The 113,486-nt window shown below is 69.6% G+C and carries 107 protein-coding genes, 8 pseudogenes and 2 CRISPR repeat arrays; of the genes and pseudogenes, 78 read left to right on the forward strand and 37 right to left on the reverse strand.

Going from position 1 to position 113,486, the window contains the following annotated elements; genetic code table 11:
- The coding region (locus ACFVXJ_RS26055) for a transposase (protein WP_389665408.1) at positions 1-153 on the forward strand (153 nt) is incomplete at its 5' end.
- A gap of 21 nt (positions 154-174) precedes the next feature.
- Here ACFVXJ_RS26055 and ACFVXJ_RS26060 read toward each other — a convergent pair.
- A protein-coding gene (locus ACFVXJ_RS26060) for an IS5 family transposase (RefSeq protein ID WP_389665410.1) occupies positions 175-968 on the reverse strand; the annotation gives its coding sequence in 2 pieces (ribosomal slippage) (positions 175-635 and positions 635-968; 795 coding nt in all).
- Positions 969-1,322: 354 nt separating this feature from the next.
- Here ACFVXJ_RS26060 and ACFVXJ_RS26065 point away from each other — a divergent pair.
- From ACFVXJ_RS26065 to ACFVXJ_RS26080, 4 genes are all read left to right on the forward strand, one after another.
- Complete coding sequence (locus tag ACFVXJ_RS26065; RefSeq protein WP_389665222.1) at positions 1,323-1,475, forward strand: hypothetical protein; 153 nt, start codon at positions 1,323-1,325, stop codon at positions 1,473-1,475.
- A gap of 161 nt (positions 1,476-1,636) precedes the next feature.
- Complete coding sequence (locus ACFVXJ_RS26070) at positions 1,637-1,891, forward strand: DUF6211 family protein (protein WP_389665223.1); 255 nt, start codon at positions 1,637-1,639, stop codon at positions 1,889-1,891.
- A gap of 29 nt (positions 1,892-1,920) precedes the next feature.
- Positions 1,921-2,526 carry a hypothetical protein gene (locus ACFVXJ_RS26075; protein ID WP_389665224.1) on the forward strand — a complete coding sequence of 202 codons (606 nt, stop codon included), beginning with the start codon at positions 1,921-1,923 and terminating at the stop codon, positions 2,524-2,526.
- Between the two features lie 334 nt (positions 2,527-2,860).
- Positions 2,861-3,358, forward strand: coding sequence for a hypothetical protein (locus tag ACFVXJ_RS26080; RefSeq protein WP_389665225.1), 498 nt, complete (start codon positions 2,861-2,863; stop codon positions 3,356-3,358).
- Positions 3,359-4,584: 1,226 nt separating this feature from the next.
- Here ACFVXJ_RS26080 and ACFVXJ_RS26085 read toward each other — a convergent pair.
- A complete protein-coding gene (locus ACFVXJ_RS26085) occupies positions 4,585-5,001 on the reverse strand; it encodes a hypothetical protein (protein WP_389665227.1) in 417 nt (138 codons plus the stop codon).
- Between the two features lie 377 nt (positions 5,002-5,378).
- Between ACFVXJ_RS26085 and ACFVXJ_RS26090 the strand changes: the two genes are divergently transcribed.
- Complete coding sequence (locus ACFVXJ_RS26090; RefSeq protein ID WP_389665411.1) at positions 5,379-6,008, forward strand: helix-turn-helix domain-containing protein; 630 nt, start codon at positions 5,379-5,381, stop codon at positions 6,006-6,008.
- A 19-nt stretch (positions 6,009-6,027) separates the two neighbouring features.
- Here ACFVXJ_RS26090 and ACFVXJ_RS26095 read toward each other — a convergent pair whose 3' ends face one another.
- The 8 genes from ACFVXJ_RS26095 to ACFVXJ_RS26130 all read right to left on the reverse strand — a co-directional run bounded on the left by ACFVXJ_RS26095 (position 6,028) and on the right by ACFVXJ_RS26130 (position 12,167).
- Positions 6,028-6,603 (reverse strand): AAA family ATPase, encoded by a 576-nt coding sequence (locus tag ACFVXJ_RS26095; RefSeq protein WP_389665228.1) that lies wholly within the window; start codon positions 6,601-6,603, stop codon positions 6,028-6,030.
- 14 nt (positions 6,604-6,617) lie between these two features.
- On the reverse strand, positions 6,618-7,844 hold the full coding sequence (locus ACFVXJ_RS26100) for a radical SAM protein (RefSeq protein ID WP_389665230.1): 1,227 nt from the start codon (positions 7,842-7,844) through the stop codon (positions 6,618-6,620).
- Entirely contained in the window at positions 7,841-8,590 is a 750-nt protein-coding gene (locus ACFVXJ_RS26105) for a hypothetical protein (protein ID WP_389665232.1), read from the reverse strand. Before ACFVXJ_RS26105 ends, ACFVXJ_RS26100 begins: the two co-directional genes overlap by 4 nt.
- A complete protein-coding gene (locus tag ACFVXJ_RS26110; RefSeq protein ID WP_389665234.1) occupies positions 8,587-9,408 on the reverse strand; it encodes an NAD(P)-binding domain-containing protein in 822 nt (273 codons plus the stop codon). Before ACFVXJ_RS26110 ends, ACFVXJ_RS26105 begins: the two co-directional genes overlap by 4 nt.
- Before the next feature lie 65 nt (positions 9,409-9,473).
- Entirely contained in the window at positions 9,474-10,472 is a 999-nt protein-coding gene (galE, locus tag ACFVXJ_RS26115) for a UDP-glucose 4-epimerase GalE (protein WP_389665235.1), read from the reverse strand.
- A gap of 68 nt (positions 10,473-10,540) precedes the next feature.
- Positions 10,541-11,167, reverse strand: coding sequence for a hypothetical protein (locus tag ACFVXJ_RS26120; protein WP_389665236.1), 627 nt, complete (start codon positions 11,165-11,167; stop codon positions 10,541-10,543).
- Positions 11,168-11,191: 24 nt separating this feature from the next.
- Positions 11,192-11,680 (reverse strand): LuxR C-terminal-related transcriptional regulator, encoded by a 489-nt coding sequence (locus ACFVXJ_RS26125; RefSeq protein ID WP_389665238.1) that lies wholly within the window; start codon positions 11,678-11,680, stop codon positions 11,192-11,194.
- A gap of 10 nt (positions 11,681-11,690) precedes the next feature.
- Entirely contained in the window at positions 11,691-12,167 is a 477-nt protein-coding gene (locus ACFVXJ_RS26130) for a hypothetical protein (protein ID WP_389665240.1), read from the reverse strand.
- A 169-nt stretch (positions 12,168-12,336) separates the two neighbouring features.
- Between ACFVXJ_RS26130 and ACFVXJ_RS26135 the strand changes: the two genes are divergently transcribed.
- Both ACFVXJ_RS26135 and ACFVXJ_RS26140 read left to right on the forward strand, forming a co-directional pair.
- A complete protein-coding gene (locus ACFVXJ_RS26135; protein ID WP_389665242.1) occupies positions 12,337-13,656 on the forward strand; it encodes a hypothetical protein in 1,320 nt (439 codons plus the stop codon).
- Entirely contained in the window at positions 13,653-14,234 is a 582-nt protein-coding gene (locus tag ACFVXJ_RS26140; protein WP_389665243.1) for a GNAT family N-acetyltransferase, read from the forward strand. Before ACFVXJ_RS26135 ends, ACFVXJ_RS26140 begins: the two co-directional genes overlap by 4 nt.
- 20 nt (positions 14,235-14,254) lie before the next feature.
- Here ACFVXJ_RS26140 and ACFVXJ_RS26145 read toward each other — a convergent pair.
- Positions 14,255-14,368, reverse strand: a pseudogene (locus ACFVXJ_RS26145) (alpha/beta hydrolase); the annotation flags it as partial.
- 105 nt (positions 14,369-14,473) lie between these two features.
- Between ACFVXJ_RS26145 and ACFVXJ_RS26150 the strand changes: the two are divergent.
- Complete coding sequence (locus ACFVXJ_RS26150) at positions 14,474-15,481, forward strand: NAD(P)H-dependent glycerol-3-phosphate dehydrogenase (RefSeq protein WP_389665245.1); 1,008 nt, start codon at positions 14,474-14,476, stop codon at positions 15,479-15,481.
- Positions 15,482-15,508: 27 nt separating this feature from the next.
- Here the strand turns inward: ACFVXJ_RS26150 and ACFVXJ_RS26155 are convergent, their stop codons facing one another.
- Positions 15,509-16,045 carry a hypothetical protein gene (locus tag ACFVXJ_RS26155; protein WP_389665246.1) on the reverse strand — a complete coding sequence of 179 codons (537 nt, stop codon included), beginning with the start codon at positions 16,043-16,045 and terminating at the stop codon, positions 15,509-15,511.
- A gap of 371 nt (positions 16,046-16,416) precedes the next feature.
- Between ACFVXJ_RS26155 and ACFVXJ_RS26160 the strand changes: the two genes are divergently transcribed.
- From ACFVXJ_RS26160 to ACFVXJ_RS26270, 23 genes are all read left to right on the forward strand, one after another.
- Positions 16,417-17,496, forward strand: a complete 1,080-nt coding sequence (locus ACFVXJ_RS26160; protein WP_389665247.1) for a conjugal transfer protein — start codon at positions 16,417-16,419, stop codon at positions 17,494-17,496.
- Entirely contained in the window at positions 17,493-17,801 is a 309-nt protein-coding gene (locus ACFVXJ_RS26165) for a hypothetical protein (protein WP_389665248.1), read from the forward strand. The genes ACFVXJ_RS26160 and ACFVXJ_RS26165 overlap by 4 nt, the downstream gene beginning before the upstream one ends.
- Positions 17,798-18,304 carry a hypothetical protein gene (locus ACFVXJ_RS26170; RefSeq protein WP_389665249.1) on the forward strand — a complete coding sequence of 169 codons (507 nt, stop codon included), beginning with the start codon at positions 17,798-17,800 and terminating at the stop codon, positions 18,302-18,304. The genes ACFVXJ_RS26165 and ACFVXJ_RS26170 overlap by 4 nt, the downstream gene beginning before the upstream one ends.
- A complete protein-coding gene (locus ACFVXJ_RS26175; RefSeq protein WP_389665251.1) occupies positions 18,304-20,874 on the forward strand; it encodes an ATP-binding protein in 2,571 nt (856 codons plus the stop codon). Before ACFVXJ_RS26170 ends, ACFVXJ_RS26175 begins: the two co-directional genes overlap by 1 nt.
- Positions 20,871-21,215, forward strand: coding sequence for a hypothetical protein (locus ACFVXJ_RS26180; protein ID WP_389665253.1), 345 nt, complete (start codon positions 20,871-20,873; stop codon positions 21,213-21,215). Before ACFVXJ_RS26175 ends, ACFVXJ_RS26180 begins: the two co-directional genes overlap by 4 nt.
- Positions 21,215-23,860 (forward strand): hypothetical protein, encoded by a 2,646-nt coding sequence (locus ACFVXJ_RS26185; RefSeq protein WP_389665255.1) that lies wholly within the window; start codon positions 21,215-21,217, stop codon positions 23,858-23,860. Before ACFVXJ_RS26180 ends, ACFVXJ_RS26185 begins: the two co-directional genes overlap by 1 nt.
- A complete protein-coding gene (locus ACFVXJ_RS26190; protein ID WP_389665256.1) occupies positions 23,857-24,969 on the forward strand; it encodes an NlpC/P60 family protein in 1,113 nt (370 codons plus the stop codon). Before ACFVXJ_RS26185 ends, ACFVXJ_RS26190 begins: the two co-directional genes overlap by 4 nt.
- Entirely contained in the window at positions 24,966-25,604 is a 639-nt protein-coding gene (locus ACFVXJ_RS26195; protein ID WP_389665257.1) for a hypothetical protein, read from the forward strand. Before ACFVXJ_RS26190 ends, ACFVXJ_RS26195 begins: the two co-directional genes overlap by 4 nt.
- The gene (locus ACFVXJ_RS26200) at positions 25,601-28,195 is read left to right on the forward strand and encodes a type IV secretory system conjugative DNA transfer family protein (RefSeq protein ID WP_389665259.1); all 2,595 of its coding nucleotides are present in this window, start codon (positions 25,601-25,603) and stop codon (positions 28,193-28,195) included. Before ACFVXJ_RS26195 ends, ACFVXJ_RS26200 begins: the two co-directional genes overlap by 4 nt.
- Complete coding sequence (locus ACFVXJ_RS26205) at positions 28,192-29,100, forward strand: replication-relaxation family protein (protein ID WP_389665261.1); 909 nt, start codon at positions 28,192-28,194, stop codon at positions 29,098-29,100. Before ACFVXJ_RS26200 ends, ACFVXJ_RS26205 begins: the two co-directional genes overlap by 4 nt.
- A gap of 206 nt (positions 29,101-29,306) precedes the next feature.
- Positions 29,307-29,657, forward strand: coding sequence for a hypothetical protein (locus tag ACFVXJ_RS26210; RefSeq protein ID WP_389665263.1), 351 nt, complete (start codon positions 29,307-29,309; stop codon positions 29,655-29,657).
- 625 nt (positions 29,658-30,282) lie between these two features.
- Positions 30,283-30,888, forward strand: coding sequence for a hypothetical protein (locus ACFVXJ_RS26215; protein ID WP_389665265.1), 606 nt, complete (start codon positions 30,283-30,285; stop codon positions 30,886-30,888).
- The gene (locus ACFVXJ_RS26220) at positions 30,882-31,772 is read left to right on the forward strand and encodes an ATP/GTP-binding protein (protein ID WP_389665266.1); all 891 of its coding nucleotides are present in this window, start codon (positions 30,882-30,884) and stop codon (positions 31,770-31,772) included. The genes ACFVXJ_RS26215 and ACFVXJ_RS26220 overlap by 7 nt, the downstream gene beginning before the upstream one ends.
- Before the next feature lie 52 nt (positions 31,773-31,824).
- Positions 31,825-32,550: an SAF domain-containing protein gene (locus ACFVXJ_RS26225; RefSeq protein WP_389665268.1), complete on the forward strand. Its 726-nt coding sequence runs from the start codon at positions 31,825-31,827 to the stop codon at positions 32,548-32,550.
- Positions 32,550-33,371 carry a hypothetical protein gene (locus ACFVXJ_RS26230; RefSeq protein ID WP_389665270.1) on the forward strand — a complete coding sequence of 274 codons (822 nt, stop codon included), beginning with the start codon at positions 32,550-32,552 and terminating at the stop codon, positions 33,369-33,371. The genes ACFVXJ_RS26225 and ACFVXJ_RS26230 overlap by 1 nt, the downstream gene beginning before the upstream one ends.
- 166 nt (positions 33,372-33,537) lie before the next feature.
- Complete coding sequence (locus tag ACFVXJ_RS26235; protein WP_389665271.1) at positions 33,538-34,932, forward strand: CpaF family protein; 1,395 nt, start codon at positions 33,538-33,540, stop codon at positions 34,930-34,932.
- Positions 34,929-35,873, forward strand: a complete 945-nt coding sequence (locus tag ACFVXJ_RS26240; protein WP_389665273.1) for a type II secretion system F family protein — start codon at positions 34,929-34,931, stop codon at positions 35,871-35,873. Before ACFVXJ_RS26235 ends, ACFVXJ_RS26240 begins: the two co-directional genes overlap by 4 nt.
- On the forward strand, positions 35,870-36,754 hold the full coding sequence (locus ACFVXJ_RS26245) for a type II secretion system F family protein (protein WP_389665275.1): 885 nt from the start codon (positions 35,870-35,872) through the stop codon (positions 36,752-36,754). The genes ACFVXJ_RS26240 and ACFVXJ_RS26245 overlap by 4 nt, the downstream gene beginning before the upstream one ends.
- An 18-nt stretch (positions 36,755-36,772) precedes the next feature.
- A complete protein-coding gene (locus ACFVXJ_RS26250; protein ID WP_389665277.1) occupies positions 36,773-36,979 on the forward strand; it encodes a hypothetical protein in 207 nt (68 codons plus the stop codon).
- Between the two features lie 40 nt (positions 36,980-37,019).
- Complete coding sequence (locus tag ACFVXJ_RS26255; RefSeq protein WP_389665278.1) at positions 37,020-37,475, forward strand: TadE/TadG family type IV pilus assembly protein; 456 nt, start codon at positions 37,020-37,022, stop codon at positions 37,473-37,475.
- On the forward strand, positions 37,472-37,939 hold the full coding sequence (locus ACFVXJ_RS26260; protein WP_389665279.1) for a TadE/TadG family type IV pilus assembly protein: 468 nt from the start codon (positions 37,472-37,474) through the stop codon (positions 37,937-37,939). Before ACFVXJ_RS26255 ends, ACFVXJ_RS26260 begins: the two co-directional genes overlap by 4 nt.
- Positions 37,940-38,044: 105 nt before the next feature.
- Positions 38,045-38,458 carry a pilus assembly protein TadG-related protein gene (locus tag ACFVXJ_RS26265; protein ID WP_389665281.1) on the forward strand — a complete coding sequence of 138 codons (414 nt, stop codon included), beginning with the start codon at positions 38,045-38,047 and terminating at the stop codon, positions 38,456-38,458.
- Between the two features lie 34 nt (positions 38,459-38,492).
- Positions 38,493-41,807: a LysM peptidoglycan-binding domain-containing protein gene (locus tag ACFVXJ_RS26270; protein WP_389665283.1), complete on the forward strand. Its 3,315-nt coding sequence runs from the start codon at positions 38,493-38,495 to the stop codon at positions 41,805-41,807.
- Between the two features lie 457 nt (positions 41,808-42,264).
- Here ACFVXJ_RS26270 and ACFVXJ_RS26275 read toward each other — a convergent pair whose 3' ends face one another.
- Together ACFVXJ_RS26275 and ACFVXJ_RS26280 are read right to left on the reverse strand one after the other, a co-directional pair.
- Positions 42,265-43,302 (reverse strand): ParB/RepB/Spo0J family partition protein, encoded by a 1,038-nt coding sequence (locus ACFVXJ_RS26275; protein ID WP_389665285.1) that lies wholly within the window; start codon positions 43,300-43,302, stop codon positions 42,265-42,267.
- Positions 43,299-44,483 carry a ParA family protein gene (locus ACFVXJ_RS26280; RefSeq protein WP_389665286.1) on the reverse strand — a complete coding sequence of 395 codons (1,185 nt, stop codon included), beginning with the start codon at positions 44,481-44,483 and terminating at the stop codon, positions 43,299-43,301. The genes ACFVXJ_RS26275 and ACFVXJ_RS26280 overlap by 4 nt, the downstream gene beginning before the upstream one ends.
- Positions 44,484-44,717: 234 nt before the next feature.
- Between ACFVXJ_RS26280 and ACFVXJ_RS26285 the strand changes: the two genes are divergently transcribed.
- Both ACFVXJ_RS26285 and ACFVXJ_RS26290 read left to right on the forward strand, forming a co-directional pair.
- Positions 44,718-44,936, forward strand: coding sequence for a hypothetical protein (locus tag ACFVXJ_RS26285; RefSeq protein ID WP_389665288.1), 219 nt, complete (start codon positions 44,718-44,720; stop codon positions 44,934-44,936).
- A gap of 989 nt (positions 44,937-45,925) precedes the next feature.
- Positions 45,926-46,045: pseudogene (locus ACFVXJ_RS26290) on the forward strand (transposase); the annotation flags it as partial.
- Positions 46,046-46,093: 48 nt separating this feature from the next.
- Here the strand turns inward: ACFVXJ_RS26290 and ACFVXJ_RS26295 are convergent.
- Positions 46,094-47,101: pseudogene (locus tag ACFVXJ_RS26295) on the reverse strand (ISAzo13 family transposase); the annotation flags it as partial.
- Between the two features lie 72 nt (positions 47,102-47,173).
- A CRISPR array of direct repeats spans positions 47,174-54,105; the repeat unit is 29 nt; unit sequence CGAACCACCCCCGCGTCGGCGGGGAGCAC.
- A 189-nt stretch (positions 54,106-54,294) separates the two neighbouring features.
- Between ACFVXJ_RS26295 and cas3 the strand changes: the two are divergent.
- The gene (cas3, locus tag ACFVXJ_RS26300) at positions 54,295-57,168 is read left to right on the forward strand and encodes a CRISPR-associated helicase Cas3' (protein ID WP_389665413.1); all 2,874 of its coding nucleotides are present in this window, start codon (positions 54,295-54,297) and stop codon (positions 57,166-57,168) included.
- Between the two features lie 139 nt (positions 57,169-57,307).
- On the opposite strand, the gene ACFVXJ_RS26305 is transcribed toward cas3, so the two are convergent.
- A complete protein-coding gene (locus ACFVXJ_RS26305) occupies positions 57,308-57,601 on the reverse strand; it encodes a hypothetical protein (RefSeq protein WP_389665290.1) in 294 nt (97 codons plus the stop codon).
- A gap of 211 nt (positions 57,602-57,812) precedes the next feature.
- Between ACFVXJ_RS26305 and casA the strand changes: the two genes are divergently transcribed.
- The 6 genes and pseudogenes from casA to ACFVXJ_RS26335 form a co-directional block, all read left to right on the forward strand.
- On the forward strand, positions 57,813-59,447 hold the full coding sequence (gene casA, locus ACFVXJ_RS26310; protein ID WP_389665292.1) for a type I-E CRISPR-associated protein Cse1/CasA: 1,635 nt from the start codon (positions 57,813-57,815) through the stop codon (positions 59,445-59,447).
- A 62-nt stretch (positions 59,448-59,509) separates the two neighbouring features.
- Positions 59,510-60,238: a type I-E CRISPR-associated protein Cse2/CasB gene (casB, locus tag ACFVXJ_RS26315; RefSeq protein ID WP_389665293.1), complete on the forward strand. Its 729-nt coding sequence runs from the start codon at positions 59,510-59,512 to the stop codon at positions 60,236-60,238.
- Positions 60,235-61,377, forward strand: coding sequence for a type I-E CRISPR-associated protein Cas7/Cse4/CasC (gene cas7e, locus ACFVXJ_RS26320; protein WP_389665295.1), 1,143 nt, complete (start codon positions 60,235-60,237; stop codon positions 61,375-61,377). Before casB ends, cas7e begins: the two co-directional genes overlap by 4 nt.
- A complete protein-coding gene (gene cas5e / locus ACFVXJ_RS26325; RefSeq protein WP_389665296.1) occupies positions 61,374-62,198 on the forward strand; it encodes a type I-E CRISPR-associated protein Cas5/CasD in 825 nt (274 codons plus the stop codon). The genes cas7e and cas5e overlap by 4 nt, the downstream gene beginning before the upstream one ends.
- Positions 62,195-62,857: a type I-E CRISPR-associated protein Cas6/Cse3/CasE gene (gene cas6e / locus ACFVXJ_RS26330; RefSeq protein ID WP_389665298.1), complete on the forward strand. Its 663-nt coding sequence runs from the start codon at positions 62,195-62,197 to the stop codon at positions 62,855-62,857. Before cas5e ends, cas6e begins: the two co-directional genes overlap by 4 nt.
- 62 nt (positions 62,858-62,919) lie before the next feature.
- Positions 62,920-63,098: pseudogene (locus ACFVXJ_RS26335) on the forward strand (type I-E CRISPR-associated endonuclease Cas1); the annotation flags it as partial.
- A gap of 26 nt (positions 63,099-63,124) precedes the next feature.
- Positions 63,125-65,706: a CRISPR direct-repeat array (repeat unit 24 nt; unit sequence GTGCTCCCCGCCGACGCGGGGGTG).
- Positions 65,707-65,985: 279 nt separating this feature from the next.
- Here the strand turns inward: ACFVXJ_RS26335 and ACFVXJ_RS26340 are convergent.
- The 5 genes from ACFVXJ_RS26340 to ACFVXJ_RS26360 form a co-directional block, all read right to left on the reverse strand.
- Positions 65,986-66,126: a hypothetical protein gene (locus tag ACFVXJ_RS26340; protein ID WP_389665300.1), complete on the reverse strand. Its 141-nt coding sequence runs from the start codon at positions 66,124-66,126 to the stop codon at positions 65,986-65,988.
- A 125-nt stretch (positions 66,127-66,251) separates the two neighbouring features.
- A complete protein-coding gene (gene dnaB / locus ACFVXJ_RS26345) occupies positions 66,252-67,646 on the reverse strand; it encodes a replicative DNA helicase (RefSeq protein ID WP_389665302.1) in 1,395 nt (464 codons plus the stop codon).
- Complete coding sequence (locus tag ACFVXJ_RS26350; protein WP_389665304.1) at positions 67,610-68,017, reverse strand: hypothetical protein; 408 nt, start codon at positions 68,015-68,017, stop codon at positions 67,610-67,612. Before ACFVXJ_RS26350 ends, dnaB begins: the two co-directional genes overlap by 37 nt.
- Positions 68,014-68,601 (reverse strand): helix-turn-helix domain-containing protein, encoded by a 588-nt coding sequence (locus tag ACFVXJ_RS26355; RefSeq protein ID WP_389665306.1) that lies wholly within the window; start codon positions 68,599-68,601, stop codon positions 68,014-68,016. The genes ACFVXJ_RS26350 and ACFVXJ_RS26355 overlap by 4 nt, the downstream gene beginning before the upstream one ends.
- Before the next feature lie 620 nt (positions 68,602-69,221).
- Positions 69,222-69,965 (reverse strand): GntR family transcriptional regulator, encoded by a 744-nt coding sequence (locus tag ACFVXJ_RS26360; RefSeq protein WP_389665308.1) that lies wholly within the window; start codon positions 69,963-69,965, stop codon positions 69,222-69,224.
- A 265-nt stretch (positions 69,966-70,230) separates the two neighbouring features.
- Here ACFVXJ_RS26360 and ACFVXJ_RS26365 point away from each other — a divergent pair, with 265 nt between their 5' ends.
- The 29 genes and pseudogenes from ACFVXJ_RS26365 (at position 70,231) to ACFVXJ_RS26505 (ending at position 90,319) form a co-directional block, all read left to right on the forward strand.
- Positions 70,231-70,470 carry a hypothetical protein gene (locus ACFVXJ_RS26365; protein ID WP_389665310.1) on the forward strand — a complete coding sequence of 80 codons (240 nt, stop codon included), beginning with the start codon at positions 70,231-70,233 and terminating at the stop codon, positions 70,468-70,470.
- Positions 70,401-70,649, forward strand: coding sequence for a hypothetical protein (locus tag ACFVXJ_RS26370; RefSeq protein WP_389665312.1), 249 nt, complete (start codon positions 70,401-70,403; stop codon positions 70,647-70,649). The genes ACFVXJ_RS26365 and ACFVXJ_RS26370 overlap by 70 nt, the downstream gene beginning before the upstream one ends.
- Positions 70,650-70,986: 337 nt before the next feature.
- On the forward strand, positions 70,987-71,553 hold the full coding sequence (locus ACFVXJ_RS26375; RefSeq protein WP_389665314.1) for a hypothetical protein: 567 nt from the start codon (positions 70,987-70,989) through the stop codon (positions 71,551-71,553).
- A gap of 162 nt (positions 71,554-71,715) precedes the next feature.
- Positions 71,716-72,249, forward strand: a complete 534-nt coding sequence (locus tag ACFVXJ_RS26380) for a WhiB family transcriptional regulator (protein ID WP_389665315.1) — start codon at positions 71,716-71,718, stop codon at positions 72,247-72,249.
- Entirely contained in the window at positions 72,246-72,587 is a 342-nt protein-coding gene (locus ACFVXJ_RS26385) for a hypothetical protein (protein WP_389665317.1), read from the forward strand. Before ACFVXJ_RS26380 ends, ACFVXJ_RS26385 begins: the two co-directional genes overlap by 4 nt.
- A gap of 148 nt (positions 72,588-72,735) precedes the next feature.
- Entirely contained in the window at positions 72,736-72,921 is a 186-nt protein-coding gene (locus tag ACFVXJ_RS26390; RefSeq protein ID WP_389665319.1) for a hypothetical protein, read from the forward strand.
- A 147-nt stretch (positions 72,922-73,068) separates the two neighbouring features.
- Positions 73,069-73,326: pseudogene (locus ACFVXJ_RS26395) on the forward strand (DUF5999 family protein); the annotation flags it as partial.
- A gap of 361 nt (positions 73,327-73,687) precedes the next feature.
- Complete coding sequence (locus tag ACFVXJ_RS26400; protein ID WP_389665321.1) at positions 73,688-73,936, forward strand: hypothetical protein; 249 nt, start codon at positions 73,688-73,690, stop codon at positions 73,934-73,936.
- A 143-nt stretch (positions 73,937-74,079) separates the two neighbouring features.
- Positions 74,080-76,398: a DUF2637 domain-containing protein gene (locus ACFVXJ_RS26405; protein ID WP_389665323.1), complete on the forward strand. Its 2,319-nt coding sequence runs from the start codon at positions 74,080-74,082 to the stop codon at positions 76,396-76,398.
- A 349-nt stretch (positions 76,399-76,747) separates the two neighbouring features.
- Complete coding sequence (locus ACFVXJ_RS26410; RefSeq protein WP_389665325.1) at positions 76,748-77,263, forward strand: hypothetical protein; 516 nt, start codon at positions 76,748-76,750, stop codon at positions 77,261-77,263.
- Between the two features lie 46 nt (positions 77,264-77,309).
- A complete protein-coding gene (locus ACFVXJ_RS26415) occupies positions 77,310-77,894 on the forward strand; it encodes a hypothetical protein (RefSeq protein WP_389665327.1) in 585 nt (194 codons plus the stop codon).
- 138 nt (positions 77,895-78,032) lie between these two features.
- Positions 78,033-79,850 carry a hypothetical protein gene (locus tag ACFVXJ_RS26420; protein WP_389665329.1) on the forward strand — a complete coding sequence of 606 codons (1,818 nt, stop codon included), beginning with the start codon at positions 78,033-78,035 and terminating at the stop codon, positions 79,848-79,850.
- 21 nt (positions 79,851-79,871) lie between these two features.
- Positions 79,872-80,252 carry a hypothetical protein gene (locus tag ACFVXJ_RS26425; RefSeq protein WP_389665331.1) on the forward strand — a complete coding sequence of 127 codons (381 nt, stop codon included), beginning with the start codon at positions 79,872-79,874 and terminating at the stop codon, positions 80,250-80,252.
- A 99-nt stretch (positions 80,253-80,351) separates the two neighbouring features.
- Positions 80,352-82,685 carry a hypothetical protein gene (locus ACFVXJ_RS26430; protein ID WP_389665333.1) on the forward strand — a complete coding sequence of 778 codons (2,334 nt, stop codon included), beginning with the start codon at positions 80,352-80,354 and terminating at the stop codon, positions 82,683-82,685.
- 356 nt (positions 82,686-83,041) lie between these two features.
- The gene (locus ACFVXJ_RS26435) at positions 83,042-83,506 is read left to right on the forward strand and encodes an RRQRL motif-containing zinc-binding protein (protein ID WP_389665335.1); all 465 of its coding nucleotides are present in this window, start codon (positions 83,042-83,044) and stop codon (positions 83,504-83,506) included.
- Between the two features lie 228 nt (positions 83,507-83,734).
- Positions 83,735-84,061 carry a hypothetical protein gene (locus ACFVXJ_RS26440; protein WP_389665337.1) on the forward strand — a complete coding sequence of 109 codons (327 nt, stop codon included), beginning with the start codon at positions 83,735-83,737 and terminating at the stop codon, positions 84,059-84,061.
- 127 nt (positions 84,062-84,188) lie between these two features.
- Positions 84,189-84,773: a hypothetical protein gene (locus ACFVXJ_RS26445; protein WP_389665338.1), complete on the forward strand. Its 585-nt coding sequence runs from the start codon at positions 84,189-84,191 to the stop codon at positions 84,771-84,773.
- Positions 84,770-85,108: a hypothetical protein gene (locus ACFVXJ_RS26450; RefSeq protein ID WP_389665340.1), complete on the forward strand. Its 339-nt coding sequence runs from the start codon at positions 84,770-84,772 to the stop codon at positions 85,106-85,108. Before ACFVXJ_RS26445 ends, ACFVXJ_RS26450 begins: the two co-directional genes overlap by 4 nt.
- Positions 85,108-85,275, forward strand: a complete 168-nt coding sequence (locus ACFVXJ_RS26455) for a pRL2-8 (protein WP_389665342.1) — start codon at positions 85,108-85,110, stop codon at positions 85,273-85,275. Before ACFVXJ_RS26450 ends, ACFVXJ_RS26455 begins: the two co-directional genes overlap by 1 nt.
- An 89-nt stretch (positions 85,276-85,364) precedes the next feature.
- A complete protein-coding gene (locus ACFVXJ_RS26460; RefSeq protein ID WP_389665344.1) occupies positions 85,365-86,324 on the forward strand; it encodes an AAA family ATPase in 960 nt (319 codons plus the stop codon).
- Positions 86,321-86,587 (forward strand): hypothetical protein, encoded by a 267-nt coding sequence (locus ACFVXJ_RS26465; protein ID WP_389665346.1) that lies wholly within the window; start codon positions 86,321-86,323, stop codon positions 86,585-86,587. Before ACFVXJ_RS26460 ends, ACFVXJ_RS26465 begins: the two co-directional genes overlap by 4 nt.
- A complete protein-coding gene (locus ACFVXJ_RS26470; RefSeq protein ID WP_389665348.1) occupies positions 86,584-86,793 on the forward strand; it encodes a hypothetical protein in 210 nt (69 codons plus the stop codon). The genes ACFVXJ_RS26465 and ACFVXJ_RS26470 overlap by 4 nt, the downstream gene beginning before the upstream one ends.
- 13 nt (positions 86,794-86,806) lie before the next feature.
- A complete protein-coding gene (locus ACFVXJ_RS26475) occupies positions 86,807-87,115 on the forward strand; it encodes a hypothetical protein (RefSeq protein ID WP_389665349.1) in 309 nt (102 codons plus the stop codon).
- 102 nt (positions 87,116-87,217) lie between these two features.
- Positions 87,218-87,520 carry a hypothetical protein gene (locus ACFVXJ_RS26480; RefSeq protein ID WP_389665351.1) on the forward strand — a complete coding sequence of 101 codons (303 nt, stop codon included), beginning with the start codon at positions 87,218-87,220 and terminating at the stop codon, positions 87,518-87,520.
- 92 nt (positions 87,521-87,612) lie between these two features.
- Positions 87,613-88,290 (forward strand): GGDEF domain-containing protein, encoded by a 678-nt coding sequence (locus ACFVXJ_RS26485; protein ID WP_389665352.1) that lies wholly within the window; start codon positions 87,613-87,615, stop codon positions 88,288-88,290.
- 13 nt (positions 88,291-88,303) lie between these two features.
- Complete coding sequence (locus ACFVXJ_RS26490; RefSeq protein WP_389665354.1) at positions 88,304-88,582, forward strand: hypothetical protein; 279 nt, start codon at positions 88,304-88,306, stop codon at positions 88,580-88,582.
- 22 nt (positions 88,583-88,604) lie between these two features.
- Positions 88,605-88,811 (forward strand): hypothetical protein, encoded by a 207-nt coding sequence (locus ACFVXJ_RS26495; protein WP_389665356.1) that lies wholly within the window; start codon positions 88,605-88,607, stop codon positions 88,809-88,811.
- On the forward strand, positions 88,811-89,290 hold the full coding sequence (locus ACFVXJ_RS26500; protein ID WP_389665358.1) for a hypothetical protein: 480 nt from the start codon (positions 88,811-88,813) through the stop codon (positions 89,288-89,290). The genes ACFVXJ_RS26495 and ACFVXJ_RS26500 overlap by 1 nt, the downstream gene beginning before the upstream one ends.
- Before the next feature lie 108 nt (positions 89,291-89,398).
- Complete coding sequence (locus ACFVXJ_RS26505) at positions 89,399-90,319, forward strand: hypothetical protein (protein ID WP_389665360.1); 921 nt, start codon at positions 89,399-89,401, stop codon at positions 90,317-90,319.
- Between the two features lie 239 nt (positions 90,320-90,558).
- On the opposite strand, the gene ACFVXJ_RS26510 is transcribed toward ACFVXJ_RS26505, so the two are convergent.
- From ACFVXJ_RS26510 to ACFVXJ_RS26540, 7 genes and pseudogenes are all read right to left on the reverse strand, one after another.
- Complete coding sequence (locus ACFVXJ_RS26510; RefSeq protein ID WP_389665361.1) at positions 90,559-91,026, reverse strand: hypothetical protein; 468 nt, start codon at positions 91,024-91,026, stop codon at positions 90,559-90,561.
- Complete coding sequence (locus ACFVXJ_RS26515; protein ID WP_389665363.1) at positions 91,023-91,409, reverse strand: replication/maintenance protein RepL; 387 nt, start codon at positions 91,407-91,409, stop codon at positions 91,023-91,025. The genes ACFVXJ_RS26510 and ACFVXJ_RS26515 overlap by 4 nt, the downstream gene beginning before the upstream one ends.
- Before the next feature lie 442 nt (positions 91,410-91,851).
- The gene (locus ACFVXJ_RS26520) at positions 91,852-92,130 is read right to left on the reverse strand and encodes a hypothetical protein (RefSeq protein ID WP_389665364.1); all 279 of its coding nucleotides are present in this window, start codon (positions 92,128-92,130) and stop codon (positions 91,852-91,854) included.
- Positions 92,131-92,798: 668 nt separating this feature from the next.
- Positions 92,799-93,077: a DUF6233 domain-containing protein gene (locus ACFVXJ_RS26525; protein WP_389665366.1), complete on the reverse strand. Its 279-nt coding sequence runs from the start codon at positions 93,075-93,077 to the stop codon at positions 92,799-92,801.
- Positions 93,078-93,120: 43 nt separating this feature from the next.
- The gene (locus tag ACFVXJ_RS26530) at positions 93,121-93,417 is read right to left on the reverse strand and encodes a hypothetical protein (protein WP_389665368.1); all 297 of its coding nucleotides are present in this window, start codon (positions 93,415-93,417) and stop codon (positions 93,121-93,123) included.
- A gap of 507 nt (positions 93,418-93,924) precedes the next feature.
- Positions 93,925-94,056 (reverse strand): annotated as a pseudogene (locus tag ACFVXJ_RS26535) (IS630 family transposase); the annotation flags it as partial.
- A gap of 331 nt (positions 94,057-94,387) precedes the next feature.
- Positions 94,388-95,179, reverse strand: coding sequence for a hypothetical protein (locus ACFVXJ_RS26540; protein ID WP_389665369.1), 792 nt, complete (start codon positions 95,177-95,179; stop codon positions 94,388-94,390).
- 1,204 nt (positions 95,180-96,383) lie between these two features.
- On the opposite strand from ACFVXJ_RS26540, the gene ACFVXJ_RS26545 reads away from it, so the two are divergent.
- On the forward strand, positions 96,384-97,811 hold the full coding sequence (locus ACFVXJ_RS26545; RefSeq protein ID WP_389665371.1) for a competence protein CoiA: 1,428 nt from the start codon (positions 96,384-96,386) through the stop codon (positions 97,809-97,811).
- A 64-nt stretch (positions 97,812-97,875) separates the two neighbouring features.
- Here ACFVXJ_RS26545 and ACFVXJ_RS26550 read toward each other — a convergent pair whose 3' ends face one another.
- From ACFVXJ_RS26550 to ACFVXJ_RS26565, 4 genes are all read right to left on the reverse strand, one after another.
- Entirely contained in the window at positions 97,876-98,847 is a 972-nt protein-coding gene (locus ACFVXJ_RS26550; RefSeq protein WP_389665372.1) for a hypothetical protein, read from the reverse strand.
- A 411-nt stretch (positions 98,848-99,258) separates the two neighbouring features.
- Positions 99,259-99,450, reverse strand: a complete 192-nt coding sequence (locus ACFVXJ_RS26555) for a hypothetical protein (protein ID WP_389665374.1) — start codon at positions 99,448-99,450, stop codon at positions 99,259-99,261.
- Between the two features lie 659 nt (positions 99,451-100,109).
- Positions 100,110-100,820: a hypothetical protein gene (locus ACFVXJ_RS26560; protein ID WP_389665375.1), complete on the reverse strand. Its 711-nt coding sequence runs from the start codon at positions 100,818-100,820 to the stop codon at positions 100,110-100,112.
- On the reverse strand, positions 100,730-101,029 hold the full coding sequence (locus ACFVXJ_RS26565) for a hypothetical protein (RefSeq protein ID WP_389665377.1): 300 nt from the start codon (positions 101,027-101,029) through the stop codon (positions 100,730-100,732). The genes ACFVXJ_RS26560 and ACFVXJ_RS26565 overlap by 91 nt, the downstream gene beginning before the upstream one ends.
- 391 nt (positions 101,030-101,420) lie before the next feature.
- On the opposite strand from ACFVXJ_RS26565, the gene ACFVXJ_RS26570 reads away from it, so the two are divergent.
- Positions 101,421-102,179 (forward strand): DUF5131 family protein, encoded by a 759-nt coding sequence (locus ACFVXJ_RS26570; RefSeq protein ID WP_389665379.1) that lies wholly within the window; start codon positions 101,421-101,423, stop codon positions 102,177-102,179.
- Here ACFVXJ_RS26570 and tcmP read toward each other — a convergent pair.
- Positions 102,176-103,288 (reverse strand): three-Cys-motif partner protein TcmP, encoded by a 1,113-nt coding sequence (tcmP, locus tag ACFVXJ_RS26575; RefSeq protein ID WP_389665381.1) that lies wholly within the window; start codon positions 103,286-103,288, stop codon positions 102,176-102,178. The two genes, ACFVXJ_RS26570 and tcmP, sit on opposite strands and share 4 nt — an antisense overlap.
- Before the next feature lie 466 nt (positions 103,289-103,754).
- Complete coding sequence (locus ACFVXJ_RS26580) at positions 103,755-104,330, reverse strand: hypothetical protein (protein WP_389665383.1); 576 nt, start codon at positions 104,328-104,330, stop codon at positions 103,755-103,757.
- A 37-nt stretch (positions 104,331-104,367) separates the two neighbouring features.
- Between ACFVXJ_RS26580 and ACFVXJ_RS26585 the strand changes: the two genes are divergently transcribed.
- The gene (locus tag ACFVXJ_RS26585) at positions 104,368-104,946 is read left to right on the forward strand and encodes a hypothetical protein (protein ID WP_389665385.1); all 579 of its coding nucleotides are present in this window, start codon (positions 104,368-104,370) and stop codon (positions 104,944-104,946) included.
- A 152-nt stretch (positions 104,947-105,098) separates the two neighbouring features.
- The gene (locus ACFVXJ_RS26590; RefSeq protein WP_389665387.1) at positions 105,099-105,338 is read left to right on the forward strand and encodes a hypothetical protein; all 240 of its coding nucleotides are present in this window, start codon (positions 105,099-105,101) and stop codon (positions 105,336-105,338) included.
- A 127-nt stretch (positions 105,339-105,465) separates the two neighbouring features.
- On the opposite strand, the gene ACFVXJ_RS26595 is transcribed toward ACFVXJ_RS26590, so the two are convergent.
- Entirely contained in the window at positions 105,466-105,966 is a 501-nt protein-coding gene (locus ACFVXJ_RS26595) for a hypothetical protein (protein WP_389665389.1), read from the reverse strand.
- A gap of 527 nt (positions 105,967-106,493) precedes the next feature.
- On the opposite strand from ACFVXJ_RS26595, the gene ACFVXJ_RS26600 reads away from it, so the two are divergent.
- Positions 106,494-106,982: a hypothetical protein gene (locus ACFVXJ_RS26600; RefSeq protein WP_389665391.1), complete on the forward strand. Its 489-nt coding sequence runs from the start codon at positions 106,494-106,496 to the stop codon at positions 106,980-106,982.
- Between the two features lie 241 nt (positions 106,983-107,223).
- On the opposite strand, the gene ACFVXJ_RS26605 is transcribed toward ACFVXJ_RS26600, so the two are convergent.
- On the reverse strand, positions 107,224-107,478 hold the full coding sequence (locus ACFVXJ_RS26605) for an excalibur calcium-binding domain-containing protein (protein ID WP_389665414.1): 255 nt from the start codon (positions 107,476-107,478) through the stop codon (positions 107,224-107,226).
- 699 nt (positions 107,479-108,177) lie between these two features.
- Here ACFVXJ_RS26605 and ACFVXJ_RS26610 point away from each other — a divergent pair.
- Positions 108,178-109,407, forward strand: a pseudogene (locus ACFVXJ_RS26610) (transposase).
- A 66-nt stretch (positions 109,408-109,473) separates the two neighbouring features.
- On the opposite strand, the pseudogene ACFVXJ_RS26615 reads toward ACFVXJ_RS26610, so the two are convergent.
- Positions 109,474-109,634 (reverse strand): annotated as a pseudogene (locus tag ACFVXJ_RS26615) (transposase); the annotation flags it as partial.
- A 321-nt stretch (positions 109,635-109,955) separates the two neighbouring features.
- Between ACFVXJ_RS26615 and ACFVXJ_RS26620 the strand changes: the two are divergent.
- Together ACFVXJ_RS26620 and ACFVXJ_RS26625 are read left to right on the forward strand one after the other, a co-directional pair.
- Positions 109,956-112,337, forward strand: a complete 2,382-nt coding sequence (locus tag ACFVXJ_RS26620; protein ID WP_389665392.1) for a glycosyl hydrolase family 28-related protein — start codon at positions 109,956-109,958, stop codon at positions 112,335-112,337.
- Between the two features lie 438 nt (positions 112,338-112,775).
- Positions 112,776-113,399: a hypothetical protein gene (locus ACFVXJ_RS26625; protein ID WP_389665394.1), complete on the forward strand. Its 624-nt coding sequence runs from the start codon at positions 112,776-112,778 to the stop codon at positions 113,397-113,399.
- The last annotated feature ends 87 nt before the right edge of the window (positions 113,400-113,486 follow it).

A 113,486-nucleotide genomic window follows, 5' to 3' on the forward strand; every position in this document is an offset into this window, starting at 1 on the left:
CGCCGGTGGGTGATTGAGCGGACCATGTCGTGGCTGACCGGCTACCGCCGACTCAACCACCGCTACGAACGAAACCCCCGCAACTACCCGGCCTTCCTCGGCCTCGCCACCGCCCTCCGCTGCTACAAACGACTCGTCCGCCTCACCACATAGGACACGGTCTAAGACGTCGTCTCATTTGGCGAGTCGGCGGTAGCAAATGAGGGTGCAGGCGATGGCTGTGAAGCCCAGGAAGTGTTCGGCCTTGCGCTCGTAGCGGCGGTGGAGCCTCCGGCAGCCTGCGAGCCAGGACATGGTGCGCTCGATCGTCCACCTGTGACGGCCCAGTCGTGTGGAGGATTCGACGCCCTTGCGTGCGATGCGGTGGGTGATGCCGCGCTGGCGCAGCCATCGGCGCAGGTGGTCATAGTCGTAGCCCTTGTCGGCGTGCAGCTTGGCGGGCTTGCGTCGACGCGGGCCGCGGCGGGAGCGGATCGGCGGGATCCCGCGGACCAGGGGCTGCAGGGCCTGGCTGTCGTGGAGGTTAGCGCCCGATATGCCGACGGATATGGGCAGACCGGTCCGCTCGGTGATCAGATGGATCTTCGAGCCTTTCTTGCCCCGGTCGACAAGATTCGGACCTGTCAGGTCCCCCCCTTCAGGGCCCGCATGTTCACCGAGTCGATCGCACACCTCGACCAGTCCAGGTCGCCGCGGGCGCCGAGTTCGTCCAGCACCAGGCGGTGCAGTTTGGCCCAGACACGGGCCTTGCTCCATTCGCTGAACCGGCGGTGCGCGGTCGGTCCCGACGGCCCGAACGACGGCGGTAACTGCTTCCACGTGCACCCTGACGTGGCCACGAACACAATCGCGGCCAGCACTTCACGATCCCCATACCGCCGTCGGCCACCACCTTGAGGCCGCGTCGGAGCGGGCGGCACCACCCGCGCGAACAACTCCCACAGCTCATCCGGCACCAGACGCTCCACGATGTCCACGGCCGCAGACTATCGAACACCCCAAATGAGACGATGTCTAAAGGAGACCGGTGGCGCCGCCCGTACGGGTGGCACGCCCCAACCGGCCACCGCGGCGAGCGAGCCAACGTGAACAGCGCGACGACCGCACGATTCCCAACCGCACCCACGTCACTACGCGCGCCGCACCGATCCGGCCCCGCGTCCATGCCGCCGTCGCCGACCTGGCCCGCCGAACACCCAACCGCTAGAAAACTCCCCACGAGCGTGGTTCAATACATTCTGTCGGAAGGGGAGGGCAAACCCCGACCGGCACCAGGCGCTCCAGTGCCTGACACCCCTTCACACCCCCACAGGAGCACACCCATGCGCCACGACGCGCAGCACGACGACTTCCACGCCCGCGCCATCCCCGCCATCCCCCGGCCGCGGACCCACCAGCCCGCCGACGACTACGACACCGCCCGCGCCGCCCGCATCCCCCGCCAGAACGGTCCCGACCAGAACGACGACCACTGACGCATTCCACCCCACGCAAATGGCCGCGGTCCCCAGGAGACAACTCCCGGGGACCGCGGCCAAAACGTAGATCGCCCGGCGGCACAATGGGCAAAAGGCCGCCGGGCGGAATGTCCCCTTCACACTGCGATGCCTCACGGCCCCACAGAAGGAACAAGCCCATGTTAGACCCCACCGCAACCGACCGGCCACAACCCTACGACCACGTCCACCTGCGCCCCGGAAACCCGCTCGGCGCCGAGCCCGCCACCCCGTACCTCGTCGTCGACGTCCTGGACACCCACCCCCGCATATACGAGCTGTGGCACCTCCCCGACCACCCCCGCCACCAGGACTGGGCCGGAGCCGTCACCCTCGCCGACATCACCCTCGCCATCCGTGTCACCACCGACGACACCCGCATCTGGGCCCCCTAACCCCTCCCACCCACCACCCGGAGACCCCCGTGCCCGAAGACCCCGTGCCCCGACGCCTCACCCGCGCCGAACTCTCCGCCACCCACGGCATCCCCGAAAGGACCCTCGCCCGCTGGTATTCCAAGCGCGACACCAACGGCCACCCCCTCGCCCACCGCAACGGGAGAACCCTCGAATGGGACGCCGCGGAATGGGAGCGATGGCATCACCGCGTACACCACCAAGACCCCAACCTCGTCAACGTGTCCGAGTTCGCCAAGATCCTCGGCCACAAGGACCACACCTGGGTCAGCAAAGCCGCCAACGTCCCCCCGCCCGGGTTCCCCGAACCCGTCGAATGGGACGACCCCGTCAACCGCCGCCGCCCCAAATGGCGCCGCACCGACGCCCAAGCCTTCGCCGACAACCGCGTCGAACGCACCGCACCCGCAGGAGCAGGCCGCCCCGCCGGCTCCCGCGCCGGCACCCGCTACGCCAACGACGAACGGCTCACGGCCGCCGTCAAAAGCCTCACCGACCACCCCCACGACCGCCCCGCCCGCCACATCGAACGCCTCCACCGGCTCCACCCCGGCACCTCCCCCAGCGCCTGGACCCAAATCCTCAAAGCCGCCCGCGAACAAGAAGCCCCTTAACCCCACCCTAAGGAGCACCCACCCAGTGACCCACCAGAACACTCCCATCAGCCACATTCGCACCCGCTTACAGACCGCAGCGCTGGCACTCACGGCAGCAGCCGCACTTACCGGCTGCGCCACGCACGACTCGGCACAACCCTTATGGGGAGCCCCCAAGTCCTCCGGCCCGGCACAACCGAGCCCCTCCGCCTCGGACCCGACGTCAGGCGTCTACCACCCGCCCGCGGACTGGACCGATCCGCAGCGATGGGCGGTTCTGCCTCGCGGAGCCCGCACCGACGAATACGGAAGCCCGGTCGGATTCCCGCACACTGCGGAAGGAGCGGTTGCCATGATGGCCCTCTCCTGCAAGACCACTGTCGGAGACGGCAGGACCAACGTCGACGAGCAGCTGCGCGTGTATCACTCCTACCTGGCCAAGAGCCAGCAGACCCCCGAGCTGACCGCGCAGTTCCGGGAACAGGCCGCAGTCCTCGACAAGAGCATGGCCGAGGAGATGGCCGGCCCCGGACACAAGACGCTCCCGGCCGGCGCGTACCTGCGCACAACCGTGATCGGCTTCAAAGTGATCAAGAAGACGGACGACGAAGTCAGCGTATGGATGCTGACCCGCGGGGCGCACAAGAACAACGCGACAGCGAAGGAAGAGATCACCTCCACCTCCACCGCTTCGGCCGCCCAATGGATCGACGGGGACTGGAAACTCACACGCGAGGCGGGTAAACGAGCCAACGCGGACACCGAGGACCAAAAGGCACCAGACATCGCAATTCCCGGCGACGAAGCCTTCAACACCATCGGCTGGACCGCCATCCGGTCAGCCTCCTGACCAGCAAGCCGCACATGCGAACGCCCCGCCATCCCAACGGATGACGGGGCGTCCCGTTCACCCGGCCGATCAATCCGGAAGCAGGAACTCCTCCCGCGCGAGCATCACGGGCCGCCCCAGGAACGGCGCCTGCACGACTCCAATGCAGACCGTCCACGCTCGCAAACAGCGTTCCTGCCAGCCATTCCGAACCGGTAGGCGAACGTCCAACGGCGCTCCGAGACACCCGCGGCTCAGGCTCCGGCTACGGCGTTCGATCAACCCACGGCACCTCCCCTGGCTAATGTGGTCGGCTCCGGAGGTCCTTCGGGGGTTGACTCCGGAGTCGCTGGTGTGTCTGTCGCTTGGTCAGAGTTCGGGTCCGGCGAGGTGGAGCTGGCAGGCGCAGTCGAGGGCGTCTCGTGCTTTGGAGAAGTCGGCGGAGCCCAGCCGCTTCGGCCATCGGTACCGGGGTGCGTACCAGAGACCACGGACGGTGTGGCTTCGAGCCGCGTCTCACTCAGCACAAGCAGCCAGCCGCCACCCTCGTAAGTGGCCGGAAAGGCACCTTCATCCCAGGTCAGGGGGTGCTGGTCAACCCACCTGACCGCGCAGTGAAGCGCACGGACTCTGTCGCCTTCCATCCGGCTGGTGTCGCGTCCGTCGGTCAAGGGGCGGCACACGTTAGTGGGTGGTCTGAGTGGGAAGTCAGAGCACCACGACAGCGAAGACCCACAGGTGGGCGGTTCGGGCAGGACCGCATAGTGGACGATAGCCGTGCTCGTGGTGATGACCCGGACGGTGTCGTCCAGGTCGTACCGGTCGGCCTGCGGCCACGACAGCGGATCAACGACGTACCGTCAGCCAGAGGCCCGCGCCGACGAGGTCGAACACCCTTGAGCGGGCGAGCGCCACCCCAGCCTGCGCACGAACGCTTGCAACGACCGCCTCAGCACCTGGCCACGCCAGATCTTGACGCTATTTCGATCACGGACCGTGCTTCAAGTCCTTAATATAATCCGGAATCTTGCATACCTGATCGGTCTTCGAATCCCCCGAAGTGGTGATGCGAGCGAGCTCCCCAGGGCGCTTATCCGCGATCTCGTTAACTTTACCGTACACCGCCAAACAGTCAATCCTCGGAGGTGGAGGATCGTGCGCCAAGAAGCCGAATACGCCAGCGATAAGGGCGACGACAATCGAGCTAAGGGGCGCGACCGCCGGATGCTTCCAGAGACTTTTCGCCACTACTGGACCCCCGCAGCGCGGAGCTCCCGAGTCAGGATCGTAGCCTCCCGGTAGGCGCCAGCGCTAAAGAGCTTGTCGGGAATTTCCAATACGTCCCCCACGGGGGAATCGGGGTGCCTACGCTCGTGGTCAACGCGCGTCACAAGTTCCAGCCCATAATTGAACAGCACGGCAATATACTGCCTGCGCTGCTCCAACCCCAAGAGCAGGATTGCAATCCCGGCCGCCAGGTAAAGCCCGCCGATGCCGAGATACAGCCAGCTAGCCATCGAATAAGAGTCGACACTTACGGCCACAGCCAACAATGCGCCGATTGAGATAAGGAGGGAGATTCCCGCGCCGGCATACACATAAAGCTTCGGCGGCGGCGGGGAGGAAAGAGCCAGCGCTTCGTATTCCCTCAGTTGACCCCTCATGTGGAAACGATATAGCCGACTACTTCACTCCCTGTCGACTCGTCGCTCGAACGAGGGCAGTTCTTTGCTCCACATAGCCCAGCCACGTCCGCGAACTCGGGCACGAAGGCTCCGCACATGGCGTCACTGCGGCACCTCGTCGCGGCACCGGGTGGGGCAGGCTGCGACCGTCGTGATCCACTTCTCCCGAATTGCCCGTCTGCCATGCCCGTTGCCCCGGCCTGCCCGATAGTTGCGACCGCCGCCGAGCGCGAACGGTTGAAGAAGATGGCCTACGGCCACAAGACTGAGTACCGGCTGCGGATGCGCGCGCAGGTCGTCCTGCACGCGGCGCGGGGCGCTCCAACGCGCGTATCACCCGAGAGACGGGCCTTCACCTGGACACGGTTCGTGCCTGGCGAGGCCGGTTCGCCCACGGCGGGCTCCCGGCTCTGGCCGACCGCAAACGCTCCGGGCGCCCCGCCCGTTTCACCCCCGTGCAGGTCGCCGAGGCCAAGGCGCTGGCCTGCCAATTACCCGCCGAGATCGGCGTGCCGCTGTCGCGCTGGTCGTGCCCTGAGCTGGCCGCCGAGCTGACCGCGCGCGGGATCACCGACAGCGTCTCCGCGTCCACGGTGCGCCGCTGGCTGCGCGAGGACGCGCTCAAGCCCTGGCAGTACCGGTCCTGGATCTTCATCCGCGACCCGGACTTCCGCACCAAGGCCCAGCGTGTCCTGGACCTCTACGCCCGCACGTTCGAGGGTGTCCCGCTGGGTGAGGAGGAGTACGTCGTCTCCAGCGACGAGAAGACCTCCGTCCAGGCCCGCTGCCGCTGCCATCCGACCCTGGCTCCGGGCCGGGCCCGGGCGATGCGCGTCAACCACGAGTACGGCCGCGGCGGCGCGCTGGCATACCTGGCCGCCGCTGCCGTCGGTGAGGCCGACGCGAGGTGGCTACGCGAGATCACCCGACTCCGCGGCTGGCCCGGTCACGCGATGGTCAGTGCGGCGGCGGTCTCGCCGGCGTGAGAGTCGTCCGGGCGGACTCTCACCCTTCGTCCCCTTCGTGGTCCGGCTGCAGTACGAATCTCTGGATCTCTTCCATGCCGGGGGCGTAGCCGTCGGAGGTGTCCACCAGCAGGTTCGGGGCGGTCAGGCTGATGGGGACGAACTGGTCGGGGTCGTAGATGCCGGCCTCCATGTCGGCGAGCAGGGTCTTGTCACCGTGGGCGACCCGGTGGCTGTCGGTGTGGGCGCGGTCGGTGATGCGTTGGGCGATGGTCGGGGCGGGGGTGGTGCACCGGATGATCCGTAGGTCGGCGAACTCCGTGAGCGGTTCGAGCCCGGGGCGCCAGAGGCGGTCTTGGAAGGCGGCTTCGGCGACGACGGTTGCGCCCGCGCGGAGGAGTACGGCGATCGTCGCGAAGAATGCTTCCAGGGCCGGGATGTTGAGTGGGTCGTCGCCGTCGGCGTCGTGACCGGGATAGTTCATGACCATGCCCTGTTTGATCTCGTCGCGCAGGATCGCGGGGCAGCCCAGGTGCTGGGCGAGCGTCCGGGCGAGGGTGGTCTTGCCGGTCGCGGGCGGGCCGCTGACCACGGCCAGCGTTGGGCGGGGGGCCATCGTCGTCTCACCGGTTAGTAGGGGTGTGTTTGGTCCTTGCGACGGCTGCCGATCGGGGTGACGGGGACGCCCCTGGCCATGGCTTCGAAGTCGAGGATCGGATGGGCGAGGATGTCTTCGACGGAATCGGTGAGCAGGTTGCCCAGGATGAACTCTTCTTCCCGGCCGGCCGCGAATGTGACGACCTGCCCAGATGACTGGATCATCCAGTTCAGCAGTTCCCTGTCGGCTGCCTCAGCGAGAATGACCTCACGATCGGGGTAGGCGGTCAATAGGTGGGTGGCCGCGGCCCGGAAGTGGGAGGTTGATACTGCCAGGCGCCGGACTGCGTCCGGTGATGCCCGGCGCCCCCACCACTGGAAAATCACCCATTGGGCAACGCTGGGATGCGACATCACCTCTTCCGCGATGTCGGGCAGCTCATGCAGGTTTGCAGCGGAGGCGACAGTGTGCACGCGCACCTTGTCAAAGTCGGCTGCGTCACAGAGGTCCAGCGACTGCTTCAAGGCCGATACCAGGTTGCGGTCCGGGTTGCGGCGGAACTCGCGTTGGACGGCCGGGGTGACGCCATCGAGGGGTAGGCGGAGAGAGGCGAGCGGCCGAAGCCGCTCAAGGGTGTCCGCCGTCAGCGTGTAGCCGGTCGTGTCGAGCGCCACCTTGATGCCATGGGTCGTGGCATGGTGAATGACGTCGAAGACGGGTGGCCACAGGAGCGGGTCTCCGCCGGCGAGGACGAGATCGGTGACGCCGTGCGCAGCCAGCTTGTCGGTGATCGCCATAGCCTGGGACAGCGTGACCTGTTCGGTGACGAAGGGGTTGTAGCAGCCTTGGCAGGCCATCGGGCAGCGGTTGTTGATCGACCAGTTGACCCGAGTCACCCGCCGCCAGGTCTGCGGCGTATGGGCACGCGCCCGGATACCGGCGATCAAGTCTTGTAGTCGGCGCGCCGGCGGGTGGGCGTTGGCGGTGAGCAGGTTGCCGGCCTCCTCGACGGCGGCGGGCGTGGCGTTGTTCTGGAGCAGCAGGAAGGCGAGCTGCCAGCGGAGTCGCTCGGCATCCGGGGCTTTCGTCAGGGCTTTCCGAATGCGGTGGGTGAGGGCGGTGAAGTAGGCGGGGTTGAAGCGGTCCGGTTCGAGGCGGCGTTGGAAGGAGTCGTCGATGGAGCCGGCCGCCAGGGTGCGGTCGTACCCGCCGCGCAGGGGGTGCGGGGGTGTCAGTTCCACGAAGGTGCGCGCGGTCATCTGGTGGCCTCTCGGTTCGGGATGGATGGGTCTGTGGCCAGTGCGGACTCGGCAAAGGGCAGGCCCTGGTTCTCAAGGAACACGAGGTCGCGCACGGTGCGGTGGAGGCCGGGGCGGGTCGGGGCGTCCAAGTAGGCGGACGACGACGCCAGAGGCTCGACCCGCTGCTCGGCGAAGAGGTTGCGCAGGGTGTGGGGGAGGTCGTCAAGTGTGCCCGGCAGTCTGCCGTCCAGGTGGCGAGCCAGAAGGGTGGCGGCCGACCGTGCCTTGACGATGTTGGTCTGCGGGTCGTCGGTGTTCGCCTTCGAGAGGTAGTAGGCGACGGGTTGGATGAGCCACGGCAGTGCCTTGGGGGTGGGTGGCGTTGACGGGGAGGGACCCGTCTCGGATGCCGGGTGAGGGAGGCGTAGGCCGTTGCACAGCCAGTCACCTGTGATGCTCGTCCGGTAGGGGGCGTGGATCACCGCCTCGAACACGGGCTTCAGGGTGATTGCCGCGGTGGCCTGGATGAGGAACTTGTCCGCGATGTCACGGAGGATCGGGGTGAGCGCGGCGCGGGCGGTCGGGACCTCGGCTCGGGAGGCGACGACGGGGATGAGGTCGAGATCCGAGACGATGCGGCCGCCGGTCGTGGTCCGGAAGTCGCGGCGTGCGAGAGAGCCGGAGACGGCGACGGACATGTCTTCCACGGTGGCGAACGTGGCTTGCAGGTGCGATATCAGCGCGGGGATGTCATGAGGGTTCATGTGGCTTCTCCAGCGAGGCCGGCGACGGCGGTGAAATCCGCCCACGGGCCGTGGGCGGCGGCCGCGTCCGCGTACGCGGCGACGGTGCTGCTGATCAGCGGCAGGTCACCCAGGAGGTCTTGGGCCAGCCCCAAGTCCTTGAGCATGTGGCGGACGGCGAAGTCCGGGTCTGAGTAGTCGGCCCGTTCGATGCGGTCGAGCTTTGCGGCGGCGAGTTGTGCCATCCAGCCGACGGAGGTGATCGCTTCGGCCGCAGTGGGATAGTCCCCTCCGAGATGCTCGGGCAGCTCTCGGGCGAATACGCCGAGGCAGTGGAGAAGCGCGGCGCCCCAGGCGTTGAAGATCAGCTTGAAGCGGGCTGGGTTCCCCGGCCGGGAGAAGTGGAACCGGCGCGCGATGAAGGCGTCCAGGACACAGCGGTCTCGGCCGTCGAGGGCTGTAGGCGTGTGGAGAAAGCCGGTGAGGGTGCCTGTGTGGGCGCCGGGGCGGGAGCCGGTGACAGGGCATTCCACCGGCAGTCCGCCGGCTTCGGAGATGTGGTCGTGCCAGGCTTCGGCCCAACCGGGGCTGATGGTCGAGAGTTCGATGCAGGTTGCGCGGCGGGTAGTGATGGCGGCGCGGGCTTGGGGATGGTTCCAGAAGGAGCGGCTGACTTCGTCGTCGGTGAAGCATCCGATCACGATGTCGGGCCTGGCCGGGGCGATGTCGTGGGGTCGGATGAGGTCCGTGTGGGGCGGGGGTGACTTGAGATGCCGGCTTGCGATGGTTATGTGCGTGTTGGGAAGGTCGGTGAGGTGGGGGATGATCTCGGCGGTCATCGTGCCGTACCCGGCGACGAGGACCCTCGTCGCCGGACCGGCCCCCGCTAATGGCGGGACGGGTGTCATGAGTCTCCATTCATCAGGAGGGCGCGTCGGTCCATCCAGGCGAGGGCATCGGCGATGCCCTGCTCGACGGAGAGTTCCGGGGTCCAGCCCAGTAGCTGGGTGGCGCGGGAGATGTCGGGGTAGGCGCCCGCCACGTCACCGGGCCGAGGCCCCACGAATTCGTGCGCGAGGGGCTTGCCGGTGACGTTCTCGAAGGCCTTGATCAGCTCCAACACGGTCGTGCCCGTGCCGGAGCCGAGGTTGATGGGCAGGTAGCTGCGGTCCCCGGGCGCCAGAATGCCGTCGAAGTCCTTCACGGCGGTGACGTGTGCTCGCGCCAGGTCCCAGACGTGGACGTAGTCGCGGATGCCCGTGCCGTCGCGGGTCTCCCAGGCGGTACCGGTGACGGGGAAGGGCTCGCCCGCCAGGTACTTGTCGATCATCACGCCGAGTGCGTGGGACGGAGTGAGGACCTGGAGGCCGGAGCGGTACTTCGGGTCTGCGCCGATGGGGTTGAAGTAGCGCAGTGAGATCGCCCGCAGACCGGTTCCGTCCGCGATGTCTTCCAGGGCGCCCTCGAAGACGGCCTTCGTACGCGCGTACGGGGAGCCAGGGGCGATGGGCGCGTCCTCGGTGATGGCCTGGCCCGAGGCGTAGATCGCGGCCGAGGACGAGAAGACGAAGCGTGTACAGCCGTTACGCAGCAGGGCCTCGACAAAGGCCAGGCCCTTGGTGACGTTCTCCCGGTAGTACATGATCGGCTCGGCTACGGACTCGGGCACGATGATCCGGGCGGCGCAGCCGACTGCGGCGTGAATGTCGGGGTGGTCGGCGAAGACCCGGTCGATGAGGTCACCGTCCGCGATGTCGCCTTGGTAGAAGTTCCGCCCCTGGACGAATTCACGCCGCCCGGTGGCGAGGTTGTCGATGATGATCGGCTCGATTCCCTCGTCCAAGCAGGCGGAGGCGATGGTCGAGCCGATGAATCCCGCACCACCGGTGATGAGCACCTTCATGGATTACTCCCAAATCTCTTCTGGTCCGCCTGAGTTGACGCGAACCAGGGCTGTCAGGCGCGCAGAGCCTAGCAGCGCTTCGGGCGGGTTCCAGATGGTTCCTGTCGGTTGCTGCCTGTATGAGCGATGGGATGGTAGAGGCACCACACCATCGTGGGTTCGAAGACCTGTCGGATCTCCAGCCCATGCTGTCGGGCAATGTCGACTGAGCCGATGCACCCGTCCACGCTGCCGTCGGCGGCAAGCTTCACGGCGAGGGGTTTGGCGTCCACGTACCAGCGAGTCGCTGCGGGGGTGAACTCGTCGGCGAAAGCCCGAGTGGCGGGATGGAGAGCGAGCGTACGCACGGCACTGAGGTCGGGGACGTTGCGGCGCGTTGCCACGCACATCGCCTTCGTGGGGCTTTCCCATACACGCGTGAGCCCCATGTGTCCGTGATTGCGGAAGTGCATGTCGACCCAGAGGTCCGTGACGACCTCGCCCCGCCGCTCCACGAAGCCGGCCGCCACGAGCGCGCCGGTGCCCTGGTCTCGGGCGGCGCGCATGGCAGCGTCGAACGACTCGGTGAGGATCACCGTCGGGAAAAGGCGGGCGGCCTCAGCGTGTGCGTCGGTGCCTTCCGGGCCCAACGTCGCCACGGCTTGAACCGCCGAAGGCGGAGCGCTCAGTGGGCCAAGGTGAGTGAGCAGAGCCATGAGGTTCACTCCTCGCTTGCTGCGTTACCGCGTCGCCTTGGCCGCGGTTACCGAAGACGCCGGAACCGGCGCCCAATTGATCAGCTTGCTGCGGCTAGGTGCGCCGGCGAGCTTCATCAGCTTCCGGTGGATGGGTCCGCACGGCCCCAGCCGGCCGACCCATTGAGGTCGCGCTGGATCGAGCGGAAGTACGGCCGCCGGCGAGAAGCCGGAGGACACCCAGCGAAAATCCGGCAAGCTCGCAGGGCGGTACTGGTGTGGGCCTGATGGCCCTGACCTGGTAGGCCTCGTGTAGCAGGCGGGCCTGCCCAGCCCCGCGGTCCCGTCCTTCGCGCTGGCGTGTGCGAGGTGGGACTTGATCGTCTCGGCGGAAAGGTAAGGCGTCCCGCCGATCTGCGTGGTGGTCATACCTTCGACGGCGAGCTGCACGACCTGAATCTCGCGATCCCTGAAGGCCAACCGATCCTCGCGCTGACCCGCGGATCGCCGACACACGGGAGAAGGACTCGTCACCGGAGCCTCGCTAGTTGGTGCTGTCGTGGGTGGCCGAAGTCAGGCGCACCAATACGCTGCTGATGAGGTCGGCCCGGAGGAGGAGGGGCGGCTCCTCACGCGGCGCGCTGACCCAGTGCGCGCTCGGGGTCCCGGGTTCGGCGTACGGCACCAGCAGGTGATGACCGACAGACAGGCCGCGTGCGCGGGGCGGATTCTCGACAGACGTCGCGGTGCCCGGGGCCACCATCACGTACAGCACCCCCCTCACATGGTCGGCGAGAACCGGGTAGCCGCTGCGCGGGCTGAGCCGCAGAGCGCTCAGCGCGTCCAGGCCCAAGGTAATGGGGCTGATGGCGAGCGCGTCCCAGCTCTGACCGCAGTGCACCCAGCCCGCTCCGCCAAAGCCGAACCTCCAGCGCTGCAGCCGCTGATCGGATACCGCGGCTTGCTCGTGCCAAGTCGTCGCGGACTTCGGGGTCATGGCCGCCTCCTGATCGGTTGTCATGTCCGACCTCCAAGCAACCGCAGTCGGCATACCGTCCGCGACGCGTCCGCGATGAAAGAGTGATGCAACTCCCGGCGGGGAAGGTGACGAGCGCCCGGGACCGGGCAGACCATGCTGGGGGGTACAGTCACACACCCCCTTTTCCCCCAGCGGCCCCCTGGAGCCCGGCATGGCCGAACGCCGCCCCAACTTGGAGTTACGCGCGCTGCGCGAGAACGAGTTCCAGATGTCCCGCCCTGAACTCGCCAAACGCCTCAACGATGAGGCCAAGGCCATGGGTGAGAACATCGGCTGCTCCGCGCGCCTGATCGCCGCCTGGGAAGACGGAGAGGTCGACTGCCCCCGTGCGGTCTACCGACGGGTACTGACGGCCCTCACCGGGCGAACCATGTCCCAGCTCGGCTTCCGTCTCCCCGGCACCCCGTCCACAGCACGGTCCCGGTCGGCAGCCCGGGAACCCGAGCTGGAAATCGGAGGTGAATCGGTGGACCGCAGAACCTTCTGCCGCGACAGCGCGGGCCTCGCGCTCGCTCTGCCGCTATCCGCTACCAGCCGTGGTCCGGGGCGTGTCGGCGCCACCGAGGTCCGCGCCGTCACGCACGCTGTCACCACCTTGTTCGGGCACGACCACAACCACGGCTCCGGCCCGCTGCGCAAGGCCGCCGGCGAGGCCCTGCACACTGCCTACAGCTGGCTCCAGTCCGGCAGCTACACGGATCGCACCGGACGGAAACTGCGCTCGGTCACCGGAGCACTCTCCATCGCCGCCGGCTGGCTCTCCTACGACAGCGGCCGCCCCGCGGACGCCCACTCCCTCTACGGTGAAGCTCTGGCCGCAGCCCGCATCGCCGACGACCCGGCCCTCGAAGCCCATGCCTTCGGCTGCCTGTCCCTCCTGGCCAAAGCCCAGGGACGCCCCCGCGAAGCCGTCGCCAACGCTCAAGGCGCCCAGGCAGCCGCCCGCCCGCTCGGATCCCCCCGCATGACCGCCCTCTTCCACGCCCGTGAAGCAGGCGGTTGGGCTCTGATGGGCGATCGCGCCGCCACCGACGCCGCGATCGTCCGCGCCCACCACCACTACGCCAAAGGGCCGTCCGACGCCGATCCGGACTGGCTCGACTTCTTCACCCCCGCCGAACTCGCGGGACTCGAAGCTCTCGCCCGCGCCGACCTCGGCCAGCACGAGCGCGCCGCCGCCGGCGCCGAACAGGCCGTCCTGCTGCACGGCGACGCCTTCGCCCGGAACCGCGCCCTGTACACAGCCGACATCGCCATCCAACATGCAGTCAGGGACCGGCCCGAGCCGGAGGCGGCGGCCGAGGCCGCGGGACGTGTCCTGGCGTTCCTGCCCGACGTCCGCTCGGACCGGCTGTTGCAGTCCCTGCACGGAGTGGCAGGTGCTCTCCAGCGCCACGCCCGTGTGCCGGCCGTCGCCGACTGGATTGAGCAGTACCGCACCATAGCCAATACCGGAGGAGGACAGGCGTGACCACCAGCACCCGCGACGACGTCGTGATCCGCACTTTTGGACCAGGCCACGTCCCACCGCTGCTCGACGCGCTCGCAGAGACCTGGGCCGACGCTCACCCCGAACTCGTCGACACCCCTGGCGCCACCACCGACGGGCTTTCCACCGAAGCGCTGCGCCGTCAGGTCACTGGCCACGCGCGCCGCGAGGGTTTCGTCCTGACCGTCGCCTTCGCACACGGCAACCCCATTGGCTTCGCCTATGCGTTCCCCGCCACCCCGGAGTACTGGTACGGGCCCGAGCTCCTCCCCCAGATCCCCGGACACATCAGGACCGGCCGTCTCATGGGGCTGTGCGAGCTCGCAGTTACACCCCACTGGCAGGGACTGGGCATCGGAAGTCAACTGCACGAAGAGCTGCTGAAAGCAGTGAACCCCCAGTACTCATCACTCCTCGTCCGCCCGGACAATCCCCGTGGCCGCGCCCTCTACGACCGTCTCGGCTACTTCTACGCCGGTCCCTACCGCAACGAGCCCGACGGCCCGGTCTACGACCTTCTGATCCTCCAGGTCGACATTCACAGGCACCCGGCTGAGTAGATTCCCGCGCGTCCGGGACAGTAGGAACGCTGGGCGTTCTCGGCCAGGGAGTCGACCATCACGTCGGGGTCGAAACGCGGCCACCATGCGCCGTCACGTTCCTCCAGTCCGGCGGCCCAGCCCTCGCCGATGCTCGCCGAACCGCCCGCCGCACCACCCTGGCCGGCCGTCGGGCTGTCGTACTCACCCCGGCACCGGCCACTACGCTGCACCGACCGACCCGACACCGTGGAGGCCACGTGACCCGCATCGCCGTCCTCTCTGCCGGATCCTGGGGCACCAGCTTGAGCGTGGTCCTGGCCGATGCCGGTAACCGGGTTGCCATCCACGCCCGCCGCCACGACATCGCGGCCGCCATCAACCAACGTCACGAGAACCCCCGCTACCTACCCGGGGCCGTCCTGCCTGGCAGGGTGACCGCCACCACCGACGTCGCCGAAGCCGTCCAGGGTGCCGAGTTCGTGTTCCTGTCGATTCCCGCCCAGACCCTCCGGGCCAACCTCGCGCTGTGGGCGCCACTGTTCCCCGACGACAGCGTGGTGGTGAGCCTGATGAAGGGGGTCGAGACAGGCACCGGCATGCGGATGAGCCAGGTCATCGCCGAGACGGCCGGGATCCCGGCTGCCCGGGTCGCGGTACTGTCCGGGCCCAACCTCGCCCGGGAGATCGCCGTGCGCCAGCCCGCCGCCACCGCAATCGCCTGCACCGACGAGGCAGTGGCCGACCGGATCCAAGCCGCCGCACAGACCCCGTACTTCCGCCCCTACACGACCACCGACGTGACCGGCGTCGAACTGGGCGGGGTGGTGAAGAACGTCATCGCCCTGGCCGTCGGCCTCGCCACCGGCATGAACCTCGGCGAGAACTCCCGCGCCATGCTGGTCACCCGCGGCCTCGCCGAGACCGCCCGACTCGGGCTCGCTCTCAGCGCCGACCCGCTCACGTTCGCCGGCCTCGCCGGGGTCGGCGATCTCATGGCCACCTGCTCCTCCCCCCTCTCCCGAAACCGCACCTTCGGCGAACACCTCGGGCTGGGCCTGACCGTCGACCAGGCCGCCGCAGCCACCGGACAGACGGCCGAGGGCGTCAAGTCCGCCGAGTCCGTGCTGGGGCTCGCCCGCCGCCACGGCGTCGACATGCCCATCACCGACGTCGTCGTCAAGGTTCTGCACGGCAAGGTCACCGTGGACCAGGCCGCCGCCCTGCTCATGGGGCGCGCTGCCAAACAGGAGCGATACGAGGCTTGACCCCACCAAGCCCCTCGGCAGGGGCCGTCAGACGGTCGGTGATCCCTTGTAGTCGTGGCCTTGGTAGCCGTGCCCGTCCTTGTGCCAGTCCAGGTAGAGGACCGCGTTCGCGTACGCTCCGCTTCCCGCCCGGTGGCTGATCGTCGGGGTGCGGTAGTGGCCGTCCCGGTCACCACTGGACGTGGCTGTCTCCAGCCGGTCCTTGAGCTGGAAGTCGCGCTCTGTCACCACGGGGTCGGTGCCCTCCCGGGAAGCCATGATCTGCAGTCGGACCTTGGCCCCGTCGAAGATCGTCGCATTCTGGTTGCTGTAGAACGGTCCGTTCCAGCGGATGTCCGCGTAGGCATACACGGTGGAGCCGGAGCGGGCGGCGCACGTCTGGATCTTGATGTCCCAGTTGTCGGGTGCGGGGCCGCTGTATCCGGCGTCGTCGATGGTCTGCGTGCTTGTCGAGCAGCGGTAGCCGAGTGCGGCGGTCGGGGTCGCGGTGGCGGCGGAGATCATCCCGAAGAGAACGGCGAGAGCGGCGGTGGCGACCAGGAGCGGGTACTTGGTGGTGTTCATGGCCGGTCAAGGCCGGCTACGGCCCGGACGACACGGGTCGGCCCTGAGGGCGCCCCGCACGAGGGATGTTCCCCGACAACTGTCCGGGCCGTCGGCCGCTCACCGGCCGGAGCGGTAACTCACCACTGCCGCCGGTGAGTGCCCGCCGGGTGGTGACTTGGCAGTGGTGATGTCACCACGAGGCCGGTGAGTTGCGGGCGGGCAGGGCTGTGACCTGCGGTGGGGAGGTGGTGGTGAGTCACCGGTGACTCACCACGACAGCTGTGTCCCAGCCGTGATGGCGCGGGGGTTGCCGTGGTGATCGGACCGGTGAGGAGGTCGCCGTTGTCTGGGGGCAAGCCAGTCCGCTCCCCCTCGAAAGGCAGCCCCCGATGGCACGTCGTCGCACTCTTCCTCCCGGCCGGGAACGTCCCGCCCGCCGGATCGCGTCCTCGACGCCGCTGCGCGCCTCGCGTCCCGAGACCGTTCCCGCCGGCAGGCCCGTCTTCCACGGTCCGCGACTGGCCCGTATCGGCGTCTGGACGGCACTCGCGGCCGGCCCCCTCGCCCTGGCCGTCTCCCTGGCCGCGCCGTCCGGGTCCGCCGCTCAGGCGGCCCCCGCCCCGACACCGAGCGCCGAGCGTCCCCAGGCCGACCCGGCCGGGACGGCCGCGCATTTCGTGGAGCTGTGGCTGCGCGCCGACGCCTCCACCGCCGACAACGCGGTGGGGTCGGCGGTGCGGGCGATGGCACCGCAGGCCGAACTCCCTTCCCGGTCCCGAGAGGCCGGGGCGCCGGAGGCGGTGCGGGTGACCGCGCTGCGAACCGTCCATCTGCCCGGCGGTGGGTGGACGGTGACCGTCGCCGCCGTCACCGACGAGCAGCGCGAGCCCGCGCCGAGCACCGGCACGGACAAGGCAGTCGTCATCCAGCCTGCGGTCCGGTACTTCGCCGTCAGCGGCACCGGTGGGAATGGAGGCGGGCCGCTGGTAGTCACCGGTTCGCCCGCAGAGGTCGCCGCCCCCGAGGCAGCTCAGGCCGGCACGTCCCCGTTCGGCCACCCCGTGCCGTCCACAGGCCCCCTGGCCGTCTCCCTGGTCGAGTTCCTGCGGACCTACCTCGCCGGGGTGGGTGGGCAGGGTGCGGGCTTGGAGCGGTACCTGTCGCCGGGGGTGCGTCTGTACGCGCCGACGGCCGCGTCCTACGCGCGGCTCGAGGTCAAGGACGTCACCGCCGACACGGAGACGGCCGGTGGGAAGGACGTTCCGGCCGACGGGACGAAGGCGCGGGTCCGGGTCCGGGTCGAGGGTGAGGACCGGGCCGGCACCCGGTGGCCGCTGGAGTACCGCCTGACCGTGACCGCCCGCGCCGGCCGCTGGGAGATCAGCGCCCTGGACACCGGATCCCCCGCCCAGACGCCTGCCGGTCTCGTGTCCCCCTCCACCACCCCCACCGCCAGGGGTGCCCGATGAACACGATCATCCTCGCAAGCCAGCTGGACACCCTCGGCGACGGCCTCTTCGACATGTTGGGCAAGTGGGCCGACCGGGGCCTCAAGGTCGCCCTTGTGGTGATCGTGCTTGTCACCATCTGCCGGCAGTTCTCCCTCAAGGCCGGTATCGGCGCACTGCTCGCCATGGCCATCGCGCTCGGTATCTACAGCTCCCGCGACACCCTGGCCGGCTTCTTCTCCGACAAGATCAAGAACCCGTCGACCGGTTCCGCACCGCTCAATCCGCAGGCCCCGCACCCCCGCGCGGACGGGACGATCCTGTGAGCGCGGCGGCGAGGCCCCGGATCGCGCGCGTCTACACCGGTGCGCGCCGCCACCCGTGGGTGCTGGGCAAGCTCGGGGACTGGGTCATCTGGTTCGGCCCGTACACCCCGGCGCAGTTGGTCATCCTCGGTGGTGGGGCGTTCGCGTTGATCAAGGGCTACGACTGGTGGTCGTGGGCCGGTCCGGTGCCGGTCGTGTTGTGGCTGGTGGCGGTGTGGGCGGCGCGCGGTGCGCAGATCGCCGGTCAGAACCCGTTCACCGCTGCGGCCGGGGTGTTGGTGCTGTTGCTGCGGCACCCGGCGGGGCGGATCGGTGGCCGGATCGCGCGTGATCGCCGTCCCTCCCACCTGCGCGGCCGGTTCGTCATCCAGGCCGCCCCCCTGCTCGACTCCGCGCGTGGAGGGGGCGGGGTGCTGGTGCGGCTGCCTGCTGTGTCGGGGCGGGTGGCTGCCGGGTCGGGCCTGGCCTCCTTGCTCGCGGACTCCGAGAAGTGGGCGGCGTGATGCGTACTGTGTTTCGGCACATTGCCGGTCATCTGCTGTGGTCGGCTTCGGCCCGGGTGTGGGCGGTGTGGCGGGTGACACCGCTGCCCGGGGGATATCTGCCGGCCCAGGTCCGTCAGGACCTCCTCGACCGGGTCACCTCCCTGGTGCGGTCGATGCCCGCCATGGAACCGCGCCTGTTCGTGCTGGCGGCGCGTACCGATCCGGGTGAGATCGCCGAGCGGATGGTGGCCGGTCTGGACTGGGAGCGCCTGCCCGCGTGGTCGCAGACCTGCGCTGCCGCCGTCGAGTTGCTGACCGGGGAGGAGATGCACGAGCGGACGCTGTGGCTGGCCGTGCCCCTCCCGGGCCGGGCCGGGGCCACGACCACGTCGCTCAATGCCCTCTATGGGGAGTTGTCCGCAGTGTTAAACCTGCCTGCGGTGCCGGTGCCCGAGGCGGAGGTGAAGGCGGCGTTCGCGGAGGCCGAGCGCATCCAAACCGCCCTCGGCGGCGGGCTCGGACTACGGCCTGCCTCCCCGGCGGAGATCGTGTGGATGGTGCAGCACGCCGTCCACCGAGGCCTCGCGCAGGAGCCGCTGCTGTCGGACGCGGAGCACAGCCCGCTCTACGGCAGTCGCATCCACGACGGCCGGCTCACCTCGCCCTCCTATGCGGACCTGGGGCAGATCCGTCTGTCCGAAGGCGGCCAAGAGACGGACGTCCGGGGCAAGGCGAGGGCCGCCGAGCGGCCGTGGTGGCGCAAGGCCGGAACCCTCTCGCCGCTGGGCCGGCGGTGGCTGCAGGTCGAATCCGAGGCAGGGACCGGCTACCAGTCCCACCTCGTGCTCGCCGAGCTCCCGCCCGCGATGGCCGTGGACCACGCCGACGTCCTCGCGCAGCTGGAGCAACTGCCGTTCCCGATCGACGTGGCGGTGGACCTGCGGATCGTGCCCGCGAAGAAGGCCCGCGCCCAGGTCCAGCGCAAGAAGCGCGAACTCCTCGACCAGGCCGGCCAGTACGGTGCGCAGCCGACCGGGATGCCGCATTCGCTTCCCGAGGCGGCCGGGGATCTCGCCGAGCAGGACGCGCGGATGGCGCGGACCTCGGTCGAGGTCGAGGTCCAGTCGGTGACGGTGTTGTCGGTGTGGGGGCCGGACGCCGACACCTGTGACGCGCGGGCGCGGGAGTTGTCCGCGGCCCTGTCGGGGGGCGACTACCGGGTGGAGCGCCCCTACGGCATGCAGGAGGAACTGTTCGCCCTGGGCCTGCCCGGTACCGCCCGGGCTGCGAAACTCACGCAGTTCACGCAGCACCAGCTGTCGGAGGACTGGGCCGCGGCCGGCGCTTTCACCCTCTCAAGGGTCGGGGACCCGGCCGGGATGATGGTCGGTCACGACCTGGACTCCGGCACCATCCGCCCCGTCCTGCTGAATCCGGCCGACGCACCGCAGGTCAACGCGTCCGCGTCGTTGGCCGTGGTCGGCGACCTCGGCGCCGGCAAGAGCGTGCTGGAAAAGCTCGTCACAGGGGCTGTGGTGGATCAGGGCGGGCGGGCGATCGTCATCGACCGGACGCCGATCCGGGAATGGGCGAGCTTCGGGCGGGCCGCGATGGGCGACCGGTGCGAGGTCATCGACGCCGCCCGGGCCGAGGTGTCCATCGACCCGCTTCGGGTGTTCGGCGGCCCGGTCGGCGCCCACTACGCGCTGTCCTACCTCACCTTGCAGCTGGGGGTGGGTGCGATGACCGCCGCCGGGGCGGTGCTCCACCACGCGGTCCAAGAGGTGTGCGCGGGCCCGGAACCGTCCATGGGCAAGGTCCTGGACGTCCTCGACGACCTGGCCAAGATGGGCAGCGCGACCACGCGTTCCGACGCGGCCGCCACCATGGCGGACCTGCTGCGGATCGTGCGCGGCAACCCCCTTGCGGCGATGGTGTTCGACCCGGACCTGCCGCCGGTCACCCTGGACGGGGACCTGGGCGCCGACCTGGTGGTGGTCACCACCACCGGACTCACCCTGCCCCCCAAGGAGGCATTCGCCGACGCCGAAGTCCTGCGCCAACAGCCCCTGGAGGCGTTGATCGGGCGGGCCGTCCTGTATCTGATCGCGGCGATCGCCCGTCAGGCCGCGTTCACCGATCCCGAGCGTTTCTGTCTGGTCTCGCTGGACGAGGTGTATTGGCTGACCTCCTCGGCGGAGGGATCCGCGCTGGTCCACGAGATCCTCCACGACGGCCGCAAGCACGGCGCCGGATGCTTCCTCGGCGCCCACGACGAAGCCGAGCTCGGCAAGGACGCCGCCCTGATCGCCTACCGCTTCCTCGCCCGCACCACCGACAGCGTTCGCGCCGCCAAGGGCCTGCGCTTCATCGGCCTGGACGGCGACGACGAAGACCTCGTACGGATGGTCACCACCGGACTCTCCCCCGTCGGCCAAAGCGGGCGCGAGGGCGAGATGTTCCTGCGCGATCCGCGCATGCAGGTCGGGCGAATCAGGATCGTCGTCCCGTCCGTGCCCCGCATCAGAGAAAAGATCTTCACCACACCCGGTCGCGCCACCCGCGCGGCCGCCGGGGGGACCTCATGACCCGCATCACCGATGTCCGGCTGCTGATCACCGCCGCCGTCACTCTTATGTTGCTGACCTGCACCGTCGCCGCCTGGGCCATGCCCCACACCCGCCCGTACGATGCAGCCGCGCACATGGTCCCGGTTGCCTCAGCCGGTGACCGGTGCGATCTGATCGCCGGCCCAGCCCGCGACGTGTGCCGGTCCCTTCCCGGCGGGTCCGTCGCAGCGCCTGGCCCCTCGGCAGCGGCAGCCCTCTCATTCCCGCCGCTGGACGGCAAGACCATGCTGCTGCTGTTTTCCACCGTCACCGTCGCGGCCGCCATCGCCCTGGTGACCATGGCAGAGCGGCGCCTGTGATGGCCCGGTTCGACATAGACCGGGGCACGCTGCGCTCGGCCGGATTCGTCGCCCTGCTCACGATCGTGTTCCTGGTGACGAACACGGCGGTCGCGGCCGCCGCCGACGGAACCACCGTCGGTGGTGGCCTGCTCGGCCCACTCGACATCATCACCGGTGAGGATGCGCCGCTCAGTGGCTACCAGCTGGAGGCGGTGGTCGCCGCGCCGGACACCATCCCCGCCATGGGTGCCGTCGACACGCTCACGACCGGCGCGCCTCCCTTCGATGTGGTCGGGCACACCCAGCGGCTGGTGATGAGCGGCCTGTTCACCCTGGTCCGGCTGCTGGTGGGACTGTGCTGCTGGCTGATCGGATTCGTCTTCAAGTTCCCGCTCCTCACGTTGCTGACCGGGCCCGCGCAGCACCTCGCCGACGCCTACAAGCAGAACGTCGTGGGCGCCCTGGGGCTTGAGGGCCTGTTGTTGTCCTGGGCCTTCGTATTCGGGCTGATCCTTTTCGTCCGCGGGAAGGTCGGCACGGGCCTGGGGGAGATCGCCATGACCCTGGTCATCGCAGCGCTGGCCGCCAGCGCCTTCATCCGCCCCGACTACCTGCTGGGCAAGGACGGACCGCTCGACCAGACACACCAGGCGGCCCTCGAAGTCGCCTCGATCACCACCGGCTCCTACTTCCACGCCACCGGCCGTACCGGACGCGACTGCGCGAGCGCGGCCGGCCCCTCGGCCCCGAACTGCGTCCACGAGCAGGCGAGCACGGAAACAGTGGTCGACCCGATCCGGAAAGCGCTCACCGACGCCCTGGTCGTCAAGCCCTACATGCTGCTCCAGTACGGCCGCATCCTCGACCCGAAGAACCCCGATGACGCCGCCGCCTACAAAGCCCACCTGAAGTGGGTCAACAGCAACCGGTCCGACACGGCGAAGCCGGTCGACCCCTCCAAGTGCGAGGGAGTCTTCGGACCGCTCAAGGAATCCTGCGAGCGCCGAGTCGCCGGGAAGGCACCGGATCCTTGTGAGCTTGTGCATGGTCCGGCGAAGGAGTACTGCAACCGAGGCGATGCCACACGCAGCAAGGACGCCGCCTTCGCGACGCTCCTCGACGAGCTGGACAAGGCCGGACCGGTCGGCAAAGCCTGCGCCGCCTACGCGAAACAGCCGACGTGGGACCGGGTCTGGTCGGTCGTCGCCCTGCTCGTCGCGGTCATCGTCGTCGCATTGATGATCGTTTCGATGGCGGTGGTGATGTTCGGCGCCCAGGGCGCGGACGCCGCCGCCGCAGCCTGCGGCCCGATCGCCTGGGTATGGGCGATGCTCCCCGGCCCGTCCCGGATGCTCTTGTGGCGGTGGTTGGGCGTCTTCATCGTCTCCGCCCTGGTCTCGTTCATGGCCGCGATGGCGTTGCCGCTCTTCGGGATCGCCGTGGACGCACTGCTCTCCGACAGCGGCTCCGACGTGATGGTGGAACGGCTGCTGCTGGTCGACGCCCTCGCCGTCGCGTTCCTGATCATGCACCGCCGCATCCTTGCCGCCACGGCCGGGTTCGGGCAGCACATGGCCACCCGCATGCGCTTCAAGAAGATCGGCGGCAGCCACCTGACCGGTGACAACTCCGAACTGGGCGCAGCCCTCGCCACGCACGGCCCCTCCGGGTCCGGCCGTTTCAGCGGAATCGGCGGAATCGGCGGGGGAATGTCGGCTACGCACGGCGTGTTCGGTGCCCGGCTCCGTTCGCTCGGCAGCCTGGCCGCGCTGAGCGACGGCAGCGGGATGCCGATGTCCCCCGGCCGGCTGCTCGGCGACGCACTGGCCGAAGGGCGGCGCGGTATCGCACCCCTGGCCGTGGCCCTGCGCGCCGCCCACACCACCCTGATCGGCCCCCACCCCGGACAGCACCCGGCGGCCGCCGCATTCCGCGCCGCCGCACTCGCAGGAGCGGTCCCCGGCAGGCCGGGCGGTACCGCCGGAATGGTGGTGAACCGGCGGACCGGTGAGGTCCTTCACGATCCCGAAACCGACCGGCCGCTGCTGGGATCACGCCTGCACGCGCGAGCATCGCAACTACGCGGCTACCGCATCGCCTCCCGCACCGCCCGCCTCACCTACGGCGCGACCTTCGGCCTGCCGCGTACCGTGCGCCGAACCATCGGCGCCGCCTCGCAGTTCACCCACGACGCCCACGCCCAGCTGCGCGTCGCGGCGAACGGGGTACGCGAGGACGCCGGCCGCTGGGCCGACGGCGGCCGAGCCCTACGCAACGGCCTCGATCACACCGGACAGGTCCTCGCCACCGCCTGGCAGGTCCACGACCCCATGCGATCCGTCCGCGACACCGCCCTGGCCGCCGCCATCGCCACCGCCCCACTGGCCTCTCACGGCCGGGCAACCGCCGCGCCGCGCACCAGCATTTCGGCCCCCCGGGCGGAATCCGGCCGCCCCGGCCGGCCGCACCCGCCGTCGCCTCCCGCCTCATCGGCGCCCGCCCGCTCGCGCCGCTCCGAAACGACGTCCAGGTCGGGGGCGGAGTCCGGGTCGGCGACCCGGAATCCGACCGACGCGCAGGCGGAGGCGAACGCGGCACGGCTGCGCGCGATGTTCGACGCCCGCGCCGCCGAGCGCCGCCGGCGTGAAGGCGGTGAGCAGTGAAGAGGTGGAAGAAGCTGGGATGCCTGGGCGTGCTGCTGGTGGTGGCCGCCGCGTGCTGCACCAGTCCGGTGCTGCTGTCAGCGGCCGCCGGTGACCGCAACGGCGGCGGTGCGGTCAACGCGGCGGCGGCCGGAATCCCGCAGCGGATGATGACCGCCTACCTGACCGGCGCCGCACAAGTCACCACGTACGTCAGCGGTTGCAAGGGGATGCGGTGGCAGGTCCTCGCCGGGATCGCCCGCGTGGAATCCGACCACGCCGCCGGCCACACGATCTCGGCGGGCGGGGACATCACCCCGCCCATCACCGGGCCGCGCCTCGACGGATCAGGGGCCGGCGGCAACACCACCGCCATCGCGGACACCGACGGCGGACAGTGGGACGGCGACACCGCATACGAGCGGGCGGTGGGCCCCTTCCAGTTCCTGCCCGACACCTTCCGCGCCTACGGCAAGGACGGCAACAAGGACGGCGTGATCAGTCCGCACAACGCGGACGACGCCGCCGCCACAGCGGCCGTCTACCTGTGCGGCAACGGCCGCGACTTGGCCGACCGCGAGCAGCTGCGCGCCGCGATCCACACCTACAACCAGTCATGGGCGTACGTGGATGACGTGATGTCGGGCATCGACCGCTACGACGCCCTCGGCCGGCTGCCCGCCCTTCCCTCGGGAAACGTCGGCGCCGTCATTCAGGCCGCACTCGCCCAGCAAGGCGTGCCCTACTCCTGGGGAGGCGGCGGGCCCCAGGGTCCCAGCGGCGGGATCTGCTGCTCCCCCGGCGGGCAGGACGGCCGCTCCGTGGTCGGCTTCGACTGTTCGGGATTGACCCAGTACGCCTACGCGAGAGTCGGGATCACCCTCCCGCGCACAGCCTCCGAACAAGCCGGAGCCGGGCGGCGGATCCCCGCCTCCGCCGGATTCGGCGCCCTCACCCCTGGCGACCTCGTCTTCTACGGATACGACCCCACATCCGATTCGACCATCCACCACGTCGGGATCTACCTCGGCGACGGAAAAATGATCAACGCGCCACGCCCCGGCAAAGCGGTTCAGATCGACCCGGTCACCGCCATGCCCGACTACGCGGGCGGGACGAGGCTCCTGTGACCACATGGACAGGCGGCCGCGTCATCGGCGCCGCAGCCCTGCTGGGCGCCACCGGTGTCTTCCTGATGTACGCGGGACTCCACCAGGCCGACACGCCGGCGCCCGCCGGTCGGACCTCGGCCGCAACGGCACCAGCAGCGACCGGCACTCCGATGCCAACCTCGCCGGCCTCGGCCACCTCGTATCCCGAGAATGACGGGTCCGAGTCCACGGCGCACGCGAGGATCACCGCCATCCCGCCTCAGTCGGCTCCCCCACAGGCTTCGTCCGCCGGCGGGCCGGTGCGGCAGGAACTGCCTCCGCCGGGATCCGGGCCCGCCGCCGACCCGCTCATCCAGGAGGCCCTCGACCAGGCCAGCCCGCGGGACCTACCGGTCGACGAGGAGCGGCGGTTGCTGGACCTGGGACGTACGGCGTGGCTCGGCGAGACCGCCGGTTACAGCCGGGTCCGTATCCAGGCCGCCACCGCCCGCCGCGACAACACCCCGGCCGTGGATCCCCGCACGCAGCAGCCCCTTCGGGCGGTGGTGCGGCTGGTGTGGGCCGGGGCCGATCGGGCCGGGACCTTCCTCGACGGTCGCTCCGCCGTCGTCCACTTCACCCAGAACGGAAACGGAACATGGAATCGCACATGAGCGCGTCGGGTGCGGAGCAGGTGTTCTCCCTCGCCGCCGACTTCGTCCAGGCGGTCACCGCATGCGCCGGATGGGCATGGGCCAACGCGTGGTGGCTGGCCCTGATCGGCGGTGCGCTGTTCGCCGGGTGGGAAGTGCTGCAGCGACGCCTGACTGCCGAAGCCCTCGCCCGTCGTACCTGCCTGGAGCTGGTGCCGACCGTGCTCTTCGAGGCGGAGCCCGAACAGATCTGGCGCCAGGGCATGCAACTGGTGCGGGCCGCCGGGTCCGGGCCGTGGTGGACACCGCGTCGTGCCCGCAGCCTGCGGGTGCGGCTGCGCGCGGACGGAACCCGACCGCTGACCTACCGGATCGAGGCTCCTGCAGGCGCCTACGCTCTCCTGTCCACCACTCCCTACGGTGCCCGGGTCGAGGTCAAGGAGGTGCCGCCGGTCGCCGACAAGTACCGCGAGCACGTGGCCCGCGCGGTGTTCACGCTGAGGGGTCGGCCCGGGTCACGGCTGCGGGACGTGCCGCTGGACCCGGATCCACTCCAGCCCCTGATCGACGCGGTAGCCGGGTTGCGGGCCGAGCTCGGCGACATCGCCGAAGTGTGTGTGGACCTCTCCCCCGCCCCGCGCTGGCACCTGGCCGCCTACCGGTGGCAGACCATGCAGAAGGCGCGGGAGTCCGCCCGGCGCGAGGCGCGGCGCGAGGCCCGATGGCTGACCCAGGAGCCGACGGGCAGTGTTCCGCTGTCACTCGGGCGGTGGTTGGATCCGGCCGAGTGGCGTGGCACCGGGCGCGGGCAGATGGTCATGTCCCCCCAGCCCCGTCGTTTGGACCGTGACAAGGTTCTCGGCAAGCTCGCCACCAGCCATGGGCTGGTCCGCGTCCAGATCCTGGTGCGGTGCGCCTCCGACGAGGCCGAACGGGCGCAGGCGCGGCTGGCGCGGGTCGGGGCGGCGATGGACGTGTGGGCAGGGGTGTCTCGTCTGACACAGTCCGGCCGGACCTTGGGGCCTTGGCGGTTCGGGCCGGATCGGCGTCCGTGGCGGGGACGGTTCGACGAGGCGTGGTCGACCGGCGTGATGCGGCCCGCCCGCGGCGGATGGGCGCACGTCGAGGAACTCGCCGGGTTCCTCAAGCCCGTGACGGCGACCGCGCATCTGCCGTTGCTGGAGGCCGACATGCCCACGTACAGCGTCGGCGCCGACTTGGTCCCGCAAGGTTGGTACAAGACGGCCGATGGCCGCACGCGGCTGGTGGCCACCCACGAGGACGACACCCTCTTCGAGATCCAGTCGGGGAAGGCCGGGTGGGGCAAGACGACTCGCGCGGAGGTTCAGGCGGTAGCCAGTGCGCACAATCAGCGTGGTCTCGCGTTCGTGGACCCGCACGGCGACAGCTTCGCCGACGTCGCCTGCTACCTCGCTCACCAGGACATCATCGACCGCGTCGCCCTGTTCGACCTCACCGTCCGCGATGACGGCGACATGCTCGCCTGCTGGAACCCCCTGGACATGAGCAGTGGCCAGCCCGCACACGAAGTGACCGCCGCCGTCGTCGAGGGCTTCGCCTCCGCCCTCGGCTGGACCGACGTCTCGGCACCGCGCGCCCTGACGATCTTCACCAAGGCGGTCGAAGCACTCGTCACCGTTAACGCCAGGGCCGTCACCGGCCAAATCCCTGAAGCGCAGGCCACCATCTTCCAGATCCCCGCCCTGCTCACCGACCCCAGCCTGCGTGACCTCGTGGTCGCCCACCTGCCGGCAGAGGCCCAACACTGGTGGGCGCGAAGCTTTACCGACCTGCCCAAGGACGCGCTCCCCATCGTGCTCAACCCGTTGGAGCGGCTCGGGGCGAACCCGGTGCTGAGGGCCTTCCTGGGGTGCCCGGTCAGCGGCTACGACATCCGCCGGGCCATGGACGAGGGCCAGGTCCTGTGGATCTGCCCGCCCGGCACCGGGCCCACCAACGCGCTGCTTGTGTCCCTGATCGTCCACGACTTCCTGCGCGCCGGTCTCTCCCGCCGCGACCTCCCCGAGAAGCAGCGACGCCCCTTCCGCTTCTACCTGGACGAAATGATCTCCCTGGACCAAGGCGAATCGGATGTCTTGGCGCAGATCACCGAGCAGCTGCGGAAGTTCGGATGCCGGCTGCACGGGATGACGCAGCTCATGCACCGCCTGGCCCCCGCCACCCGCGCCGCCCTCATGCAGAACGCCAGCTGCCTCTCCACCACGGCCGGTTCCGTAGAGGCCATCAGCCAGATCACCGGCCAGTGGGGGGACACCGTCACACCCCGCGACGTCGCCGGCCTTGCCCGGTGGTGGCACTACGCCTCCTTCACCGTCGAAGGCACCCGGATCGGACCGCTCCTGGTCCGGGGCCCCGCCCTCGACGAGGTCTTCGACAAGTTCGCCGAACCGTCCAAGGTCAAGACTCTGCAGCGGGTGGCGCATGAGAAGGCGGGCGCCCGTCCCCTGGCCGAGCGCGCCGCAGAGGCACTGGCCCAACAAGAGTTCTTGCGCACCTTCCTGACATCCCACACGCCAGCCACCCGTACAACGCCCGCCAGTGACGACACCACCAATGAGGTGTACGCATGACCACGCCCGCACCCCTGATCCCGACCACCACCGACTCCCGCGCCCACCAGGCCCTCGCCCTGCTCGCCCAGTACAGGCTCCTGACCACCACCCAGCTCCACCAACTCCTCGCCCCGCACATCCCGCCCCGCAAGATCCACCGGACCCTGGTGCCGCTGCGCGAGCAGGGCCTCATCACCCACACCAGCCTGGGCACCAGCAGCCACCTCCAGGCCCACTTCCTCACCGCCGAAGGCCTCGCGATGGTCGCGGACTGGCCCGAACTACGCGGACGCGCCGCGACCGCCATTCCCTCCGCGGCCGCCGCGCGACTACGCGCCGCCCACACCCTCGCCGGGGTCCGCGCCCACCTCGCCTTCCTCGCCGACGCCCGCGCCCGCGGCGACGAGTACGAGCCCCTGGACTGGATGCCCGAGGTCACTCACCGCCTCCCCGACACCGCAGGCGAAGACCGACTCATCGCCGACGCCGTCTTCCACTACACCGCCACCACACCACGCCGAATCCAATACCGGGCGTTCATCGAAATCGACCGCGCCACCATGAGCAGCGAACGCCTCGCCCGCAAGCTCATCAGTTACGCACGCTTCCACGACTACGTCCCCCAACGGGCCGGCCGCCGCGGCACCCTCGCCGACCAGGGCGCCATGCTGGCCTGGCAACGCCTCTACCCCCGCTTTCCCCGGATCCTGTTCATCCTCACCGGCGCCTCCCGCAACGTCATGGCCACCCGGATCCAGGACCTACGCAGCATGACCGCCGACCACGACCGCGTCGCCCGACTCGCCACCCACGTCCCCCTCGGCGCCACCATCCTCGAAGACCTGGAGGCCCACGGCCCTCACGGCCCTGTCTGGACACCCCTCACCGGCAGCGCCGAACTCCGCGGCTGGACCGAGCTGTGAGCGGGCCCGAGCCGTACGCGCCGATGAACGCGGCGGAGAGTCCCGACTACACCGCCGCCCAGGCCGACCGCAACGAGCCGATCAGTGCGCCCACGCGACGTTCTGAGCACCCGAGCCGGCCCACCGGCCCCGCCGGCACCGGTGGGTGACGGTCCGGCCCTGAATCTCGCGGACAGGCCCGGAGCCTGTTCGGTAGCCTCCCGTACATGACCGCCCCGTTATGCAGTCGGCTCACCAAGAAGGGCGTCCCGTGCATCAACGGGGCCCGGCCCTCCGGGCTGTGTCACATCCACGACCCCGCGGTGCAGTGCCGGGCCCTCAACTCGAAGGGTGCCGCGTGCTCGGTCGCCACCGGCGGTGGGACCTGCCAAACGCACGTGGGCAGGCCGCAGCTCCCCATCGAAGCACTCCAACAAACCGAGGCCCTGTTCGCCGAGCAACCCGGCCTTGACCAGGACGCAGCTCAGGCATCGGCGATAGGGACCGACCTCGAGGCGCAGACTCCCGGGCCCCGACTGTCGTTGGCGTTCGTGGCCCGTACCTACAACTTCGGTTAGAGCCCCTCACCCTGGCCGGCCAGCGCGGAGGTTGCGTTGGCTAGGCATCTTGAGTTCTGATGTGCCGCAAGTCCCTCGGCTCGCGTCGAGAAATTGGTCGACGAGCCAGCGGCGTTCGTACCTGTGTCCGTCAGGTCGTAAGGGTCATCCGGCGAAGCCGCTCAGCGTCTGGCCTCAGCGGCCGAAAGCGCGGGTTGCCTCGCTCCGGATCCGCCACCAGTGAGTGGTGGGTGTTGACCGCAACGTGATCGTTATCCCGTACGGCGGGCATTGGCGACTGAACCGGTGAGTGCCAGAGCCGAGGATTACTTCAGCAAAGAACAAGCCAGTAGATGGGGTTTCGGCCACAGGGTCCCCGGATCTCGCCAGGACGGACTCCATCGACCGGTCGAGACGCAAAACCGCACCTCAAGGGGCTTTCGGCATATGACTCTTCGACAATGGCGGGCAAACCGTGACGTTCGTTCATGTGAGCCTCAAGAACCCCATAGGAGCTTTGCCGTTGTCGTCGTAGGGTGCGCTGTACAACGCACCGCGACGACGTAAACAGTTGCACCAGCGATGACGCGGCTCGGGTGAGCAATCTGCACGCTCGCCCGCCGAGGTGACCACCGGGGAGATCTCCGTGACAACGGCACGACAGCACCAGACCCACACCGCGCGCCGACGGTTGCTTGCGGCCGTCGCCGTCACCGGGACCGTCGCGGTCCTCACGGCCGGCTGCAGTAAGGACGCCAGCGACAACAAGGCGGCGCCGCCGAGCCCCAGTGCCGCGACCGCCACTTCGCTGTCGTCCAGTCCTTCGGTCAGCCCGGCGGATGCCGACAAGGCGGAGGTTCAGACTGCCTATGACCGGTATTGGCAGGTCCTCACCGAGGCTTACGCGAAGGCCGACTCGGCGGGCACAGCCCTGAAGGAGGTCGCGAGCGGATCCGCGTACGCCCAAACCGAAACCGGCCTCGCAGGGCTGCGGAGCGCGGGCCAAGTCGTCACCGGTGAGGCGAAGCACTCTGGTACCTCGGTCAACTTCAAGGACGGCCCGCAGCTCAAGACCGCCGTTATCACGGACTGTGTGGACATCACACAGTGGAAGCCCGTCGATAAGGTCACCGGCAAAGAGGTTTCGCTGCCGCCCAAACGTCTTCTCCGGTACACGACCACCCTGACCGCCGAGAAGTGGCCGAACGGCTGGGTCGTCATCGAGGAGAAGATCCCGGGGCAGGCATGCTGAGACGCGGCGTTGTCACCGTGCTGAGCAGTCTCGCCCTGGTCGCCGCCGCAGTGCCCGCGGCCTGGGCCGAAGACGGAACCGGCGTCGGCAACTGCGCCGACGAAAGATTCTGCGTAGAGGTCAACGTCCCCAAGACCCCTGGTGGTGGCGGTGGCAACGGACCGGGCCCTACCGGCACCGGGAACGGTACCGGTGGCGGTGGTGAACAGGTCTCCGCCTACTGCGCCATCCGTCGCTTGGAGCCGCAACCCCCGGCCGGGAGCTCCCTGTGGGAGGGGCATTCGCCCGGTGACGGAGCCGTGTACGTCGACCCCTGCCTGACCAGCGACCCCAATGGCACAGCGACCGTGGACCTGATCGGCAAGGCATTCTGGTCGAAGGACACCCCGGCCCCGGCCGTCGACCCAGCCGTCCTCGCGCAGCGTGCCGTCGACAGCATGCTCTTGCAGGGGCCGGCGATCGTGAGTCCGAGGGCCGACGGCACCTACACGGTGGGCGTGCCCGTCTGGATGTGGGTGGGCCAGAGCCAGACGACATGGGGGCCCAATTCCGCGTCAGCGACGGCGGGTGGGATCACCGTGACAGCGACGGCGAAGGTGTCGCGGGTGGTGTGGAACATGGGTGACGGGTCGAGTGTGACCTGCACCGGGCCCGGCACCGCGTATACGGCTTCGCGTGGCATGGCCTCTTCCCCGGACTGCGGTCACCTCTACAAGGCGACGTCGGCCGGCATCCCCGGCGCCAAGTACCAGGGCACCGCGACGTCCACCTGGAGCATCGACTGGGCCGTGACCGGTGGCGGAGGGCAGACAGGACAGCTGACCGAGGTTCGCCAATCCGCGTTCACCGTGGCCGTCGGAGAACTCCAGGTCGTGGGCCAGTAACAGGCCCGGCGACCCCACTTGTTCCTTCCTTCTCTTTCTGGAGGCACTGCACGTGAGCACCACCACCACGTCCGCGCCCGACCGTCCTGCGGTTCCGGGGCCCGGCGGGTCGGGCCAGCCGGGGAAGCCGGCTGCCGCGCCCCGTGTCGTGCGCCAACGGCGGCGGCGGCCAGGTTTGATCGCCCTGTCCGTCGCGCTCATCGCGGCCGGAGGCCTGTCCGGGGCGTTGTTGTTCACCGCGTCCGGGCAACGTTCCGCCGTGCTGGTGGTGATCCGAAATGTGCCGGTGGGCACGGCGATCACCGACGCGGACCTCGCATCGGCTTCCCTGGCCCTGGACCCGACGGTCAAGGCCGTCCCCGTCGCGCGGAGGGCGGACATCGTCGGCAAGCGCGCCGCGGTCGCCCTGACTGCGGGCGCACTCCTCTCCCCCGCCCAGGTGACCACGACGTCGCTGGTCAAGGCGGGCGAGCAGCTGGTGGGCGTGGCGCTCAAGCCCTCGCAACTACCGGCGAGCCGGCTGAACCCGGGGCAGAAGGTGTTGATCGTTTCGACACCGGATCCGGTCCAGGCGGCCGCAGCCGGTGCAAAGGCCGGTGAGCCGGTCGGGGCGCCGAAGACGCTGGCCGCGACGGTGGTTGCCGTCGGCGAGGCGGCGCCGTCGACCGGTGTGGTGACGGTCGATGTGGCGGTGCCCTCTGCTGATGGTCCGACGCTGGCAGCGCGCGCCGCCACCGGCGCGGTTGCCCTGATCGTCGCGGCGCAGGGGGACAGCTGATGACGGTCGTCGCGCTAGCGGGCGGGCTCGGTGCGCCCGGGGTGACCACTACGGCGATGGCGCTCCTGATGGGGTGGCCGCTCCCGGAAGGGCAGCGTGTCGTGTTGGCGGAGGCGGACCCGGACGGTGGGGCGATCCTGCCCGGCGCCTTGCAGGGCACCCTCGACAACAGCCACGGCCTGCGCAACCTCGCGGTGGCGGGGCGGCAAGGGCAACTCGGTGAAGCCTTCTGGAGGCAGTTGGTCGACGTCACCGACGCGGGGACCCGCGACCGGCTGGTACTGCCCGGTCTTTACGATCCCGCGCACGCCTCCGCCATGGAACCTGTGTGGAAGCCACTCGCCGGCCTGTTTGCGGGGATCGAGGAACACCGGCACGACGTGCTGATCGACCTCGGCAGGCGCGGAGCGTTCGGTCCGTCCGCCGTGCTCGCACAGCGCGCCGACGCCGTCGTACTGATCGCCCGCAACACGCTGCGCGGGCTACAGAGCGCCCAGGTCCGCCTTGACGCGCTGCGCGAGCAGCTCGGCACCAGTACGGAAATCGGCATGCTCCTCGTGGACGGCGGCCCGTTCTCGAAAGAAGAGGTCCGCAAGAATTTGGGTATCAGGGTGACGGCGGTTCTGCCGTGGCGGCCGAAGGAGGCCGCGGTGCTCTCCGACGGGGCGGAGCAGCCACGCCGGTTCGAGTCGGGTGACCTGATGCGCGCGGCGCGCTCCGCTTCGTTGCGGGTGCAGGAGCTGGTGGCGATCCGCCGCTCCCGTCTGGGCCGGCCTGCGCCCACGTCCGGTCTGGGGCGGGTGGTGAGCGGTGCGCGCTAACCCCCTCCACAGCAATCCCCAGGTCACCGGCTCATTGGAAAGCCGCCTGGCGGCCCCGTGCGGCCTCGCCCCACACCGCGTCCCCCAAACCACCGGCGGCCCCTGGGCGCCCGGCGCGTCGGGTGGGATGTCGGTGGATCCCCGCTCGCCGCTTTCATCCCAGGCGGTGGCTGTCGCCAGTCCGTTGCCTGCGGTGGACTACGCGGCGGTCCGGTTGATCAAAAAGGAGGTCGGGGAGCGGCTCACCGAGATGCTGCGGGCCCGACCGGGCATGAGTTTGGCCGCGCAGGAGCAGCGGGGGCGTCATCTGATCAACGAGCAGGTCGCGGTGTGGTCGGACGCCGAGGCCGTCAAGCGTGGTTTCGCGACGTCCGCGAGTGAGGACGCGGCGACCGCTCAAGCCGTGTTCGATCTCCAGTTCCGGGCCGGCCGTCTCCAGCAGCATCTCGACAATCCCCTGGTCGAGAACATCTTCATCAACGGGTACGCCCGGACGACGTTGGACTTCACCGACGGGCGCCGCGTGGACGTCGCGCCGGTGGCGGACTCGGACGAGGAACTGCGCGAACTCCTTCGCGACCTGGCCCGACGCACCACCGGCCAGAACGAACGCTCCCTGTCGACGGCGGATCCGTTCCTGGCGCTGCGTCTCGCGGACGGATCCCGTCTCCAGGCGATCACCGAGGTCACCCCGGAAACGTTCGTGACGATCCGCCGACACACGATGCGGCACGCAGACCTATCCGAGCTGGTGGGACGCGGGATGCTGGACAACACTCTGCAGGGTTTCCTGCGGGCGTGTGTCCGCGCGGAGAAGAACATCATGATCGTCGGCGGGCAAGCCGCCGGAAAGACCACCCTGCTGCGGGCACTCCTGAGAGAGATCGACCCCGACGAGCGGTTCGCCACCCTGGAAACCGAGTTCGAGCTGTTCGCCCACGAGAACGGCTACCACCGCCAGGTCGTCCCCATGGAGACCCGCGAGTCCAACGGCGAGATGGTCGCAGGGCAGGCAGCTGGCGCCATCTCGCTTATGGACCTCATGTACCGGGCGCTGCGCATGACGCTCACGCGGATCGTGGTCGGTGAGGTCCGCGGTCCGGAAATCGTGGCCATGCTCCAAGCGATGACGAACGGCGCGGGCGGCAACCTGTGCACCCTGCACGCCAGCAGTCCCTCCGTGGTATTCGACCGTATCGCCGAGCTGTACCTGCTCGCGCAGGCCAACATGTCCGAGGCCCTCGCCTACCGGCAGGCCGCGAACGGACTGCACTTCATCGTGTTCGTGTCCTCCGTCGACGAGACGAAGATCGGCGGGCACCGCCACCGTTTCGTATCCCACGTCCTGGAGGTCACCGGGATCGGCGAGGGCGGCCGCCCTGACACCAATACCATCTTCGGGCCGCGCCCTGAGTGGGGCGAGCACCGCGCGGTGCCGCTCATGCTCCCCCGCTGCATCGACGACCTGCGACGCGCCGGATTCGACGCCTCCCTGCTGTCCGAGCCGGGCGGCGCGTGGACGACGGCCCTCCCGTTGATGATCACGGAGGGTGCCCGGTGACGACACTCCTGCTGTGGGTTGTGGCCGGTCTCGCCGTCACCGGTGGTCTGGTGGGGTTGGTCGCCGGGATCGTCGGCACCACCATGCCCAAGGGGCCCGGTCTTGCCGCCCGTATAAGGGCTGGGCGCCAACTCGCCAGTCACGACGAGAAAATGGCCCGCCGCACCCGCCTGGTCGTCGGCTCCGCCGCCGGGGTCCTGCTGTGGCTGGTCACCGGCGTGTTCGTGGCCGGGACGATGGTGTTCCTGGCCGTGATCGGCGTGCCGTGGCTGCTTTCCCCCACCAAGTCGGCGACCGCCCGGATCGCCAAGCTGGAGTCGCTAGGGGACTGGACGCAGCGACTGGCCAACGTGCTGCGCCTCGGGCGGGGCCTGGACGAGGCGTTGCAGATCTCCCGCAAGGGATGCCCCGATGCCATCGCGGAGGAGGTGGCCGACCTCGTCGACCGTCTCCAGGTCGGATGGCGGCCCGGCGACGCGCTGCGGGAGTTCGGCGACGCCCTGGGTGATGTGACCGCCGACAAGGTGGTGGCCGCGCTCAGCCTGTCGGCTGCCGACCGCGGTCCCGGCCTCGCCCAGGCGTTGGACGACCTCGCCGAATCGGTCCACGAGGAAGTCGCACGGCGCCGCGCCATCGAGGCGGACCGGGCCAAGCCGAGGACGACGATGCGGTGGATGACGATCATCACCCTGGGCATCATCGGCGCCGGCTTCCTCATCCCCTCCTACACCGCCCCCTACGGCACCTTCCTCGGGCAATTGGTCTTGGCGGTCCTGTTGGCCGGGTTCGTGGGAGTCCTCGCGATGATGCGGCAGATCGCCGACACCAAGCCCACCCCCCGATTCCTGATCGTCGACTCCCGCAGCGCCGTCGACCCCACCCCAGTCCCCGACGACAACGAAGCCGCGCCCGGGGCGCCGCGTGTGGAGGTGACCGCATGATGCCGGTAGCCGCGATCCTGTCCGGCGCGACCATCGGAGCCGGCTGCGCCCTCCTGGTCCGCGAAGTCCTGCGCCCGGCGCCCGCGCTTGGCCCTGCGCTGCGCCGCCTCAACCAACCCGCGCCTCCCCCGCGCCCCGACGGCGAAGTCACCGATCGCGACGAGCGGTGGGGGCAATGGCTGGTGCAGCACCTCACCGACCTGCCGGGCGTACGGATCCCCCACAAGGACCTCGCCCTGACCGGCACGACCCCCGCCAAGTTCATGTTGACCAAGGTCGCCTTGGCCGGTGGCGGCCTGCTGCTGCCGCCGCTGTCGACCATTCCGCTGCTTCTTCTGGGCATGCCGCTGTACCTGCCCGCGATCGTCGGCATTCTGGCCGCGATCGTGCTCTGGTTCGCCCCCGACCTCGCCACTCGGGACAAGGCCAAGCGGGCCCGCGGCGAGTTCGCCCACGCGATGGCCGCCTACCTCGACCTCGTCGCGCTGCGCCGGGCCGGGAACGTCTCCGCCGAGCAGGCCATGGAACAGGCCTCCCAAGTCGGCGAAGGGTGGGCCTTCCAGCGGATCCGGGGGGCTTTGGCACAGTCCCGCGTCGACAAGGTGGCGCACTGGGAGTCCCTGGCCCACCTGACCGCCGAACTCGATCTGCCGGTCCTCGACGACCTCGCCGCGATCATGCGGCAGTCCGCCGACGACGGTGCCTCCGTCTACGCCACGCTCCGCTCGCGCGCGAAGAACCTGCGCACCGAGCTCTTGGCCGATCAGGCCGCCGAAGCCAACGCCAACAGCGAGAAGATGACCGCCCCGGGCGCGCTCCTCGCGGTCCTGGTCATGCTCCTGATCGCCTTCCCCGCCATCATCCGCATGCTCACCACCTGACCACGCAAGGGAGTCCACATGAACAAGCTCGCCATCCGCCTGTCCCTCGCCGCCAAAGCGCACTGGGAGAAGGTCCAGGCGCACACCCGCGGAAACGAGGACCGGGGTGACATCTCCATCACGACCGTCATCATCTGGACCGCCGCCGTCGCCGGTGCCCTGGCCATCGCCGGGACCATCGCGATCGTCGTCGTCAAGTACCAAGGCAAGCTCAGCGGAATCTGACCGGACCGGCGCACACAGCAGTCGATCGAAGGGGGGCGCGGTGACGCACACGGCGATGAACGAGCCGGCGAAAGCCGACGCGGGCGAACTGCCGGAGCCGGCACAGGCCGAAGGCCGGGGAGGTCGGGGGGATCGAGGGGAGGCATCGATCCAGATGGCAATCGTCTTCCCGTTCGTCATCCTGGTCACCGTCGCCGTGGTCCAGGCAAGCATGTGGTTCTTCGCCCGGAACATCGCGCTCACCGCCGCCCGCGAGGGCGTTGCCGCCGCCCGCACCTATCAGGCGCCGGAAGGCGCGGGAGCGGCGCGAGCCCGGGAAACCCTGGGCCAGATCGCCGGTGACAGCCTTGCAGGGGCCACGGTCAGCACGTCTGGCAGTGCCACTGAGGTCCGCGTCACCGTGACCGGTCAGGCTCCCTCCCTGATTCCGGGCCTGTCCGGTTTGAGCGTGTCCCAGTCGGCCGGCGCTCCTCGCGAACGGTGGACCACCCCATGACCCATAACGCACGAACCACTCCGCAGCGGTGGCGGGAGCGGTTGCGCGAGGACCGGGGCAGCGAGTCCATCGCGGCCGCGATCGTCACTCCCCTGCTACTCATGCTTCTGTGCCTGGCCATCGCCGGCGGACGTATCGTCACCTCCGGTGCGAAGATCGACGCCGCCGCCGAGGACGCCGCCCGCGCCGCCTCCATCTCCCGCACCTACTCCGGCGCCCAAGCCGAGGCGTCCAGCGCCGCCGCCCGCTCCCTCGCAGATCAGGGCATCCACTGCGCCTCGACCAGCACCAGCGTCAACGCCTCCGGTCTGGCCGTTCCACTCGGTGAGGTCGGGACCGTCACGGTCACCATCTCCTGCACGGTGCCCATGTCCGACCTGCTGCTGCCCGGGACCCCCGGGGCCAAGACGCTCAGCAGCACGTTCACGTCGGTCGTGGACGCCTACCGCTCCCGGGAGGGATGACACGTGCACACACCGGAGCCCACCACCACATCCGACCCCGCACCGGCCCCTGATCCCACTGCGACCGCGCGGGGATCGCAAGGGCCGGTCTCGGCGAGGCGGAGCTTGCGGGGTGACGAGGGCGGGATCGCGATCTACACCGCGATCGTCACCGTGGCCCTGCTGGGCATCATCGGCCTGGCCATCGACGGCAGCGGGAAACTGCGGGCCACCGAACGCGCCGACGCCGTTGCGATGGAGGCCGCCCGCGCCGCCGGACAGGCCATCGACCCCGCCACCGCCATCACCGGCGGCCAGGTCCGCGCCGACCCCGCGGCCGCCCAGGCCGCAGCGCAGGCATACCTCGCCCGCGCCGGCACCCAGGGCACCACCGCACTGTCGGGGGACGGAACCCGCCTCACCGTGACCGTCCACGACACGTACAACACCAAGTTCCTCGCGATCGCCGGGATCGGGTCCATGAACGTCTCCGGCCACGGCACCGCCCGCCTCCTCCACGGCGTCACCCGACCCCAATAACCCCACCCCCTTCACAGGCACGAAGGACCCGCCCATGAGCCAGCCCACCCCCGGCCTCACCCCGCGCCCCCGCCCACCGCGCGGGGGCGCCCAGACGGCGGCCGCCCTGGTGCGCGGCCTGCTCTCCCTCACCGTCCTCGGCGCTCTCTTGGCCGGCCTCCCCATCCTGCTGTGGTGGGCCACCACCCAGGTCGGACCTCCAGGTGTCGCCGCACTCTCACACCTGCTGTCCACCGACGACTCCGGACAGGTGTTCCTGCTGGCCCTGGCCGTCGCCGGCTGGATCGGCTGGGCCCTGTTCGCCATCGCGGTCCTGCTGGAGATCCCCGCCCAGCTGCGCGGACGCAGCGCCCCGCAGATCCGGGGCTTGGTGGGGCAACGAGCGGCCGCGACGCTGGTCGGCGCCGTCCTGCTGGCCCTGCCCGCCGGAACCGCCCTCGCCGCCCCCGCCACCGCCGCGCCCGCCCCGGCTGCGCCGACAAGTGCGAGCGCGGCCGCCGTACCCGGCACGGACAACGCCATAAGCGCCCGTGCGAGTACCACCCAGGAAGCCGGGACCGGAGTGGTGACGCACACGGTGCGGGACATGCGGCCGGCCGAGAGCCTGTGGTCCATCGCCGAACAGGTTCTGGGTGACGGCGAGCGGTGGACGGACATCGCCGCCCTCAACGAGGGCCACACCATGACCGACGGCACGATCTTCCGTGCCGACCAGCCCATCCAGCCCGGATGGATCCTCACCCTCCCCGGCGACGCCACTCCTCCCCCGAGCACCGGAGTTCACGCCCAGGGCGAGCACGGCACGGCCGTCACCACTGCGGCCGACGGCTCGCAGTACACCGTCCGCGAGGGAGACAGCCTTTCCTCCATCTCCGGCGAGCAACTCGGCAACCCCAGCCGGTATCCGGAGGTCTTCGAGCTGAACAAGGGCACGCCTCTGCCCGACGGCGGTACGTTCACCGACCCGAACCTGATCTACCCCGGACAGCAACTCACCCTCCCCCCCAACACCACCCCCACCACGCCCACCCCGGCCCCGCCGGAGTCCCAGCCCGGCAACGCCACGCCTCCAGCCGCCACTGCGCCCACAGCAACCCCCTCACCCACCGCCCCGGCACCAGTCACACCCATCACCAAGCCCACCCCCGCAACGCCTTCCCCGTCCACGGCCACGCCAGCGCCTGCCACCAGCACGCCCGCCGCCCAAGTCCCGCAGCCATCCGCCCCGCCAGCCACAGCCTCGCCGACGGCGGGCGCACCGCAGGTCGTGTCCGCCGTGAACCGGATCAACTGGGCCTTGGTCGCCGGGATCGGCACGCTGCTGGCCGCCTCCCTCGCCGGAGCACTCGGCGTACGGCGCATTCTTCAACAACGCGCCCGCCGCGCGGGCGAGACCATCGCCCAGGACAACGACCCCACCACCGTCGAGCAAGTCCTGGGCACACTCGCCCAGCCGCAAGGCGTCGAACTCCTCGACCACGTGCTGCGCGCCCTCGCGCACCACGCCGCCACCGACCAGCAGGATTTGCCCGCGCTGCGCGGAGCACGGCTCTCAGCCGACGGCATCACGCTGTTGCTGGACGAACCTGCCGATCCGATCACCCCGTTCACTGCCGGCCCGGACGCCCGCAGCTGGGCCTTGGACGATCAGGCCGTGCTCCCGGCCGCCGAGGAACTCGCCGACATCCCCGCCCCGTACCCGGGCCTGGTCACGCTCGGCGCCGACGACGACGGTCTCCTCCTGGCCGACCTCACCACCTGCCGTGTCCTTCTCCTGAAGGGCAGCGCCGAGGAAGTCCTCGAAGTCGCCCGCGCCCTCGCGCTGGAGTTGGGAACGAGCCGGTGGACCGACTACGTCGAAATCCTCACCTGCGGACTCGGCAGCCGCCTGTCCGGACTCCTGCCACAGGGCCGGATCCGCACCATGCCCCACCTCCCGGCCGTCGCCGCCGACCTCGGCGAACTCCTCCTCGAAGCCCACCAGTCCGGGGAGCAGGTTCTGCCCTGGCTGATGATCGGCGCCGCAGACCACGCCGAGGAAGATCTCGCCCTACTCGCCGACGCTCTCGCCTCCGCCCGCCACCTCCACACCGCCGTGGTCCTGTCCGCCACCCCGCCGGCCCGCCGGGCGTTCCCCCACGCCGAGATCCTCGACGTCACCCGCGACCAGGCCACCGTCCTGGCCCCGCTGGAAACCCCGGTGACCCTCCAGCGCGTCACCGACGAGCAATACCGGCAATACGTCCACGCCTTGCAGGTCTCCCTGCAGGACCCGGAGCCCGCAAGCGGGGCATGGGAGTTCGCCGAGAGCCACCAACAGCCGGCCGCCTCCGGCCTGCCCCTGACCGTGCACGTCACCGGCGAAGACGCCCAAAACCCCGGCAACCCCTTCCCCGCGCTCCTTGCCGAACTCGCCCCCGACCCCGTCGGCCACGCCGCCTCTGCAGCACAGAACCCGGACGTCGATGCCGATGCGGACTGCTCGGACCGGGGCGTCGAGACCGCGGCCGCAAGGGACCACGGGGCAATCCCGCTCCCCCACCAGGCAGCCGCCCAGGAACCCGGCACGCTATCGCAGCCCGAACCGGCCGACACCGACAGCACCACCGGCGAAGTGCGCATCGACATGCTCGGACCCTTGCGCATCACCGGCGGAACCGGGTCCGCCCACGCCCCCCGCACCACCGCCGTCGCCGCCCTCATCCACCTCCGCCCCGGGCGCAGCGCCGAATACCTGTGCAAGGCGGTAGACCCCGTGAACCCGTGGTCGACCCGCACCCTGCACTCACGCCTCTCCGAGCTCCGCGCCGCATTCGGCGTCACTTCGGACGGGCAACCGCTCCTCCCCCGCCCCAAGGACGGCGGATACTTCTTTCACCCCGCGGTGACCTCCGACTGGGCCCAGTTCCGGGCGTTGGCGTCCCGTGGCCTCGCGGCAGGACCGACAGCCGGAATCGCCGACCTCGAAGCCGCCATGGCCCTCGTGCGGGGCAAGCCGTTCGACGGCCGCACTCCGCCGTGGGCCGACGCCGTAATCCAGGAAATGCTGTCCCGGATCACCGACACCGCCCACACCCTCGCCCGCTGGCACACCGACGGCGACACCCCCGACCTCGACGCCGCCCGCCGAACCGTCCTGCACGCCCTGGACATCGAGGAGACCTCCGAGGTCCTCTACCGCGACCTCCTGAACATCGAGTGGGCCGCCGACAATCACAGCGCAATCCGCAAAACCGTCGCGCGCCTCCAGCAGATGGCACGCACCTACGACATCACCCTCGACGGGCCGACCGAGGACACCATCAACCGGGTCCTTTCACCGCGTCCCTCCGCCAACACCACGGCCTGACAGTCAGCCCAAACGCGCGTGGGGGGCCTGCGATGGCAGGCCCCCCACAGTCACGTTCAGGCGATGTCAGCTGAGCCCCGCGACCGAATGTCGCGCCGCGGCCAGCACCTCCGCACGAGCCGGACCCTCACCGGCCGGCGGCCGAGTCACACACTCCCGGCGAACCTCGGCGACCGCCTCGCACACCGCACGTTCCTCGCAGGACATATCGTCATCCAGGGCGGACTGCTGCGGGCCTGTCACCAGCACGGGCCCATACAACCCGAGGGGTGGTCGGCCTCGACAACTTCCCGTCCGGCGCAGTCAGCTTGCAGCCCCGCCCGCGTACGGCACCCTTGCCAGGTGTCCAGTAGCCGTGCTCCTGGCGGGTCCCCGCAGTTGGGGTGCTAACGCCGTTAGCACCCACCGATACGCGAATGAGCCTGCCCCTGGGACAGGCTCATTCGCGCACTGTTGCCTAATATCCCTCGCCGTGTGCGGCGAGGAGCCGCTCCAGGAGGACTTCGCGCTGCGGGGCGTCCATCTTCTCGAAGATGAGGTCGGCTACGCCGTTGCCGTCGTGCCAAGGGACGCGGTTGAGATTGCGGATGTCCACGACGAACGGTGAGGCGGTGTCGATATCGGATTCAGCAGGTGCCACCGGCTCCTGGACCTCTGCGGCCTCGACCCTGCTCAGAGGTTCGCCGCTCTGGGGGTCCTCGGCGGCCTCGGGCTGGGTGTGGGTGCTAACGGCGTTAGCACCGTTGGACGCCTGCCTGCGCTGCTTCGCCTTGGCACGCTTGGCCAAAGCCTCGTCAGCGGCGCTCTTCTGCTGTTGAGCCGGCAGCTGGCCTACGTTGCGAGCGATCTCAACCGGAAGGGTCCGGTCCTCGACGGCCTCCTGCAGCTCGGGAGTGAGCTTGAGGAGAGCGATGCGCTGAGTAACCCAGGGACTGGATTTGCCCAGTGCACGCGCGACAGCTCGCTGGGATCCGTGGACCTCAACAAGACGCTGGAGGGCTTTCGCCTCGTCGAGGGGGTCCAGGTTCTCGTGCTGGACAGCCGCGATGAGGGCGGTTTCCAGAAGGGTGTCGGCGTCCTGTGCGAGGGAGTCATCGACGTGGACGGGAACGTCGTCCAAACCGGCGAGATTCGCCGCGGCAAGGCGACGGTTGCCGTCGACTACAACGTAGGCAGCCTGGCCGATCTGCTCCTCGTGGTTGGGGTGTGCCGCAAGGAATGCCTGCCGGGTGACGGCGGAAAGGGGCTGAATGATGCCGCGGGAGGTCAGGCTGTCGGCCAGATCCTCAACCGACTTCAGCTCCTCGCGCGGGTTGAAGGGGTTGTGCGCGAGGGCATCCAAGACAACGCGGAGCGTCCCGGCCTCGCCGGCGGGAGCCGGCTCGGCAGGCGAGTCCTGTCCAGCGAAGCGCGCAAAAGAAGCCGCACGGCTGCTCATGGGCTGGGCGACAGCGTTGAAGGTGGGGGAGTCCCCCAGCATGTCTGCCTTGCTCATACAGTCTTCACCCCTCGGGCAATCTGCCTCATCCTGTGGGACTGTTCGCAGTCGGGCGCATAGTCCAGGAGCGGGCACTGCTTACGGACGGCTTCACGCTGCTCCTTCACGTCCGGCACTACAGCCAGGACCGGGGGAGTACCCAGCGACTTCCACTTGTCGAGCGACGAGGTGGCGATGTAGCCGCGACGGCTGTCGAACTTGTTGACGACGAGGCCGAGCTGCTCGATGGCGATATCGAAGTCTCGGGAGAGGGAATCGATCTGCTGGATGAGCATGCCGTAGGCCTGGGCGGAGGTGTCCTCGGCTTCGACGGGAATGACGAGCCCGGACGATCCGGGCTTCTCACCGTCACGCAGACGCCCGTAGTTGAGAGCGGCATCCATGGCCAGGCCGAGGCTGGGAGGCGAGTCGACGACGATGACGTCGAAGTGCTCTTCCAACGGTGCGAGGGCTCGTTCGAGGGCGGCCTCGCGGGGGCCTCGGAAGACGGTGAGGCCTGAGTCGAGGAGGAAAGCGTCGAACGCGGCGGGCAGGATACGCAGGCGGCCTCCGAACCGATCACCGCTTATGGCGATGGTCAGGTCGAGCAGCGACTGCTTGGCCTGCTCGCGGTGCAGCATGTGCGTGATGAGACTTTCCTCGCCGGCGGGAATGGCCGTGAGTCCCAGCTGGTGCGTGAGGTGGCCCTGCGGGTCGTAGTCGACGAGAAGGACCCGCAAGCCGCCAACCGCGGCGGACGCAGCGGCGCCGACAGCGGACGGGTCTTCGGCCAGTGCCTCGGCGAGACCTGCGGAGACGGCCGTTTTACCAACGCCTCCCTTCTGGTTGCAGACGATGATCCGGCGCGTGATCCCCTGGGTGCCGGCGGGGTTGCTGTCGAGCCAGAGCACCACCGCCTGCGCGAGACCCTGGATGTAGGAGACGCCACGATCGCGGCAGTCGACCTTGAAGTCCTCGTAGAGGCCCTCAGGAAGGTAGGTGCCGAACGAGTCCGCACCGGCGGTGTTGACGGCGGGAAGCTCATGCGCGCAGTCGCGCCACGCCTGGATGCCTGACGCGACTGCATCCTGCATGTCGGTCTGGAGCTGCGCTGCACGAACCTTGAGTGCTTGCTGGAGGTGAGCGGGCAGCTTGGAGACGAGCTTCTCCCGCTCACCTCCCGAGTTGGGAGATGACATGCACGGCAGCATACTGCCGTAGCACTCACTTCGGGTGATCCCTTAGGCGCGTTTTGCCGATTTTCGACGGCAGTTCCTGCTGAGCGCTAACGCCGTTAGCACTCACGGGGGCGCTAACGGCGTTAGCACCCCTTCCCTTTGCTGTCCTGTCTCACCGAACCCCGACCGTTCTCACTGGACCCTGACCGGCTCCGCGGAGGGCAGGCGACCTGACCAAGGAGTCCGTGACGAAGGATGTGCACCCTGCACGAGCCCTTCCGCTTCCGCTACTTGCACGCCGGTAGGGACCTGGCCGCCGACCTGCGCGTCGACGCGTACGAGACGGTCGTGCCCCCACCCCCGACCACCTTCCTCATCCACCGCTCGCCGTACCTGCGCCTACCCACGGACCGGACCCCGTGCTGCTGGAGGTGGCATGGCTTGCCTTCGGGGGCTTCCCTGCACGCCGAGTAGCTGGTTAATAACCGGGCCCTTGTCCTCGAACGGAGGTCGCCGCCCTCGCTCTCGACGGCTGGATCCACCGTCGCTTCGGGCTCGCCCCCTGCGCTGCCGTGCTGGCATACAACAGGCTCTCTCACCGCTTCGCCTTCACCTGGCCGGGCTCGGTCACCCCCTTCACCGATGAGTTCTCAGCATCAGGTCCGACTTGCGTTGCCGCCGCTGCCTGCCTATGTGCGGGATCTCGGCGGCCGGATCCTTCTGCTCGTTGCGGAGTTGGTCAAGGCTCAGTGAGGCAGGACAGTAAGGGAAGGGGGGTGCTAACGCCGTTAGCGCCTGTCCCCTCTGGAAGGACCTGGTTTCCGTCTCGAGTGATCTGGTCCGATTCGCTTCTCGTCTCAGGTGACCTGGCTCGCGGGATGTCGATCGGAGAGCCAGGCTGGACCACCTCACAGACACATCCAGCAGTAGAGCTGCTCGCCGGTTTCGAGAGCCCTCCTGGCGAGGTGGATGATTTCTTCAGCCACCGGCTGCATGTCTTCGACGCGCGCTCCGTGCAGTTCTTCCGCTTGCACCCACCTGGCGACGATGGTTGGCACTTCGGAGTCGCGCACAGCCGCCAGAGTGTCCCGTACCAAGGGACTGAGTTCGGATACCCACGGGCCCGTCACCCACGGGTGGTCCTCGTCCACGGGGCCATCAGGGCCGGGTACCGGGGAGGTCGGCCACACGGTCGCCTCCTCGACCAGGTCCACTCGCCAGTGAACCTGACGGATGGCAGCAATCAGCATCGCCAGGACAACGGTCGGATCGACGTGCTTGGCCTCAACTCCATCGAAGACAGGGGGCCATGCGCTGAGCGGGGACCCACCATCCGCCCGCTCAAGCTCCTCCACAACCGATGCAGCATCCACCGCACGAAAGTAGTCAGTCAGAGCGCCCATTGCTTTCCTCTCGGCTTCTAGTTCGTCGGCAGGTAGTAGAGCAACAACGCCTCTCACCGCACGATCCACGCTCGGGTCGAGCATGCCTTCGCCCGGATGAAGACCTGGAAGATCCTGCGCGACTGCCGTCTCACGGGCGATGGCGTGCACCACGCGATGCTCGGCATCGCCCATCTGCACTACGCCGGGCGCCGTGACGGACCGCACCCGGCCCGAAGTACTGTCCATCTGGGTCTGGACCCGGCCTTGGAGGGTGGCGAGGGCCGTGGGCGGGGTGGTCGCGGGTGGGATGGAGATGCCGTGTTTCTCGAGCAGGCGCCGGTTCTTGAGGAGGGTGCGGTGCATGGCGGTGCGGCTGGTGCCGAACAGGACGGCGAGGGGTTCCGCGGCCAGAGCGGCTCGCAGGTGGAGCACGGTGGCCTGGACCTGTTCAGGGAAGGTCAGCCGGGGCGGGCGGCCGCGCTGGGTATCCCCTTCTGGGGCCAGGGTCTCGGTGAGGTCGGTCAGTTGGCGGCAAGTCATCCCGGTCAGTGCGGGATCGGAGAGCAGGGACTGGTCCCACTCCGGCTCTGGGGTCCGGGCCGCTGGGACTGAGGGGGACGGCTGGGGGTGCAGGGCATAGTTCCAGTCGCCGTGGAAGGTATGCCGGGTCAGCGGCAGGGCGGCCATCTCCGATTCTGCGATGCGGACTCCGGTCGGGTAGGTGTTGGTATCCAGCTCGGCCGTCACTCTCAGCCCGGTGCGGGTGGTGGTCGCCGCGATGGACTGCACCATCACTTCATGGCTGGTCAGCGGGCGGCCGTTCCAGTTCATGGTGATGTGAGAGAAGAGCCGGTGCTCGATCTTGTTCCACTTCGATGTGCCGGGTGGTAGATGACAGACGGTGATCGTCAGCCCGGTTTCGGAAGCGAGCTGGGCCAGCTGGAGCTTCCAGGCCCGGGTGCGGTAGCCGTTGGAACCGCCGGCGTCGGCGGTGATCAGCAGCCGTGATGCCCGCGGGTAGGCGGCCTGGCCTTGGCCGCGCCACCAACGGCGGATCGATTCCACCGCGAACGCGGCGGTGTCGTGATCGGTGCCGACGTTGACCCAGCCGGTGTTCGCGGTGAGGTCGTAGATCCCGTAAGGGACGGCTTTGCCCAGCTGCGGGTCGGCGAAGTCGTGGATGCTGACCGGGACAGGCTCCCCGGCGGGCCGCCACTGGCGGCCGTTGTTCTTGAACTCGCCGACGAGTTCCCTTGTGCTCCCCGCCGACGCGGGGGTGGTTCGACGCCGTCGGGGCGGTGCTCCCCGCCGACGGGGGGGGGCCACCGAGCCACCCCCGCGTCGGCGGGGAGCACCGGATGTCGACGCCCATCGGCGTGCGCTTGACCGAACCACCCCCGCGTCGGCGGGGGAGCACTGGTGGGCGGTGGTCTGCTGGTCGGCATGGGCCGAACCACCCCCGCGTCGGCGGGGAGCACACCACCCGGGGCCGCGCCTCGCGGATGGCGGTCGAACCACCCCCGCGTCGGCGGGGAGCACGCATCGTCGCCATGTACGCCCTGGACCTCCTCCGAACCACCCCCGCGTCGGCGGGGAGCACAGCGCCTGGGGGCCGATCGCCCCAACAGCGACCGAACCACCCCCGCGTCGGCGGGGAGCACTGGTAATGGACGATGTCCTCGGTGGTCTTGTTCGAACCACCCCCGCGTCGGCGGGGAGCACGGCGCCCGGCCGTCGCTGTGGCGGCACCGCGACGAACCACCCCCGCGTCGGCGGGGAGCACGGCGCCCCAGCCCACCTCGTGCCCCGCGGCGGCGAACCACCCCCGCGTCGGCGGCGAGCACCTGCTCGAAGGGCCCGGATCTCCGTCCGGGCCCGAACCACCCCCGCGTCGGCGGGGAGCACGGGCTCCACCTCGGTACGAACACGCTGAGGCACGAACCACCCCCGCGTCGGCGGGGAGCACGGGCTCCACCTCGGTACGAACACGCTGAGGCACGAACCACCCCCGCGTCGGCGGGGAGCACACGGGTGGATGAGGTCATACGAATGCCCGGAACGAACCACCCCCGCGTCGGCGGGGAGCACTCCGGCCCCATGTCCTTGTCCGAATATCGCGCCGAACCACCCCCGCGTCGGCGGGGAGCACGCCGGTCCGGACGAAGTCACCCGCGGTGAAGTCGAACCGCCCCCGCGTCGGCGGGGAGCACGTCACCAGCGCCGTTTGGGGCGCCATCTCCCGCGAACCACCCCCGCGTCGGCGGGGAGCACCGCCGGGTGCAGACATCCGCACCACGGACCGGCGAACCACCCCCGCGTCGGCGGGGAGCACCTTCAACGCAGGGCCCTTGAGGCGGACGCCGCCGAACCACCCCCGCGTCGGCGGGGAGCACGCCCTACACGTACCCTCGCGAGGCCTCGGCCGCGAACCACCCCCGCGTCGGCGGGGAGCACCTGGCCGCCGCACCGCTCTCCTTCGAGGTGGTCGAGCCACCCCCGCGTCGGCGGGGAGCACTCGTCGCAGGCGGGGCACCAGGGCCCGTCGCACGAACCACCCCCGCGTCGGCGGGGAGCACTCCTTGAGGGCGGCCTCGGCGTCGGCGGCCTCCGAACCACCCCCGCGTCGGCGGGGAGCACGGCGGGCGGCTGTTCTGTCCACCCAGGAAATGCGAACCACCCCCGCGTCGGCGGGGAGCACGCCGCGCCGAAAAATCGCTGCCTTTCCTGCACCGAACCACCCCCGCGTCGGCGGGGAGCACCCCGCCCTCGACGCGGCGAAGGCGGCCGGGATCAGGGAACGAACCACCCCCGCGTCGGCGGGGAGCACTCGGCCCGTTCACCACACCGGCGCCGCGGAGCAGAACCACCCCCGCGTCGGCGGGGAGCACCCGACCGCGAGCGCCACCAGCACGCGACTCGCCGAACCACCCCCGCGTCGGCGGGGAGCACGGCACCTGGGGGTGGTCCTGCTCGTACCGGAACGAACCACCCCCGCGTCGGCGGGGAGCACTTCGGATAGGCGGCCTGGCGCTCCGTCGCGAGCGAACCACCCCCGCGTCGGCGGGGAGCACGGGCTGCGGGAGCCTCACGCGGCGTTCTGGGGCGAACCACCCCCGCGTCGGCGGGGAGCACGCGGGAGAGTCTGTCCTGCACGAAACGGGCGACGAACCACCCCCGCGTCGGCGGGGAGCACCGCCCGGCGGCCCCCGTCCCGGAAATACACGTCGAACCACCCCCGCGTCGGCGGGGAGCACGCCTCCGCCGACTGGGCAGGCGCCAGCATCCGCGAACCACCCCCGCGTCGGCGGGGAGCACAATTGGCCGCCCTCTACCGCGACGCATCGTTCCGAACCACCCCCGCGTCGGCGGGGAGCACGGCCCAGCCTGTCCAAGGCCATGCTCGGTGGCCGAACCACCCCCGCGTCGGCGGGGAGCACGTGACCGCCCGGCGCGTCGATACCGCGCCGGATGAACCACCCCCGCGTCGGCGGGGAGCACGCCCAGGCATGGCGCATCCGGCGGCGCTGGAACGAACCACCCCCGCGTCGGCGGGGAGCACGGCGCACTGCGCAGCGCGGCCGTCGCCTGGGGCGAACCACCCCCGCGTCGGCGGGGAGCACGGACTCCGGCCAGGGGCGGGCGCCGGCCTCGCGGAACCACCCCCGCGTCGGCGGGGAGCACGCGGCCCTGGGCATGGCTGGCCTGCACGTTGCTGAACCACCCCCGCGTCGGCGGGGAGCACGCGCTGTTCGACGGCGCCCTCCCGCATCAAGGCGAACCACCCCCGCGTCGGCGGGGAGCACTGGTCCAGCTGGGCGACCAGCTGCATCTGTTCCGAACCACCCCCGCGTCGGCGGGGAGCACCACTGGTCGGCCTCGAGTAGCGGGCTGTACACCGAACCACCCTCGCGTCGGCGGGGAACACTCCCGGTTCTGGTGACCGCCCAGGTGGGCGATCGAACCACCCCCACGTCGGCGGGGAGCACCGGGTCGCACCGAAGAAGGGGTGGCCGGGCCCCGAACCACCCCCGCGTCGGCGGGGAGGACGCGTCCGGCGCTGCGTTCGCGCGGGCCTCGTGCGAACCACCCCCGCGTCGGCAGGGAGCACCGTCTGCGCGGCGGCGGTGGCGGCCTCGACGGCGAACCACCCCCGCGTCGGCGGGGAGCACTGCAGGTAGGGGCGGCCCTTGCGGCCCCACTGCGAACCACCCCCACGTCGGCGGGGAGCACGGCCGCTACCGACTCGGCACCGACACCCGGATCGAACCACCCCTGCGTCGGCGGGGGAGCACTGGTGGGCGGTGGTCTGCTGGTCGGCATGGGCCGAACCACCCCCGCGTCGGCGGGGAGCACGTCGTGGCATTGGCAGGCTCGGCGGGTGTCGGCGAACCACCCCTGCGTCGGCGGGGAGCACGACCTCATCGAGATCAAGCTCAAGCCCGAGCACGAACCACCCCCGCGTCGGCGGGGAGCACTTCGGGACGTCGTCCCGGATGAGCACGGGCACCGAACCACCCCAGCGTCGGCGGGGAGCACGTCGAGGGACACCTGATAAAGGCCGCCCTGTTCGAACCACCCCCGCGTCGGCGGGGAGCACTGCCCCTTGTCCGTCCCGCTGGACGACCGGTCCGAACCACCCCCGCGTCGGCGGGGAGCATCGACCGGATCAACACCGCCCGCGCTGGCGCGGCGAACCACCCCCGCGTCAGCGGGGAGCACGCCGAGTTGGCCATGCCGGACTCCATCGAGTCCGAACCACCCCCGCGTCGGCGGGGAGCACGCGAACTCCCCGCTCGCGAACCGGCGCTCGAACGAACCACCCCCGCGTCGGCGGGGAGCACAGATGTGGTGAAGGAAGTCGACCTATCGGACGCGAACCACCCCCGCGTCGGCGGGGAGCACCCGAGACGATCGACCCCATGGGGGTGGGGGATCGAACCACCCCCGCGTCGGCGGGGAGCACAACACGTACAGAATCAGGGCGACGCATTCGACCGAACCACCCCCGCGTCGGCGGGGAGCACGGCGACTACCGACAGGAGACCGCCATGCGGATCGAACCACCCCCGCGTCGGCGGGGAGCACTCCTTGAGCCAGGGCTGGCCGGTTTGGTTCAGCGAACCACCCCCGCGTCGGCGGGGAGCACTCGTCCTTGACGATCCCCAGCGCCTTGGCGAGCGAACCACCCCCGCGTCGGCGGGGAGCACGGACTCGTACTCGCTGAGCGGGTCCCCTCCGGCGAACCACCCCCGCGTCGGCGGGGAGCACCTGAAGGTGAGGTCAGGCCACCCCGAGCTAGCCGAACCACCCCCGCGTCGGCGGGGAGCACGAAGGCGGTGGCGACGCCGCGACGGTCCGCGGCGAACCACCCCCGCGTCGGCGGGGAGCACTGCGAGGGCATGGGCCCGTCTGAGCCCTGGTACGAACCACCCCCGCGTCGGCGGGGAGCACGCTGTAGAGGGTGGCGGTGGCAAGCCGGGGATCGAACCACCCCCGCGTCGGCGGGGAGCACGTCGTCCTGGCTGCCCTCCGGGACGACGAGAACGAACCACCCCCGCGTCGGCGGGGAGCACGTGCTGGTGGCCGGGATGTACTGCGCAACGTGCGAACCACCCCCGCGTCGGCGGGGAGCACCGTGTAGTGCCGTACTGCCCGGCCCCTCGCTCCGAACCACCCCCGCGTCGGCGGGGAGCACCGAATAGTCCGGGGACGTCATGCCACCCCCTACGAACCACCCCCGTGTCGGCGGGGAGCACGCTACCAGGCCGGGGGCTCCACGGCGGGGGACAGAACCACCCCCGCGTCGGCGGGGAGCACGGGGCGGTCGAGGCCGGCGGCCTCTGCGAGGGCGAACCACCCCCGCGTCGGCGGGGAGCACCGTCCTGCTCCCTACCTCGTTGGCCAGAGGGCCGAACCACCCCCGCGTCGGCGGGGAGCACCTGGGCGAGTAGGGCCGCGCGGCGCCTGCCGGCGAACCATCCCCGCGTCGGCGGGGAGCACGGCGTGCCGGATGACCTGATCACCGCTGAGGACGAACCACCCCCGCGTCGGCGGGGAGCACGGTGGTGGCGGCGGCCCTCACGCGCCTGAGTGCGAACCACCCCCGCGTCGGCGGGGAGCGCCCTCGGGCAAGCCGAAGGCCGCCTTCACCAACCGAACCACCCCCGCGTCGGCGGGGAGCGCGAGATGGTGCCGCTCTCGTACGCGGCACGAAGCGAACCACCCCCGCGTCGGCGGGGAGCGCCGCTCGACCTTGATGACGACGGAGGCGTCGTTCGAACCACCCCCGCGTCGGCGGGGAGCGCCGGCCCGGGGCTCTGACCTCCCGGACCGTCCGCGAACCACCCCCGCGTCGGCGGGGAGCGCATCCGTGAGCGTGCGGGCGAGCACATCGACAAGGAACCACCCCCGCGTCGGCGGGGAGCACCGGGTCGACCCGGGGCTGCGTTTCGCCATGACCGAACCACCCCCGCGTCGGCGGGGAGCACTCCGCGACGTCGCGCCGCTTGTCTTCCAGGTTCGAACCACCCCCGCGTCGGCGGGGAGCACGGACTATGACCGGACCGGTGGGTGCTGGGGGCCGAACCACCCCCGCGTCGGCGGGGAGCACGCGAGCAGCGCCCGCGCCGAGTCCATGAAGACCGAACCACCCCCGCGTCGGCGGGGAGCACTTCTCGACCTTCCGGTCGAACTCCGCCTTCTCCGAACCGCCCCCGCGTCGGCGGGGAGCACCACGTTGGTGCGGACGTGCAGGTAGACCTGTCCGAACCACCCCCGCGTCGGCGGGGAGCACCCGGGCGGTACGCAGACGCCTGTCAGCTCTGGCGAACCACCCCCGCGTCGGCGGGGAGCACGCGGCGGGTGATCTCGGCCTCCGCCATGGAGGCGAACCACCCCCGCGTCGGCGGGGAGCACGGGAGCTCGATGCTGGCCGTGTTCACGTCGAACGAACCACCCCCGCGTCGGCGGGGAGCACGCGGACCGGCGGGCGCATGGGGAGTGGTTCGACGAACCACCCCCGCGTCGGCGGGGAGCACGTCAGCTCGGCAACCGCCTCGTCACGGTGGCGCGAACCACCCCCGCGTCGGCGGGGAGCACGAGCGCGGGGTCGAGCAGCGCCGTGTCGGCGGGGAACCACCCCCGCGTCGGCCGGGGAGCACCCATGTCGATGCCGTAGGAGAGGGCCCTGCCGCGAACCACCCCCGCGTCGGCGGGGAGCACCTTACCGGGTCCCCGTGGCTGATGTCCGAGTCCGAACCACCCCCGCGTCGGCGGGGAGCACCCGCGTGGGGCCGCTGTAGGGCGTCATGACGCCGAACCACCCCCGCGTCGGCGGGGAGCACCGCCTCGCGCGTCGTGCGCGCGGCCTCGGCCGCGAACCACCCCCGCGTCGGCGGGGAGCACGCGGTCATCCTCGCGCTGTACGGGGGGACGATCGAACCACCCCCGCGTCGGCGGGGAGCACACGTCATCGAGGCTCGGGCCGGCGGGGTGTTCCGAACCACCCCCGCGTCGGCGGGGAGCACCTTACCGGGTCCCCGTGGCTGATGTCCGAGTCCGAACCACCCCCGCGTCGGCGGGGAGCACCCACTCGGCTGCTCCCGCTTCACCCTCGGAACCGAACCACCCCCGCGTCGGCGGGGAGCACACGAAGCGCCTCATCTGCGCCTCTCGGCGGGACGAACCACCCCCGCGTCGGCGGGGAGCACCCGGACAGAGACCGTTTGCCCGCCTTTTTGGCCGAACCACCCCCGCATCGGCGGGGAGCACGTGGTCAAGGGCTCGCTCGTGATGGACGCCGTCGAACCACCCCCGCGTCGGCGGGGAGCACGATCAGCGAGGACGACGGGGATGCACCGCGATCGAACCACCCACGCGTCGGCGGGGAGCACCTCTGGTAGAGCGCTGCTTGAGCCGCGCTCGACGAACCACCCCCGCGTCGGCGGGGAGCACAGCGTCGCCGGCCGCCCCGACCCCGGCGTCACCGAACCACCCCCGCGTCGGCGGGGAGCACAGCGTCGCCGGCCGCCCCGACCCCGGCGTCACCGAACCACCCCCGCGTCGGCGGGGAGCACGCCGCCGCAGAGCAGGGCCACACGCTGGACGACGAACCACCCCCGCGTCGGCGGGGAGCACTCACTGCTCTGGTCGTGCTGCGGTACCCACGGCGAACCACCCCCGCGTCGGCGGGGAGCACGGCAGCCTTCGCAATCTCTGTGACCGTCAAGGCGAACCACCCCCGCGTCGGCGGGGAGCACACTTCGCGACCTGCAGCTTCTTAGCGACTTTGCATCTTCTTTGCTGTTTGCGGTCGTGTGGCAGTCTCGAACATGACCGAAGCCTACGACGTCTCGCGGTACCAGAGTATGGAGTGAGGGTGGCACCGAATGGTGGTTGACTGCGGGACGGCTCGCAACGGGTAGGTGAGGGGAGCGGTCGTGGTGAGCATGCCTGAGGTGGACCAAAGTTTGTGGGGAAAAGCCCGTGGGCTGGAGGGGATGACGTACCCGGTGGTGCGGCATTTGCTCGATGCGGCGGCCATGGCGCTGACCTTGTGGGACGAGTACCTCACTGACAACCAACGTGCGGTCATCTCTGCTGGTTTCGGATGCGTGGGTCGCCCCGATGAAGCTCGTGCGCTGGTCGGGCTGTGTGCTGGTCTGCATGATCTGGGAAAGATTTCCGGTTTCCAGTTCTGCAACCGGCGTGCTGCGGAAGGGCTGAGTGCGGGCCTGCTCGGTGATCTGGGGAAGATCGGTGACGAGCAGGTCCGCCACGACGTGGCGGGTATGCGGGCCACTGCTGCGGTGTTGGCCGCTTTGGGATTCGAGGATGTGTCTGATCCTGATGACGAGAAGGGTCCCATCGCGCGGATTGCCGAGGTGATTGGCGGGCACCACGGCCGTTTCCACCGGCATGAATCCTTGTTCGATAGTCCGGCGTATGAGGTGTTCCTGGGTGGTGGGACGTGGGCTGGTCAGAGGTCCGCGCATGCCCGTGCCATTCATGCGGTGCTCGGTGCGCCGACGATGCCGGACAAGTTCGCTGCTCCAGCGGCTGTTCTTGTAACGGGTGTGGTGGTTCTGGCTGACTGGCTTGTCAGCCAGGAGAGCTACGTGCGCGAGCGTTGCGGTTCACTGGAAGTGGGCTTGGAGCGGCACTTCGCGCAGTCGTGTGTTGATGCGAAGCGACTGGTCCGAGATGCGGGACTGATGCCGGTTGAGCTTGCACGCAAGCCGTTCGCCGAGGCTTATGGCATCGATGGAGCACCGAACGCTCTGCAGCGTTCGCTGGCCTCGGACTTGCCGGTAGCGCTCGAAGGGGCGCCCCAGGAGAAGGGTGCTGTCGGCAAGGCCGGGATTCTCGTGGTGACGGCTGCTCCCGGTGATGGGAAGAGTGAGGCCGCGCTGGAGGCGGAGCGGGTGCTCTCTTCGCGTTTTGGGACGCGGGGGTTTGCTTTCTTGTTGCCGACGATGGCTACGAGCGACCAGATGCACGGCAGGGTTGCCGGTGTCCTCGCCCGGCAGGAGGCGGCCGGGTCGGGGTTGGCGCTGACCCACAGCATGTCCTGGCTCAACAATGCCTACGCCGAGGATGGTCTCGGTCCGGGTGACCGGGTGCTGGTGTGTGATGGAGACGAGGCCGGGCAGGATGACGGGCCGGCACGCCGGCTGGCGGCCTTGCGTCCGGCGCGGTGGTTGCGTGGTGCGAAGCGGGCTCTGCTGGCCCAGTACGCGGTCGGCACGATCGATCAGGCGTTGATGGCGGTGTTGCCGGTTCGGCACAGCATGTTGCGGCTGTTGGGGCTGTCGGGGAAGACGTTCATCGTGGATGAAGCCCACGCCTATGACCCCTACATGCAGGTGCTGCTGGGACGCCTTTTGAACTGGTTGGGAGCCTACGGGGTGCCGGTGGTGCTGTTGTCGGCGACCTTGCCGGGGTCGGTGAGCGACCAGCTCGTCAAGCAGTACCTGCAAGGTGCCGGGCTTACGCCGAAGAGTCTCAAGGCGCGATCGTTCCCGGTGCCGTATCCGGGCTGGCTGTACGTCGACGCCGGCAGCGGCCACTGCACCGAAATCAGTGCGGCGGATCGGGAGGAGCAGGCTCGGCAGCGCCGTATGGACCTGGTGGTCGAGGTTGAGCCTGTCGACGGGAGCCGGCCGGATGGTGCACGCGGTCGCCTTGCCGTCATCGGCCGGCTCGTGACCCCGGCTTTGGAGGAGGGGGCCGGGTGTGTGCTTGTGGTGTGCAACACCGTCGGTGAGGCTCAGGACACCTACACCTATCTGTGCGAGCTGAGTGCCGGCCGGCTGGAGGCAGGGAGTGTGCAGCTGTTGCATGCGCGTTTTCCCGCAAAGATGCGGGAGGCGCGTACCCGGCAGGTCACCGGGGGGATGGGCCGGTCGGGACCGCGGCCACAGGGGCGGATCATCGTGGCCACCCAGGTGGTGGAGCAGTCCCTGGACCTGGACGCGGATGTCGTGATCAGTGATCTGGCCCCGATGGCGTTGCTCCTGCAGCGTGCCGGGCGGTGCTGGCGGCACGAGACGTGGTGGGCCGAGCACGGACGGCCGGACGGCAAGGACCGTCCCGGCTGGGCGCTGCAGACCGGGCCCCGGCTGGTGGTCCTCGATCCTTTGAGCGGGGGCGGGGGAGTACCGCGGCAGTGGGGCGAGGTCTATCACGAGGCCGTCTTGTTCGAGACGTCCCAGGCCCTGGCCGAGCGGGGGGTGGAACCGGTTCGCGTGCCGGATGACGTGCAGGAGCTGGTGGAAGGGGTCCACGGAGTCGGTTCGGGTCGTTACAACTTCGACAACCCGGAGGCCTCGGCGGCCTGGAGTGCCTACGTGGGCCAGGAGGCCGCCCACCGCGGGGCAGGGAACATGGTGGTGATTCCCCGCGCAAGGTCGGTAATCGGTCTGGACGAGCTGCACCGTACGCCTGGGACAGACGACGAGTGGCAGGCTGCGACACGGCTGGGGGCGGATTCGGTACGACTGCTGTGTGTGTACGTCCACGACGGCGGGCGGGAGAGCCTGGATCTGGCCGGTGAAATCCCGTTGCCCTGTGCTGCGGCGGGCGAGGCTCCGACGGCGACCGATGTCCGCCTGGTGATGGGGCAGACCATCCCGGTCAACGCGCAGTGGTTCCGTGATGTGGACGGCGGTGACTTCCAGCCACCACCGGCTTGGATGGAACACCCGATGTTGAGCGATCTTGTCGTGCTCCGCCAGCAGATCCGCGACGGACAGCCGGTGCCTGTGGCAGTAGGACGTCACCGGATCTGGCTGGAGGACGACCTCGGCCTGCGGCGCGCATAGCGGGCCGCAGACCGCGGTTCGCGACACCCCCACGTCGGTGGGGAGCTGGGACCGTATACCCCGGCGGACGCATGGGGCCTCTTACGGAACACCCCCACGGCAGTGAGGATTTGCCCCGACTGTCGGGGCTGCCTTCTCTTCACATGACATTCAAGCCATGGCTGGGTGCCGAAGTAATTTCGTCGTGACGGAGTCGCTGGCACGCCTCGGTGTAGGCGCGTAGGAGCGCCCGACAGTTTTCCGTCAGTACTCGGTTCGGCTTGATGAACAGTGCAGCGATGGTGATCAGGGCCAGGAAGGCGAATCCCGTGCGTGACTGGCTGTAGACGGCTGGAACGAGTCGATCGGGATGCTGCAACTGATTACTCCTCGGCTGTTGCTGGGGAGGGCAGCCTGTCACGCGGCTTTCGGGTGGCCCCATGCCAAAACGCATGGGGCTTCTTACTTCACTGGATCGAGTGGTGGCCGGTGACAGGTTCTGCTCATCTCAGGACAGACTGCTGCCTGCCTTGCTCTACTAGGCCTCGCACGGCGGCCCGGGGGCGTTGTCAGTGGTCCCTGTTTCACTGTGCGCGGGATAGTTGCGCGTGTACGTGTAGCTGCCAGGGGCAGGGCGCGTGTGCGGCTCTGCCCGGGCGGCAGAGATGGCGGACAGCATGGCTGATGGGTTCGACCTGCGGGACGAGCCGTGGATTCCGGTGCGCTTAGGCAGCGGTGCATCGGTGATGGTGGGGCTGCGTGAGCTGTTCCACCGGGCGCATGAGATCGAGGACTTGGAGCTACCGGTGCCGCCAGTGGCGTCGGGACTGTTACGGCTGCTGGCGGCTGTAACTGCCCGGATCAAGGTCCATGACGGCATCGCCCTGGACGATGAGGATCTGGCGGACGAGCCACCGGAATGGGTCCGGGTGCGTAACCGTGTGCTGCGGCAGAAGGCCTTCGACGCGGATGCGGTGGATGAGTATCTCGACTGCAGGGTTTCGCAGGGCCGTTTCGACCTGTTCCATCCTGAGCGGCCTTTCATGCAAGACCCCCGTCTGCGGACGGAGTGCGTCGACGGCAAGGGACTGCCGAACCCCTCAGGGGTCAACAAGTTGGTGCTCGGGCGTCCCACGGGTGTCAACGGTGCTGTCCTGTTCGGACATTTCACCGACACCGCTCCGCTGCCCGTGCCGGCCGCCGAGGCTGCATGGCATCTGATCGCCCAGCTCTACTACGGGCCTTCCGGCCAATGCACACCCCGACGGATTACGACGGTCAAGCCAGGAAACGGCGACGCGGGCCCCTTGAGGAAGTCCCTGTCGTACCACCCCTGGGCGGACAGCCTCTATACGACGCTCATCCTGTCCGTGCCCGCGCCCACCGTGGGTGAGCCGGATCCCTTCGACGCGTGTCCTTGGGAGGAGGAGTCGCTGCCTGATCCGCTGGGCGCTGTGCCTTCGCCGAGCTGGCCCGGACGGCTGCTGACCGGACGGATCCGGCACGCCGCCCTCCTCGTGCCTTCACCCGACGGCAAATCGATCACGGACGCCTACCTGACCTGGTCCACGCATGAGCCCGCTGTGCCGGCTCCTGACCCCTACGTCATCCTCGACATGCCCAGGGCCGGTGATGGCGAGCCGTACCCGCGGCCCGCGGACGCCGGCCGGGCGTTGTGGCGGGACCTGGACGCACTGCTCCTCAAGGGTGGGGGCCAAGCCCGGCGGCCGGCGGTGTTCGAGAACCTGCCCGCGTCACTGAGGGCCGGTCTGCGGGTTCGGGCATACGGCTTCGACCAGGACGGCCAGCAGAAGGACAGTTCCTGGTTCGAGGCGACGACGCCGCCGGTTCTGGGCTGGCAGGAGGACGGATCCAGCCCGGAGATGGCGGTGCGCGTCGGGCAGAGCAGGGAGTTCGCGGAGCAGACCGGTGACCGGCTGCGCTATGCCGCCCTTCTGGCCTGGAAGATCGCGACCGACCCGGGCGTCGACCCCGCGGGGAAAGTGAAACTGGATCGGAAAAAGCCCGGCCCCTGGGCGCAGGCGGCCCTCGCCCACTACTGGCCGTCCGCCGAGAAGGTCTTCTGGTCTCTCCTGGCTCCCGGCCGTCTCGACGATCCTGTGCGGCCGGCGTTCGTGGAGGCGGCACTCGATGCCCTGGACGCGGCCATCGGGGCCCGCAGCGCAGATGTACGCGTGGCCCGGGCCCGGGTGAACGCACGCCGGGTGCTGCGTTCGCTGCTCCGCCAGACGACCATTCCGCAGCAGTCTTCAGGAACGCTTTCGGGAAGTGAACGATGACAACCATCCCTGTGCAGGCATCTTCCCCCGTAACGGATCCCAGGTCCGGCCGAGAGGCGCAGATGAGGCGGTTCGTTACCGAGGTGATCGCCCTCTGCGCCAAGGACAAGAGGGCGCAGGCCGACCTGCGCAGCGGGCTGGGGCTGCCGTACGAGCGTTGCCACCGTCTACACCGTCACCTCGTGCGGCTGGTGCCCGAGGAGGTGCAGCACCCGGCAGGCCGGCGCCCCTACTACGCGGTGGCCGCGCTGATCGCGGCCCGATCCCGTTCCGCCCGGGAGCAGGAGGACGCCAGGGCCGAGGAGTCGGCCGTGAATGCGGCGCGGGAGTCGGCCGAGGCTGCCGCCCTCGGCGAAGCGACAGCAGTACCGGTGCAGGGCTCGGCCGGGCGGGAGGATGCCGGTCGCGACCGCCGGGAGCGGGTCAACCTGGGGGCGTCACTGGCCGAAGCCGTCAACGCGGGCGTGATGAAACCCGACTCGGCGGAGTCGGAACTGCACTACATGGCGCGTGTGGGAAGCGAATCGCTGAACAGCCGGCTTCCGGCACTGCTGCGCCAGTTCACCGGACGCGGGGTGTTCCTCGACTGGGCCGTACTGCTGGACGACCTGTCCTGGTGGGACCGGCGTCAGGACCACATCGCCACGCGCTGGCTGGAGAGCTACTTCCGCGTCCGCACGGCGGAGCAACGACGCACCCCTGACGGTCCCGCCGCACCCGGCCCCGCCCATGAGGGCGACGGGCCGGTCCGTGGGCACCACCACAACGACACCACTGAGGAGAACGAGTGAACTCCCTGTTCTTGGACCTGAACGCCATCCAGGCGGTTCCCGCGGCCAACCTGAACCGGGATGATCTCGGGTCACCGAAAACCGTCCGGTACGGCAACGCGAACCGGATCCGCGTCTCCAGCCAATCCTGGAAGCGCGTCGTTCGCCTGGGAGTGGAGCAGGACCTCGGTGAGAAGGCCGCCAGGACCCGCATGGTCCCGATCAAGGTGAAGGAAGCCCTCGCACGCTCGGGCTGGCCTGAGGACTTGGCCGCGTTCGCCGGCGCGCAGGTCGCCGCGAGCGCGGGCAAGAAGGGCCTGGGCACCGAGAAAGCCGGGCACACCTCCGTGCTGCTGTTCCTGCCCGAGGCCGGCATCGCCGACCTCACCGCTGTCTGCACCGAGTACCGCGCCGAACTCGAAGCAGGCCTGGGCAAAGCCAAGCCCGGGGTGCTGCTGCCGGCGGACCGAATCGAAGCCATCCTCAAGACCCGCACGGCCTCGATCAGTCTCCTGGGACGGATGCTGGCCGAGCTCCCCGGCGCCAACGTCGACGGAGCGGCACAGGTCGCGCACGCCTTCACCACCCATGCCAGTGAGCCGCAGCGCGACTACTTCACGGCCGTCGACGACTGGCTGGGAGAGTCGGAGACGGGCAGCGGCCACCTGGACACCGCCGAGTTCAGCGCCGGCGTCTTCTACCGGTTCGCCTCGGTGAACATCACCGATCTCCTGACCAACCTCGAAGGCGATACCAAGGCCGCACGCACCGTACTTGCCTCCTTCGCGGACCACTTCCTGATGTCTCTTCCACAGGCGAAGAAGAACAGCACAGCCCCCCACACCATCCCCGATCTCGCCTACCTCGCGGTACGTTCCCACCGGCCCCTGTCGCTGGCCGCGGCATTCGAAACCCCGGTGGCCGCAGACCGCGCCGGCGGCTTCTCAGCCCCCTCCCGACAGGCCATGGCGCACTACGCCGGCCAAGTCCACCGGCTCACCGGCAACCGCCACCGCGCCTTCCACGGTCACGCCGCAATCAGCACCGAGCCGTACGAGCAGCTGGGCAGCGCCCACGGCTCCTTCGCCGAACTCATCGACGCCGCCGTCGAAGCGGCCCTGCCCGAGGCCACCTCCGACGACCAGGGCGATCCCCAGTGACCGGTCTGCTGCTCCGGCTCGCCGGCCCCCTGCAGTCCTGGGGGGAACGCTCGGCCTTCACACCCATGCGTGACACAGCCGGCTTCCCCACGCGATCCGGCCTGATCGGGATGTTCGCCGCCGCCCAGGGACTCGCCCGCGGCGCATCCCTCAACCAGTACGACGCCCTGGAGATCACCGTCCGCATCGACCGGCCCGGCGTCCTGCTGACCGACTACCACACCGTCGGAGGAGGCATGCCCACCCACCTGACCGCCGCGACCAGCGGTGGAAAGAACAAAGGCGCAGCCGTCATCACCCGCCGCCAATACCTGGCCGACGCAGTGTTCGTCGCCGCGGTAGAAGGGCCCGGTGAACAGCTCGGGGAACTCGCCGACGCACTGCGCCACCCTCACTGGGCGCCCTACCTCGGCCGGCGCTCCTGTCCGCCCGATGAGCCTTTCCTGCTGCGATCCGACGTTAACGATCCGGTGGCCGAACTCCTCACATCCGTTCCGCTGAGCCGGCCCCACACCGACGAGCGCCGCGGCCCGACGCCCACCCCACACCCGGACCACATCAGTGTCGACGTTCTGTGGGAGCACCCGCCCTCCGGCACCTCCACACCCGCGATCCCGCTCACCGTCCAAGACCGCCCCCTCACCTTCGCCCAGCACGGCCGAAGCCACGGCAAACGCCGGCTGTACCGAACCACCGAGCAGCTGCCCGCCGGCCTGCTCCACCCCGAGGAACGCACCTTGCACGAACGCCTGGTCGACTATGCCGCCCAGGACACCACAGCAGGCGCACCGTACCCGCAGAGCACGGAGCACACGGCATGACCCCAACCCCGCATCCGACTGCATTCCTCGCCCGCATCCGCCTGAACCCGCGCAACCGCGCCGTCGCACGCGACCTCCGCGACGCCACCCAAATGCACCGCACCCTGATGAGGCTCGTCCCCGACGACCTCGGTGACAGCCCCCGACTCCGCAGCGGCCTCCTCTACCGCATCGAGACCACCCCCGACACCACCACCGTCCTCCTCCAAGCCACAGCACCCCTGGACGACAAAGCCCTACCCGCCGAATACGGCCACATCGAGATCAAAGACCTCTCAACGATGTTCGCCGCACTGCGCCCTGACCTCGCCGTCCGCTACCGCATCACCGTCAACCCATCCCGGCGCGAACGCCTGCCCCTGGAACAGAAAAACCAACGGGGCAAAGTCATCCCCCTCTCCGGACCCGACGCGGACCAATGGTGGACACGCCGAGCCGAGGAAGCCGGCCTGCGACTCAAAACCCTGCTCCCCATCCCCGTTGAATCCGCGCGCCGACGCGGCAACCCCACAACCCCACTCCGCCACAACCTCATCCGATACGACGGCACCGCCACCGTGGCCGAACCACTGGCCCTCACCAACGCCCTGCTCACCGGCATCGGCCGAGGAAAGCCCTACGGCGCGGGACTCCTGACCCTGGCCCCGGCAGCCACGTGACAAGGCAGGCACACCAGCGGGGCGGCCAGGCCCCACGCCGACTGGCCGCCCCCACCCTCGCCATGCTCCCGCGCATCGCCGACTCCCTGTCCTTCCTCTACCTGGACATGGTCCGCGTCGTAAGACAAACACCGGCGTCTGCGCACAGATCCGCGTCGACGACCAGCGCACCGACACAGTCCACATCCCCACCGCAGCCCTGACCTCCCTCCTTCTGGGCCCCAGAGTCTCCATCACCACCGCCTGCGTGTAGATGACCCCGGCGGAGTGCTCCCCGCCGACGCGGGGGTGAACCGTCCGCCAAGACCGCCGACACCCGCGACGCGAAGTGCTCCCCGCCGACGCGGGGGTGAACCGGAGCCGAAGGGGTCCGGGAAGGGCACCGTGGCGTGCTCCCCGCCGACGCGGGGGTGAACCGCGGATCGCCTCGGCGCGCTGCGCCTGCCAGGTGTGCTCCCCGCCGACGCGGGGGTGAACCGGAGGCCGGGGCCGGCGAGCACGCACCGGGCCAGTGCTCCCCGCCGACGCGGGGGTGAATCGTATCCCTGAGGAGGCTGGCATGCCGTTGCCTGGTGCTCCCCGCCGACGCGGGGGTAGACCGTTGCAGCACACGGGCCCAGGATCTCTCTACATGTGCTCCCCGCCGACGCGGGGGTGGACCGCGGCTCCAGGCCATGCGGCTCACGGGGGAGACGTGCTCCCCGCCGACACGGGGGTGGACCGCCCTTCCGCCTGACTCTCAAGGCCGGGAACATGTGCTCCCACCGACGCGGGGGTGGACCGTCACCCCCTGCGGTTCTTTTCCTCCCCGGCAAGTGCTCCCCGCCGACGCGGGGGTGAACCGCTCGCGGAGGCGGAGGCGGAACATCTGCGCCGGTGCTCCCCGCCGACGCGGGGGTGAACCGCCGTTGTAGTCGAAGAGCCACGTTTGCCCCGCGTGCTCCCCGCCGACGCGGGGGTGAACCGCCGGGAACCGTGGTCTTTGAGGGTGGCGCGCAGTGCTCCCCGCCGACGCGGGGGTGAACCGATCGCCGGCGTAGGCTGGCCGTACCGTTCGGAGTGCTCCCCGCCGACGCGGGGGTGAACCGGAACAGCTGCACATCTTGAGGCTGCTGAGCGAGTGCTCCCCGCCGACGCGGGGGTGAACCGTGGCATGGGTCCTCCTAATAGGCGAATGCGACGTGCTCCCCGCCGACGCGGGGGTGAACCGAACTCTGCTGGCTCGTCGATGACTGTGACGGTGTGCTCCCCGCCGACGCGGGGGTGAACCGCTGGGTGCCCTTCGTGGACCGGGCCGTAATGAGTGCTCCCCGCCGACGCGGGGGTGAACCGGAATCACTGTGACCGCCCGACGCCCTGCCCGCGTGCTCCCCGCCGACGCGGGGGTGAACCGCTGGCGGACGGTCAGCCCGTCCTCGCGTACCTGTGCTCCCCGCCGACGCGGGGGTGAACCGAGCACCAGGCCCAAATTGCGGGACATGAACACGTGCTCCCCGCCGACGCGGGGGTGAACCGCGGATTCCCATGGCGGTGATGCCGTGCGTGAAGTGCTCCCCGCCGACGCGGGGGTGAACCGCATCCGTTGACTCCGGGCCTGGCGGACTGGGTGTGCTCCCCGCCGACGCGGGGGTGAACCGCAATGTTGTCGGGCACGGATAGCCAACGGTGAGTGCTCCCCGCCGACGCGGGGGTGAACCGCTCGCTTCGCGGCCGCGGTACTCGCGGTCCCAGTGCTCCCCGCCGACGCGGGGGTGAACCGACGGCACTCGACGAGGGAGAGGTGGACTACAGGTGCTCCCCGCCGACGCGGGGGTGAACCGGAGATCTCCAACGGCTTCGCGAGCATCTTCACGTGCTCCCCGCCGACGCGGGGGTGAACCGGTCCGGGACGGCAAGCAGACGAAGCAGTACACGTGCTCCCCGCCGACGCGGGGGTGAACCGTCGCCGGCTGCTTTGACGCCGTAGGCGACGAAGTGCTCCCCGCCGACGCGGGGGTGAACCGTGGGCGAGACTGACATCGGCTGAGTAGCAGCAGTGCTCCCCGCCGACGCGGGGGTGAACCGGTGATATTCCAGCGGCGCTCAGACCTCCGACTGTGCTCCCCGCCGACGCGGGGGTGAACCGGAGCAGGGTGTTCATCAGATCGTCGGGTGCGTGTGCTCCCCGCCGACGCGGGGGTGAACCGGTGGCGGCCCAGTTGTCGAAGGCGTCGAGGCCGTGCTCCCCGCCGACGCGGGGGTGAACCGGAGCGGGCCCGGCCGCCACGATCCGGGAGACCGTGCTCCCCGCCGACGCGGGGGTGAACCGTGAGGGAACACGTCGCCATCAATACGGACCGGGTGCTCCCCGCCGACGCGGGGGTGAACCGCGGATTCCCATGGCGGTGATGCCGTGCGTGAAGTGCTCCCCGCCGACGCGGGGGTGAACCTGAGGGCATGCCGACGCCGGCCTCCGAGGGGGGGCTCCCCGCCGACGCGGGGGTGAACCGCCGGCGCTGTTCGTGCCCGGCCAGTCCAGGTAGTGCTCCCCGCCGACGCGGGGGTGAACCGGACCCCCTTTTGCTGCGTGCATGGGACAGGCAGTGCTCCCCGCCGACGCGGGGGTGAACCGGACCGGCGCGACCGCGCCCTTGTTGCCCTCGCGTGCTCCCCGCCGACGCGGGGGTGAACCGCGATGCAACATGGCGATGGCCTGGCTGCGGTCGTGCTCCCCGCCGACGCGGGGGTGAAACGCCAGCGTCGCAGCGGTCGTGAACGCCGCAGCCGTGCTCCCCGCCGACGCGGGGTGGTTCGTCGGAGAGAAGTACATGAGGATGGATCAGGGCGTGTTGCCCGTCAACGGGGTGGTGGTTCGCGGGATCTGCTCAACGGGTCGGCCTGCAACTTCGACGCGGCGACCCCCGCGGTACGTCGACTTCAGCGCCACCTGTACGTCACCCGCCACCGGCCCAGGCCGGAGGAGCTCGCGCGGCGCGAGTAACCGGCCCCGCCCGCCTGGCCTCTGCTGATCGGCGGATCGCAATCCTGGCTCGCCCGTGATCTGTCACGTTCGTCTCCGCCCTGCTGGCGTGTCTGCTCGTCATGCCGTCCTACCCAACGACTGGGGCACGGTCCCACGCCCGGCTCGTTCAGCACGGGCCCTGCGCAACGCGGCGGCCTCGGTCGCCGGCCTCGCGGCGGCGCTGGATGCGGGCCTCGTCGATCGGGGCGGGCACGTCGGCCGGTACGACGTCAGGCTCGGGGAACGCCCCGCGGGACAGCTCCCGCATCGACCGGTGGGTGTTAGCCCTCCTGCGGCGTCCGGCGCTCGACCGGCGGGCTGAGTTCGTCGCGTACGGCCCGCAGTTCGGCGAGGCCGGTGGAGAATTCCTTGCTGTTCATGTGGTGGTCCCGCTCAGGTGCTGGCCATGTCGACGAAGCGTGAATAGTGGCCCTGGAACGCGGTCGTGATCGTGGCGGTCGGGCCGTTGCGGTGTTTGGCAACGATGAGGTCGGCTTCGCCCGCGCGCGGCGATTCCTTCTCGTAGGCGTCCTCGCGGTGCAGGAGGATCACCATGTCTGCGTCCTGCTCGATCGCGCCGGATTCCCGCAGGTCGGACACCATCGGCTTCTTGTCCGTGCGGTTCTCGGGCCCTCGGTTGAGCTGGGAGAGTGCGATGATGGGGATCTGGAGCTCCTTGGCGAGCATCTTCAGGGCCCTGGAGATGTCGGAGACCTCCTGCTGCCGACTGTCCGGCCGCCGCGCGGCGCCGGACTGCATGAGCTGCAGGTAGTCGATGACCATGAGCTTGAGCCCTTGGCGCTCGCGGAGCTTTCGGGCCTTGGCGGTGATGGTGACCAGGTTCAGGTTAGCGGAGTCGTCAATCCACATCGGAGCATCCATGAGCTCCGCCGTTGTTCGGTCGACCTTGGCGCGCAGCTCGTCCGGCAGGATCGCGTGCGTGATGTGGTGCAGGGGCACCCGGGCCTGCGCCGAGATCACGCGTCGGGTGATCTCGCGTCGGCTCATTTCCAAGGAGAAGAACACGGAGGGCTGACGGTCCCTCAAGGAGCAGGCCCGTACGAAGTCCTGCGCGAGGGTTGACTTGCCCATCGCCGGGCGGCCGGCGACGACGACCAGCTGTCCGGGCTGAAGACCACCGGTCAGCGAATCAAGGTCGGTGAAGCCGGTGCTGATCCCGCTGAGCTTGCCGGCGTTGGCGGCCCGCTCCTCGTAGTCGTCGTGGAAGTCCTCCAGCGCCGGCCCGAGCAGGCCCAGGCCGTCGTCCTCGTCCTCATCGACTGCCGAGAGCAAGGCTTGCTGCTGTGCTGCAATGAGCTCGCTGGCCGTGCCTTCGCCGCGCAGAGCTGTGTTCAGGGTGGTGCGGGTGGCGATGATGACCTGTCGCACCGACCATGTCTCGCGGACGATCTCCGCGTAGTACCTGACGGAGCCGACTCCGAACATGAAGCCTGTCAGGGTGAAGAGGTAGGCGCTGCCGCCGACCCGGGCGCTCTCGCCCCGCTGCGTGAGCAAGGCAGAGAGCGTGATCGGGTCGGCGGCCTCTCCGCGGAGGTACATCCCGACCGTGGCCTCAAAGATCGTCGCGTGGGCCGGCTTGTAGAAGTGCTCCGGCTTCAGGACTTCGACGGCTGCGCCAATGGCTTCCTTGGACATCAGCATCGCGCCCAGGACCGCCATCTCGGCGTTGAGGTCGTGCGGCGGGGCGGCACCATCGAGGCCGCCCCGCTGCTCGGGGAGTTCGAGTTCCTTCACTGGGCTACTCCGGCAAGAGCGATCGGGCTGCACGTCCAGCAGTCCACGTATTCGTACTGGTCGTTGAAGCGCTTGCGGTCGTGCTGGCCGCAGTCGCCGCACCACTCGACAGCAGCGGCACTCTGCTCGGTCGGCGCGGTGGAGCGATCGGCGTGCTTGTGCAGGTCGGTCCATCCGCGCGGGGCCATCTCCTGGACCCGGTCGCACAGCCACCAGGCGGGGAAACCGTCGCCCAGCAGGTCGGCGGCCGCGGAGCGGATCGTACCGAGGGCCTTGCTGGTGATCGGCCTGCGGAGCGCCTTTCGGTAGGCGGCGACGACCTGGTCCGCCTGGTCGTCTGCCGTCCGGGGGGCGGGGACCACCCCGGCGGTTTTTGGCGCAGCCGAGGTCTCTCTCTCCGTCACGGCAGAACCATCCTCACCGGGTGCCGCATCAAGCGCACCCCCCTCTTGAGAGAGAGATTCTTTAAGAGAAGAAGGAACCGCCGCACCTGTGCGGCCACCCCCTCATCAGGGGTAGCCGCATCCATGCGGCCACCCCCCGGGGGGCTGCTGGCCTGCTGCCTCGCCTTTCGGGCAGCCCTCGCCTCCCGCTCAGCCTGCCGCTTCTGGGCCCGGGCGGCGGCGCGCTCGTCCCACCGCTCATGGTCGAGCAGGCGGTACAGGCTGGGGATGTTCACCCGCGGGTTATTGGGGTCCGGGCGCCGCTCGACCTCAAGCAGCCCCTTGTCCTCCAGCCGCTTCGTGGACCGGTCGACGGTGTCGACCGACCGCCCGATGCAGCGGGCGAGCACCTTGCGGGTGGGGATGTCGTCGGCCTCCGGGGCGTCGTCAGTCTCACGGGTGCCCTGGTCGGCGAAGGAGGCGATGGCCGCGTAGAGTGCCTTGTCGACAGGTTCGACACTGCCGTCGCGTGCTAGCAGGGCGTCGAACTTGATCCAGTCGATGGCGGCCGCGCTGACGACCCGGGGGATCAGATCGTGGCGCATACCGCCCCTCCCGGGACGAGGGCGGTGGGACGGATCGCTGCGGACCCGGGGTGCACAGGTACGTGCACGGCACACCTCCTAGTGGATGTTGTGCCGTGAACTCTCCACATGCGGGCTTGCCCGAAGGCTTGCCCGCTGCTCGGAAGGCCCAGGTGACGGGCTTGCCCATTCTCGCGCCACCTGGGCAGGCTGGCACTGGGCGAGCCAGGATGCGCGGGAACAGGCGCGGACAGGCCGGGGGGGCAGTGGGATGGTCGGGGTACAGCCGCTGCGGCGGCTTTCTTCAGGTGTGACACATACGGTCCCTTGGTGAGGGAGCCGTGGATCAGCTGATCAACTGTGTGACGCAGACCACTGGGCAAGCCTGTGCTGGGCTGCCCGGGAGTCGTTGTCTATGCTGTTGGGTAGGTGATCGATGGGCCCTGGCGGTCCAGGCACCCAGCGCGGTCACCGCGCTGACCACGACTCCGGATGCTTGCCGGCTGGGGAGTCGCTTCAACGGCCGTTCCTGTCCTACCAGGGGCGGCCGTTGGTCTTTTCTCTCGCTACGGGGAGGTGCTCGGGTTCATCGGGAGGTCCTCCTTCCCGGATCATCGTCCGCAGTTCTGGGCTGAGGAGGCTTAGGCCTCGAAGTCGTACTCAAGGACGTAGGCGCGTGAGTCCAAGGTCATCTCGTTCACCTCGACGGCGCGGCCGTCCTCGGTGAACGCAGTTCGCGAGATTTTGATCACCGGAGTGTCGGCTGCGATGCCCAAGCAGGCACGCTCGTCCGCCGACGGCATCCGGACGACCACTTCCTCCCGGAAGCGGGAGGGCCCGGCCCCTAGGTCGGCGAGCCGGGCGTAGATCCCGCCAGGACCGGTGTCGGTCTGGGTGATCGGCGTACCGGCGACGAGTGCGTTGCTGAGGTACGAGGTGGACATCAGGATCGGTCGGCCGTCGACGACATGGCGCCGACTACGGGCGAAGGCCTGCTCCCCCTCAGGGAGGGCAAGAACGTCGGCGACCTCTGCGGAGGGCGTCACCGCGCCGAGGACGTAGCTGTCGGTCGTCAGCGCGCGGCTGTCGTCCGCGGCGAAGAGTGACTTGCCGGCACCCCAGTGCTCCCTGGAGAGGCGGGCGGCACCGCGTCGGCGGATCGGAGTGAACGGCTCCACGACGAAGAAACCGGCGCCCTTGCGGGACTCCACGATGCCTTCGGCTTTGAGTTCCCGCAGGGCCTGACGTGCTGTCATCGCGGCAACGCCGTACTGCGCGGCAAGGGGATTCTCGCCAGGGAGCCTGTCACCCGGCCCATAGTCGCCGTTGTCAATCGCCTCCCGCAGAGCGTCAGCGATTTCGCGGTACTTCGGCTGCTCGGTCATTTTCGCAAGTCATCCCCTCTCCACCTCGCTAGCGATCCTACGACGCGCCGCCACGAGATTAGCGGCGGCGCCCCTTCGACACGAGCGTACATCGCTAGCGAGATCTTGACATCCCTAGCGAGATCGCGGTTTCCTAGTCGCGTCGCTAGCGAGGTCCGGAGGGGCCGAGGCGGAGCGGCATAGGCATCCCCATGTCAAAAACGGCTCCCGGGATTGCGCCCCGGGAGCCGTCGCACAGGCCGTCCACGTCTGAGGAGAACGACCCGTGAACCCCATCATCGCAGCCTCCAATCGCACGACCCACCCCGAGGGACTGGAACAGGTCGAGGTCCTGCACCAGCTGCAGCTGATGACCGGCGTGTTGCCGATCGACTGGCTGGCCCCGCTGAACGAGTCGCCGGAACAGCAGGCGGCGCGCCTGGAGTTCAGGCCGACGTGCTCCTCGGCATCACCGAGCACGACCCGCAGGCCGCCCGCTGCGTCGCCGAGCTATGCCGCCGGCTGACGGGCGAGCCCGAGGCCAAGCAGACCGACCGCGTTTTCGGCCCGGTCACCGCGGACTCCCACCAGAGCCGCCCCGCCTCCGTCCCGTTCTCGGCCACTGTCGTGCTCGTGTCCTCCATCCGGAAGGGCAAGTCCGTGCCGGCGGCCGTCTTCACCGTGCGGAAGGTGCAAGTCGCATGAGCACCAGCACCCCCCGCGGCCTGCCCTTGAACGTCCAGGCCCTGGTGACGTGGTCCCTTGACACCCCTTCGGCGGGCGTCCGCCCCACGCTGGCACCAGCGCGTAGATCACCCTCAAGGCGAACCTTCGCAGGACCGCAGTAGGTCGTCCGTCCCAATTTGGACGGCCGGGGTCGAGAGCTTCATCAAACTCCCCCGGGCCGAAAGCACGACGACTGCGCGCACGTCGCAGCGCAGTGCGCTGTCTGTCCTGCGGGACGCCCGGCTTGCCGAGCGACCTGGAGGGCGGAGAGAGCATCGCAACGCGCCCCTTGCCACTCCACTCACGAGGAGTCCGCATGTCTGCCTCGAACATTGAGCGCACCGCCCGTACCCGCAAGAGCCGGACCCGCTCCCGGAACATCAATGGCCGCCCGGCACTCGTCATCTCCGCCCTCAAGCCCCACCAGTACGACCTGCGCCCCGCATGCACGTCGCTGATCTGCCCCGACTGCAGGACGTGGGTGCCGATCACCGGCATCCAGGCCCGGCAGCAGAAGCTGGTCCCACACGACACCGGCCGTGCGGGGAAGGACCCGGCCGTCCGCTGCCAGGGCAGCAACCGCCTGGTCACCGTCGACGTCGCGTACGAGAAGTGGCAGCAGCGCCTCCAGGACGGCGGCGCCGAGACCGCCGCCCGGCGCCCGACCACCGTGCTGCCGAAGCCATTCAGCCCCCGGACTGACCAGACCCTCCGGGCTCGGGCCGAGCGCACGCCGGCCGGACGCGTAGCCGACTGGAACGCGGTACTGCCCCAGGCCGCTGACGTCGATGCGACCCGTCGGCAAGTTCCCGCCGGGGACGCGCCGCTGGATGGCCCCGAGGTGCCGCTGACCACGCTTCACCCTCAGCGCCCGGCCTGTTGAACCACGGCACGATCGACCACGGCCCTGGCCGACCCGCACCGCGGGACGGCCAGGGCCGTGGCTGCTCGTACAGCAGTCAGAAACGACGAACCCCCGGGCTTAGGCCCCCGGGGGTTCGTCTTTGCAGTCCCCCTCCAGAAAGGGAAGACGCACATGCACAGGATGACATCGACTGAGGTCCGCCGGATGCGGCGCCCGGTACTTCAGGCCGCGATCGACGCCGGCGCCAAATGCGTCCAGGCCGACGCCGACCTCTTCTTCCGGGCCGACGGCGAACCGCCGGCCACCTGGCAGGCGCAGCGCGCCGAGGCGATCGCCTTCTGCCACGGCTGCCCCGTCCGAGCGGCCTGCGAGGAGCTGGCCCTGCGCGACGGCGACGGCAACGACCGTGTCGACGACCTGGTCCGCGGCGGCCGCTCCGGCAGCGAGCTCGCCGCCCTCCGCGAGCTCCAGACCCAGCGCCTCAAGGCAGCGATCAGCGCCGACGAGGCCAGCGACCAGGAGTGGAGCGAGCTCACGACCCTCGCCGTGGAACTGGGCAGCGAGGCCCGCAGGATGCCGACCCGGAGCGGCGGCATGCCGCACCAGGCCGAGCTCCTACGGCAGCAGAACGAGCGGATCGCCGAGCTCGCCGCCAAGCTGGCTGTGGTGCGCACCGCCCGTCGCGCCCGTACCGGTTGGGAGGTCGCGGCATGACCACCACCCTGACCCCGCGCGCCGGAAAGATCGACGACATCGAGAGCGGAGACGACGCTCGCGGCTACGAGCGGGACGAGACCGACTCCCTCCACCAACTCGGCACCCTGCTGCTCACGATGGCCGAGCGGGACGACGCCCGGATCCCCGCCGGGCGCCGTGCCCGGCGCACTCTCGCGGAGATGGCCCCCGGCTACGTCCGGCCCCCGCTGCTGCGTTTCAACGTGCCGGTCCGCGCGGCGGACGACGCCTGCGTCCTGTGCGGTTTCTGGACCTGCCGCTGCGGCCAGGCCGCCACCGTCCCGGTCCGGGCGCGCGTGACGGGCGCAGTCCGGTGAGTGGCTGCGGTCACCCGCCGACCCTGGTCACCGTGAACTGCATCGGCGCGGACGGTCGGCCGTACCAGTCGGTCAGGCACGAGCCCTGTACCTGCGGAACGCAACCGCCGCCGCAACCGGCTCCGCAGCCCGAGAAGGAGTAGGCGGCGTGCACATACCGACCGCTCGTACCGTCCAGCACCACGCGGTACGGGCCATCGCCGCGCGCGGCCTGTCCCACCCGCTGACCCAGGCGCTCCTGGTGGCCGCCGCTCTCACCGCGGCGGCTGCCTGGGACGCCGGCCACCGCGTCACCGACATCCACCCGCCCCTCACCAGGCGCAGCAAGAGCTGAGCACCGCTATCCCACCAGGCGCCCTGGGAATCAGGTCGCTGCCCACGGCCCCGGCTCGCTTCGTACCGGCTGCCCGCAGGGTGGCCGGCCTTTCGTACGCCTCCAGCCCGAAAGTCCATCTCGGGCCTCATTCCCGTAGGAGAGCACATGCGTACCAGCACCCCGCTCGACACCGCGACGGCCGCCAGCACCACCCGGCTGCCGGACTCGCTCTGCACGCACAGCCCGAAGTGCCCGACGGCCGACAGCCCCGACCGGGAGGCCGCGCGCGTCGTGGCCGCCCACCCGGAACAGGGCTGGAGCCTCCTCTGCAACTCCCTCATCGTCTTCGACGACACCGGCGAGCTGCTCCCCGACGGCCGGACCGTCGAGCCGCACCGCCCCATTGGCGCCACGGAGGCCGCGCGGCCCCTCCAGGTCGCGGACACCCACGCGCTCATCGGCGGCACGGTCAGCGGGAAGACCAGCGCGGCCGCGCTCCACGCGGCGGCGTCCCTGGCCAGTACCTCGCATCCGGCCTGACGGCTGCCTGATGCGCCCGCACCGGCCCGCCGAACCTCTGGCGGCCGGGTCGGGCGGTGACTGGGAGCCGGGCAGCCCGGACCCGCCGGCCCCGGGCCGGTGTACGCGATTGAGGAGAGCACGTGACCCAGCCCCAGACGCAGGCCGTACGCCCGAAGGTCACCTACACCAAGGCGACTTCGTCCTGTTCCGCGACGTCGAGAAGTTCTGGCTCGGCAAGCCTGGCCATACCTTCGTCGGCCGGGTGGAACGGTCCTGGCGCCACGCCGACACCGGCAAGGTCCTCTACGACCTGGTCGAGCTGAGCGCCAACCGCGCCCGCGCCGGGATCGACCCCGACTACATGCGGCTACTCCCGGCCGCCGACGCGATGCACGACATCGACTCCGCGCCGCTGAGCGAGCCGGACACCGGGGCGATGACCCCGGCCGCCGTCGCCTGGCTGCGCCAGCACCTCGGGCAGGACAGCAGCGCGCTGCCCGCCCGTTCCTGACCGCCTGCTGCACGCAGACGGCCCTCCGAGTCCCCGGCATTTCAGCTGCCGGGGCCCCGGAGGGCCTGGTCACGACCCTACCGACCGACGCCGACCCGCGGTGGCCTCTTCCACGAGGCGCCGGAGTAAGAGAGGACACCCCCGTGGCCAACACCACCGCCCGGCGCAGGCGTAAGCCCGCCCCGGCTGCCAAGCCCCGCGGCGCCGGGCGCGCCAAGGCGCCCGCCGCCGAGGCTTCGATCCCCGCCCAGGCCGCTGCCGAGGACACCACGACGCTGGTGCACGAGGAGGCCGACCCGGTCCTGGCCGACGCCGCCGACCGCGCCGCCGACCTCCGCGACCAGGCCACCGCCGACGCCGCCCGGATCGTCGCCGCGGGCGAGGCCCGCGCCGCCGAACTCCTGGACGGCGCCCGCGCGGAGGCGGCCACCCTCACCGAGGAGGCCACCAGCGAGCAGTCCCGCATCCTGGCCGACGCCACCACGACCGCCGAACAGGCCCGCACGGACGCCGAGACCACGGCGGAGCAGCTGCTCGCCGCCGCCCGGGAGAAGGCCGAGGCCCTCACCACCGAGGCCAGCGGCAAGGCCGACAAGGTCCTAGCCGCCGCAGCGGCGGCCGCCGACCGGATCCGCGAGGACGCCGCGACCGACGCCGACCAGGTCCGTACCGACGCCGAGGCGGCGGCCGAGCAGCTGCTCGCCGACACGCGCCGCAAGGCCGAGACCCTCACCACGGCGGCGGCCAGGAAGGCGGAGGAGCTTCTGGCCGATGCGCGCCGCCGGGCGCAGGACACGCTCACCGCGGCGGCTGCCGACAGCGAGCGGGTCCGTACGGAGGCCGGCCGGGAGGCGGCGCAGGTCCTCGCCGACGCGACGGACCAGCGCACCGAGCTCCTCGCCGACGCCGAGCGCACGGCCGCCGACACCCGTACGCGGGCGGCCAAGGACGCCGAGGAGCTCCTGGAGCGCGCCCGTGCCGACGCGGAGCTGACGCGTACGAGCGCGGACGAACTGGCCGCGCAGGTGCGGGCCGGAGCCGAGAAGGCGGCGGCCGGCCTTCGCCAGGACGCCGAACGCGCCCTGGCCGACGCCCGTTCCTCCGCTGAGGAACTGCGGACCGCCACCGACACGGACGTCGCCCGGCTGCGGGAGCAGGCCGAGACGGACGCGAAGACGGCCCGGGAAGCGGCGGCGAAGGCCACGGCTCACCAGGCCGCTGCCGAGCAGGCCCTGGCCGAGGCCGAGCGGAGCCTCGAAGCAGCCACGCAGCGCACCGTGCGGCGGGCCCGCCGCCGGGAGATCCGGGCCGAGTCCCGCGCCAAGCGGCGCAAGGCCCGCGACGAGGCCCGGCCCACCGGCGGTGTCCCGCCTCTGTCCGGGCAGGAGCTGCTCCTGGTCGTCGGGATCGTCTTGGCGGCCGCGGTCGTCTCCACCCTTGGCCTGCTCTCCTCCTACACCGCCCTGGAGGCCAAGGCCGCCGGGTGGGGCTGGGAGTGGCCGTGGCTGCTCCCGGTCGGCATCGACGTCGCGATCCCCGCGTTCACCGGCGCCAACCTGATCCTGATCCGGATGGGGATGGAGCTGCGCTGGATCCGCTGGGTGCCCAGGGTGCTCACTGCGGTCACCGTGTATCTGAACTGGAACGCCTCGGACTCCGCGTCGGGCCGCATCGGGCACGCAGCCCTCACCCTGCTGTGGGTGGTGTTCTCCGAGATCGCCTCCCACGTGTACGCCACGAAGATCGGCGCGGTCACCGGCAAGGTCCGCATGGACACGGTCCGGCGCTCGCGCTGGCTGCTCGCCCCGATCCCCACCGCCCGGCTGCGCCGCCGGATGATCCTGTGGGAGATCCACTCCTACGACGAGGCGCTCACCCGCCTCCAGCAGGAGACCTGGCTGCGAGCGCGACTGCGCGAGGAGTTCGGTCTGCTGTGGCGGTGGAAGTCTCCACTGGAGCAGCGGATGGCGCTCAAGCTCGGATCGGCGCCCGCCGCGCTCGCCGACACGCTCACCCCTGAGGACGCTCACACCGTCGAGCGCGCGGACGTGAGCGCTGGCGCTCACCCGGAACCGAGCAGCGCTCACCCCGAGGTGAGCGCGCTCACCTCCGGCAACGGGGAGGGCGAGCGCGAGCGCCCGGCGCTCACTGCAGGCGCTCACCCCGGTGAGCGCCCGGGGGAGGCCGACGACGCTCACCGAGCGGAGAGCGCCCGTACGCGCAGCGAGCAGGGCGCGCTTACCGAGCGCCGCCACGAACGGATCCGTCTCCTCTACACCGAGCTCGGGCGCCGCCCGCAGTGGACGGAGATCCGTGACGCGCTCACCCAGGCCGGTCTGTCCGACGAGCCGGTCTCCCGCCCGACCGCCCAGCGCCTGCGCGAGCAGGTCGAGGAGGGCGCCCCGAGCGCTCCGGTGAGCGCGAGCGTGAGCGCCGGGGCGAGCGTCCCGGTCAACGCCTGAGCGTCCACCGGCGCTCACCGCCCTGCCTGAGCGCCTACTGCGCTTACCTTCCCTGCCGCTCATGGTCGCCCCCGGTCCGCGCTCACGCTCCCCGGAGCGTGAGCGGACCGGTGACGGCCACGGCCGGCAGGCCGCTCGCCCGCACCGCGCCCCGAGCGCAGCGGGCCAGGCACAACCGAGCACCACCCACCCCGCGCCACGACCGCATCCGTCTCCTGTGCACCGAGCTCGGGCGCCGCTCCGAGCGGCTGGAGATCCGCGACGCGGTTCAGGCGCACGAAGGCCCCCTGCTGAAGCGTGATCAGCGGGGGGCCTCGGTTTGTCTACTCACGCAAGAAAGGAGCACAGCATGGCACCCACGACGACCGGGCCAGCCCCGAAGTCTGGGCGCTTCCCCCGTACGACGACCCCGCCGGCGCCCGCGCTGGCACCCCCCGCGGTGATCCCGCCGGCCCTGGAGATCTGGGCGCCCGACCCCCCGACCTGGGGCCAGCGCATGATCCCCAAGGGAATCCGGTCCGCGATGGCTGACTTGGGGCTTTGGCAGGAGCCGCGCCCCTTGAAGCCCTCGTTCCACCTGGCCCAGGTGATCGAAGTCCTCACCCGCTACGGCTGGTGCCAGTCCTTCGATTTCTCCCCCACCGGACGTATGTGCATCAGGGGTGCCCAGACCTTTCTGGAATCCACCGGGCACGTCACCACGATCGACCGGGGGAAGGCCGTGAATTACCTCCAGTCCCAGCTGGCCCGCCAGGGCGTGAACATGCGGTTCTGGGAGTGGAATGACCTTTCCGGCAACACCTTCCGGGGTGTGGAGGCCACCATCTCGGCGGCCTCCGACATGGCGCGTAAGAACGGAGACTGAAATGACACCGGACGAAGAGAGGGCATTCGAAGGAATTCAGGCCGGAATGACGGCCGGAATGACCTTCGGGAACAGCGCTCCGGACGCTTCCCCGTGCGCCGACGAAGGGCCGTACGGGACGCCGGTCGTGCACAAGAAAGCCGGTCTGACCCGCCGTGGAAAGGTCGCCGTCGCGGTGGCCGGGGTGGCGATCGTCGGCGGCGGATCCATCTGGTTCCAGGTCCATTCGGCGGCCGTCGCGAAGGACGAGAAGGAGGCCGCCGCCCTCCAGATCCAGATGAAGAAGCTGGAGCTGGAGGAAATGAGGATCCGGAACGAGCAGGCGAGCACCGACAAGAAGGCCGCCACCGCCTCCGCCGAAAAGATCCAGGCGGCCGTCGACAAGTGCGTGAAGGACTCCTCCACCCTGACCGGCCAGGGGTACGTGCCCCCGCGGAGCGCCGTCGTGGCGGACTGCAAGCAGCAGTACGAGACCGCCGACGGGTCCGGCATGCAGGCCGCAGGCAGCGCCCAGGGCGCCGGGAACGCAGGGGGCGATGGGATCAACTCCCCCGCCCTGCTGGGTCTCGTCGCCGGCGGCGCCCTGGCCGTCGCGGTGCTCGCACGCAAGGGCAAGAAGGCCGACGCATAGTCACGCACGGTGATTAATTACTCCCTCCCTCCCGGCGGAGAGCGCCGCAATCGGACTCCCATGGTCCGGTTGATCCGCTGCTCTCCGCTGGGAGGTAAGGAGTAGGGAACCACCACGAACACGCAGAGTGAGGAAATCATGGCGACCGATACGGCGCCCCCGGTCCCCGCGGGACCCCCCGATCCGTCCGCCGCGCCAGCCGCCGGCACCGCCCCGGCACCCGCCGCGGACACCGGCATCATGGCCGCCCTGATGGCCGCGGTGGAGCCCGCCCGACCGGTCACCGCGACCGGCGCCGGGGCAAGGCCGGACGGTGACGATCCGGCCGCGAAGGCGGACCCCGACGGAGTGGTGGACCGCTCCTCCCCGGGCGTCACCAGCGAGTCGTTCAAGGCCCCGGAGGACCTGACCGGAGCCGGCTCCGACGCAGCCGGTACCCGGCACAAGGAGGGTGTTTTCAAAACCCTGATCCGGGCGGGCGCGACCCGCTGGGCGAAGGGCGGCGGGACCGCGAACAAACGGCTGGACCTGGAGAAAGCCAGGGCCAGTGCGCACCAGGTGAAAGAGGCCCGGACCACCACGGTCATGAAATCGCCTGGACTTCCTACCCGAAACGGCTCAGGAGGGGCCGGGGGAGGGGGCCGCAATTCCGGCGGAAGTAGTGGCGGCAATTCGGGTCGTAATTCCAGCGGGAACGGCTCCACGGGTACCGGACGCGGCGGAAGCGGCGGCGCCATCGGAGGCGGCGGGCGCGGCTCGTCCGGCTCGAATGGGAGCGGTGGATCCGGCAGCGGGCGCGGCACCAGCGGAAACGGTGGCGGAGGTTCGTCGAAGGACACCAGCCCCAAGGGGCCGAAGGACTCCGGGGGCAAAGGGAAGGACGGCTCCTCGGGGAACGCGGGATCCGGCGGAAAGGCTGGAAAGGACGGAAAGGCCGGTGTCTCCGGAAACGGCGGCGGATCGACGTCGGGCGGCTCGTCCGGCGGTAATTCCGGTAGCTCGAAGGACAAGGCCGACAAGGGCAAGGGCGAGAAGGTCGACCTGAAGAAGGGCGGCGGCGGCCAGGGCTCGGGCGGCTCCTCCGGGAGCAGTGGCGGCTCCGGCTCGCGCGGCTCCTCCGGGAGCGGCGGCGGATCCGGTTCGAGCGGCTCCTCCGGCAAGAACGGTGCGGCCGGCCACAGCTCGAACGGGACCGACAACCGGACGCCGCTCCAGCGTTCGCGGGAGGTCGGTCACGGCGACGGCTCCGCGGTCCGCAACGTGGTCGACCACGTGAAGGCGTACGCGCAGGGCGCGAAGGACGGCTACCGCGACAAGAAGGAGGAGAACGGCAAAGAGCACGCGCGGCTGGACAAGGCGCACACCGACCACAAGGCGAAGCAGCAGGACCCGAAGCAGGGGACGACGGTGACCGGGCGCAGCGGCCACACGATCGTCATCGCCCCGCCGGACGAAGGAGACGACGGAGTGAGCACGGACGTGAAGCCCCTCCTGGTCAAGGAGATCGACGCGAACACCCTGACCCTGGGCACGGACGGCGCCCGTGGGTCGATCAGCCGCAAGGAGCTCCGCAACTTCAAGCAGTACGAACGCAAGCTGGAGGCCAAGGAGAACCACCTGATCAAGGTGGCCGACGCGTGCAAGTCACTCGAGGCCGCGGCGGAGGACGAGGCGAAGGACTGCCAGGAGCTCGCCGACCAGGCCAAGGCCGTCGCAGGCGGCGAGAAGCTGGCCGCGAAGCTGACGAAGCTGGCCGACGCCGCGAAGGCCCAGGCGACGGAGGCCGCCGAACTCCACAAGCGCGCGAAGCGGGCGGCGGAGATGTGCAAGGTCGTCCTGACCAACATCGGGACCCGGTACGCGCCGCTGTACAAGGCCGTGGTCGACAGCGACGAGACGAAGCCAGCCGAACTGCGCTTCTACAACGACAAGGGCTCCTACGCGCCCGCCGCGTAGCACCAGGAGGGACAGAAGATCATGGCGGAGCTGACGTACAAGGTCCTCGTCAAAAGGGCCCAGGACAAGGAAAAGGCCTTGGCCCGCAACGCGGAGGGCGTCAAGAAGGCCGCGGACAACATCAAGGAACTGGCCGACGACACCGCCTCCGACGCGGACGCGCTGGGCGCCAAGAGCGTGGACCGCGACTCCTTGGCGGAGTGCCAGGAGCTCGCGAAAATCATCCGCGGCGTGTCGGACGGTGCGATCACCTACGCGTCGAAGACGTCCGACACCGCGAAGGCCGCGAAGGCGGCAGGCGACCAGGCCCGCACCACCCACGCCGGGTTCCAGGAAGCCTTCGACCGCTCCGACGTGACGGATCTGGAGAAGGTCTCTCGCGACTGGTTCGAGCAGGAATAGCACCACCACACCACCGGCGCGGCCGGCCCGGGGAGTCCATCCTCCGGGCCGGCCGCGCCCTTTGCGGATCACCCAGGATCCAGACAGGAGTAGCCCCCGATGTCCACCCTCACCAAGACCGTGCCGAACGCGGAGCCTGCGGAGCGCGCCGCCGCGGCGCTCCAGATCGCCCTCCCCGTCGGGGTGGGCATCCTGGCCCCCTACCTGGACCCGAACGCGGCGGCCTATGTCGGGGCCGGCTTCCTGGCCGGTGCGACGTTCGCCGGCGCCAACTACATGAACCGGCTGGGCCGCTGGGCGAACCAGCTCCCCGGGATCGACATCGCGCGGGCGCACCGCGACACCATGGGGATCTCCACGATCACCACCGGCATGGGCCTGGCGCTGGGCCAGCTGGGCGGAGCCGAGGCGTCCGAGGCGCTGATGGCCGGTGTCTTCGAGCCGACGACCGTGCCCGGGATTCTGTCGCTGGGCTGGTGGGCCGCGGTCGTCTTCACCGGCTGGCGCCTGCGCCGCGTCTTCGGCCACCGGAAGATCGAGGTGGAGCAGGCGCAGCCGACCGGGCAGGCCGCCCCCGCCAACACCGGCGACCCGGGCCCGGTGTCCCTGGCCGACAAGATGATCGCGGCCTGGGGGCGCGTGATCAGCGACCCGAAGAACGGTCGCCACCGCAACCAGGTCCTCTCCGATGTCGTGATCTACGCGGACCGCTGGGAGGGCCGGATCACCGCCGCCCTGGGCGACTCCGTGAACGTGTCGAAGGAAGCCGTGAGCAGCCTCTTCGGCCGCTCCGTCGACGACATCACCCTGAAGTACGGCGCGCACTCCGGGGAGGCGTTCATCACCGTGTGGTACACCCAGCGCCCGGAGCTGGACCCCTCCACCCTCCAGGGCGCCTGGAAGCGCGTCCAGGCGCGGGTCCTGCCGAAGACCCACCTGGAAGAGGTCGGCGAGGACGTGAACACCGGTGGCCAGGTGGCGCGCGTCGTGGCCGACGACGACCTGGACGCACTTCCCCGCGTCGTCAACCTCGGGGAGCTGGCCGGAGCGCTGCGCCGCTCCATCGACCTCGTCTCCTACGAGCCGGGACGGCGCGACCCCAGGCGCGCGATCATCCGCATCATGGACCACAACCCGCTGGAGGCCGGGCACGAATTCCAGGGCCTGGACTCGCTGAAGGCCACCGAGGGCGGCTGGGTCAACATCGGGAAGATCGTCTCCGGCTTCCCCGCGAAACTCCAGCTGTTCGACCCGAAGCTGGGCGCCCTCCACGTCGTGATCGCCGGTACCACCGGCTCCGGCAAGGGCGGCACGGGCCAGATGATCAGCCTGGCCTACCACGCCAACAAGATGGCCCAGATCTACGGCGACCCCAAGGGCGCCAGCAACCCCGCGATCCCGAAGATGGCCGCCTACAGCGGCCTGACAAAGTACGGCGCCCTGGGCGCCATGCGGCTGTCCTGGTGGGTCCTCCAGCACCGGATCGACGAGGCCGCCCGCCTGGACCTGAAGAACTTCGAGCCGTCCGCGATGCGGCCGTACTGCGCCACGATCCTGGACGAGGCCGCCCAGATGCTGGCCCCGGGAGCAGAGAACCGCAAGGAGGCCATCAAGATCGTCAAGGATGGTGCCTCCCTGACCCGCTCCATGGGCATGCCCTGGGTCCTGATCAACCAGACCGTCAACCTGGACCAGCTGGGCGGAGAGCAGGCCATCCGTGCCAACCTCATCGCCGGCGGGACCTGGATCATCCTGCGCACCGACAGCGACCAGGTGAACCTGGGCGACCTGCCCCCCGGCTTCGACGGGCTGGACCCCTCTCTGATCCCGCCGGTATGGGTGGAGGAGGACGACGCGCTGGTCTACGACCCGACCATGGCGGAGTCGGACCCGCGCCGCACCTTCGGCCTGGGCTACGTCGCGGCACCGGGCGGGCGCGCGGGCATGATGCGCATCGACACCCTCGAGGACGCCACCGAGCACATCCGGCCGGAGAACATCATGGCCCCGGTCGACGTGCCCTGGTGGGGCGACCAGGCGCGCATGGAGGAGCTGGCCATGACGCCTATCCCCGGCTTCGAGGAGAAGGACGGCGAAGGCGGGACCGGCGAGGCGGGCATGTCGTTCGCCGGTGTCGACCTCCCGAAGGCCAAGGAGCTGACGTCGGAGGAGAAGGTCCTGGCAGCCCTCCGTGACGAGTCCGACCCCATGTACGTGAACATGGTCGACGAGGGCGACGAGATCGACCCCGAGGACATCGACTACGTGGAGCGGGGCCAGCTGCAGGCCGCCTGCGGGGTGGCGGAGTCGACCTTCGCGAACGTGCTGAACAAGCTGGAAAAGGCAGGAAAGATCCACCGGATCAAGGCAGGAAAGACCTCAAAGGTGGCCCTGGGCCCCCGGCCGGAGGCGACCGGCGAAGAGGCCGCCTGACCGCTGTCCCACAACGGCGCGCTTCCCACACGGGAGGCGCGCCGTTCCTGTCCGTGATGAACCCCACCCAAGCCCCCCAGTCCTTCCGCTGACCTGACGCTCTGCCTGGTCCTCGCCCAACCCGCCTTCGGGGTCGGCGAGGACCGGACAGGCCGCCCGGCCGCACGCCTCACCCTTCCGCCCCGTCGACGGTCCTTCCGCCGGCGGGGCGCAGCACTGCCCGCCATCAACCCTGTTGGAGGACAACCCGTGCTCATCCCCCGCCCGCGCCGCCGCATCGGCCGGCCCCGCCCGCAGCGCCCCGGCCCCCGCTACCCGCACCGCCCCCACCGGCTCCCCGGTACCCGGAGCCGGTGATGCCCCGCCCTCGGAAGAAGGGCCGCCGCCGCGAGCTCAAGAAGGTGCCGCGCAGCACCGCGACCCTGCCTGAGTACGACCGGCGCTCTTGTCCCGAGGACCTGGTCACCCGACGCCAGCTGCGCGAGCGGGGCCTGAGCCCCGGCGGGCACGGCCCGGTCGCGGTCCTTCGCTGCAAGTACTGCGCGTACCGGCCCGACCAGTCGTGCAACCACCCGACCAGGGGCTGGCTTTACGACGTAAAGATCGCCCGGCCGAAGCGCGTGCCGACGATGGCGCAGGAATGGGCGCTGGACCGGGCGATCGCCGCAAGGTCCACGTGCCCGGAATGCCAGAGGCGCTACTACTTCTGCCTCCCGCTGCGCACCCAGGGCCGCTGTGACCCCTGCGCCAGGGGCTACGAGCCCAGCCCCGACACCTACTTCGCCTCCACGGCACCGGTCATCCACCGGCTCGCCGCCTGATCAACGACACCCTCGAAGGAGAGTCACCTTGCCGCTGTTCACCCGCACCGCCCCGCCGCGCCTGAGACGTGGACGCCGGAGGGGACGCTCGTCTGCCAGCGCTACCGGGCGCTGGAGGGCGCGACCGTCCTCGTCTACACCGCCGACGCCGACCGGAACACCGCGCACTACGCCGCCGCCTGCCTGGGCTGCACCTACCGCGCGGACCAGAACACCGGCCACAACCCGATGTCGGAGGCAGAGGCCGCCAAGGCCGCCAACGCGCACGCCACGACCTGCCGGTCGATGCCGCGCGGCGTGCCCACCCGGCCTGACGACACCGAGGCCGTCGAACTGATCCGCTCCCGGCTGTGGCGCCACCGCTACGGCACGGCGCCGCGCCCGGTGCACCTCTCCGACTTCAACGCGCTGCGCGTCGACGTCCAGCGCTCCACCGACTGGATCAAGGCGCTGCTGGCGTCCCTCGCGCAGGCCGAACCCGGCTTCCTCACCGCGACGCCCACCAGTTCCGGGCAGGGCACCCGCTTCACCGTCCAGCCCTTCGGCCGGCCCTGACGCACGAACTCCGCCCCCGGCCACGCAGGCCGGGGGCGGAGCCGCACACCGGGGCGACCGCAGCATCGGCAAAGAGGCCGGCCGCCCCGCTCCCTTCACCCGAATCCGAGATCAGGAGAACCCCAGCATGCCCCGACTGCCTCTCACCACCGAGCGCCTGGCCCTCTTCGGAACCCTGCTGGCGACCTTCGGCGAGCTGCATCCTGCCTGCGACCACTGGGTCCAGGGCAGTAAGACGGCCTCGAGGAAGCGGCTGTACGGCAAGGACCTGGTCCACACCGACGGCTCCCCCGCCACGCCGGACTCCACCCGCCCGACCATGACCACCACCACGCTCGGCAGGCGTGCCGTGGCCTCCCATGTCGCCTCGTACACCGCCGTACAGCTCGGGGTGACCATCGCGATCACCCGCGTGTTCGGCTACCGCGTCACGCCCACCGCGCTGCTCGCCGGTGCGGCCATCAACGCCGGAACGCACGCGGCGATCGACCGCGGGGCCGCTCTGCTGTGGCTGGCGAAGAAGACCAAGAAGACCGGCTACATCGAGCACTGCCAGGCCGTCCGCCTTGCCGACGACGGCACGCTGACCCGGGAGGTGAACGGGCCGGGCAGTTCGTGGATGGAGCTGGACGCCGCCCTGCACCGCGCGATCGGAGTCGGCGCCGCCGCCGTCACCGTCTGGCTCACCACCCGCCCCGGCGCCCGCCGGTGACCCGCACCCGCATCGAACGCGTCCGCGCCGCCGTCGGCATCGCCTCCCTGGCCCTCCAGCAGATTGAGGACGACCTCAGCGCCGACGACGTCGACCAGGAGGAGCTCGCCGCGATCCTGCGCGAGCTCATCGAGGACACCGACCCGCCCGGCGGGTTCATCCCGTTCCTCGCACAGCTGGTCACCGCCGCCGCCCGCCGGGCTGAGCGGGTCGAACCTGACCGCGACGGTGACGCCTCCTGCCCGCTGCACGAGGCCGCCGCCCTGATCACCGACAACGCCGGGCAGCGCCTCATCTGGGCGGCCCGCGCCCTTCACCCGCAGGGAGACAGCTGATGGCGAGCGCGAAGGCCACGAACCCGCCCCGGGGGGAGTGCACGCAGTGCTGGTTCCACGCGTACGCCAGCCGTCAGGCCCACGCCGGGCTCGGTCCGCGTGAGGACTGCCCGCAGTGCGTGGACCACATGAAGCACGGCCACCCCGACCACATGATCGTCCGCTGACGGGCGGGAAGCCGCCGCCCCTCACCGACCTCTCGCCGGGCAGCGCCTCATCGGGCTGCCCGGCGCCCTCACTCGCAAGGAGATCTCGCATGACCGAGTTGATCTATCCGGAGATGCCCGCGAACAGCCTGGTGGTCCTCATCGGCCCGTCCGGCGCCGGGAAGTCCACGATCGCGCGCACCTGGCCCGCCTCGCAGGTCCTGTCCCTGGACGCGCTGCGCGAGGTCGTGAGCGACGACGCGGGCGACCAGGACGCGACCGGCGACGCGGTGGCCGCCCTGCACCTGCTCCTGGAGGCGAGGATGCGCCGCCGGCTGTTCACCGTCGTCGACGCGACCAATGTCACCAGGTCTGCCAGGGAGCCGCTGGTCGCCGCCGCCAAGCGGCACGACATGCTGCCCATCGCGGTCATGGTCGCCACGCCCGGCAGCGTCTGCATCGAGCGGCAGGGACCGAGGCCGGCCAACCGCACGGTGCCGGAGGCCGTGGTCGTCAAGCAGCGTCAGGACATGGTCGACTCGCACCAGACCCTCAAGGCGGAGGGCTTCCCCGAGGTCGTCTTCTCCGACAGCCTCTACCGGCTGCTGCCGTTCCTGGAGCGCCTGAGCGGGACGCGGCAAGCCGACCTCGGTCTGGACGGCAGCGACGGCCTGGGCGAACTGAACCTCGTACGCCGGACCTTCGGCGAGGAGATCCTGCCGCTGTGGCGGTGGAAGGACGGCTCGAACGTCGCCGGGGGCGACCGCGTTGCGGAGATCCGCCTCGGTCAGATGTACCTGACCCTCGCCCTGCGCACCGACGTGGACGGCGAGGGCGACGTCGGGTTCGACGTGATGGTGCCGTGCCCGCACGACGACGAGTGCACCGGCTATGCCTGGGTGCCCGCCTACAGCGTCACCTGCCTGTTCCGGGCGCTCAACGGCGACCTGGACGACGACGAGGACATCGTCTGCACCGTCCACGGAGCCAACGACGGCGACGACCAGGAGGACGACCCCGAGGGCCGCGCCGACCTCGAAGCGCAGGCCCTGGAAGCGATCAGCGGATGACGGCCACGACCCCCACGTGCGGCTGGGACCAGGCCGTTTTCCGATGCGGCCGGTGCGGCACCGCGCACACCGCCACCACCGAGACCGACTACCTCAAGGCGGTCGGCGTCCACGGTGACGCCCACGCGGTGTGGGACCGCCTCAACCCGATCGAACGCGACGGCCTCGCCTCGATCTTGCGCACCATCCTGTCCGCGCCGGAGCTCGCCGCGGAGCTCCTGGCGCTCGCCGACCGGCAGCCGGCCGGAGGCGAGGGCAGGTGAGCCGCGCCGCCGACGGACCGCACCCGCACCCCCTCACCCCGGCCGACCTCCCACCCGGTGACGACTGGTTCCGCGGCTGCCCGGACTGCCACCTCCCGATCCAGGGCGGGGGCGCCGGCCTCACCGCGCACCGCCGCACCGTCCACAACCCCCGCCGTGACTACGGCGACCGCCGCACCCCCATCACCATCCGGCTCGACTTCTGACAAGGAGGCCCTTATGGCCGTCCAGACCGCTCAGGCCGACACCTTCACCGCGCTCGACACCTGCTTCACCGCGGAGCTCGCCGCCCTCATCGGCAGCGAACCGCCGCGCGGCCTCACCCCGAACCGGTTCATCGACCTGGTCGAAGAGGTCCGCGACGTCCTCGCCGACTCCAGCCTCGGCAACTTCAAGGACGCCAGCGACGACCTGGACTCCGCCGCCACCTACCTCACCGACGCACTGACCGAGCCAGGCGCCGATCAGCCCGCGCTCATGGCCCGCGCGCGGACCCACCTGCGCGACGCCATCGAGACGGCCAGCTGACCCCTGCATGAGTTGAGCGCACTCTGTGCCGCCCCGGACCCCGCACCCGCCGGGGCCGGGGCGGTCGCAGTGGCCCCTCAACACAGAGAGGAGATGGACGTCATGCCGCTGCCCTACTTCGAGGTGGACGTCCCCATACGAAGCACCGAGCAGCCCGGCCTCGAAGGCGGGCACGTCTTCACCGGCCGCGCCGACAGCCGCAGCACCGCCGTACGGATCGCCCGCGAGGTCTACGACGCGGCACGCGCCGCGCAGGAGGCCGGGCGCGAGATCCCCCACGGACGGCCGGACGGCTGGGGAGCCTGTGGCTACCGGCCCGGCTGGGAGCTCGACTGGCCCGCCGCGACCGCTGGCCACTGGACGAACCCCAACACGTGGGCCAAGCCCCACACCTTCGAGCTGTAGCTCTGCCCCGGGACGGCCGCCATCGGCCTGGTAACCACGTCGACCGCCCCGGGCCCACCCAACCCGTACGAGACGAGAGGGAGATCCCCAGTATGGACTCCGTCCTGCACGCTTCGGGCCGGTTCGGCCCGCGCACCCTTCTGATCGCTACCGCCGTCGTGCCAGTGACCGGCTGGGCGGTGCACGCCGTCGCGCTGCACAAGAAGCTCGCCGCCACGAAGCGCGACCCGCTGACGGGCCTGCTGCGCCGTGACTCCTACACCGCTCGCGCCCGGCGAATCCTGGACCGCCATGGCGACAGCACGGCCGTGATCATGGTCGACGCCGATCGCTTCAAGGCCGTGAACGACTCGATGGGCCACGCGGCCGGGGACGCCGTTCTCGCGGCGTTCGGCGCCCGGCTCACCGCCTGGGCGGGACCGCGCGCCGCGATCGGCAGGCTCGGAGGCGACGAGTTCGCCCTGGTCCTGGAGCTGGACCCGGCCCGCCGCGCCCACCGGTTGGAGCAGCTGGTCCGGATGCTGCATGCACCGGTTCGCCTGGATGACGGCCGCACGGCCATCGTCGCCGCCTCGGTCGGCGCCGCGACTCCTGACGTGATCGGCAGCCGGGACCTGTCGCAACTCCAGCGGGCCGCCGACGCCGCCCTCTACGACGGAAAACACTCCGGCCGCCCCGTCACCGCCACTGCCGCGCACGCCAGGGTGCCCTCCGCCAACGGGCGCCGCGCAGGCAGGCCGGGCACGGCTGTGTGGGGGCGAGCAGCGTGACGGGCCTGCGACCGTGACCGGCCCCCAAGACAAGCAGCCGTGGGAACCGGGTCTGATCCCGGATCCCGGCGCCGTCCTGGACTGGCGCGACAGCCGGCATTTCGACCGCTGGCAGGACCGCCCCTGCGCCCTGTGCGAGGGGCCCACGCCGATGCGCTCCCACCACGGGGAGCCAGTCCACAAGGCGTGTGCTGAGAACTGGCTTGCTGCGAACCCCACCGAGGCCCGCCGCCTTGGCCGGTTCGCCTCCGACGTCCAGGCCAAGCGCCAGCGCGATGACGACCACGCGTGAACCCCTCCACCCGGAGGCCCCCATGAACAGCGCTCGGCAGTACGACGACCACCAGGCCCTGGCCTACCCCGAACCGCCGCCGCACCCGATGTGGCACCGGTACGACCCCAGGCCTCGACAGCTCACCCCCGAAGAGCAGCAGCGCCACACCGAGGACCTGCTCCGGGCCCTGCACACCCCCCGACCCCGCTCTCCTCGCACCCACCAGACCTTGGCGGAGGCCAGCTGATGAACCCCCAGACGCACCTCGCCGTCGACGGCTACGTCGACGCCATCCCCGCCCCCGGCGACGCCAGCGGGGGCACTGCCGTATTTGATCTGATCGTCTCCCCCGGCAACGACGCCGACCCCGACACCCCGGACCTGGTGTTCGCCTGCACCACCGCGGACCCCGCCCTCACGAACGCGCTCCTCACCGAGATACAGCCCGGTGACCTCCTGCATGTCTCGGGCACGGTCGCTCAGCCCGACGACCGGGACGCGCCCAGGCAGCTCACCGTCAACGCCCTGGAGGTCCTGGACGCCGCCCCGGGCCCGCTCCTTCACATGGTGCTGGAGCGGTATGGCATCTACGTCGTCGTGTTCGACGCCGACCGCGAACAGGTCCCGGTCTTCACAGCCTTCGGGACGTGGGTCGGTGAGGCGGCCAGTCCCGATGAGATCGGCGCCCTGATCGGCGCGTTCGAGAACGGCGGCGAGCCGCGATGACGACTGCCACCGCGCAGCGCACCGTCCTGGAGCGGTTCCCCGCAAGCCACCTCTGCGGCTGCCGGCCTGCCGACGAGTATGCCGCCGCCCAGCGCGCGCAGGGTACCCATGGCCGGGGTCGTCATGGGCCTCGGTAGAGATCAGCTCCTCGTGGTCACCGATACCACCACCCAGTGGCACGACCCGGAGCGCGGCGCCCAGCCTTGCCCGGCCGGGCGCCGTGCTGCAGCCCAAGCGGTCCGCTACCGGGGGCGCGAGGTCGAAGTCGAGCAACTCCACGTCCACCTGCCGCGCGTGCTCAAGACGCCCGCCGGCATCCGAACTGCCCACCCCCGACCAGGAGACCACCCGATGATCCTTCGCATGTTCCGCCGTTGCGGTGCCGCGCCCGGCACGCCCCTCACCGCCGAGGACCAGGCCGTCGTCGACGCGTTCCGCGCGATGCTCGCCGCTGTGCGCACCCCAGAGCCCTGGACGCCCGGCGCTGGCCAAGACATCGCGGTGCAGGTGGGCCCGTTCATCGAGCGCGCGCACCCCCGCCCGGGCGACGACCACGGCCCCGAGACGATCGCCGCCGCCCTGGTCCACCCCGACACCCCGCACGCCGCGGCCCACCTCCACGGCCGCCGGCTCGGCTACACCGACCGCGGCTGGCTGCGCTGCAGGACAACGGCGATCCTCGGCGCCTGGCAGCCGGCCTACACGATGCTCACCCACGCCGCCGCGAACCAGCCCCTCCCCGATGACGTCGGCATGGCCCCCGCCCACTACGCCGTCCACGTCGAAGCCAGCCGCCCCGACGGCACCGGCTACACTCTGCTGCGCCTCGGGCCCTATACCCAGACCTTGCTCGCTTCCCGCGACGCCGACCGTCTCAACACCGAGCTGGGGGGCAGGGCGGCCATCACCGTCCCCGACTGCACGGTCACCGCGACCAGCGCGCCGTTCGACGTCACCGACCACCAGAGCTACACCGACCCGTACAAGGTCGACGCCGTTGCGCTCATGACCGCCGCCCTCGGGGGGTGAGCGCACGACCACGGCCATGTACGAGTTCAGACCCACGAAGGCGATGACGGCACCCGCGACCTGGGCAGCCTGACAGCGAAGGCCCGGCTCCCCCGCAGATGCGGGGGGGCCGGGCCTTTTTGCGTTTCAGGGGTCGCCCACCGTCCCGCAGAACTCGGACGCGGTTTCGCGGATGGCGAGGCGGGGGTGCACTCGAAACGGCAGATCGAGAGCACTGGACCGGTTGGCTTTAGGCAGGATCAGACGCTGCGCAGGTGGCCGCGGGCGGGCGCCTTGCGCTGTTCGGCCTTTTTCCGAGCCTTTTCTTCCTGGTGCCGGGCGAGGCGCTTCTCGTACTCGTCCTCGAAGTGGCCGACGTCGAGCCGGTCCTCACGGGCGAGGGAGGACAGTGCCGCGTGCCGGTCCTGCGCCGTGGGGTAGACGGCCAGCATCGGATGGATTTGCAGTTTGCCCCGGCCGACGACGTAGACCAGGCGCGCGGCGACGAGGTAGGGCATGGCTCGACTGATGACGCCTCGGTCCAGGGCGAGACCGGTGGCGAGCTCATCATGGGTGGCGCGGACAAGGCCACCGGGCTGCTGCTGGGTGAGCATGTACAGGAGCAGTGCGTAGGCAGTGGGGGGCAGTCGCGGAATGTAGGCAAAGTACGTGTAGGGATTGCCTTGATACGCGGCGGGCTGGTTCGCAAGGCGAGCCGTGGCGTTCATTCCGTCCCCTTCCTCTTTGTCTGCCGAGGTCCTGCCGGCAGCTGAGCGTCTACCTGTGCCATGGCTTTGAATGCCTCTGGCGCGTTGGGGTCCTCCAGGATCTCCTTGAGGAGGTCGAGCTGGTGGACTCGTTCGGGCTTGCCCGGCACTTTACGCTTCCCCTGCTCCGGAGTCCGTACGCCCCCTCGCAGGACTGCGGAGGGTACGAGCTGGTACACGCCCTTCCGCACTCGGCGCAACACGCCATCCTCCATCAGCAGGGTCTGCGCCCAGGCGACGTGGGCACGGCTGTAACCGACCTGCTTGCCGATCTCCTCTTGGGTCTTGGTGATGTGCCCGCCGACTTCCTGGAAGCCGATGAGCGCCAGCAGCACGATCGCCACAAACCGTTCATCCGGGGCGCTGTACCGTTGCGACGCCCACAGCATGAACCGCTGTGAGTCCATGCTGTAGGACCCGCCGATGAAGGCGTTGGAGGTCGCCAGCGGGTAGACGTGTGCGCCGTGTCCTGGCGGGACGTCAAGCGGCTGCCCCGGTCGGGGGAGCGCAGCTGGCGGCGGTAGCGGCCGTCGCCGCCGGCGTGGGGGTGGAAGCGGAACTACGGGATCAGTACCAGCGCTCATGGGTTGGTGGGCCCCTCATCGTCCTGGCATGCAGTGAGCAGGGTAGTGCACCGTGGCAGTACTGCCACGGACACCGTGCCGGTACTGCCACGAAACTCTGAGATCTGTCAGTGCTGTGCCGACGTATCTCCTGGTGCTCACTTAACGGCCACGCCCTCACCGGAATCATCACTACAGTGATCCGGCTGGAGTCACGGAAGAGTCACAACCGAGGCTGGCAGCCTGAAAACTCACCAACCGGGGCGCGGCAACCGGCCGATGAAGCGGTGAGGTCGGTGCCCTGGCTTGCCCGCGATACCGCCGGATGCCCTCCCAGGGACTTGACGTCGAGCGCGCCGCCCCACAGCCGGCAGGCGATGACCGTGTCCAGCGCGTCGATGACGGGCCGGAGCGTCTGCGCCAGTTCGGCATTCCACGGCCGACCAATGACACGTCGAAGCCAGCCCACGCCGGGCGGAATCACCTGCAATCGCTGCGCCACGTCCCCAACATGGCGTTTCGTGGCAGTACTGCCACCAAACGCCATGTCAGAACAGTCCGATCCTGGGGTTGTTGGCGGCAGTACTGCCACCAACAACCCCAGATACGTCAGCACCTACTGACACACGGCGGTGAGATATGTCAGCCCTGCACTGACACTTGACGTCGCGCACAGCACGCTGACCAGCAAACTTTCCGTTCCCCCCTCTTAGAACAGCCCCAGCACTCGCCGTCTCCACGTGCGGGCCCCACGGGTTGGCTGCGCCCTCCGCTTCGCTCCGGTGCTCGCTTCCTCGGCTTGAGGTGACCGGAACAGTACGGATGTGAAGTGGTCACTGTTCGAGGCAAGCAGCACAGTGGCTGGTGCCGTCTGGGGTGCGGGTGGCCCCTGCACCCCAGACCGCATGCTCGGCATCCTTTGGGCGCGCCTTCTGTGGCTGAGCAGTGATCCGCTTACGACATCTCCACCCCACAGGTGTTCGCGGGGCCAGCCCTACTCAGGAGTCACCGGTGTAGGCATCGACGCGCTCCGTGTGATTCGCGGTGCGCGGGCCTCCGGTGTCGTCGGTGCATGGGAGACCCGCGGGGGCGGTGCAGCGGGGACAGGGGACGGTTCGGACCAGTTGCCGGGAGGGACGCAGGAGTCTGGACTTCCAGGCTGCTATTTGGTCAGGTGGTCATGCCGAGGGCAGTGTCCGGGCCGCAGTACGGGCAAGCTTCCACGCCCTCGGCGAGCATCCGGCGCGCTTGGTCGCGTTCGATGGGCTTGCCCTTGCCCATCCGGCACGCGCCGATGTGGATTCGCAGCACCTGCGGGCCGCCGGGGGTCCGGATCGCCTCCGCCTTCCAGTCCGGAGGCGGCGGCAGCGGAAGCCGGTTCTGCTCCTCGGCCAGGGCCGCCTCCAGCGCGGCGATGGTGCGCGCTGGTGCTGCTGCCAGGTCAGCCATGCCTGAACGGCCCTCCACCGCTCCAGCCGCTCCTTGGTTCCGCTCATGACGGCCGCGCCCGCGGGTCGGTCACGGTGAAGGTGCCGTTGGCGTGGCGCACCACCAGCTCCGGCTCCCCACCTGGGGCGGTCTCGGCAGCCTCTCGCAGTTCCACGCGCCGTACCGCGCTGTACCCGCCGGCCCGCCAGAACGGATGCGCGCTGATCTCACAGGAGAGCCGGATCAGCTTCCGCCGCAGCTCCGCGCCGCCCTGTTCCGGTCGAACGGCGAGCAGGTTGTAGGTGCGGGTCCACTGCTGCTGGAGGTGGATCAGATCATCGGGGAAGTGGAGCAGGTGCATCCACTTAGTAAAACAGGTGTTCGAATATCTGTGCGAGACTCATCCCTGTGTAACCCTTGCCCCGAGCGTGGGAATGCCGATACGGCGAAACGGTTCACTACAGTGCCGCCCAGCGCTCCACCGAGAGGAACCCCCTGATGAGCACCCCCACGCCGCGGCCCCAACCCGTCACCTGGGCGCGTGATCAGGCGGGCCCGTGCCGGCGATGTCAGACCACCACCCATAGGTACGGGGTCGGCGGGAACCCCTTGTGTGCGGGGTGCAGAGAACGTCTGAGGCTGGAGCAGCACCGCCCCGCGTAAGCCAGTCGTGCGCTTCGCCGGGCCAGCCACCCGTCTCGCATCACGGTGGGCGCCGCCGGCTGTGGGGAGCGCGCGTGCATGCTGCCGCGTTGGCCTGACCAGGCAGGCCGTCTGTCCCGCTGCGCGCAACGGTCGGTTGTTCGATCACGGCAGACCTCGCCCATCGGCCGCGTTATCGTGGAGTCCTCTTACTGACTTCGGCCCTTCAAGGTGACGTTGGGTCGTCGAGGGTGAGGCCGGTGCCGGCTATGAAGCCGTCGAGGGTGTGGGGCCGGTATTGGAGGCGTTTGAGGCGGTTGCGGACGAGGGTTTCGAGTCGGTCGAGGGCCATGACGGCAGTGGCCTCCGCGGGCGGGCGGCTACCGCTGCGCGTACGCGGCGCAGCGGACGGTGACCAGGCTTCGCCGGAACCTGACCACGGACGACGCAGAGCGCCAGGGCGCTGCGGGGTATCGCGGAGGACTACCCGGACGCCACCGTCGTGCGCCGTTGCCGCACGCACAGTACGGATCTGGTGAGCGCGTACCGGAGCGCGGGGCCGGACCTCCTGCGGGGTGTCGTGGAACGGGCGTGTTCTCCTGCCCGCCTGCCGGAGACACATAAAAATCGCACGCATGGGCGGGGGGCGGTCGGGTGGACAACGTGAATCCGATCGCCGGCGAGCCGCGTCACCATCCGCCCTCGAAGAAGGCCAGGAGGGCCGGTGCCGGGTCTGTCGCGGTGGTCGTGTTCGCCACCGCGACAACGGCCAAGACCAGCGACAACAACGCCGAGAGGACACCGAAGGACCCCCACACGCGCCTCGTTCGCCTGTCGGACGGCTCCGTTCGCGCGCGCCTCTTCCATGACGCCACACTCATGCCGACGAGGACGGTCACCACGATCGCGGCGATCACGGCCATCGCCACGTGGTAACGGGCGAAGTCGTCGATCATCACGCCGAGGGCGGGCGGGGTGCGGTCACCCGCACTCCGGGAGGCGGCCAGTTGCTCCCTGACCTGGTCGAGCGTATCGGCGAGACCTGCGTCGGTCGCGCCGCCCCCCAGCATTGGCAGCAACGAAGAGAAGGGCGCCACCGCCCCCTGGACGTTGGCCATGACCGCCGCCGACGAGAACAGGGCGAGTAGCGTGACAAGAACACAAGCGGACGCGAGGGCCGCCCTCCTTTGCGCCCTGAGACTGCCGGCCCTCAGGAACGCCTGCCATAGAAGAACGCCGAGCGCTACGAGCACGATCAGCAGGAGCGCGGCGATCACGGCCTTGGCCACGTGGTAGCGGAACCAGTAGTCGACGACCCTGTCCAGGCCCGGGGGGAAATCCCGGTCGCCGGAACTCCAGTACGCGACGAACGCCTGGCGGAGGGCTTCGGTCAGGTTGCGCTGATTGACGCCGTTGCCACCCGACCCCCCGCTCGCCGCCAACGGGCCAGGGGCGACGACGAAGGCGGCGCCGAAGGCCACGGCCAGGGCGACGAGGAGAGCCAGTGCGCGACCGGAGACGCCTGCGGATCGCGAAAGGGGCACAAGACCGCGGGGGGTCCCAGGAGCGAGGTGTCCCTGTGCGCCGGTAGGTTGTGATGCCGTTGTCATTTCGGTCACCATTCCGCATCGGCGGTCGACTGGTCACTGGGGAACACCACCCACTTGAGGTGGGGTCAGCCCCCGGGAGCGGAGCGGGTACCCCTACGGCTTCTCGTACTTGGGGTCAGCCACGGTGAGGCCGAAAGCCACAACGACGAGGTCGGGCTCTCCGAGGCTTCGGAGACAGCCACCCGTTCGGTCCGAGGTCGTTGGAGACTGGCCCACTGGGTTCCAGCATGGTCGCGGTGACGGCGCGGCCAGGGTGCCAGTGTGGGTGAAGTAGGCGCGGGCGGCGCCGAGGTTCTCTTCCCAGCCGGCGTCGGCGGGGTCCCACACGATGCCGAGGGCGTCGTGCTCGCCGCGCGTTCGGCGGGAATCATCCCGGCCGCAGCGCCCAGCGCTGGTCGGACAGCCACCGGCCGAGCGGGCGGGGCCCTCGCGGTGCTCGTAGGGCGCATTCAGACGTTCCTCGCGCCGGCGGTAGGCGGCTGCGGCCCGGTGTCCGGCCAGCCAGTTCTCGTGCTCCGGCCCGACCAGGTTGGAGCGGACGAACTACGCGAGGAGGACGGGATCACGGCCCACATCATCCCAGCCCCGGTCCCGCCTCGGACAGAGCCCTACGAGCTGCCCGCGGGCTACCCCGAGGCCATTGCCCGGCACCGCGCCCACCGCTCCACCCACTCAGCGGACCCGGATCGCCCCAGTCGCAGGGGAACAGATCCGCACCCGAATCCTCGAGCCCGAGACCAACTTCGCCCAGGGCCGGGCCGAAGCATGAACGCCTCCGCGAGCAGAGCATCCGGACCCAGCAGGCGATGGCCGCGGCGACCGAGGCCGCGGCCATGCGCCGGGCCCGAGCCGCGCGCGCAGCGGTCCGAAGAAGCGGTCATCCGTCCGCAGTCCACGGCATGGCGGGGCCCAAGACGTCCCGGAGGCACATATTGGGCGGCACATGCCTAGTAGCGGTCTTCGGTACTGGAGCGCCGGCTAGTCCGTTTGAGGAGCCGCTGTCAGTACCCCCTGCTATCTGGTGGCCTGTCAGATACGCCGCGAAATACGCCCGGATCGCCAGGAGATGCGATTCATGCCCTTCACCGCGCTGCACGCCGACCTCGGCCGCCTCAACGCCACCCTCCACGACCTTGGGCACGGCCTCGACTGGTCGCAGATCCACAAGGCCCGCCCCCGCCCGCCGCTCACCTGCCCCGAGTGCACATGGGGCCTGCACGCCAAAGTCTCGAAGTACGGAGTGCGCTACTTCTGCCACGACCCCGGGCGGCCGCCGTCGTGCAGCCTGACGAACGAGTCCCCGGAGCACCACATGCTCAAGCTGGAGATGGCGACCGCCATCCGGGACGCCGGGTGGTTCGCCGAGCTGGAGGTGCCAGCCAAGGACGGTTCCTGGCGGGCCGATGTCATGGCCACCTCCACGGACGGCAGCCAGCGCATGGCCTGGGAGGCCCAGCTCTCGCCGATCACAGTGGACGACATCCGTGCCCGTACCGAGCGCTACATGGCCGAGGACATCCGGGTGTGCTGGGTGTCCCCGCACGAGAAACCACCCCAGTGGATCAGCGCAGTGCCGGCGATCCGGGTACACGCACCTCAGGACAGGGGCCAGGGCTGGGTGGTCGACGACGGAGTCGCTGGCTTCGACTACTCCGAGGGCGGCTGGAACTTTCGCGAGGAGCAGCTGGGGCAGTTCGTGCGGTGGGTGCTCCACGGGCAGCTCGTGTCCGCCGAGAGCTTCCCGCGCTACCGAAGGGTGTACCGCGTCATCGACGACGAGTGGGTCGGGTTCCGACGGAACCGGTGGTGGACTTCGCGGCAGTCGGTCGACGCCCAGACGAAGCACGAGCTGATGCGCCAGCGTCAGCAGGCAGCGAGGGAGGAGCGCGAAGCCCGCGAGAAGGAGAGGAAGGAGGCGGAGAAGTGGCGCCAGCAGGAACTGGAGGAGCGGGAGAGGGCCCGGCGGGCCGAAGAAGCGGAGCGCCTGCGCAAGGAGCGGGAAGAACGGGACCGCATCGCCTGGGAGGAGACGCAGCGCCGGTGGGCCGAAGCCGACGCGCGCCGTGCCCGTGAGAAGGCCGAGGAAGAAGATCGCCTGGCCCGGAAGAAAGCCGAGCAGGAGGAGAAGGAGCGCCAGGCCCTGGAGGCAGCGAACGCGTGGTGGCGTCGGCTGTCGAAGCCGCAGACCGAGGAACTGTTCGCCGCAATCGTCGAACGCGCCTGGCGCGAGGACAAGCAGTGGGTGGAGGCGCCCGAGACCCCCCGCATGTCACGCGAGTACGCCTACGGAGTACCGCTCTACACCCGGGGCAAGCGCGGCAGCCGCTCTCTGTACGGGATCGTGCGCCCATGCCCCAGCCTGATTGCGGCCTCACCCCAGTTGGCGGCCGAGCACGCTCTCGTCCGAAGCGCCCAGGAAGCCCGGGAATTGCAAGAGGCCGGCCACGAAGGACAGGTCACGCACTTCGACCTTCCCGAGCACGAGCAGCTCACCATGTACTGACCTGGGGGTTGTCGAGCGTTCCCCCGGCGACAACGGCCGGATCACATGAGCTGGGGCCCGTTTCTCAGCGGGAGGCCACCGGGGGCGCTGACGTCCTCTCGCCGCCATCTGTCCCCCGGACACTCTCGGCGACGGTTGAACTCGGACCCTCTGACGACGTATCAAAAGTCGCCGGTGATGTTGCCGGTGCGCTGCTGGTGTTGCCGGTGCGCTGCTGGTGTTGGAGGCGGGCGGTGGCGGCGGCCTGCTCGGCGCGCCGGGCCTCCCACCGCAGGGCCCCCTCGCTGGTGACGTCGGCCCAGGTGGTGAAGGCGCGGGCCTTGCGTTCTTGGAGGTCGGCGAGCAGTGCGAGGTCGGGCTCGTCGCGCTGCTCGTAGGCGCGGAAGAGGTCACCGAGTTCGACGAGTTCGTCCCGCAGGACGACGGGCCGTAGGTCGTGAGGGATGACCCGCTGGGCGATCTTCGCCTGTGGCGGGCGGCGCCGCGCCGGGGTGGTGAGGGGAGCCAGGACCGGGCCGGCGGCCTGTGGGTCGGAGAGCTGCGGCACGCCCGTACCCGCGCCCTCTGCCGGGGCTGTGGCTGGGGTCGTGGTCGGGTGGTTCGGGGCGGTGGGTGCCTGGGAGGTGGCCGCGGTCTTCGCTCCGGGGGTGGCGGCCGCGCATCGGGAGCAGCACTCCAGCACCTGCCACCAGCGGCCTTCCCGATCGGTGACCACGGCCAGGACGACGGGGCCGCCGCACCGCCAGGGTTCCGTACGTGGCCGGCCGGTGTTGGGAAGATGGGTGCGGCAGTCGTCCAGCCGGCACGCGCAGTACGCCGTAGGTCTCGGGGCGGGGGCGGCGCGCAGGTGGGCCTTGATGTGGGCGACCGCAGCCGCACGGCCGACGGCCGCGGACGGCAGACGCTGCTCGACACAGCCGGGCCGGCTGCACGAGATACGCACCGCCGTGCTGCCCCGGCCGGCGGCGTCCAGACGCACCGTCCAACGCCGACCCGGCACCCGCTCGTCCAGCTCGCTCACCCCGGCCTGCGTCATCCCGGTCTTCCTCCCGTCCTGCATCTCCGATACCCGCCGCCCACGCCGCGCACCGGGCGGCGGTGCGGGCGGCGTGGACACCGTATTGGGCACCAAGGCGAAACATGTTGGACTCGCCGTGCGCCGACGGCGTCAATTGCGAAGGTCAGGTGCTCTTCGTGGTCGCGGGCGTACGCACCGGCCCGTCTCGCGCACGAGACACAGCCTCGGCCGCCGCGGCCGCGCTCGATTACGGCCTGTCCCGGCGTGCCCTGACCTGGAAGGGCGGTCACCGGTGAGTTGTCCGGTGACTTTTTTGGTGAGTGGTGACTGACGAGTGGTGACTGACGAGTGGTGCGCGGCGGTGGGTGAGCTGCGCGCCCGGTTCTGGCCTGGAGGAGGCGGGATGGGCGGGCGCGCCTGGTGGGTCAGTCACGGAGCGGCGGTGGTACCGGGGCCGAAGGTTCGCCGGCCGGGGATGGCCTGGTGCTCGTCGGTGGCGCCCTGGGCGGGCGGGAGCATGTCGGTGCCCTCGGCGGCGAGTCGGGCTCGGCGCGCACCGTGGGGTTCGGTGGTGGGTGTGGTGGGGCGTGGGCCGGTGCCCAGTGGGCGGCGCTCGATCATGCGGCCAGTCTTCCTGCGCTGGCTCCGCCTCGGTCAACTGGGGGGAACCTGGAGGGGGAAGCCTCGGGGGAAACCTGTGGGGTACGCCTGGGGGGAAGCCTAGGGGGAAGGCGTATTTCCGAGGGTCCTGCATTTTGACTGGTCAGAGCATGTTTCGGGACTGGTGAGTAGCCGGACTTATATGTGTGGAGGGGTAGGAGGGTGCTGCGTGGGCCAGTGTCGGGCAGAGTGCCCGGGGCGCTTGGCCTGCTGTGTGCGTCGCTACGGTGGCGTGATGATGGCAGGTCAAAAGGCTCGGGTGCCGGGTCGGACGGGGCTACAGGATGCTCGCCGGTTTGCCCTGTTCGGGGGTGCCGACTACCGGGTGCCACCTGCCAATGCCAGCAGGGGCAGAGGGCAGGCGAGGGGGAGGACGCGTTCTTCGGTCTGACTAGCCAGCGTCGGAGCGAGCAGCCGGGGGTCCGCGGTGACTCCCGCGTCCAACTGCTCCACCAGCACCTGGATGGTGCCCCGCGCCAGCTGCTCGGCGACGCCCTCGCCTGAGGGTCACTAGCCAGGGGCGTGGCCGCCGTTTCCATTTGAAACGGCGGCCGGTGAGAGGCACCTGCCCTGACACGAAGTCGGCCTGCCCTTGATCGCCGAGCGTCGGCGCGGCGGGATCAGGCGAAAGCGAGTCGATTCAAGTCGGTGATGGACTGGCTGCGGCGGTCGCTGTGGGTGTGGTTCCACTTGAGGTTGGAGTAGTACACGAACTGGCCCGTGGTGGGTTCGAGGAAGTCGATGGTGCAGCCCATGCCGGAGTGGGTGTGGTCGCACAGGCAGGTGCAGCTCTTGTGATCGACTTTCCAGCCCAACCCGGTGGGGCCGTCACCGAGGAGCCGGATGAGTTCGGGGCACGGCGGTCCGTCGGTGGTCTCCAGCCGGAAGGATCCTCCGACTGCGTGCCAGGCATCGGTTCCGTTGAACGGACTGGGGCCGGCTGTCGCCCGGATGCGGCGCAGCAGGGGAGAAAAGAGCGACGGCGGTTCGAACGGGGAGCTCACGGCCGCGGTGTACGCGGCTCGTTCCGTGGGTGTCCAGTCCGGTTCGGACTGGAGCAGGCCGTAGTCGCTCGCGAGCCGGTCGGCGATCCGCTCCCACCAGCGCGGGTTGAAGCCGGTGAGCAGGATGCGGGTCGGCATGCCGGGGCGGTGGAGGCGGATGCCGCCGCGTTCGCGGCTGTAGCGGAGGCCGGCCACCCCCAAGACGCGGTCCTGTGGGTCGTCGCTCTTCTCGCCGGTCAGGCGGGGGAGGAGGAACTCGGCCCAGTGGTGGACGACGTACGGCTCGTCGAGGAGCCGAAGGGTGAGCCGGTCTTCCTCAGGACACACCTGGACGATGCCCAGGGGTGCTCGGAGAGGCTGCCGATCTTGCAGCAGGCGAGGAAGACTGCGGCCTCCAGCTGTGCCTGCTCCGGGTGCCGGGCCGTGGGGATGGTGAGCGGCTGGTCGGTGTCCGTGAGGAGTGCGTGGAGGGCTTGGTGGGATTCGCCGGTGCAGCGGCGGCGGTCGTCGGTGAGGGCCAGGGTGGCCTGAGGCATCGTGGTCGCTGTTCCGCGCCGCACCGGCCCCCGGCGGTGAGCGCTTTGGTGAGGTGGGCCAGCAGGTGTCGTACGGGTGGTGATGCTTCTGGCCGGTCCTCGGCGAAAGGGGTGCGGGGGCGTCTTCCATCGCGCGGCCGGGCGTTCACGAGCCCGCGCAGATGAAATCCGTGGGGCGCCAATGGGTCAAGGCGCCACGACGAGGGCTGCCTCCATCGGGTGAGTGAGCACGTTCTTGCCGCGGGACCGGGGCTGCCGCCTGGCCAACGGCCCCGCCGTTCTGGGGAAACAGGTGGCTCAGGGATGGTTGTATGGCGATGCCCGTTCCGATAGCTGTGCCGCTGATGGGCCAGGGGTGCCGGAACAGGCGCGGCGAGATGGAGGCGAACCAGTGGCTGACCGGAGTTCCATTGAGTGGACTGAGGCGACCTGGAATCCAACGACCGGATGTGATCGCGTCTCGTCGGGGTGCGACAACTGCTACGCCCTGACTCTGGCGAAGAGGCTCAAGGCGATGGGCGCGGCCAAGTACCAGAACGACGGTGATCCGAGAACGTCCGGGCCGGGCTTCGACCTCACGGTCCACCCCGACGCTCTGGACATCCCGTACGGCTGGAAGAGTCCGCGGACCGTGTTCGTGAACTCCATGTCGGATCTCTTCCACGCCCGCGTCCCGCTCGACTTCGTTCGCCGTGTTTTCGAGGTCATGGCCGATACCCCGCAGCACACCTACCAGGTCCTGACCAAGCGCGCCCGCCGCTTGCGGCAGGTCGCCGACCGGCTCGAGTGGCCGGCCAACGTGTGGATGGGGGTGTCGGTGGAGACGGCGAAGGAGTTGCCGCGCGTGGATGACCTGCGACAGGTGCCGGCCGCCGTACGGTTCCTGTCGTGTGAGCCTCTGCTCGGCCCGCTCGACGGCCTGCGCCTGGATGACATCCACTGGGTGATCGCGGGCGGCGAGTCCGGGCCTAAGCACCGCCTCATGGACCCGGCCTGGGTCACCCCGATCCGAGACCAGTGTGTGGAGGAGAACGTCGCGTTCTTCTTCAAACAGTGGGGTGGCCACACGCCAAAGGCAGGAGGCCGGACTCTCGAAGGCCGTACCTGGGACGAAATGCCGCGTCGTCAGCTGGTGCTTCCTGTCGGCTAGGACGCTTCATCGGCTACGTCTTCTGGGGCGTAGAAGCGCACGGTGCATCCTTCTGGCCAAGCGGTGCGCGCACGGACCGGGTCGACGCGGAATGCCAGTCCTTGCGCGGCGAGGTTGTCCAGGACCTGGCGCAGGTGCTTGTCCATGTGGTTCAGCCGGGCGGCCTCGCTGGAGAGGGTCTCCCAGCGCTGCTCCGTGCCGGCGTGGGCGCGCAGGGCGAGGTCCAGCCGGTCCACAACCGAAGCGGCATCGAATAGGGACGGGGCATCGGCTGTGTCTGCCGAGGCGCCTTGCCCGCTGTAGGTGTCCAGCTTCCAGGTGACGGGGGCCCAGCATTTCAGGCCGGCTTCGCTGTGGGTGGCCAAGATCAGATGGTAGCGGGCGCTCTGGTTGCTGATCTTGATGCCGAAACTCCCGGTGAACAAGCCTTCATCCCGGAGACCTTGCTGGTAGGCGGTGGCGAACGCCTCCTTGCGTACCCCGGCGCGCCGCTCATTCGTCACGTCGCGCCAGTGATCTCCTCCGAAGTACGCGGTCATCGTTTTGTCGAAGCCGTCGCGCTGACAGAAGCGGTGCAGTTCGTTGGTGAAGAGCGTGAACAGCACTTCGGAACGGGGGGTGGCGAGGCACTGCCTGATCAGAGAGAAGGGTGCGCTCTTGAGGTCGAACGGGTCGATCAGCCAAAGGACAGGGGTCTCGCGACGACCGTGGTGTGCGAGGACGGACAGGCGGCGCTGTTCCTCCGCGAAGGTGCCTGGCGGCTGCACGCTGATGTTGAGTTGCGGCGAGCGGGGCAGGAGCGCGAACTGCCGCTGCAGTTCGTCCACCCGGTCAGGCCGTTCTTCAAGGCAGATCAGGTTGAGCCGATTGAACCTGCGGTGCGCGGAGTGCTCAAGGAAGGTTTTGGCCACAACGATCGATGAGCCGGGCGGACCGTCGTTGTAGACGCCGGGGCCTGCGAAGCCGTCCACGATGGTGGCCTCCGGGAACTTCTGGAGGATCTTCGCCATCCAACACTGCAGGTAGTGCCGATATACGAGGTGTTTCACCTGGGTATGCGGATCGCTTTTCCAGACGGTCCGCTCCCGAAGTTCCTCCACTCGCCGCATGGCTCGTCCCCCTGATCCCCATTGATCGGACACCCAGCGTCATCGTTGGGAAGCCTGTTGTCTATAACGCCCGTTGGCCATCTCTCATCGGGCGAGCGGCCGCGCGTGTGATGCGGGAGCTCCGTCTGCGGGCGTTCCCCGAGTCGGATCCGCTTGCCGACGACCAGCCGGCTCCGATCGAGCAGGCCCGCCTCGAGCGCCGCCGCCAAGCGGACGTCTCCTACGCCGCAGCGCTGCGCCGGTCCCGAGCCGAACGGGCACAACGCTCCGGAGGAGCGGTCATCCTGCCTCAGCCGGCAGTGCTCCGGACGACGGCTTGATCATTGCTGGTGGGTGATGGCCTGCACGGTCCAGGGACGAGAGGGCGGCCGCCGTTTCCAATGGAAACGGCGGCCATGACCGTGCTCGGCACCAGTGAGGCCGCAGCCCGCAGCTACCTCGGGAGTTACCTCATCCGACAAGACGGCTACAGGTGGGCCAGCTGCTCGCGTACGGGGCCAGCGAGCTCGGCGTAGAAGTCGGTACGATTCTGGGCCTGGAGGATCTGGGCGCACACGGTCAGCAGACCGGTGCGCGCCTCAGGCCGGTCCAGGACGGGGGCGAGCTCGGTGCGGATGCGGGCGGCCGTGGCAGGGGCGAGCAGTGCGTACAGGTACAGGGTGGCCGCGTCGTAGCCGTACGGGGCTCGGCCCCACCCTTCCCAGTCCAGGATGTGCGGGCCGCGGGTGACGTTGCCGTAGTGGAGGTCGCCGTGGGCGGTGCTCCAGGTGATGGTCTCCTCGGCCTGGTGGCCGGTGAACTGGGGGATGACGCGGCGCAGGTACTCCTCGCGTACGGCCTCGCGGTCCGCCGGCGGTGGGACGTCGGCGAGGGCGTCCAGGGCGGCGACCATCTCCTTCCACCACGTCTCGGGCAGGCCGGGGTCCTCGTCGAGGACGGGGCGCGGGGAGATGATCGGGTCGGGTGCAAAGCCGTACAGCTTGGTGGCGATCGTCCAGCACGACCGCGGCGACCAGGCCGACGCGCACCGATGGTTCGCCACCGCGGCGAAGGCCGCCCGCGAGTCCGGGGACCGGCGAATGACCGCCTGGGTGCTCGGACGTCACGCCATGGTCGGCCTGAACTACGGCGCTCCGGGGCAGGCCGCCCGCATCGCGGCACAGGCCCGCCGGGAGGCCGGCACCCGCCCGTCCGGCGCGGCCGCGCTCGCGGCCGCCGTCAACGCCCGTGCCCTGGCAGCCGTCGGCGACTTCCCTGGCGCCCGCCGGGCGGTGGACGACGTCCGCACGCTGGCCGAGCAGTTGGACGGCCCCGAGTCGGCGGACACCTGGTTCGGGTACCCGGCCCAGAAGCATCACGTGCACCTCTCCCAGGCGTACACGCTGCTCGGCGACACCCGCGCCGCGTACCAGGCACAGGACGACGCCCTGGCCCTGACGTCCTCGCCCTCAGTGATGACCCGCGCGCTGATCGCCATGGACACCGCCGCATGCCTGCGGGTCGACGGAGATCCAAGCGCGGCCGCCGAAATGGCCGCCGCCGTCTACGACCGGCTACCGCCCGCCTACCGGAGCGGCCTGGTGCACTCCCGCGCCCAGCTGCTCCACCGACACCTGGAGGGCGCCCCGCGTCGGCTGCTCGGCGACGCCCTCGCCTGATGGGGCCGACTACCGCGTTGGCCTGACCAGGCAGGCCGTCTGTCCCGCTGCGCGCAACGGTCGGTTGTTCGATCACGGCAGACCTCGCCCAGCGGCCGCGATATCGTGGAGTCCTCTTATCTGCGGTTTCGTGATCAAGCAGGAGTATCCGCGTGCCCGAGGACCCCATCGCCCACAGCGAGCTCGCTGCCCTGACCCGGCGTTTCGAAGAGGTCGCGGAGAAGCACGACCGCGAGTTCGGGATCATCAAGTCCGACCTCACCGCAGTGCGCCTCCAGGTCGGCAACCTGGACCAGAAGGTCGAGGCTCTCGACAAGAAGATCGACCGGAATCAGGCCCAGATCATCGAGCTGCTCACCCAGCTCGTGGGGCAGCGCCCCGACGCCGGCTGATTTCTCCGGGCCCAGCGCCCGACCCGTACATAGCGACGGCCCCGACCAGACACTCGGTCGGGGCCGTCGCGCGTCCATGGTCAGTTTCCGGGGATCACCGCAGGCCGACCACCCGAGCCTCCTACTGCTACCCGGTCGACGTCGTCGAGGACTGATCGTTTCCAGGCTGCTGGTTCTGGTGCTCCTCGTTCGGTGGCTGCTGGTTCTGGTGCTCCTCGTTCGGTGGCTGCTGGTTCTGGTGCTCCTCGTTCGGTGGCTGCTGGTTCTGGTGCTCCTCGTTCGGTGGCTGCTGGTTCTGGCGATGGCCCAGGAAGCACTTGTCCGGCGGGTGCCAGTTCGGGTCATTTGGGGGCGGAACACAATCGTTCCCCCGCTGGACGTTCGGTTGCTCTCTGCCCTTGCCCGTTGCAATCTGTGCGAAGCTGATGCACTTCGCACCATCGATGACTCGCCCGAGACTGATCCTGAACGTGCCCGCTGACGTGGCGATGTTCTTCCCAACAAGGCCCGCAAGTTTCGACGCCAGTACGTTCGCCGCTTGCCCAACTGCTGGCTGGCCGCCTTTGGGGGCGTTTCGCGCGATATTGCTGAGTGTCGCGGCTGTGACTTCGAGTGCGCTTGCCACCACGCCTACAACCTTGGTTCCGGTGACAACGCCCGCGACAGATTGTGCGCACTGATAAATCAGGTCATACGTCGGGTCGGGCTCACCCCGACCGGGAGCTCCGGCAACTGTGGCCGTTGCTGGTGAGGCGAATGCCTGGGCCGTCCATACCCCTGGCGCCACCAGTAGCAGCGAAGCAGTAGCAATGCAGGCGCAGCGCGATGATCTTGTATGCGACATGGCGACTTCCCGAGAAGGCGTAACGAGGACGGCATTGCCCCACTTGAAGCCGTGAACTCGCTGGGGAAGCCCGCTTCCGCAGGGTCTGCTTGGGGGCGACCGGCGGTCATCTTCGACTCCGCGGCCCGTGGGCTGCGTCTCTGTTGCCGTGCTGTGCGCGTCGCAATCCGCGAGCCGGAGGGGGTCGCTCCCACGACTCGTGGGGCGCATCACAATCACGGTACCTATCCTCCCCACCCCTGTCGCAAGGGTAGGTGGGTTGGCCATCGAACATCGAACACACACTCCCCTCAGGTGGCAGGATCACCGCCATGAGTGAGTGGAAAATCGCCCTGATTGCCGGCGGGTCGGCCATCCTGGGCAGCCTGGTGACCGGGCTTTTCGCATGGCTGGCCGGCTACCGGCAGGCCAAAGGAGCTGAGGCTGCAGGCAATGCTCAGGCGAACGCGCTGTTAGCCACCGTCCAGGCCACCCTCGACGAACAACGCCGCGCCCGGGCGGTGGAGCACCGGCGTCAGGTCTACGTCCAGTTCCTCGGGGTAGTTGAAGAGCTCCTCCTCACCGTGCCGTCGGGAGACGAAGCCGCCTTCGTGGCTTTGGCTCCTCGGCTCGCTACGGCTCGTGGCGCTATAGAGATCGAAGGCTCCCGAGAGGTCGCTCGAGCTGCAGCGGCGTACATGAACGCTCTCGTGGAGAGAGTCGGCGCCCGTGGGGTTCCTGGCCCTCGAGTGTCCGATGAAGTGCCCAACTTGCGGCAGGCCTACTTCACGGCAGTGCGGCAGGCCCTCGACGAAACCTGAGTGGGATCCAAGGCTGGGCGGGACTGGGCCCCAGTAGGCGGCGCGGCCCTGTCCTGACGCCGCAATGCTTACGCGATCACTGCCAGGGCGGAGCTGTCCACCCCGGGGGTGAGCGACGTGACCTCCGGTCCAGGTCTGTCATGCAGTACGGCGCCAGGGACCACTCCTGTTTCACCACAAAACTACGGCTCCGAACCAGGCATTGGTTAGGAAACCACTGCGGCTGCCAGCGGGCGGGCAACTATTCGCAGGCGACACCGTCTCCGTCGGCGTCGAGGTGGCGGCCGTACCCGTCCTCCCCTTGGTGAAGGGGTGCGACGCCATCCGTACGCGCGGCGGCGCAGTTCTCGTACTTGTGTTCCTCGTCGTACCGGGCTCCGAAGCTGAGCCCGACCTCGATGGTGAACCTGATCTTCCGGGCTTCGGGCCTTTTGCGGAGCTTGATTGCGTAGTCGAAAGTGTCGCGTCCGTAGAAGCCGTCGGCTGGCGTGTACAGCCCGGTGCCGTCCTAAACCGTGAGGGTGCCGTGCTCGGGACCGCGCTGGATGGTCAGCTCGACATCGTTTGAACTGAGGCCCTTGTAGTCGTCCAGTTAGCGGTCATCGGCTCGGAGTCGTACGCCAACCTGCACGACCAGCTGCTGTCCTGGCAGGCGTGCGAGCCGCTGGTTGCCGAAACGCGGCGCGGTGCTGCTGGTCCTGGACAGTGCGTCGAGCGCCACACAGGTGGAACCGTTGCTGCCAGGCGGGGCAGGGCCCTGCCACTGACCTGACAGATCGCCACGAACCGGCATCAGGCGACTATGTCGAAGCCTTGCTGACAGAGCGAGGTCAGTGGCATGTGCCACGCGCGTACCGCCTCGGAGTACGAGCGGCTGGTTGGCCGGGCAAGGCCCGCAGGTGGTCGTCGGCGGCGCCCGCGGTGTTCGCATAGTGGTCCAGGAGCCCTCGGATCTGGCGGCTTCGAGCGGTGGAGCGAATTGATCTTTCGAGCGCGCTGTGGCTGGACCGAGCAGAAGCTCACCGCCACAGCCGCGAAGGTGGACGCCGGGTACCCGGACAACGCGGACCTGACCATCGACACCGCGTCGGGGAAGATCGTGCTCACCCCGCGCAAGGACAAAGACCGCCGCCAGTCCGCGCAGGACCTGGAGGCGGAGATCCTGCGCCGGCTGCCGGAGTGGAGCCTGCTGGACGTGCTCGTCCGCACTGCGTACTGGATCCGGTGGTGGCGGCACTTCGGCCCGGCCTCCGGAAGCGATCCGAAGATCCGCGACAAGCTCGCCCGCTATGTCCTGGCGGTCTTCTGCTACGGGACGAACGCGGGGCCCGCGCAGGTCGCCCGGCACATGCGGCAGAAGGTCTCGGTGCACGAGCTGTCACTGGCGGGCAATCAGCACATCACCGCGGAAAAGCTGAACGCCGCCTCGGCGGACGTGATCGACATGTTCATTCAGCTCGACCTGGCGCACGTGTGGGGCGATGTCGGCAAGGCCGGGATCGACGGCTCCCAGTACGACACCTGGGAGAACAACATGCTGGCCGAGTCCCACATCCGGTATGGGGGATGTGGTGGCATCTCGATGAGGCACGTGTCCGATACCTATATCGCGCTCTTCAGCCACTTCATCCCGTGTGGCGTGTGGGAGGCGGTGTATCTGTTCGAGGGCCTGTTGAAGAACCAGTCCGAGGTGACCGTGGACATCGTCCACGGAGACACGCAAGGCCAGTCGCTGCCTGTCTTCGGGCTCGCGCACATGCTCGGGGTGGAGCTGCTGCCGCGCATCCGCAACTGAAAGGACCTGACTTTCTACCGGCCCAGCGTCACGACGAAGTACCAGCACATCGACCCGCTGTTCGGCGACCCGCAGAAGGACGTCATCAACTGGCGGCTGATCGAGAACCACTGGCAGGACCTCATGCGGGTGGTGCTGTCGATCCGCGAGGGGCGGCTGTCCTCGGCCGCGCTGCTGCGCAGGCTGAGCAACGAGTCCAAGCGCAACCGCATCTACCAGGCGTACCGCGAGCTCGGCCGGGTCATGAGGACGATCGTGCTCCTCAGGTTCTTGTCGGAACCGGAGCTGCGCGAGTCGATCCAGGCGATGACGAACAAGGTCGAGGCGTTCCACAAGTTCAGCAACTGGCTGATGTTCGCCTCCGACGTGCTCCAGGACAACGACCCGGACCACCAGGAGAAGACCATCAAGTTCAACGAGCTGCTGGCGAACTGCCTCATTTTTCATACCGCGGTGGACATTACGAAGGTGGCCAATGACCTCATCGACGAGGGGTGGGAGGTGGACCCGGTGGACCTGGCCACCGTCACCCCGTACATCACCAGCAAGACCCGCCGCTTCGGTACCTGGCACCTGGACTTGGAACCGCCCGAGAACGAAGCGGTAGGGCGGCTACAAATGGCCGCTTGACGGTGTGGTCATGCCATGAACTGCGCCAGTACAGCCGAAGGGGCACCCGAGCTCCAATGGCGCGCGCTCTGCAACCACCTTGTCGAAGACGGCCCGCAGCTTCGGCTCACTGTTGGGCAGCTGCTTGTCGAAGACCTTATTGCCGGCCGGGTGAGTCCGTGGCCATGGTGAGCGGTCTTGCTGACGTCCATCCCGAGGAAGACGCTCACGTTCGCCGATGTCGACATCGTGCTCCCAACTGCTTCGGTGTGGTGCTGGCCAGGGAGTTGGAGACGGCTCTGGTGGCGAACTCCCGGCCGTGGATGCACTCGGTCTCGATCAGTATGATCGCGGTCGGGACGGCCATCGGGCCTTGGCGAAGTGCGCAGGCCGGTGATCACGCCTAGCGTGGAATGGGCGAATAGTGCAAGAAGCCCCCAAACGGTGTTGTGTTGCGTGCCCTGCCGAAGGGCACCGACCTTCGCCCCCGAGGTCGGGTGCTCGCGCGCTTCGGCCGCGCTCACGCCGACCCGTCCGACCGACGAAGCCTCGACGGCAGGGACGTTCCGATGGACATCGAAAACATGAAAACCGCACAGCGCATCACAGCCGGCCAGGCGGTCCGCACCACAGGATCAGGCACCGTCACCCCTGCTATCGAGACGGAGAAGTTGCATACCAGTCCGTTCTTCGGGGTTGCGCTGGAAACGGTGGATCCCCCACCCAATGTCAAAGTCAAAGTCAAAGTTCAAATAAGTGGTGTTTTCACCCTTCGCAGCCTGGGCTCCGACGGTGGTAAGTCCGGCGCGGTTGGAATCAACAGTTCGGGACAACTCGTCCGCGCTGCAAGTGAGGAATGCGTGAGCGCTCCGAACTGGATCGGCGACTGCGATGCTTCAGGCACGGCGACAATCCGCCCCCGCCGCGACACGCGCCTGAGCGTGCTCGACTTCGGAGCAGTGGGAAACGGCAAAACCGACGAAAACGCTGACGACGCGGACGCGATCCAAAGCGCCCTGGACTGCGCGATGCGACTCGACTCTACTGACGGCAGAGTCGTCTACCTCCCGCCGGGAGAATACCGTATTAAGAAGCCACTCGTTATCTCGAACGGTTGCATTCTGGAGGGTGTCGGCCTTGCTCGTCATGACGAAACCAGCCGCATACTCGCAGATGTCATCTCCGGAAATTTCAAGCTCAAAATAGGTGCAGTCGGCGGGGAGACCGTTTATTGCGCAATTGCCCTGGTGGGCTATGCAACCGGATTGGCCATGACGCCCCCTCGCGGCCGTGCGGACTATGCTGTGCTTCGTCAGCTCGCCCTCCATTCGATCCCCGCTCAAGGGACGCCTGCCGCCACCTTCCAGGCTCCGCAGATGGATGGCATACGAGTTATGGCGACCGGCGCATGCATCGAGAGAATGAGCGTTGTCAGTTTCAGGCGTAACGGAATAGAGATATCCTCAAACCTCGACGCGCCAGCGGTCGACGTCAGCACCGTGCAGATACGTGATTGCCTTCTTACCAGCAACGGCCAAAATGGGCTCGACATCGGCAGCCTGGGCAACGACAACGCCAGTAACATGCTAATTATGAACGTTTCCGCCACGGCAAATGGGCGTGATGGAATTTGCGACAATTCACGATTTGGCTCCACCTTCGTCTCGTGTCACACTGCAGCAAACCGACGCCGAAACTATAGCTGTGACGGCGAATCGAGGCCCTCCGTGTACGTCGGCTGCTACGCCGAAGCCGATGCACCATCGGTATTCAAGAGTAGGAATACCGCTGTCATTGGAGGCGATATAGACACTACCTCCGACTCGGTGTTTTGGGGCTTCAACTCTCTCGGCAAGGGACCTTCTGCACTCCGCGTGGTAAATGACTATTCCAAAGTGCACAAGTATTGGATCGCCGAGGCGGGGGTCGATATCGAGGAAGGCGAGGAGCAGACGCCCCAGAAGGGACCCGGGAACGGATACGTATATCGAGCAATTCGCGCCGGGCATACTCGTGGAGTGAACGGCCTACCTCCCGAAAATAAGGGCATGCCTGACTTCCCGCCGGTGGTCGGTGCAAAGCTGGAAGAGCTCGATGGTTTGGTGTGGAAATGTGTGAGAAAAAATGAGCCTCAGGTCACAACGTCCAACACCCTCGGCAGCTATAATGAGGATCCCACGATCATTCATGATTTTCAGATCGTGACGGTGGACGGCAAGTTGCAACTCGCGGGGGACTCCCTCTTCCGCACCCAAGTCCAGACAGCACCCGCGGCTATCAAGGGCAGGGTTGCAGTGTCCCTTATTAGTGGGGTGTCTTTTCCTCCGATGTACTATCAAACCGCGTACGAGAACGGTCCGTTTCCCGGCGCGCTGATGCTTCCGGAAGCCTGGATCGGAAACTACAACTACGGCGAGCGGCGAATCTGTGTTGTGACTGGCGGAAATCCCTACAATACCCGTGTGGGTAGCTGCAATTTCTACCGTCCGGGTGATCTGCTTGTCAACGCCGTCAGAGGTCAAACGGACCCAGACGAGATCGGGTGGACGGTAAAGGCTGCGTGTGGAAGGGGGGCAGCGGCTTCTTCCTGGGCTAGCGGGAAGCACTATAAGATTGGAGATATCGTCAAGCCGACGCCCGTCAATGGCTTCGTGTATCTGCTGCACGCGTACAAACCCGGTGACCCGTTGGACCCGCACAACAAGGTCTCCGGTCCAAGTCAGCCGCTGTCCTGGAACCCGGACGTGCCCCAGCATGTTGAAGACTTGACTGACGACAATCACCTACAGTGGATGACACTCTATGACTTGGACGCAAACAATTGGTGCATTGAACCGCTTCCACAGCGCGCGGAAAAACAGACGAAGTCGAATGCGACTAGCATTGATCAGCTGAAGAATGATTTCAACGCACTTCTTGACAAGATGAGAAAGGCGAACCTGTTGGAATAGCGGAGGCGCGGACGGAACTGATGTCGGGGATGCCGCATCTCATCGAATCCGACAGTGGGTCAGCTGAGCGTGGTGAACGTTGACGACACAGCGGGCCGGTGGCGCTTCGAAGGCGGCGAGTGTTCCAGGATGAATCCCGTGGCGCCAACGCCACGCCAACCATTCATGGGAGCACACAGGGCGTCGTGACGGTATGACACCGTGCAGGGAACGCATGGCGGCGGTTCTGCTTACCGGACCTCCCGCACCTGTTGGCTCGTCAGGGTGGTGCCGCGGTAAATACCGGATTTACTGCGGCAGGGCCTCTACCGTGATCACCACGACCTGCGGCGGGGTGTTCCGGCCACCGGGGTGAGGTGTACGCATTTACTGCGGCAGCGCTGAGTGGGGCGGGGCGGGCGTGACGATCGAACCAGTGACCGAACTCGGGGCCGGGGCGTGCTTCGGTTACCGCGCGCCCGGGTGATGCCGCTGTCCGCCCCGCCTACGTCGTACACCGCGGCGGTCGAGCGGTATCTCACCGGCGCGGGCATCGCGAAGTCCTCCGCGGGGATCTACCGGATCTCGCTGACGACGTGGGGGTGGATGCTCACCGGCGAACCCGCGCCGACCGGACCCGCCCGCCGGGGCGCGAAGCCGCCTGTCTTCCTCGTCGCGGCGATCGACGACCCGGCGCTGCCGGAGGTACTGGCCGAACTGGCGGCGGCGCGGGCGGACGAGATGGACGCCGACACCGTCAACCGCGAGCTGTCCATCGCGCGCAAGGCGATCGGCTGGTGGCAGCGCCAGGGCTGGATCGAAGGCGATCCCACAATCGGCATCGAGCGGCGGCCGGCGCCGCCGGACCGCACCAAGGCCCTGGCGGAGAATCAGATCGCTGCCCTGTGGCGCCTGGACGTCTCACTGCGTGAGAAGACGGTCTTCATCGCCGCGGCGACGCTCACCGTCTCCGGCTTGGCGTCGGCCGCCGGCTTCTCCGGCTCGGCGTCACCGCCGCACGCGGTCGCACTGGCCAGGACCAGACCGGCGAGCAGGACGCCGCTGGCCGTCTTCCCCCACTGAACTCTCCCCATGGCCGTGATCATGCCACGCGGTTCGTTCAGGGTGTATGACTCTGAAGCGACCGGCTCCGTGCGCGTCAGGTCACCC

Source organism: Streptomyces sp. NPDC058279 (genome assembly GCF_042881255.1).
Taxonomy (GTDB): domain Bacteria; phylum Actinomycetota; class Actinomycetes; order Streptomycetales; family Streptomycetaceae; genus Streptomyces.

What these genes read in the sequence shown, in the direction of transcription:
- ACFVXJ_RS26065 (WP_389665222.1), top strand. Translation starts at nt 1,323, where the DNA reads ATGCGCCACGACGCGCAGCACGACGACTTCCACGCCCGCGCCATCCCC.
- ACFVXJ_RS26070 (WP_389665223.1), top strand. Translation starts at nt 1,637, where the DNA reads ATGTTAGACCCCACCGCAACCGACCGGCCACAACCCTACGACCACGTC.
- ACFVXJ_RS26080 (WP_389665225.1), top strand. Translation starts at nt 2,861, where the DNA reads ATGATGGCCCTCTCCTGCAAGACCACTGTCGGAGACGGCAGGACCAAC.
- ACFVXJ_RS26085 (WP_389665227.1), bottom strand. Translation starts at nt 5,001, where the DNA reads ATGAGGGGTCAACTGAGGGAATACGAAGCGCTGGCTCTTTCCTCCCCG.
- ACFVXJ_RS26095 (WP_389665228.1), bottom strand. Translation starts at nt 6,603, where the DNA reads ATGGCCCCCCGCCCAACGCTGGCCGTGGTCAGCGGCCCGCCCGCGACC.
- ACFVXJ_RS26100 (WP_389665230.1), bottom strand. Translation starts at nt 7,844, where the DNA reads ATGACCGCGCGCACCTTCGTGGAACTGACACCCCCGCACCCCCTGCGC.
- ACFVXJ_RS26105 (WP_389665232.1), bottom strand. Translation starts at nt 8,590, where the DNA reads ATGAACCCTCATGACATCCCCGCGCTGATATCGCACCTGCAAGCCACG.
- ACFVXJ_RS26110 (WP_389665234.1), bottom strand. Translation starts at nt 9,408, where the DNA reads ATGACCGCCGAGATCATCCCCCACCTCACCGACCTTCCCAACACGCAC.
- galE (WP_389665235.1), bottom strand. Translation starts at nt 10,472, where the DNA reads ATGAAGGTGCTCATCACCGGTGGTGCGGGATTCATCGGCTCGACCATC.
- ACFVXJ_RS26120 (WP_389665236.1), bottom strand. Translation starts at nt 11,167, where the DNA reads ATGGCTCTGCTCACTCACCTTGGCCCACTGAGCGCTCCGCCTTCGGCG.
- ACFVXJ_RS26130 (WP_389665240.1), bottom strand. Translation starts at nt 12,167, where the DNA reads ATGACAACCGATCAGGAGGCGGCCATGACCCCGAAGTCCGCGACGACT.
- ACFVXJ_RS26135 (WP_389665242.1), top strand. Translation starts at nt 12,337, where the DNA reads ATGGCCGAACGCCGCCCCAACTTGGAGTTACGCGCGCTGCGCGAGAAC.
- ACFVXJ_RS26155 (WP_389665246.1), bottom strand. Translation starts at nt 16,045, where the DNA reads ATGAACACCACCAAGTACCCGCTCCTGGTCGCCACCGCCGCTCTCGCC.
- ACFVXJ_RS26160 (WP_389665247.1), top strand. Translation starts at nt 16,417, where the DNA reads ATGGCACGTCGTCGCACTCTTCCTCCCGGCCGGGAACGTCCCGCCCGC.
- ACFVXJ_RS26165 (WP_389665248.1), top strand. Translation starts at nt 17,493, where the DNA reads ATGAACACGATCATCCTCGCAAGCCAGCTGGACACCCTCGGCGACGGC.
- ACFVXJ_RS26175 (WP_389665251.1), top strand. Translation starts at nt 18,304, where the DNA reads ATGCGTACTGTGTTTCGGCACATTGCCGGTCATCTGCTGTGGTCGGCT.
- ACFVXJ_RS26180 (WP_389665253.1), top strand. Translation starts at nt 20,871, where the DNA reads ATGACCCGCATCACCGATGTCCGGCTGCTGATCACCGCCGCCGTCACT.
- ACFVXJ_RS26185 (WP_389665255.1), top strand. Translation starts at nt 21,215, where the DNA reads ATGGCCCGGTTCGACATAGACCGGGGCACGCTGCGCTCGGCCGGATTC.
- ACFVXJ_RS26200 (WP_389665259.1), top strand. Translation starts at nt 25,601, where the DNA reads ATGAGCGCGTCGGGTGCGGAGCAGGTGTTCTCCCTCGCCGCCGACTTC.
- ACFVXJ_RS26205 (WP_389665261.1), top strand. Translation starts at nt 28,192, where the DNA reads ATGACCACGCCCGCACCCCTGATCCCGACCACCACCGACTCCCGCGCC.
- ACFVXJ_RS26210 (WP_389665263.1), top strand. Translation starts at nt 29,307, where the DNA reads ATGACCGCCCCGTTATGCAGTCGGCTCACCAAGAAGGGCGTCCCGTGC.
- ACFVXJ_RS26220 (WP_389665266.1), top strand. Translation starts at nt 30,882, where the DNA reads ATGCTGAGACGCGGCGTTGTCACCGTGCTGAGCAGTCTCGCCCTGGTC.
- ACFVXJ_RS26230 (WP_389665270.1), top strand. Translation starts at nt 32,550, where the DNA reads ATGACGGTCGTCGCGCTAGCGGGCGGGCTCGGTGCGCCCGGGGTGACC.
- ACFVXJ_RS26245 (WP_389665275.1), top strand. Translation starts at nt 35,870, where the DNA reads ATGATGCCGGTAGCCGCGATCCTGTCCGGCGCGACCATCGGAGCCGGC.
- ACFVXJ_RS26250 (WP_389665277.1), top strand. Translation starts at nt 36,773, where the DNA reads ATGAACAAGCTCGCCATCCGCCTGTCCCTCGCCGCCAAAGCGCACTGG.
- ACFVXJ_RS26260 (WP_389665279.1), top strand. Translation starts at nt 37,472, where the DNA reads ATGACCCATAACGCACGAACCACTCCGCAGCGGTGGCGGGAGCGGTTG.
- ACFVXJ_RS26270 (WP_389665283.1), top strand. Translation starts at nt 38,493, where the DNA reads ATGAGCCAGCCCACCCCCGGCCTCACCCCGCGCCCCCGCCCACCGCGC.
- ACFVXJ_RS26275 (WP_389665285.1), bottom strand. Translation starts at nt 43,302, where the DNA reads ATGAGCAAGGCAGACATGCTGGGGGACTCCCCCACCTTCAACGCTGTC.
- ACFVXJ_RS26280 (WP_389665286.1), bottom strand. Translation starts at nt 44,483, where the DNA reads ATGTCATCTCCCAACTCGGGAGGTGAGCGGGAGAAGCTCGTCTCCAAG.
- ACFVXJ_RS26285 (WP_389665288.1), top strand. Translation starts at nt 44,718, where the DNA reads ATGTGCACCCTGCACGAGCCCTTCCGCTTCCGCTACTTGCACGCCGGT.
- cas3 (WP_389665413.1), top strand. Translation starts at nt 54,295, where the DNA reads ATGCCTGAGGTGGACCAAAGTTTGTGGGGAAAAGCCCGTGGGCTGGAG.
- ACFVXJ_RS26305 (WP_389665290.1), bottom strand. Translation starts at nt 57,601, where the DNA reads ATGCGTTTTGGCATGGGGCCACCCGAAAGCCGCGTGACAGGCTGCCCT.
- casA (WP_389665292.1), top strand. Translation starts at nt 57,813, where the DNA reads ATGGCGGACAGCATGGCTGATGGGTTCGACCTGCGGGACGAGCCGTGG.
- casB (WP_389665293.1), top strand. Translation starts at nt 59,510, where the DNA reads ATGAGGCGGTTCGTTACCGAGGTGATCGCCCTCTGCGCCAAGGACAAG.
- cas6e (WP_389665298.1), top strand. Translation starts at nt 62,195, where the DNA reads ATGACCCCAACCCCGCATCCGACTGCATTCCTCGCCCGCATCCGCCTG.
- ACFVXJ_RS26340 (WP_389665300.1), bottom strand. Translation starts at nt 66,126, where the DNA reads ATGCGGGAGCTGTCCCGCGGGGCGTTCCCCGAGCCTGACGTCGTACCG.
- ACFVXJ_RS26355 (WP_389665306.1), bottom strand. Translation starts at nt 68,601, where the DNA reads ATGCGCCACGATCTGATCCCCCGGGTCGTCAGCGCGGCCGCCATCGAC.
- ACFVXJ_RS26360 (WP_389665308.1), bottom strand. Translation starts at nt 69,965, where the DNA reads ATGACCGAGCAGCCGAAGTACCGCGAAATCGCTGACGCTCTGCGGGAG.
- ACFVXJ_RS26375 (WP_389665314.1), top strand. Translation starts at nt 70,987, where the DNA reads ATGTCTGCCTCGAACATTGAGCGCACCGCCCGTACCCGCAAGAGCCGG.
- ACFVXJ_RS26380 (WP_389665315.1), top strand. Translation starts at nt 71,716, where the DNA reads ATGACATCGACTGAGGTCCGCCGGATGCGGCGCCCGGTACTTCAGGCC.
- ACFVXJ_RS26385 (WP_389665317.1), top strand. Translation starts at nt 72,246, where the DNA reads ATGACCACCACCCTGACCCCGCGCGCCGGAAAGATCGACGACATCGAG.
- ACFVXJ_RS26410 (WP_389665325.1), top strand. Translation starts at nt 76,748, where the DNA reads ATGGCACCCACGACGACCGGGCCAGCCCCGAAGTCTGGGCGCTTCCCC.
- ACFVXJ_RS26415 (WP_389665327.1), top strand. Translation starts at nt 77,310, where the DNA reads ATGACGGCCGGAATGACCTTCGGGAACAGCGCTCCGGACGCTTCCCCG.
- ACFVXJ_RS26420 (WP_389665329.1), top strand. Translation starts at nt 78,033, where the DNA reads ATGGCGACCGATACGGCGCCCCCGGTCCCCGCGGGACCCCCCGATCCG.
- ACFVXJ_RS26425 (WP_389665331.1), top strand. Translation starts at nt 79,872, where the DNA reads ATGGCGGAGCTGACGTACAAGGTCCTCGTCAAAAGGGCCCAGGACAAG.
- ACFVXJ_RS26430 (WP_389665333.1), top strand. Translation starts at nt 80,352, where the DNA reads ATGTCCACCCTCACCAAGACCGTGCCGAACGCGGAGCCTGCGGAGCGC.
- ACFVXJ_RS26435 (WP_389665335.1), top strand. Translation starts at nt 83,042, where the DNA reads ATGCCCCGCCCTCGGAAGAAGGGCCGCCGCCGCGAGCTCAAGAAGGTG.
- ACFVXJ_RS26440 (WP_389665337.1), top strand. Translation starts at nt 83,735, where the DNA reads ATGTCGGAGGCAGAGGCCGCCAAGGCCGCCAACGCGCACGCCACGACC.
- ACFVXJ_RS26445 (WP_389665338.1), top strand. Translation starts at nt 84,189, where the DNA reads ATGCCCCGACTGCCTCTCACCACCGAGCGCCTGGCCCTCTTCGGAACC.
- ACFVXJ_RS26455 (WP_389665342.1), top strand. Translation starts at nt 85,108, where the DNA reads ATGGCGAGCGCGAAGGCCACGAACCCGCCCCGGGGGGAGTGCACGCAG.
- ACFVXJ_RS26460 (WP_389665344.1), top strand. Translation starts at nt 85,365, where the DNA reads ATGACCGAGTTGATCTATCCGGAGATGCCCGCGAACAGCCTGGTGGTC.
- ACFVXJ_RS26465 (WP_389665346.1), top strand. Translation starts at nt 86,321, where the DNA reads ATGACGGCCACGACCCCCACGTGCGGCTGGGACCAGGCCGTTTTCCGA.
- ACFVXJ_RS26475 (WP_389665349.1), top strand. Translation starts at nt 86,807, where the DNA reads ATGGCCGTCCAGACCGCTCAGGCCGACACCTTCACCGCGCTCGACACC.
- ACFVXJ_RS26480 (WP_389665351.1), top strand. Translation starts at nt 87,218, where the DNA reads ATGCCGCTGCCCTACTTCGAGGTGGACGTCCCCATACGAAGCACCGAG.
- ACFVXJ_RS26485 (WP_389665352.1), top strand. Translation starts at nt 87,613, where the DNA reads ATGGACTCCGTCCTGCACGCTTCGGGCCGGTTCGGCCCGCGCACCCTT.
- ACFVXJ_RS26495 (WP_389665356.1), top strand. Translation starts at nt 88,605, where the DNA reads ATGAACAGCGCTCGGCAGTACGACGACCACCAGGCCCTGGCCTACCCC.
- ACFVXJ_RS26500 (WP_389665358.1), top strand. Translation starts at nt 88,811, where the DNA reads ATGAACCCCCAGACGCACCTCGCCGTCGACGGCTACGTCGACGCCATC.
- ACFVXJ_RS26505 (WP_389665360.1), top strand. Translation starts at nt 89,399, where the DNA reads ATGGCCGGGGTCGTCATGGGCCTCGGTAGAGATCAGCTCCTCGTGGTC.
- ACFVXJ_RS26510 (WP_389665361.1), bottom strand. Translation starts at nt 91,026, where the DNA reads ATGAACGCCACGGCTCGCCTTGCGAACCAGCCCGCCGCGTATCAAGGC.
- ACFVXJ_RS26525 (WP_389665366.1), bottom strand. Translation starts at nt 93,077, where the DNA reads ATGGCTGACCTGGCAGCAGCACCAGCGCGCACCATCGCCGCGCTGGAG.
- ACFVXJ_RS26530 (WP_389665368.1), bottom strand. Translation starts at nt 93,417, where the DNA reads ATGCACCTGCTCCACTTCCCCGATGATCTGATCCACCTCCAGCAGCAG.
- ACFVXJ_RS26545 (WP_389665371.1), top strand. Translation starts at nt 96,384, where the DNA reads ATGCCCTTCACCGCGCTGCACGCCGACCTCGGCCGCCTCAACGCCACC.
- ACFVXJ_RS26550 (WP_389665372.1), bottom strand. Translation starts at nt 98,847, where the DNA reads ATGACGCAGGCCGGGGTGAGCGAGCTGGACGAGCGGGTGCCGGGTCGG.
- ACFVXJ_RS26555 (WP_389665374.1), bottom strand. Translation starts at nt 99,450, where the DNA reads ATGATCGAGCGCCGCCCACTGGGCACCGGCCCACGCCCCACCACACCC.
- ACFVXJ_RS26565 (WP_389665377.1), bottom strand. Translation starts at nt 101,029, where the DNA reads ATGCCTCAGGCCACCCTGGCCCTCACCGACGACCGCCGCCGCTGCACC.
- tcmP (WP_389665381.1), bottom strand. Translation starts at nt 103,288, where the DNA reads ATGCGGCGAGTGGAGGAACTTCGGGAGCGGACCGTCTGGAAAAGCGAT.
- ACFVXJ_RS26585 (WP_389665385.1), top strand. Translation starts at nt 104,368, where the DNA reads ATGACCGCCTGGGTGCTCGGACGTCACGCCATGGTCGGCCTGAACTAC.
- ACFVXJ_RS26600 (WP_389665391.1), top strand. Translation starts at nt 106,494, where the DNA reads ATGAGTGAGTGGAAAATCGCCCTGATTGCCGGCGGGTCGGCCATCCTG.
- ACFVXJ_RS26620 (WP_389665392.1), top strand. Translation starts at nt 109,956, where the DNA reads ATGGACATCGAAAACATGAAAACCGCACAGCGCATCACAGCCGGCCAG.